Origin of the sequence: Echinicola marina (assembly GCF_020463795.1) — a bacterium.
GTDB lineage: Bacteria > Bacteroidota > Bacteroidia > Cytophagales > Cyclobacteriaceae > Echinicola > Echinicola marina.
Genome location: NZ_CP080025.1, coordinates 3147916 through 3263258, shown reverse-complemented (window position 1 = coordinate 3263258; position 115343 = coordinate 3147916). Strand labels below are relative to the sequence as shown.

Genomic DNA, 115343 nt, shown 5'->3' with positions numbered 1-115343 from the left:
CTTTGCCCTCAACTCTTTCTTTGCACGATATTCTTTTTTGGTAAACATAGAAAACAACATCCCTAGGTCAGTGGTCAGGCCTGTCAAATGGGTAGTTTTCACGGCTGAATTGGAAATACTCGCCGTCAGGCCGTTTTGTATTCCCATGGCAAAGAGCATCAAGCCAACCAATATTTCCGTCTCCACCAAGCTTTCCTTATAATAAAACTGTATATAACTCCCTACTATCAACAAACAAATAATTTCCAAAATAATAGGTATGGAATGGGCCAGATAAGTGTGTGTTTTATTAAAATTGATAATGATGATATTGGCTATAAACCCTCCAAAAAAGAACAGTAAAATCCATGAGGCCACCACACCGGCTTGATACCAGTTGCCTTTGGCGATCTCTTCTGCCAATACCGCATAATGTCCGGTTACATTGGAAGTAAATGCAAAAAAGATAATCACAGAAATCACATTCACCATCCCTGCCGAAAAGGCCATAGCCGTCAGGCTAAGGAATTAACCGCTTGATTTAAAGATAGTTTTCCTTTCTTTCTCTCCAGCAACAATATCTTTGGTGCTATTTCAGCCAGCTTTTCCATAAAATTAATGATTTTGCGGGGCACCTTTATAGCTTCCATCAATTGGTCTGATAGGTTTTTAATATGCTTAAAATATTTCCATACGCTACACAGGACTTTTTTGTGTTTATAGATCCTTTGCTGCAACCAATTGAATATATTCATATTAAGAATGATCCAGATGAGTTTTCCATATAGCTGGCACTCAAACCTTTCTATCTTACCTGTTGTGAACTCGTTGATTGTTGCCTGTGACTTCCATACTTTGAACAACAGCTCTATCTGCCATCTGAGGGAATATACCGTTCTTATATTTTCCGCACCCAGAAACCTCCGGGGCACATTGGTAACCATTATGTTTAGCTGTGCCCTTATTTTGAAAGCAGTTGAAACCCTGTTTCCGGTTGACCGGGCCTGTTTGGATGTTTTGCGAAGCCTTTTTTCATAAGTGGCAGTATCGGCCAAAGAGATTACTGCCCGGGCCGGTATTCTCTCCTTTTTGCCCAGGAAGACCTCTACTTCCATGTGGTGCAACTGGTGCTTCTTCAGTTTTTTCAGGTAGTCCTTGACATCAATAGGGTCTTTGGATGTTGTACAGGGGTAGATATTGGTTTTCGGGGCCAGTCTGCAGACAAAATAGGCCTTTGCTGAATTTACCATGGAAAGGAAGTTCAGTGTGCAATAGCCGAGGTCTCTCAGGAAAAGGTCTCTCTCCTGGATATCATGGGTGGATTCCCTGGAATCCGACTGGTCATTCCTGACCCCGTTTGTAAGCCTGAGGTCCATGCTCTGTCCGCTGAGAAAATCATATTCGTATTGGATGCTTATCATGGAGGAGGAGTTGTGGAGGGCCCCTCGATATCCTTTGTATTTTTCGGAAAACGAATCGGGAAGGGCAAATTTTGTGGAATCCTTTATCCTGATCCTGTTGAAATGGCTCTTAAGAATATTTATGTTTCCCGGATATTGGATTCTTTGGGACAAAAGATTATCCAGGCAGCTTTTCAGGAATCCCACCGCTTTGCTGCTGAAGCGGTCATGAAGTGACTGTTTAGTGATTTTAATCCCAAAATCCTTGAAAAGATAGGATACCATGTCCAAAAGACTGAAATGGTCGCCCCTATGATAAGCAAAGACCAAACTGAAAAGAAATTGAAAACCGTCAAGCTTGGATTTCCTTACCAGAAAGCCACTCTTTCTGGCCAGGGAATGAATGTTGCCGGGATCAAATACAAAATTGATTTTTTCCGCTAAAATTCTTTCTTTTTTCCGTAAATCTCTTCGGTAATTATCCCTTAATCATTAAAAAATTTAATATATTTAATAAAGAAAAAGGCGGTAAACCACCACGTTAAGCCGCCTTTTTCAAACAAACAGACAGACACAAATATGAACAAAAGGAAGAATGATCCCAAGGGGGATCTACGCCTTATTTGTAACGCGCTCACCAGTAACGTGTTACAGCCTTAAACTGACGGCTATGGCCGAAAAGGCAGTCAATGCCCCTAATTTCACATTATCTGCCAAGGTCCGGCTGTTACTGAATTTTCTAAGCATATTTATTGATTCCGTATTTTCTTAAAAGTCATCTTAATAATCCCCCGGGCTTGCAGGTCTGTATTAAAATGAATTTCCATGGTGTCATCGGTCAACTTTTGGATTTGGTAATGCTCAATACTATCCGCATGGCCAAATAATTTGAGCACATGTCCCCTGCCTTTCAACCTCCAAAAAAGAGAAGCGCGTTTACCATTACTTCCCTCCAAGCTGATTTTCCCATCCGGATAAAACTTCCAGACCTCCGCCTCATGAAAAGCCAATTCCCTGCTTATTTCTTTTTTAAGTTGATCCGTAATGCTTTTAGATATACCCCAAAACTCATGATCAACCGCTTCATCGAGTTTCTCAAATTCCCATGAAACCTCCTTCCATTCCCCCAGCAATTTATTATCAGGACTTATATCATAAGCCATCAAACTGACCACACCAGTCAACAGAAGAACCGTAATCCCAAGATATAATAGCCCCACCCTCATCATGATTACGTTTAAATGGACGATAATTGATTAAAGAAAATCCCAGAAAGCTCATCACGTTCCTGTTTGAAATTTTCACCTAGGCTCATCCATTTTACCTTGATCAAATGGGTGCTGGACTTATTGATAAAAGGCATCAGGTCAAAACTTCGCTTGTGCTTGGGTGAAAATTCATGGTCCGTCAATGCATATATTTCATCTACCTCATTGGCTTCAAGGTAGTTTTCAAAGGCCCTTCGGTTATATCCAGAAAAAATATCTACCGATAGTTCTATTAAATTCAAATCGTATTTGCTGATCAGCATCTGACAGCTTGCCCGGAACTCATCTGTTTCCAGTTCCTCCAATAATTTCTTCTTGGAAAAAAGGAGCAAGTCCGTCATAGAATCTGGCAATTCCAGACCATGTACCATTAGAATTCTCAACTCACAGTCACCGTTAATACTGAGTGCCGATTTTACAATATTCAAAGATTTTACAGAAAAATCAGTTGGAATAAGGATTGTTTTCTTCTTCATCTTACCATTTTCAATAGATCAAGGGTAAATTTACCCCCTAACCATTAAAAACAAATAAGGATGAGATTAAGATGAGATTAGAATTCACTTATTCTGGGGATTCTCAAAAACGGAGAGACTGATCTTCACCGTGGTTCCTTTATTTGCCACTGAAGACACCAATAGTTCCCCCTTATGGATCTTAATAATATTTCTGGCCAAGGGCAAACCTATCCCGTAGCCTTCATAATTTTTGGTATTGGAAGCCCGAAAATAGGGATCATAGATATATTTCAATTCTTCTTCCGGTATACCTATACCATCATCTTTGATGATAAGGATAATTTCCCTATCGGCCACCCCTAAGGCTACCTGCACAGGTTTGCCGTCTGAATATTTACAGCCATTTAGAATAATATTGGATATAGCCAGGTGTAAAAGAGCCTCATTGGCATTGATTTTAAGCAGTTCGGGATTTTCGGGCAGTAAGCTAAAGTCCAAACAGACCTTACTTCCCGGATTGATTTTCTCACAAGTGTCAATAACATCCAGTACCAGCTGGTCAATGCGTAATCTACTGAATTTCTGCCCCTTTCCATCAAATCCCGTCTGGGCCAAAAGCAACAGGGCTTTGGTCTTCTTATTGAGTTTTTCAGCTTCTTCCAGAATAGTCTGCAAGGAACTGATATAATCCTCCGGCTTCCTGATTTTGCTTAAAGTCACATCGGCCTCACCTATAATTGAAGTCAGCGGTGTATTAAGTTCGTGGGAAGCATTGCTGATAAAGTTTTTCTGGGTTTCAAAGGAGGTCTCCAAGCGATTGAGCATATCGTTAAATGTCTGGGCCAATTTACTGACAGTATCATCATTCTCCTTTGGTGTGGATAAGCGCAGGTGGAGGTTATCAGAACTGATCTCCTTGACTTTATCGATTATGTCATTGATAGGCTTGATGATTCTCCTAGAAAACATAATAGAAACCACCAAAATAATGATAAGGGCAATGGCCAGGGATGTAAATAACAAATTCCTCAAATAAAGGATGTGGTGGGTAATGAAGTAGTTTTCAGCAGATACGATGACAAGGTAATCCTGATTCGGGATAGAAGTATAGACAGTGCCATAATAATACGTTCTCTTATCGTTATAATTGGCCTTACCTTCCGCCAAAACCTTATCCAAAAAACTCACTTTATACTTGGAAAGCTCACTATCCAAAGGCAATTCTTGATTTCCTGTTAAAGGGAAAATCTTAATTTCTTCATCTTGGAGTTTTTCCAGGTACTCTTGTCTGAGTTCTTTGATAATATTGACTTCACTTTCCTTTTCTAACTGGGATTTGGCAGTAGTAATCGCCCTAATTTCCAAGCGTTTGTAAAAATCCGTAAAGGCGTAATTGGAGATGGAATAATAAATAAAACCACTGAAAAGCAATGTATAACTGACAAAGATGACAATGAGGATATATATAATTTTGTTCTGTACTTTCATTCACCTTCTTTTAATACATAGCCCATGCCTATAACCGTCTGGATCAATCGGCTGCCGCCGTGCTTCTCCATTTTCTTCCTTAGATAATTCATATACACATCGACCACATTGGTCCCCATATCAAAGCCTATCCCCCATACCTCTTCCAATATATCCATTCTGGAAAGCACCCTTCTCTGGTTTTTGACCAGCATCAGAAGCAATCGATATTCTGTAGAGGTCAAAGATATTTCCATTCCATCCCTGAATACTGTTTTGGATTCATCATCAATTTCCAAGTCTGCAAATCGATAAATGTGCTCAGCTGGCGCTTCCTCCTCAGCAGCGTTTTTAAACCTGGATCGACGCAAGAGGGTCCTCACCCTAGCCTGAAGTTCCATAAATTTAAATGGCTTAGCCAAATAGTCGTCCGCTCCAGAATCCAGACCAAGCACGACATTTTCTGTGCTCCCCAAAGCCGTCAAAAAAAGTATTGGGATGTCTACCACCTTTGTCCTGATTTCCTTGCACACCTCCAACCCATTGATGGATGGCAACATGATATCCAAAATAATCAGGTCAAAACCACCTGTCAAGGCCAAGTCCCTGCCTACTTTTCCATCCATTGCCAAAGTCACCTCATATCCAGACTCGGAAAGTCCCTTGTTTATAAAAGCACTCACATGGCTATCGTCTTCTACTAATAATATTTTCTTCAAAGCATTTTAATGTTAGGGTACTTACCTCTTTGATCTCAGCCGAATAATACTAATTCCACTCTCTTGGAACACAAAAAGTCCATTTACACATTCCAATTAAGCGCTACCAGAAGGTATAAACCAACTGCTTGGATTATTGTTAGGCAATATTACATAAAGATTATTAAATAAAATTAGACGGTAATGGTATGTCTAGGGTTATCTTTATTTATCAAATCCCTACATCCTATAAGCTTCAAAATGACAGAAAGGTTAAAAAAACAAAGGGTAGAGACATTTCACCTCTACCCTTTGTTGGGGATTCAAGTTCTACATTGATCAATACCCATCATTCTGTACCAACATTTCATTGGCATCTAATGCTGCTTGAGGAATAGGGAAAAGCACATGGGTAGGCTTCGCATTCGTAATGCCGCGGTCAATCGCAGAAGAAACAAATGTCCCCATCCTGATCTGGTCTTCCCGTCTTTTGCCTTCTGTATAAAACTCCCATGCCCGCTCATTGAGCAAATGTGTTCTTAATTCTTCAGTAGAAGTAAAATCACTGAGCGCCAAATCTTCCAAATCTGCCCGGCCCCTGACCATATTGATCAGATCAATGGATTCTTGGTTGGGGCCATTGAGCTCATTAAGGGCCTCAGCTCTACTCAGTAAAATATCCGAATAACGTACTCCAGGAACATCATTACCATGCTCATTTCCCAAACCATTGGGATCAGGCCAGTACTTGAAAGAACGGGTATTATTATTGTTCAATAAGGAAACCGTGTTGCCTTGTCCATTGACATAACTATCGATGATCAGGTCCATCCTCTTATCTCCTTCCTCAAATGAATTATAAAAGCTATCGTATAATCTGTACTGCGCAGCCCAATTCCTCCATGAGTTAATAAAGGTCAGGCCCGTTTTAGGATCACTGGCAAATCCACCTGGAAACGCTCCATTGATATAGTTATTTCCTGGGCCATTGGGAATTTGTGGATAAGTAAGAATAAATTCTTGATTTTGTTCATTTTGTACCCTGAAAAGCATCGCATAATCAGGATACAATCCATAATCGCCCATTTCCATTACATCTTCAGCCATATCAGCGGCCTTTTGCCATTGCTTAGTATTGAGGTAAAATTTGGTCAAAAGCGCCCTGGCACCTCCATTAGTTGCCCTTCCATAAGCTTGCTCTTCACCCGGAGCGGGCAAATCAGGAATTACTGCCAGTAATTCAGATTCGATAAACTGACGGATTTCCTCCTCAGAAGGTCTTGGAAGATATATTTCATCCTCAGAGCTTTGTCTAATGGGTACAGGGCCAAACCAAGAATGCAAATAGTAATAGCTCAAAGCCCTAATAAACCTGGCTTCTGCAGCATAGGTGCGCTTTAAATCATCACCAATTTCTGCTAGCTCAACATTTTCGAGGACAACATTTGCATTCCTGATAGCCCGATAAGGCTTCAGCCACATATCACCGTACATCCAGCCGACAGAAGCATCCCAGGTAAAATTAATCATTAGGACTGCTGTTCGGTTTTCACCACCTCCTGTTTCCCATTCGATGTCCGTGCACCACTCTTCTATATTACGCACACTATGGTGAGAATAGCCGTTAAGATAGCCTTCTGCGTAGGCGGCATCCAAGGTCGCCTTGATGCCTTCTTGTGTGGTCAAGAAGTTTCCTGGAGATAACTGTGAAAACACTTCCTCATCCAGGACATCAGAACATGCCGATGACAATATCAGCATGAGCAATAAAGCTTTATATTTTAATATTTTTAAAGTTTTCATATCTCCTCAAGTTTAAAATCCAAGTTTTACACCTAACAAAAACGAAGTTGCTGTAGGATAAGCATTATAATCAATCCTGATATTGGCATTGCCGTTTGGATTGACAGCAGGATCCACGCCATCATAATTAGTGATGGTCCATAGGTTCGTTCCCGTTACATACACCTGTGCAGAACGGAAGGTATTGCTCTGTTGCATAGGTATATTATAATTTAGGGTCACGGTGTTCAAGCGCAGGTATGAAGCATCTTGAATGGTATAAGAATTGACTTCTTTCTGCCCCTGACCAGTTGGATTAACAAAGGATGGATATACAGTGGAAGGATTTTCTGGTGTCCATCTGTTGAGATAAGGTTTCGCAAACTTGTTTCTTCTAAAGTTAATCGGGAAATAGGTATCCACCAGGTTATTGTTCAACATGCTTATACCATGTACCCCTTCAAAGAAAACGTATAAACTGAAACCTTTATATTCAAAAGTATTGGCAAAAGAATAGGTAAGATCCGGAAAGGAATTCCCTAAAACTTCCCTATCGTCCGCATTGACAGTTTGGTCTCCATTTACATCCCGGAACTTCAAATCTCCTGGAGCAACGTTATCAGTCGTTTGATCAAAGTCATCACCTTCTTGCCAAACACCATCAATTTGGTAACCATAGAACGAGTTCATTGGTAAACCTTCCTTGATAATCCAAATTTGGTTGGCAAAACCAGCACTTCCTCCAATGATCTGTCCTACCCCTCCAAGACTGGTCACCTCATTTTTCACAGTAGCCAGATTAAGTGTTGTGGTCCAAGAGAACTCCCCGTCAAAGTTGACAGAAGTAATCGCTGCTTCAATACCTGAATTTTTCACACTCCCTATATTGGTGATCCTCCTGGTATATCCTGTAGAAGTAGGAATTGGTAGATAAAGAAGCATATCAAAGGTGTTTTTCCTAAAATAATCCAGACTACCAAAAACCCTATCCCTAAACAGACCAAAATCCAATCCTATGTCCCACTGTTCGGTAGTTTCCCATTTCAAGTCTGGGTTAGGAATACGGGCAGGTTGGGTGGTAGATACTTTTTGGTCGTTAAAAACGGCATCAGGGCCAGGTATAAATGTACTGATCGAAAGGTAATTGCCAATTTCTTGGTTTCCTGTCTGTCCCCAGCTGGCCCTGAATTTCAAAGTGCTCAGGGTTTCCAAATCCTGCATAAATGGCTCCTCATTTACCTTCCAGGCAAAAGCACCTGATGGGAAATAACCAAATTTATTGTTTTCGCCAAATCTAGATGAACCATCTATCCGAAGGGTTCCTGTAAACAGGTACTTATCCATCAAAGTATAATTGACCCTTCCCAGATAGGAAAGCAATCGGTTATTTGCCCGGAAGCTATTGATATTGAACTGGGTAGGATCACCTAGACCTATATTATCAGTTCCTGTCGCATCAGAAGGAAAACTTTTACCATGACTGGTGGTATTGGCACTGGCAAATTTCTGCGTGGTCACTCCTGCCACTGCAGTAAAGTGGTGATCATCGAAAGTCTTGTCATAAGTAGTCGTTAACTCTATCAAATAGTTGGATTGACGTTCTTGCAAAATCGTTGCTATACCGCCATTGGCCAAACCGTCTTTTGTCGAACGGTCTATATAAACATCTCTTCGCTGATTGGTCACATCGGTACCCAAATTCAATTTAACAGACCACTCCGGAAGGATTTTATAGTCGGCATAAGCCACCGCCATATTTCTATAACGTTCGATCATGGCATTTTTCCCATAGGCTATGGCCAGAGGATTATCAATAGAGATAAAAGGAGAGATCCTGTAGCGCCCATCATCCCCGTATATACTTAATGTCGGATCAAAATTGTAAGCAGCATAAAGGGAACCATTATTTTCGTTCACCCCAAAAGACTGTGCCGGGACCTGATCATTTTCACTGAATGAGGCATTTAAATTCATCCCCAAGGTCAAGCGGTCTGAAAATTTGGTCTCCAAGTTCAAGCGCGCACTGTAGCGCTCAAAAGCAGAGCTTTTTACCACACCTTCCTGGTTGAAATAGTTCAATGCAGCAAAGTAATTCGTCTTTTCATTTCCTCCAGAAAAAGACAGGTTTTGATTGGTTACTGGAGCATTTGAGCGGAAAAGTTCATCTTGCCAGTCTGTTCCACCATCTTCTATCACATCGACCATCTGATCAGCTATTCCACCACCATCAGCGATAAGGTCATTCATGACCATTTGGTATTGTTCTGCGTTCAATACATCCAGCCTCCTCGCCACACTTTGCACCCCTACATAGCCATCGTAATTGATTCTCATTTGTCCTGACTTGCCCTTTTTGGTGGTCACCATGATCACCCCATTGGCACCGCGGGCACCATAGATGGCGGTAGCAGAAGCGTCCTTCAAGATTTCAATGGATTCAATATCGTTAGGATTGATTGCTGCCAAAGGATTGGTGGGTGTGCGAACATCTGGGTAATTACTGCCCCCACCGGTTGTCATAGCACTATTATCAATTGGCAAACCATCTATGACATAAAGCGGGCCTGTTCCAGCATTTACCGAGCTGGCACCACGTATACTGATGGAAATCCCACCACCAGGTTCGGAACTGTTTTGTACCACATTCACACCGGCAGCCTTTCCTTTTAATAATTGGTCCACCGAGGTATTGACACCTTGATTTTGTTCATCTGATCTCAGGGAAACTACTGATCCCGTCAAATCACTTTTCTTTACGGTACCATATCCTACTACCACGACTTCTTCCAAGGCTTGCGTATCCTCTTGCATTTCAACATCAATGATGGATTGATTACCTACTTCCCTTCTTTGGGTCACAAAACCAATGAATGAGAAAATCAGCACATCTCCCCCTTCTACTTCAATTTGGTATTTGCCATCCAAATCAGTTACAGTACCTTGCCCGGTGCTTTCCACTTTTACCGTGACTCCAGGCATAGCGGCTCCTGTATCATCCACTACCTTCCCCGAAACTTTGATTTCTTCTGCTTCGGCTATGGCTACTGCTGTATTTTGGGAATTGGCATTTACATGAATATTATCATTGATCTGGGTAAAGCTCAGGCCTGTCTGACGTGATAAGGTCACCAGCAAATCATAAACTGTACCTGAATGGGAAATAGCTCCCAACCGGGAAGAAGTGTCGATATGATTGGCATCGAAAGTAAATCTAAAATCTGTTTTTTGCTCTATATCGTTGAAAACCGCCCGGAGGCTCTTGTTTTGAACCTCCAATTCCACACGGACATCTTCAATGGTTTTCCGTTGTGCATTGCTGGTATTAGCCAACAAGACCGAACAGAATATCAGCTGTATAAGAAAGCCATACAAAACTCTCATGGACATCATTATTAGTTGTCTCAGTATTTTTTTTTCCATAGTTTTAAAGTGTTTAAGTAATAACTGCTTAAGCATCCTGTCTGAACCGACCAAAGCATAGGACAGGAAGAGTTACGACAGATGGAATTCTCCCCAGAATTCTATCTGTTTCTTTGTTAACTTGAGTTGTTTTTTATCATGGCTATAGGTTATTTAGGGTTAATTTTTAGTTAATTTCACTTTCTTTCCGCTGATATTATAGTTGATATTCAAAGTTCGTTTTATACCTTCCAAAACATTTTCCAGGGACTCATTATGGTATTCTCCCGAATAGGCCCAGTTGTCCTTAATTCCTTCATTGGCTTCGATCTCTACTCCGTACCAATTACTGATCCTTTGGATGACCTCCGTTTTATTGCTGTTTTTGAAAATCAGTATCTTATCCTTCCAAGCTGTGATTTCCCTCGCATCAAAACTGACAATGGAAAGCTTGCCTCTATTATTGATTTCCAACATTTCCGAAGGATGTAGAATAACCTGATTTCCTGACTGGTCCTTAACTTTTACCTTTCCACTGACCAGTGCTACGGATACATTACCTACCTTATTGTTTTTAACATTAAAAGTGGTGCCCATGACTTCTATTTGGCTTTCGCCCAAATCCACAATAAAGGGTCTAGCCTCTTTCTCTACATCAAAAAATGCCTCTCCTTCCAACTTCACCATCCTAAGGCTATCTGAAAATTTCTCCATGAAACTTAGCTTGCTGTTGGCATTGAGGTTAACGATAGAGCCATCTCCCATCTTAATGGTCGATTTTATCCCAGGAGGGTTTTCGCGTACTTCCCACTTTATAGGGACAGGCATCTTTTTATCTTCCACCAAATAAATATCGATGATCACCCACGCACAAAAAATCAGTAAAATAGCAGCAGCAACTTTTTGCAAACCAAAAAGAGTCTTCCAAATAGACCTATTGTTTTGCTCCTTGTTTTTGTCCTTTTGATCTAGCCTGGGTTCTGATTTCAACACATTCTCAAAAATCTCCAAATAAGCCTTATCAGACAAAGAAGGTTTATCCTCATAGCTCATGGAGCGAATAATGGAGGCGGCCTGCATCACCATATCACTTTTGTCTCCATTTTCTGCTATCCATTTATCCCAAAAATGATTGTTATTCCCTTTTGGGTTCTTCACCCAGAAAATGAAATATTCATCAGCCAGAAAGTCCTCCAGTTTATAATCTTTATATTTAAATATGTTATTTCCCTTATCCATGGTTGACATTAAAATGGATTAATGACTTCTTTTAAGCTTGCAAGTGCCCTATACACCAGCTTTCTTGCTGACTTCACCTCATTAAACCCCATTACTTCAGCTATTTCGCTATAGCTCATCTCTTCTTCATAAAGTAAAATAAGCGCCTGACGCTGTCTAAGGGTGAGCTTATCAAGGGCTAAATTGATCATCCGCTTTTTCTGCTCCTGAGATTCGGATTCGATCATAATCGTTTCGGGAGACAAGGTAATATTGAAAGCCTTTTTGTATTGAAGTTGGTCAGTATCTACCAGCATCCCCCGTTCTTTAAGTCTTTTGATGATTTCACATTGGATACATCTAAAAAGGTAGGACTTGATACTTTTGACTTCACCAAGCTTTTCTCTTTTCCTTCTTAGATAAATAAAAACGTTTTGTATACAATCTTCCACGAGGTGGGAATCTCCGCAGAACTGGTATCCAAAAGAAAAAATATCGGAAGCATAGTTTTTATAGATATAATTAAAAGCAAATTCATTGCCCTTACAAAAGGATTTCCAAACCAGCTCATCTGGCATCTCTTGGTACTCCTTTTCTGTATACTTCCTTTGGGTCGAATCGGTTATTTCGGGTGATTTGATGGGTTCCATATCAAATTTATTTTGGCAATACAGCCATCATATAGTATAAAGAGATAGAAATTAAGAAAAATAACCCCACGAAATCGAAAAAAAATCTATCCTCACCCAAACATTTACACATTTCAAATATTGCAAACGTTATCTTTAGCAATTAATCAATAAATCATTTGTAATTTCGACAAAACAACAACACTTTCTATTTCTTTTTTAAGACATAAGTTATAAAACAAGAAGGTTCCCAAGCAAAAACAACGAACAAAAAAAGGCCTTGACTATACGACAAGACCTTTCCCGATTCATCACCAATAATCTTGTCAGCCCATTTTTCTATACTTATAACCCATCATTTTATTTGCTTCCTTATCCCCAATAAACTTCTCTTTTACTGGATCCCAATCTAGGGACCTATTTAGACGATAAGCAATATTCGCAATATTCCCAATGCTGGCAGAACGGTGGCCCGTTTCCACGTCACAGTGTGGCTGGTTTCTGGATCGGATTGATTCCACAAAATTTTTGTAGTGGTCACCATCTGGATTACCCAAACGAACATCACCTGCTTTCAGTTCTATATCCTTAAGGGCAGCATTTGATGGTTCAAAATAGCTTCTACTGATATCCATATTGCCTTCCGTACCTATAAATCGAACTCCAAACCCACGTCCAAAATCTTGGTGGACCATTTCTATACCATTTTCATAGTACATTTTGAGTCCTGTCTGCGGATTGCTTACTCCATCAGGAGTGATAAACTTCACCGGCCCTGAACGGTCCATACCTAAACCCCACTGCGCAATATCAAACATATGTGCCCCCCAATCTGTTAATATCCCCCCGCCAGTCTCATCAAAAAGCCTCCAATCAGGATAGGTTTCATTTACCGCGGGAGCGATAGAATGGTGATAGTCCAAAATCGGCGCTGGACCACACCACTGATCCCAATCCACTTCAGCAGGCAATGGCTCTTTTTGCAAATCATATGGACGGGAGGGGGCTCCTACTTGTACCAATACCTGCTTGATCTCTCCCAAATATCCGTTTCTTACCAATTCACAGGCTTTGGTAAAATTTTCCCATGAACGCTGCATACTTCCTGTCTGTACCACCCGCTTCGTCCTCTTGGCAGTTTTCACCATCTTAATTCCCTCTTCTATTTTTAAGGTAAGAGGCTTCTCACAATAAACATCCTTCCCCGCCTTCATAGAATCAATAGCATTTAATGCATGCCAATGATCTGGGCTAGCTATAATCACACCGTCTATGTTTTTATCTTCAAGCAATTCCTTATAATTGCTATAAGTAATTACATCCTGAGATTTCACTTTTACATCATGCTTGGCATAAGCTTCAGCAACAAAGCCTTTGAACCATTCTCTCTTGGTACTCCATACATCAGCACCAGCTATAATTCTGGCGCCTTTCTGACCTGAAAATACATTGCTAAGAATCCCCCCTTGCTTGCCAAGGCCTATTACGCCAAGGTTGATCATATCACTAGGGGCTGTATATCCCGCTCCAAGTACATGGCGTGGCACTATGGCTATTCCTCCCAATGCCAGTAAGGAAGATTTCAAAAAATCTCTTCTGTCGGACTTTTTTAGTCCCTTGGATGATTTATTATCATTCATTTCAATAGGGTTATTGTTAATTACTCTACACTTTTTATCAAATTGAAAAATAATATAAGGCTAAAATTAAAATTTCAAGTACAAACCTACATAAAAGGCGAAATTTCTTGATAGAAAGGACTATATTATCAGGAAACACACCCTGCCTATCTCTCTTGCTATTTCTACACGCTAAAAGCAGCAAAATGCTTGCTGAACAATAATGATAGCATCTAGCTAATCTTTACAATGTCCACCTCAATAGATTTGCTTATAGGAGTCTGGCTTTTAGCGGCATAGTGATTATTTGGAACCAAAACATTGGTTTCTGGAAAATAAGCAGCCAAATTACCCTGGGGAATATTATAGGGAACTATCAAAAAGTTTTTGGCAATTCTTTCAACACCATCATAGTTGCTCACCAAATTGACTACATCCTTCTTTTTCAAGCCTAATTCCTTTGCATCCATAGGATTAATAAACAAGACCCTCCTTTCATTGAAAACACCTCTGTAGCGATCATCCAATCCATAAATGGTCGTATTAAATTGGTCATGAGAGCGGATGGTCATCATCAAAAATCGAGCTGAGGTCAACTGATGATTAGGGAGTTCACAAACACTGAACTGAGCCCTTCCATTTGGTAGCATTGAAAAATCACCCATTCTGGCATTATTCGGCAGATCAAACCCCGCCCCTTTGGACCGCTCAGAATATTGCTCAAAGCCCTCAAATACCTGAGAAATTCTGGTCCGGATCAAATCATAATCCTTGCCCAATGCTTCCCAGTCAATACTTGAGTTGGATTGGAAATAGGCCTGGGCTATTTGACAGACGATTTCAGGTTCACTTTTGAGTTGATCCGAATGGGGTATCAAATTCCCCATAGACCTATGCACCCTTCCCATGCTATTTTCCACGGTCACAAACCTTTTATTTCCATCCCGAATATCCAATTCCGTCCTTCCCAAAGTTGGAAGTATCAAAGAAGTTTTACCTGTAACCACATGAGTCCTGTTGAGCTTTGTACTGATGGAAACGGTCAGCTCACAATTTTGAAGGGCCTTTGCTGTATACATCGTATCCGAAGCAGCAGAGAGGAAATTACCCCCCAAGGCAATGAAAACCTTGGCCTTTCCTTCATGCATGGCCTTGATAGACTTCACCACATCTAAGCCTTCTTCTTCTGGTGGATCAAAACCAAAAACCCGCCGAAATGCTTCATTGAGCTTTTTGGAAACATGATGGGTAATCCCTACTGTTCTATCTCCTTGCACATTGCTATGCCCTCTTACAGGACAAGTGCCTGTCCCTTTTTTACCAATACTCCCCTTGAGTAATAATAAATTCACACAGGCCTTAATATTGTCTACACCATTTTTGTGTTGGGTAAGCCCCATAGCCCAACAAATCACGATCTTTTTCCGCTCTACCAAAAGTTGAACAGCTTTTTCCACCTCTGCCTCAGGAACCCCACATAATGCTAAAAGTTCTTCTTCGCTGTACTTTTCAAGATCTTGCTTTAGCTCTTCAAAACCCTGGGTATTTCTTTGGATAAATTCATGGTCAACTATCCCTCCTGCCTTTTCATCCTTATCAATCAATTTCTTGATCAAAAGATTGATTAAGGCAACATCCTGATTGATTTTGACCTGCAAAAAAAGGTCTGTAATAGCTGTACCCTTACCCAAAATGCCTGAGATTTCTTGTGGGTTTTTAAACCTGACCAAACCTGCCTCCTCTAATGGATTCACTGTAATGACCTTTCCACCATTTTCTTTACATTTCTCCAAGGCAGAAAGCATTCTTGGATGGTTAGTTCCTGGATTTTGGCCTATGACCATAACCAGTTCCGCTTCATAAAGGTCCTCTAAGCTCGCTGATCCCTTTCCTATACCAAGTGTCTCGGTGAGTGCCACCCCGCTGGATTCATGGCACATATTGGAACAATCAGGCATATTATTGGTCCCAAATGTCCTTGCAAACAGGCCATATAAAAAAGCAGCTTCATTGCTTGATCTACCAGAGGTATAAAAAACTGCTTCATTAGGATGATCCAAAGAATGTAACTGCTTTGCAATCATTTCAAAAGCAGCTTCCCAGGATATTGGTTCATAATGCTGACTACCAGCCCTGAGCACCATGGGTTCAGTAATTCGCCCACTTTTTCCAATTTTATAATCCGTCCATTTAGAAATTTCACTGATGGAATATTGCTTAAAAAAATCAGGATCCACTGTATGCGCAGTAGCTTCCTCCGCAATGGCCTTCACTCCATTCTCACAAAATTCGCCCAAGGAAGATCGTTTTTCTGGATCTGGCCAAGCACAGCCAGGACAATCAATCCCCTCCTTTTGGTTCAGTTTGGTCAGGGTAGCAATGGATCTTTTGAGTCCCATTTCCTTCATGGCATGTTCCAAGGCGACCTTTACTGCAGAAATACCAGCAGCATAGCTTTGGGGAGTAGTAATAGTCCCTCCTATAATCTCTTCAGGTCCAACAAGTGAAACCTTGGCTTGATCGTCTTTGTCCATTTTTTCCGAAAGTGAGGTTATTGGCCCTTATTAAAATAGCTAGTCCCAAGTTAAGATTATTGCAAATAAAAACCATTTCGGAAAGCCATCATCACTAAAATATTGTAAGGTAATGGAAGTTGATTATTAAAGTGGCTAGATAGGAGTAGATACTTATTGGATGCTTCAAGTTAGCAACCTATTGTTTAGACTTTCTGTCGACTAACTGTAATTATAAGAAAAGCTGTCTGGTTTCAGACAGCTTTTCATCAAAATAAACCCATTCTTATCATTACTCCATTTTCAATTTTATGGTCTGCAGCCCCTTGGTACTGATTTTGACTTTCGAAGCAGCATCCTTCTGAATATAGGCCCTCAGTCTACCCTGATAGGTTTTACGGTGATCAGCACGGTAATCCTCATGACTGCTCAAATCACCACTTTCCAGTCCTAACAACTTCGCTGATCCATCAAATTCAAATTGAATATCTCTGTCATCGGAAAGCACCCTGTTCCCCTCTTTATCCTGAAGCTCAATATCCATCAATACAATACCACTTTCTCCCTCATCCATACTAACCTCCAAATGATCTGCCTTTCCGGGACTATTGATTTCATAAGCAGCTACCTCTTCTCCATTATTAAAACCCACCGCCTTCAAGGTTCCCTTCTCAAATATAACTGGCCATCCTGGCATTCCCTCCGAGGAATATTCTATAGCTTTTCTCCCGAGGGATTCACCATTCAGCCACAATTCAACTTCATCAACATTGGCATAGACAGCTACCCATTTTTCTTCTCCCTCTTCTCCAGTCCAGCTATCCTGAATTCTTCTCCGTCTGTGTACATTTTCCTCCTTATCTGTAACACCCAAATAAACCATGGGCGCTGCATTCCATAAACTCTTTCTGAAATAAAAGTCAGGCTTAGGATAACCTGCCATATCAATGATTCCAGCCCCGCTACTCCTTACCGGCCAAGGCCTAGCTTCACCTAAAAAGTCAAATGCAGTCCATAAAAACTGGGACGCAATATGCTTATTCTCCGTCACGGCCTGCCAAGCCGATAGGGCATCCCCATTTTCACTGCCATAAATCACGCGATCTGGATAGGCTTCATGATCTTCTTGATAGCGGTACTCTTGATAGTTATAACCAACAATATCCAACGCCTCCGGATAACTGGTATGGTTGGACATGGTCACTCCAGCCAATGCAGCGGTGACCGGTCTGGTAGTGTCTACAGCCTTTACTGCTGCCACCAATCCTTCTGCCAAAGGTCCCAACTGAGAAGCCGGTGGATTATCTTTTTGATACCCTTTACCGTAAATCTGAGGGTTCCTGCCTTCATCCAAAACAGGGTGGCTATAAGGGTCATTTGGATAATCAATTTCATTACCAACACTCCACATGATAATAGATGGATGATTTCTCGATCTTAAAACCATGTCCTGAACGTCTCGATGTCCCCATTCAGCAAAGGCATCATACGAACCGTCATTGCCGGGCGTCCCCACATTCCAGCCTTCTATCCATTTGTTCTTGCCCCTTTCCCACTCGTCAAAAGCCTCATCCTGTACCATGAAGCCCATTTCATCACATAACTCATAAATATAATCCTGATGAGGGTAATGACTCATTCTGATCGCATTACAGCCTAAGTCCTTTAACGTTTCCAAGCGCTTTGCCCAAACAGCCTTTGGCACTGCCGCACCAAATGTACCTGCATCATGGTGGATACATACTCCTTTGATCAACATATTCTCACCATTGAGGAAAAAGCCTTCATCAGCATCAAAACGAATACTTCTGAATCCAACTTGGTCCACATATTTATCGAGTAGCTGACCATCAGCCCAAAGACTCACTTCCAGTTTATATAAATTTGGATCATCAGGAGACCATAGTTTTGGTCGATCAACGGCCATGTATAATGCTTCATGGTTTTCATCTCCCGCAGGAACAAATGAACCAAATTCTGTAGCAGCTACCTCATTGGATGCATCCAATAAGCGGGCCTTTATTTGTACAGCAGTAGTTTTCTCATGGCTACTTTTAATATCCACCTGAACCTTTACCATGGCCTTCTCACTGCTCACCTCAGGCGTACTGAAAAACACGCCCCAAGTTTTGAAGTGAATAGGTGATTTGGTAATCAGATAGACATTTCTATAAATTCCCGAACCAGTATAATACCTTGAATCTGCATATTCCCGGTGATCTACTTTGACTATGATCTCATTCTCGGTGGGTTGAAGATATTCTCCTATTTCATAGAAGAAAGCAATAAATCCATTAGGCCTTTTACCTAGATAATGACCATTGATCCACACCTCACTGTTTTTATAAACCCCATCAAAATAAAGTTCATATTCACTGTTTTCATCCAATGCTTTGAGATCAAATTTCTTCCTGTACCAGCCAATACCTCCGGGCAAGAATCCCGTGCCACTGGCCCATTCGCTACTAAAAGGCCCTTCTACAGACCAATCGTGGGGCAAGTTGACGGACTTCCATGAAAGTTCATCTACAGGTGCTGCTTGAAGTGCTTCCAATGTAGTAATATGGTCGGCCTTAACAAATTCCCAATGATCATTAAACAGAAGCTTGCCTTGCTCTTGACTAAAGACAAACTGACCATTGAAAAAAAGAATTAAACCTAACAAAAAGATATTATGCTTTAGGTTATTTAACATGGTTATTATGTTTTTAGGGTTTAGTAACAACGGTAATAATTGACCTGGCAGGAACAGACAGACTACCTGCTTGCTGATCTAGGACCGCAGGAGCCAAATCCATATCCTTACTGGTGATATAAAATTTAGGATCATCAAGTGCTGCACCATCAATTGACAATTCTGCATCTACCATCTTATTAGCAGAATTGATCAACACATAAACCAATTCCCTTCCTTCTGGGGACAGATAGGCGGATACTAGCAAATCACGGGATTGGTTGGATATACCTCCTATAGTTACCTCCAATCTCCTATAACCTGGCCTGATAAAATAGCTGTAATTCCCCAGCGTCCAGAGCATTTTGCTTTCATAATAATTGCCATCCTCCTTCTGATAATCGATATAGACCAAACCATCTTTATAATCATAGGGAGAAACGCCCAACCACCAATGCCAAGCGCTTGCATTGGCTACGGTAAGGTCATTATGGATCACCCGGGCCATGTACAAGGCAGGATCAATGCCCAAATCCCTACCAGAACCATTAATTTCCCCAGCATTGTCCCCCAAGATGCAATATTCACTCATCCAATAATTCCTGCTCTCTACTCCTTCCAATGCTGCCTTTACCTGCCCTCTTTGTTGTACAGCTGCCTCATAAGGAGACGTAGTAAAATAACTATGTCCAGAAATGGCATTGCCCATATGGTTTAAATCGCCTATATAATTCTTGGAAGAAGTGTCAAAAAAATCATGTATTTGTTCTCCTCGTCCTTCTTTGTCTGCCTGCTCGTACAAATAATTGATTTTCCCGGCTTCTGCTATATCCATCTTGGTTTCCAAATTTTTCGCTTCCAAGGCCGTATTCAGTGCTTTGGCAATTCCTGCTATCTCATTGTTCCAAAATGGCGTTCCCTCCTGACCGCCGTCAGACCAGTCCCATTGTGGTTCATTGACCGGACTTACATAATCTACTTTCAATCCCTTGTCCTCCAGACCTTTGACCACATTGGCCAAATATTCACCAAAATCATCATAATGTTCAAAGTCCAAATTGGATTGACCATTTTCCGCATAAGCTTTTCCGGTACGGGTCATATGGACAGGTGGACTATTGGGGAATACCAGTAAATGCTCTACGCCGAATTCCTGAGCAGCCCGCGCAAACCAAACCTGTCCTGCCTGCTTATCCCAATCATAGGTTCCATCACTGTTGAGAAAGGATTGTGCCCTGCGCCATTCATCTCCAATTCCACTTTGCTCACCTTGCTCTGCACTTCCTGCACCAATATTGAAACGCCACAAAGACAGGCCAATGCCTTTGGGCTGTCCTGTTTCATCATTTTGTTGGCTAAATAATAATTCGGCTATTGCCCTTTTCTTCTCTTCTGGCCATAGCCCCACAAACTGACAAGACCAGGCATCTGACGCACCAAAGTGTTCAATTGTCTGATAAGTAATTGACGTATTTGCATTGATTTTGAGGACCACCGGTTTTTCAGGATCTGCCTGCTTTTCTCTTCCTTCTGAATTGCAAGAAAAGACAATCATGCCCAATCCTATTAGCCAAGCATAAATTTGCCAATGCTTATTTCTCTTCTTCATAAAATTCCTCTCCCTTTAAAATAAGAAAAAGAGAAACCAATGAGGTTTCCCTTTCCCAATATATTAATTGTAACCAGGGTTTTGATCTAGTTGGTTATCGGAAGCTAATATCTCTGATCGAGGAATTGGCAACCAATAATGTCTATCCATAAAACTTTTGCCTTCCAAGGCTACCTTACGCTCATAGCTAAACGTACCGTCCGCTGCTTTGGTGATGTTGATACCATAAGCAGGCTCATTCTCCACCTCATCAGCAATCCTCCATCTGCGCACATCATAGAAGCGGTGTTCCTCAAATGCCAATTCAATTCTTCGCTCATGACGGATTCGCTCTCTCATCTCATCCTGGCTCAAACCTAGTGGCAAAGCTGGCATTTCCACGCCAGGCCGGTTTCTAACTGCATTGATAGCTTCATAGACACTGGCATCTGGACCAACAGCCTCATTTTGGGCTTCTGCATAGTTCAATAAAATTTCCGCATACCTGAAATAAATCCAGTTTTGGGTACCGGCCACTTCCCATGGGTTTCTGATAGGAAGTTCCTCATTGATGAACTTCCTTAGGTAGTAACCACTTTTGGTAGTGTTCCAGTTGGAAGGCCCGTCTTGGCTGTCTCTTCCTCCAGGAAGGAAAGTTTCCACTTGTCGATCGCGATAATCTGCACCATTATATAAAATGGTCTCATAAAACCTAGGATCTCTATTTTCATAAGGGGCACTCGCTTGCGCTTCATTGTCCCAACTGAAGGATGTTCCATCCATCATCTCATAATCATCCACCAAGTTCTGCAAAGGCACATTACCTCCCCAACCATCATAACCATTAGGCCCATTGGCAATCTCAAGTGCCGTGTGACGGGCATTGATATTATAATAGCGGGCAAAAATGATTTCTTCATTACTGTTTGGAGTCAGGAACAGCTGACTGTAACCACCTTGGTAAAGGCTATACTGCTGCAAATCCATTACTGCTTTTGCTGCATTTGCAGCTGCTTGCCACTTTTGGATATCATTACTTCCATCTGTGTATAATGGGCTAGCAGCATACAATAGCAACCTCGCCTTCAATGCTAAAGCTGCTCCTCTGGTGGCCCTTCCTTCCTGCCAAGTTCCATCATTTACTAATGGCAAACCTGCTGCTGCTTCATCCAGTTCTTCCACTACATAATCAATTGCGGCCTGCTTATCCACTCTATCATAAAAAGATGGGTCGGTAAAATCTTCGCCTAATTCTGGAACGCGATCACCCATCATCACTACATCTCCGTAATTACGGATAAGGTCATGATACCTGAAAGCACGAATAAACTTCAATTCTGCAATCAATCGATCTTTACCCGTTTGACTCATATCCAATTCATTGATGTTGGTCAAGGCATAGTTACATTCCCTAATACTACGATAAGAGCGCCCCCAAAATGTACCAGCGATCCCCGTATTTTCAGGAGAGAGCTGACCTTGCTGAATGAACCAGGTATTATCGTCATTATTATAAATGGACTCATCAGTCAATGAACTCCAAAGTGCATATTCAAAACCACGTCCGAAACCTGGCTGATAAGCATCCCCCTCTTTGTTGGTTAGCCTGGCACCCAAATAACGGTTAATGACATATGCTTCAAATAATGTAGAATCAGAAAGAATGGAGGCGTCGGAGACCCTGTCTGTAGGAACAATGTCCAGAAAGTCTTCTTTACAACCGACCAGTAAGGACCCGATCAGTGCAATGACCATAAATGGTTTGATGATATAGTTACTTTTCATGTCGATCGGAATTAAAATTGAATATTTACACCCAGGTTAATGATTTTTTGCTGTGGATAGAATTGTCCACTTTCACTAGACCCTTCTGGATCATAGTCTTTCACACCGGTAATGGTCAACAAGTTAAAGGCATTGGCATATACCCTAAGGCTACCAAGAGAGTACTTATCCAGGAAGCTTTGAGGAAGATTATAGCCGATCTGTATATTTTTCAACCTGGCAAAAGTGGCATCATTCAACCAGAAATTATTTCGGTAAAGTCCTCCACTTACAGCAGAGGAAGACCTTTCACTTACTCTTGGAAAACTCCCTTCGGTATTGGTAGGGCTCCAACGGTTATCTGCCCAGCTGCTATAGAAATTACCTACAGTACCTGACTCTGGCAGCACATACTGGTTTACCTGACTTTGTCCCGAGATGACTGCAGAGAAATCAAAATTCTTATACTCCGCATGCAAGGTCATACCAAAGGTAATTTGAGGAATATTTCCGTATTTAGAACGGGTCATATCATCTGCGGTGATTTCCCCATCGCCATCGTAATCTTCATAGATCAAGTCCCCAAGCTGTGCTCCTGGGACATGAGGATAGTTGTCCAAATCCTCTTGGGTTCTAAAAATACCGATGGCATTGTATAATAAATAAGTATTCATCGGACGACCTGTCTGACGCTGGTAATCCAATACACCAGCTGCTTCATCGATAAACAACAATTCATTTTTAGCATAGGTAAAGTTTCCAGACACACCATAAGTGAAGGCTCTTTTATTATTCTCATATCCTAATGTAGCCTCCACCCCTTGGCTTTTTACCTCACCAATATTTTCAGCGGGCACTAGGGTTTCTCCATCATAAGGGTTTACGATACCTGAAGTACCTGGAATAGATGCATTTCTCGTGGTCAAGATTTTACTTCTATCCTGTTGGAAATAAATAAATTCAGTGGTGAAGTTTTGTAACCACACAGCATTGAAGCCAATATCGGTTTTGGTGGCTACCTCCCAGGTAATATTAGGATTGCCCAATCTAGTCAAATCAATTCCAGTTACTACTTCATCACCGATCACATAGCGATTATTGAAGGAGTAGTTATCATAATATTGGAACTGTCCCACATTATCATTCCCTAGCTTACCATAGGATGCCCTGATTTTAAGATCATCAAAGAATCCCACATTATTACGGAACCAATTTTCTTCCGAAATCCTATAACCTGCTGACACGGAAGGAAAAAAACCATATCGCTCACCAGAGGGAAAATTAGAAGAGCCATCCACCCTCATTTGTACTTCGGCAAGGTACTTTTCCTGAAAATTATAAGCTAAGCGGCTAATATAACTTTTTCGGGTATAGTTATAACTGCTACCCCAGTTATCATAATCGGATGCTGCGGCTCCACCTTGAGACAATTCAGGTGTTTCTGATGTTGGGAAGTGCAATCGGGAAGCCCCCATGGTATGGGTTCTGTTTTCACTTTGTTCATAGCCCACAAATGCATCCACAAAATGATCTCCGAAATAATGCTTGAAGTTCAACTTAATATTGGAAACCATCATGGACTGGGTATAATGTTCTTCAGAAAGTGTTGCCTGCTGATCAGGGCCTCCTCCTACTACTACTGGATTGTAAGCATCTGTCCCTGAGTCATAGTTATAAAGCGTGTAAGGCGTACTAAATGTCCTATTTCTATTGGAGCTTTCATCTACTGAGAAGAAGCCATCCACTGACAATCCTTCAAGGAAAGGCAAATCATAACTACCTCTCAAAATTCCATTGAATACATATTTCGGGTTTTGTGTCAAACCTCCAGCTTCCGTCGCCATCATCACAGGGTTACTGTTCTCAATACCGGAAGAAGGCAGCCCATTTGGATAAACGGCTGATACGGTAGGATAAGCACGATAAATAGATCTAAAAATCGATCCTGCACTTGAAGTGGGGAATTGACGATCTTCTTTTCTACCCGCTAAGGAAAGACCTACTGTAAGTCTATCAGTTATGTCAGCATCCAGATTGGTCCTAAAGCTATATTGATCATATCGCGTTGCACCGTCTTTGTAGAGACCATCTTGGCCGGTTTTACCCAGCGAAACAAAATAATTCACTGATTCTGATCCTCCACGAACACTTAAATTGTGTTGATTTTGTAAAGCTACATTGTTCAAGGCGGCAGCTGCCCAGTCTGTATTGGGGTAGTTCAATGGATCCGAGCCATTCCCAAAAAGTGCCAATTGCTCCTCAGAATAAATTTGGTTAAGCCCTCCATCGGGGTTATTATAATAGGCAATTTCATTCCTTATCTGCCCATAAGTCACGGCATCAGCCATTTCAGGCAATCTGGTCGGGGAAGAGAAACCTTGGTTAAAGCTATAAGAAATAACAGGCTTACCCTCTTGGCCTCTTTTGGTAGTTACCAAGATCACCCCATTGGCAGCCCTTGAACCATAAATAGCAGCAGAGGCATCTTTCAATACAGACACACTCTCTATATCATTTGGGTTCAAACGCTCCAAGCCTCCAATCTGACCCGGCACACCATCGATCACCACCAACACATCATTATTACCAGTAGTTGCCAAACCACGGATATTAAAACTGGAGCCATCATATCCCGGCTCACCGCCCCGGTTATTGGCTATTATACCGGAAAATCTACCAGCCAATGAATTGGAAACATTTGGCTGGGGACTGTTCTGTAAATCCCTACCTTCCACCTGGGAAACGGATCCTGTCAAAGTAGCCTTCTTCTGTTCACCATAACCTACCACCACTACTTCATTGAGTGATTGCATGTCTGGCTGCAGGGTTACCTGAACCGTACTTCTTCCGTCCAAGGAGATTTCTTGAGATTCATATCCTATAAAGGAGATTTTCAATACAGGATTTTCAGCTGAAACGGACAATTTAAAATTACCATCCAAATCAGTAACGGTACCATTGGAAGTTCCCAAAACTAGTACTGACGCACCAGGGAGTCCCAAACCATTTTCATCGAATACTTGGCCATTTATTTGTTGCTGACCAAAAACATTAGGCACGGCACACAGCATTAGCAAAACTAATGACATGCAATAAAGCCAAGCCTTGGCTTGTAATTTTGTTGGCATGTTCTTTTGAGGTTAATTGTTAATAATTACTGATCTTTGTTTCGATGTCCAGCAAGCTTCCCTTACTTCATCGAATACAAAAGCAATTTTCGGAATTGTGCCACAATGAGAAGGGGGACAAATCAGCAAACTAGGGGGGACAAAATGGCCAAATGATGTTTATTTGCGATTTTATTGGCATTTTTGAGTTCTAATGTCGTGATTGTACACAGATGAAGATTTCCCTAATAGCCCTATTTATCTTTAGTTTCATTGCTGTCAGTTTTGCCCAAGAAGACCAAAAAGAATCTATTTTTGAGGACCAAAATCAGCTCACCTTTTACCTGTTAGATGTCGCCTCAGGACTCTCCCATAATTACATCAACAGTATTGAGCAGGATTCATTAGGCTTTATTTGGATTGCCACCTTGGAGGGATTGAATCGATATGACGGCCAAAAGTTCACCGTCTATCGTAAACGAAATCGCATTCCCAAGAAGGGGCCGGCAGACAATTATATCCAACAAATACAGCTGAACCAAAACAACCAACTACTCCTCTCCACAGGTGCTGGTCTTAGCATTTATGATCCCAAAGCTGATCTTTTTGAACTTAAGGGAAAAAATTTTGGGTTAATTGAAAATAATGTAAACTGTACCATTAATACTCCTGATGGGAATACGGCCGTAGGAATCTATTGGGGAGGTCTGCAAATCATTGATCAGAAAAAAGTGCTATATTCTTTTTTCCATGAACCTGAGGATAAAAATTCCCTCTCTTCCAATCAGGTAAACGCTTTGGCATTTCAGGGAGATTCTATTTTATGGGTAGGCACGTTTGACAATGGCCTCAACAAAATCAACTATAAGACAAAAAGCCTTCAGCGGATCAATTCAAGTAAAATCGCTGCTAATATTAACAGCCTATTCACAGATGATCTGGGCAATTTATGGATTGGAGGTAATCGAGGAATCCAAGTGATCACCCATCAAGGTGACACGCTTAACGTACAGACTGCCGCATCTCCCCAAAATGGGCTTTCTGATGAAAATGTCTTGTGTTTCGAAAAAGACAATAAGGGCCAAATGTGGGTCGGCACTCGAAATGGTGGGCTGAACATCATTGACCCCAACAAATTATTGAATGAAAATCAACTGGCCATACAGTGGTTTCTTCCCAGAAATGATGGAGCGAGTGTATATAACAGAACCGTAGCCTCCCTAAAGCTGGCCAGAGATGGAAATATGTGGATCGGAACCAGTACCGGCATCAACGTGGTCAACCCCAATGGGGACCCCATACAATTGATACAGCGAAATTTATCGGTGAGTGAAACCATCTCCCATAATAGAATTGGTTCGCTGGCATCTGGCAAAAATGGCAGTATCTGGATAGGTACTGATGGAGGTGGACTGGACCATTATATACCAAAAACCGGTCAAATATCGCATTACGAACACCATGACACCAATGCATCAAGCCTTTCTAATAATTATATCTTGTCTATTTTGGAAGATAGTAAAGGGAGGGTCTGGGCAGGGACCTACCAGGGTGGGCTTAATCGATTGGTACATCGCCATGGAGAATTCAAGCAATACCTACAAGGATCCCAAGAAAATGGCAATGATGTCAGGGTGATTTTTGAGGGAAAGAAAGGCCAAATTTGGGTCGGCACCAATCGTGGTGGACTTTATCGCTATCATCCACCTATAGATGATTTTGACTATGTAAGGCAGCTTGGCAAAATCGACATCCGAGATATCACAGAAGATGACCTGGGAAATCTCTGGCTGGCTACTTTTGGAAATGGAATCATCCGATACAACTACCTAACAGGTGAACAAGAACAGTTCAATGAGTCCACGGTCTATGGCTTTCCGGGCAATATCATCTTTAGCATACAGCGATTAGACAATGGTGATATTCTGGCTGGCAGTAGATACGAAGGCTTGATCCGCTTAGATCCCAATAATAAAACCGTGGCAGTATTTACACAAGACCATGGACTGAGCAATAATACAATCAATAGCATTACCCGAGGCAAAGATGGTAAAATTTGGTTGGGAACTTTTCGAGGAATCAGCTTTTTTGATCCAAACACCAATGAAGTCGGTAACTTGAATGCATTTAACAACATACAGCAAAGTGAATTCAATATCGGAGCTGCCCTAACCAGTGATACCGGATTGATCTATTTTGGGGGAAACAAGGGCATCAATGTATTCTCTCCTGCTGCGCTACAACAACAAACTGATAATTATCCCTTAATATTCACTGAACTGCGCTTGATGAATAATGAAGTAAATATTGGGAGTGCGGATGAAAAAATCCACCTATCACAGGATATTCCCTATTTACATCAGTTAAATCTTAGCCATGACCAATCCTTGGTTTCATTGGATTTTGTGGCCCTAAAATTCCCCCATGGTAATGATATCAGCTATGCTTATAAGTTGGAACCTTTTCATGACCAATGGATAGAAACCAGTCATATAGGCACGGCCAACCTGAGTAATATTCCTCCTGGAGATTATGTATTGAAAGTCCGTGCCCATAGCAATTCCAATCATTTTGCCGAAAACCAGATGATGATTGCCATTGCCCCTCCATTTTGGAAAACCTGGCCGGCTTATTTGATATACATAACAATCTTGGCGGCAATGGTTATCGGTGGCATGAAATATTATGCCGATCGGTTGAAGTTGAAAAACTCACTACTATTTGAAAAGAAACAACGCAGCCTAGAACATGAACTCAATGAAGAACGAGCCAGGTTCTTTACCGGTTTTTCCCATGAGCTGAAAACACCCCTCACCCTGATCATGGCACCTATCGAGGACATGCTTCTAGAGCTTAAAAATACTCCCCAAAGAAAGAGACTGTTGCTTGTCCAAAAAAATGCCCAATACCTGTTGGAAATGATCAATAAGTTGTTGGAATTCAGAAAATCTGAACTGGATATCAACAAACTTGAACTAAAGAACCACTATATCCTCAGCCCTATACAGCAATGGGCAGAAGAATACCAGCCCTTGGCCCAACACCGAAAAATAACACTTGAAACCAAGTTTCCTCAAGAGGACTTTGTGGCAGCCATTGACCTGGAAAAGTTGCATATCATCGTCAACAACCTACTATCCAATGCCCTAAAATACTGCCGTCCCGGTGATAAGGTAAGCCTTAGTCTGAAAACACATGCAGACCAATATGAAATTACTGTCAGCGATAATGGGCCTGGCATTCCTTTAGAAAACCAGGACAGGATATTTAACTGGTATTATCAAAGCGGCTCCACTAACCCCTCACAGGGAACAGGCATTGGATTGGCCTTGACCAAACGATTAGTGGAAGATCATCAGGGACACATTTCACTGGTAAGCCAAGCAGGTATGGGCTGCATTTTCTCTGTCACATTGCCCCTTCAAAAACTGGAAACCGATACTGAAGCAATAGAAGATGCCAAGCTGAACAGCAGTACTATGTGGTCACCTCGTTTGGACCATCAAGAAATCACCATCCCTAAACCCAACTTGGACCTTAAAGAAGAAAAAAAAGTGGTTCTGCTTATAGATGATAATCCTCAGATCTTATCTTATTTGGATCAATTGCTGGGAGACAACTATGACCTGCTTCATGCCGGGGATGGACAAGAAGGAATGGAAAAGGCCCTCCAATATATTCCCGACATCATTATTTCTGACATTATGATGCCTGTCAGAAATGGTATTGATCTATGCGGCGAACTAAAAAGGGAAAAAGCCACTACACATATTCCCGTCATTTTGCTTTCTGCCAAAGACAATGTGGAGAGTATCACCAGTGGATTTGGTGAAGGAGCGGACGAGTACCTTACCAAACCATTTAATGGTCAAATCCTACTCTCAAGAATCAAAAACCTCCTGGATGCAAAAATCAGATTGAGGGAATACTATTTGGGAGAACTGGCCGACGAACATCAACTGAATGAAGGACAAAAAACGGCCATTTCCAAAGAAAAGGCTTTTCTTAAGCGGCTAGAAAGCCACATCCTAGAACAACTGGCCGAACAACAGACCGACGTGGATACCCTTTCCCAACTCATGGGCATGAGCAGGACTTCTCTTTTCCGCAAATTAAAGGCCTTGACAGGCAAAAACATCAATCAATATGTGCGTAGCGTAAAAATCAAACGGGCGGCTTATCTGATCAAAGAAGAAAACCTCGGTGTAGCTCAGGCCGCATATGAAATAGGTTTTAACAATCCCAAATATTTCCGAAAATTGTTCAAGGAGGAATTTGGCTACCTCCCCTCTGAAATCTCCTCTAAAAAGACGATTACAGACTGACAAGATTTGCAGCTATTCATCTGGAGCCAGCAAAGTATTGGTATAATACCTGAACTTCAATTGTTCCAACTGACGTTTTGTGATCAGGTCAATCAGTTTCAATTGACCTTCCAGGTATTTCTCCTGCCTTTTATTGAGAAGAAAAACAGAACTTTCCCCCATCTTGAACTTTTCATTTTCTGCCCATAGCAATTTCTCATAACCATCTACATTTTGTAATTGTATGGACTCTTGGGTCATTAGAAAGTCTATTTGTTCTAGGCTGTTAAGGACCTTATTTTGTAGTTCTATGGTTTTATTTTCCAGTTCCAACTGCTTTTCCATGACTTTTACCTTGCCCAATTGTAGATTTCCCCTTTCCCCTCTCAATAATAGAGGAAAGCTAAAAGAAAAGCCCCATTTATAATCATTATTGTTATATCCAGGCAAGCCCTCTCCATCAGGGCTTAACAATGGCATATATTTTAACTTCAATTTTGGCAGCAACTTTTCCTGCTTCATCCTTCTCTCAGCCTCCATCAAGGTCACTTTGGATCTGGCTTCCTGTAACACGGGATGGGCATCCAGGGAGTCCAATGAAAAATCCCCCGTCTCTCCCTGTCCTGTAATGACCATTAGGCTATCCGGCACCTTTTGGTCCAAAGCATACCAGCCTTCCTCATCCCATAGGTAATTTTCGAGGTTTTTCTGCGTGGCAGTATAGCTTGACTTGACGGATTGAAGGAGGTTTTTACGGTCTTGCCACATGATATAAGCCTCCACAGTATCGATAGCCGTCTTTTCACCATTAAAGAATGAAGTTTTGGTATTCTGAAAGTAATTTTCTGCCAATGTGATACTTTCATTCACAATAGCCAAAGCCTCATGGCTATTGGCCCAATAAAGATATGCTTCAGTAGCACTGAAATAAAGGTCATTGGTCTGAAGGGTCTTTTGCTGCTCTGCAATGGCTGCATAGGCCTTTCCTTGTCGCAAAGCTGTCCTTCCCTCATCCATCAAGAGTCCTTGAAGGACATTAAGCTCAATTCCAGCATTCCAAAGACCATTTGTCCCCGTTTGGTTCTCTGGGTTCAAATAGGTACCTGAGTTCTTTTCATAACCGGCAATTAAATCAAGCCCGGCAACAGTCGGAATCCTCAAACTCGAAGCAGATTTTCTGTAATACGTCTTATCCGAATAAAGCTTCTCATCAAAACTGGACTCCAATACTGGGTCGAAATTTCCTCTTGCCGCTCTAATACTCGCTTCAGCCCTCAGGTCATTTAACTTGGCCTTTTGTGAGAGCGGATGGTGTGTGATGACCTTTTGTATAAAGACTTCATAATCCAAAGTATCCAATGACTGGGCCTCACTGAAAATAGGGCAGCCAAGGAGCAGAAAAAGAAGATAATATATCGATACTTTTGTGCGCATTAAGGAAATTATTTAACTGATTTCAGTGGTGCCTTTAGTTTCAATGGTTTAGGATTTGTCTTTTCCTCAGTATAATAATCCGCAGGGAAGCCATTAAGCTGCCTCCACAATTCATACCAGATCGGTACATTGTTCAGCAATAAAAAGGTTCTTACGCCAGTTCCCATGCTTAATTTTTCTGGCCAAGGCCTATCCTCTTGGTCTGGGCTGACTAATAGTCTATAATAACCATTTGAACTGATGAACCTGTCAATGGCCACTACTTTTCCTGTAAATACACCAGTGGAAGCTTCTGGCCATCCACTGATGACTATAGCTGGCCAACCATCAAAACGCAAACTTACTTTATTGTCTTGTTTGATAAGCGGCAAATCCTGAGGTCTTACATAAACCTCTACAGCCAAATCATAGTCCTGAGGCATAATGGATACAATGTCTGCTCCTTCTTTGATAAGTTCTCCGATTCCCTTCTTCACCGCCTTGGTGATATAACCGGATTGTGGGGCAGTGACATAATACAAACTGGCCCTTTGACCATAATTACTAAGTTGATTCCGCAATTTGGAAACCTCTGCCATTGTGCCCAGTTTGGCAGATAAGGCCGATTGGGTGTCTGACTGTGCCTTTGCCAGCTTATCCCTGTATTCCCGCTCTACGGTTGACATTTCCAGGTCTAAGTTCAACAACTCATTTCGCTGATTGACAAGTTTATTACGTTGAACAGTCACCTTGGCATTGGCCTCTTGCACCTTCAATTCCTTCTCTTGGAGCTCGGTCAGGGACTTAAGACCTTTGTCATATAATTCTTGTGTTCGTGTCAATTGGTTTTCAGCAATCCGCAGATTGGTGCTATATGCTACCAAATCAATGCTATCCATTTGAACCTTATTATTGGCTTGGAGTATCTTATTTTCCAATTGACGGAGTTTTAATTGCATGGCTTCCTGCAAGGCTGTAGACTGGGCCCTAATGGCAGCTATTTTTGCTTCATATGAAGATGAGCTCTCCACTTTCGCATCCAATTGTTCTTGGGTCCGCTCGATCAATTTAGGATCAAAATATTCACTTTTCGCATCAGATATAAACACCACAGTATCGCCTTTCTCCACAAAGTCTCCTTCTCTTACATACCATTTTTCCAATCTACCTGAGATAATAGACTGAATGGCCTGAGGTCGCTGTTCAGGAAATAAAGTAGTCACATAACCGTCCGTTTGAATATTTTGAGTCCAAGGTAAAAAGAGGCAAATCAACAAAACAACAAGGATTATTATGACGGATTTCCTTGAAAATTGGAAATAACTTATTTCCTTCAGTACCCTAAATGCCCTAAAGTCATTCTGCTTGACGTATTTAGCTATGCTATTTTCAGATATGTTCAACATGGCTGATTACAACTTAATAGTTTGGGTACTGTTTTCTATCCAATCATCTTCGTCCGTGATGACTACCAAAGTCCAATTATGGGACTTATCTGCAAGGTATTTGATGAGGTCATGCCTTTCATTTTTGGGGATATTGACCAAAGGATCTTCCATCAGTAAGAGACCTGGTCGGTGGCAAATTGCCCTGGCCAAATGAATTTTTTGGATGATACAACGAGGTGTCCTGCGCCCTCCACTGTCCATTACCGTATCCAATCCCTTTGGCAATCCTTTAATATAGGTCGTCAGCCCCAAATTGTTCAGCATTTCGGTCAAATCGCTGTCAGGAATATCCCTTCCCACTAATATATTTTCCCGAAAGCTTGCCTCAAAAATTTGATTGGAAGCCAATACCACTCCTAAGTTTTGGTGGAAACTTTTCTTGTCCAATTTTTCATAAGGAATATCATTGAGCAGAATATCTCCTGCATCAATATGCTGAATCCCCGCCAAGATCTGCAATAAAGTAGATTTTCCTGCTCCAGTCTTCCCTGTTAGTACGACACGCGACCTTTCTGGAATTTCAAAGCTAAGTTTTTTGAAGACCGAAGATTGATCATTTGGATATTGGAAACTAACATTTTTCAAAACTATTGAACTAGGAAATTGCTTTTTGATTTTCTGGTTTCCTGATTCATTTTGCAAACTCATATCCGTTACAAAACCTATTTTCTCAAAAGCGGTAAGTACATCATACACATTATCCCAAATATTGAGCAGCTTTTCCACCGAATTGATCACCAAAATGATCACAATCTCTGCGGCCACAAATTGCCCAATATTCATTTGATTGTTGAACACCAATACACCTCCTACTACCAAAATCCCTGCAGCGATAAAAACCTTAAAGCCGATAATCGCCTTAAACTGATCCAGTAATACCCTAAAGTGGGATTCCCTGGACCTGATATAATCCACAGTGATATCATCACTTTTCTTCAAATGAAAGGAAGGATCCTGGGAAAGATGAAAGGTTCTCCTTACTCGGCCAATTTCCTCCAGCCAATGCGCAAGATTATACTTATATTTGCTTTCTTTAATACTGGTTTCCAAGCCAATCCGACCGGTCACCTTCACCAACATAAAAAGGGCAAAGCCTAACACAAGGCCCAGTAAAATAAAGTAAAGGCTATAAATGGATAGCAATATCATACCAAACAAAATCTGAAAGGCCGATACCGAAAGATCTATCAGTATTTTAGGTAAACCCTTCTGTATGGTTAATGTATCAAAAAATCTATTGGCCAGTTCAGGTGCATGCTGCCCATCCAGTTCTTTTGGTTTGATCTGTGGCAATCGATAGGCAAATTCAAAAGCAGACCTCGCGAAAATGTCCTGCTGAATATTTTCAACAATCCTCAATTGTAGTACCTGAAGCAGACCAGCGATAGTAATCCCTACCAAAACCACCGTCACAAGGATCACCCAAGAAGAGGACAGCTCTCCTGTTTGTAGATAATTGATAATGGCCTGAATTCCCAATGGCAGGGATAGGTTCACGATACCTATAAAAAGAGCATAAATGTATATTTGTCTTATTTCTGGTTTATATATTTTTAAAAGCCTCCAAAGCCGCTGAATAGGTGTTAGTGTCGTCATTTTATTGATCGAAGATTAACAAAACCATCTGGTTCATTTTACTTTTTATTATTAAAAACTAGCAATTTAGATCAGCAAATATAAACCAATGAACAAAAAAAAAGTTTCATTCATATTCAATTCTAATCGGATTCTAATGTCCCAATACCTTTAAGATAGCTTATTTTTATCAATTGTTTTTGATTGACTCACCTTGACATGAAGCCAGGAATGGAAATCAGTGTCTAAAGACCGGATAGCGCGAAGACTTAAGCAAAACGTTCTATTTCTTGGATGCCTAAATGCAGCATTTGTTCTGCCAATCAAATAATTCAAAATAAAATGTATAAACATACATACATTAAAAAAGAGTATTATCAAATAAAACTACTTTTCCTTGGCTAAGGTCCAAATTAAGAATCAAATATTTATCATAGCCATATTACACCTTAGCAACACCATATTTGGTATGAATACCTATTTTAATTTTCAGTAAAAAGCCTCCCGATAGCCTTAATACAAAACACAAACCAATCACTTTTTAGGATAGGTGAACACTAGTCTCCAAGTATTTACAATTGAAAATGAACGAATTATAAATATATCAATTCACATTCCGTTTTTAATCCAAATATTTTCACAACCTATATTGCCTGTTTCTGATTGAACAAAAAAAACTTCTCCATTTAGCTATTCCATGCGTCTAAAATCCTCCTCAATGGGCAAACAAAAAAATAAAAACAAAAAAAACTTTGAACAAATGTATTTTTTTGTACCTTCACATATGTATATACATATGGACATTAATAAAATTTAATTGTCTAAAGCTCAGTAAAGCAGCTATAACACCTTAAACGCAAAGGAGCAATAGCCACAGTTAAGATTCAGTAATTCCTAAACTTTAAAACATTGATATGAAAAAGCCAAACAGTTCGTAAACAAGAAGCCTATTGCAAGGGGACAATAGTCCAAAAGACAAAAAATATTAGTCAATTATTTACAATACCCAAGCATATACATATATGAAATGTAAACCATTACCCTATCAATGGCGGAGAGTGATTCGTGGCTTCTGTGGCACAATGCTATTTCTAATGGCATCATCCACATTAATGGCCTATGACAAACCTTCTAAAATTTCTTCAGACAAGGACAACAATCCCATTTCCGCCAAACGACTTGAAATCAATATTAAAGGCACTGTGGTTGATGAGACAGGAGCAGGTCTTCCTGGGGCTACAGTAATAGAAAAAGGAACCAATAATGTGGCTATCACAGATGTGGAAAGGAATTATGCCATATCTGTAAAAAACAAAGAAAGTATCCTTGTATTTTCTTATATCGGCTATGAAAACCAAGAATTTGTAGTCGGTAACAATACCTCCATCAATATCAATTTAAAATTAGCAACCGACCAACTCGAAGAAGTGGTTGTGGTTGGCTACGGAACTCAGAAAAAAGCCGATGTAACAGGCGCTGTTGCATCAATCAAAAGTGACGAAATCGTTACGACCAAAAACGAGAACCTCCAAAACATGCTGACCGGTAAGGTAGCGGGCCTCCGCATCCTCCAAAACTCAAGTGAACCGGGTACATTTAATAGTTCCATGGATATTAGGGGCTTTGGTGCTCCTCTAGTAGTGATAGACGGTGTGCCGAGAAACAATATGGCACGCCTTGATCCAGAGGATATTGAAAGCATTTCTGTGGTTAAAGACGCTTCAGGAGCCGTTTACGGCTCGAGAGCAGCCAATGGTGTGATCATCATCACCACCAAAAAGGGCTCAAAAACAGGCAAGCCAAACTTGAGTTATTCTGGTAATATGACTTGGCAGAACCCCTCCAATTATCCTGATTTGGTAAGTGCGGCAGATTGGATGACCCTCTATAACGAAAGAGACAAACACAATGTGGATAACAGCGGAGTGGTTTCTAGATATTCTGAAGAGGAAATTGAATCTTATAGAAATGGCAGTATGCCTTCCACGGACTGGAAGGACATGGTGATGAGAAATAGCGCTCCTGCTACCCAACATACCATCAGTGCAACAGGAGGAAATGAAGGGATAACTTATTATACAAGTGTCGGTTATCAACAGCAAGGCAGTTTTCTTAAAACTGATGCAATCAACTATGAGAAATACACCATTAGGAACAATATATCCGCAAAAATCACCGATAATATCCAGTTAGACATGAACCTGTCTGGTTTAATAGATGAAAGGGAAACTTCTCCATTTAGTTCTAATGACATCGTAAGGGCCATGTGGCTACACCGTCCAATGGATAATGTATACTATGATGAAGAAGCGGGAAAATATGCCATGATGGATTGGAATGTCATCTTAAATCCAGTTGCCATGATGGACAAGGACTTGGTAGGCGAAAACAGCTACAAAAGCAAATGGTTCCAGTCCAATATGAGCCTCACCTATCAGGTTCCTTTTGTAGAGGGTTTATCATTAAAATCCATGTTCAGTTATGATTATACACAAAACGACAACAAGGAATACTCCAAGAGTTTCACCCTGTACTTACCCAATGGTAATGAATACAAAGCCAATAACCAAACCAGTGGGAACTCCAAAATTTCCCGCTATTTCTATGGCAAAAATTCCACTTTATGGCAGTTGAGAGTAGCTTATGAAAGAAAGTTTGGTCACCACGCTATTTCTGCTCTTAATCTGTTAGAGAATTCCCATTTCCAAGGAGACAACTTTTACGGGTACAGGTACCTTGTACTTCCTTTGCCCCAAATATTTGCCGGTATCACCGATAATCAGGAAATCAGACAAAGCACATCAAGTGGTGCGCTCTACGATTATGCTAACCGCGCATCAGTGGGACGTTTCATCTATGGATTTAAGAGCAAGTACATGGCAGAATTTTCATACCGATATGAAGGCTCATCCAAATTCCCAAAAGATAGTCGATGGGGCTTTTTCCCTTCTTTCTCTGCAGGTTGGAGAATTTCTGAAGAAGGCTTTTGGATGAATTCACCTTTACGTGTGATTGAAGACCTAAAATTCAGAGGATCTTATGGTATTACTGGGGATGATAGCTCCCTAGCCTACCAGTTTGTGAGTGGATATCAGTACCCTGCTTCAGGCAGCAGCAGAGGCCTTCCTGGGGGTTATATTTTCGGAGATCAATTTGTTTCCTCTTCCAGCAATACAGGCCTTGCCAATACTGCCATAACCTGGTATGAGGCCAAAACATTGAACATCGGAATGGATGCTTCTTTATGGAGTGGTAGATTAGGTGTAACAGTAGAATATTTCAATAGGGACCGTTCTGGTTTGCTGGCGACAAGGGTAGGTAGCTTACCGGGAATCGTCGGGGCCTCTCTTCCTCAAGAAAACCTCAACAGTGACCAAAACCGTGGATTTGAAATTGAACTGAGTCATCTGAATAAAATAGGTGATTTCAATTATCAAATACGTGGTAATGTTTCCTACACCAGAACCAAAACTCAATATTATGAAATGGCCGAACTGGGCAATTCCTACTTGAACTGGAGAAACGGTGTCAATGATCGCTATAACAATATTTGGTGGGGCTATGCAGGCAACGGCCGCATGACCAGCTGGGATGAAGTTTATTACAATCCAGTTTATGTCAGCAGAGGCTCTGTTTTGGGAGACTATGAATACCAAGATTGGAACGAAGACGGCTGGATCAATGACTTGGATGTCCATCCATTGGCTTACAGCGGTCAAGTCCCATTGGTCAACTTTGGCCTTAACCTAAGTGCTCAATGGAAAGGATTTGATATGTCCATGCTATGGCAAGGTGCTGGCAAAAAGTATGTGTTGGCGAGAGAATTCTTGTATGAACCTTTATGGTCCAACTCAAACGCCATCAGTGACTTTATGAACAGATGGCACCCTACTGATCCCACTGCAAATCCATATGATCCCAGTACAGAATGGACAGGTGGTAATTATGGCTATACAGGATCGCTGCCAAATGCCTCTTCAGATTTCAATATACAAAATGCAGCCTATGTAAGGTTGAAAAGTTTAGAAATCGGATATTCCTTGCCATCCAATGTGCTTGATTTCATCAAATTGAAAAACATAAGAGTATACGGAAATGCGTATAACCTACTGACATTTAGCAAGCTGAAATACGCTGACCCTGAGTTTTATACCAGCAACACGAGTGGATCTGGTCTTACTAATCTTGGATACAACTATCCTATCAATAAGACATATACAATTGGTATAAACGTGAAATTTTAACTTGACAAAATATGAAACTTAAAAAAACATTAATGTCAATAGGATTGGGTGTACTACTTACAGCCTGTACCGATTTGGATATTCCCCCTATAAACCTATTGAATGAAAATGATATATATGGTAGCAATGAAGGCATCATGACCAATGTGGCCCGAATATACAGCAGACTGCCTATCGAAGATTTCAAATATTATTATGCCTCAGGCTTCAACTTTAATGGCACTCAATACAAACAGTTCAGCTGCTTGACGGGTGAAGCCATTGGCCGGGATACTCCTGGAGCCGAAAGTGAGGGATTTTCTTATTGGGATGATACCTATTCCCAAATCCGTGACATCAATATGCTCATTGAGAAACTTCCTGAATATGCTTCTTCTTTGAATACTTCAGATGTAGACACCTATTTAGGAGAAGCACATTTTGCTAGGGCTTATACTTATTTTGCTTTGGTAAAACGATACGGAGGAGTTCCTTTAATCGATGCTATAGTCGACTACCCTGCTTCGGTCAGTATGGAAGGAACGCATTTATACAGGGCCTCGGAAGAAGCCATTTGGGATTTTATTGCCGCAGATCTGGATTATGCCATCGAACATTTGCCTGAGAATTCCCCGGCAAAAGGCCGTGTAAACAGGTATGTTGCAGCAGCATTTAAGTCCCGCGCCATGCTCCATGCCGGTAGTATTGCCAAATACAATTCGGTAAACGAGACCCAGGACCAAGAAGGCGTTTCAGTAAGGATTTGTGGTATTCCTGCCAATAGAGCAAATGAGTATTTCAAGGCCTCTTATGAGGCGGCAAAACTGGTAGTGGACTCCCAGAAATATGCACTGTATATGGGCCAGTGGCAAGAGGGCAATGCAGAAGCGCAATATCAAAACTTCAAGTACCTGTTCTTAAATGAAACCTCTGAAAATATTTTTGTAAAATATTTCGATGAGCTAAACAGCAAACATGACTACGATCATTCCACCCAACCTAATCAAACAAAATCAGGTGGCAATGATTCTGAAGTGAATCCTACCATGGATTTCGTAGAAATGTTTGATGGAATAGCCAAAGATGAGGATGGAAATTTCAAAAACATTGATGACAATGGGCATTATATGCTTTATAATTCTCCGATGGATGCATTTGCCAATGCTGAACCAAGGCTGAGAGGAACAGTCATCTTCCCCATGGATACTTACAGAAATCAAGTAATCGAAATAAGAAGAGGAATCTGGACTGGAGATGCCAGCCAAGGAATCCTTCCCCTTGACAATGAAGGTGATGTAGGCAACTGTAACCAACTAACTGACCCCAACCTGCATTTGGCACCAGGCTTAGGGGCCAATCCAGTAATCAACCTCAATCCAGGAGATCCAAACGGAAGCACCATGCGTGCAGCGGGAGCTAATGGACCTGTGTCAAATTGGGACTTTGGCAATGTCGGAGGAATGTACGTTCGCAAATACATGAGGGAAACTGGTGTAACCAATGATTTTAATTCTACCCAAAGCTGGATAGAAATCCGTTTTGCAGAAGTACTGCTGAATCAAGCTGAAGCAGCATATGAGCTGATGCTTGGGGGCGAATCAGGAGATAATTATCTCACAGTAGCTTATGAGAACATCAATGATATCAGACTTCGCGCCGGTGCCGAATTGCTTAGCAGTGAAACTGAATTGGACAATATTGACATCATCCGCATAGAACGCCGTAAGGAGCTTGCTTTTGAAAACAAAACCTATTGGGACTTGAAACGTTGGCGAACGCTTTATGAAGAGCAAAACAACAGACGTTATAAAATCCTTAATCCGTTTTATTCCACTGATGCCCAAAAATATTTCCTTTCAGTGAAATTCCAGGAACCTAGGGCAGGCCGTCAGTATATCTATACCTATGATACAAGATACTACTATCAGCCCATTCCAAATTCAGAGATAAACAAGAATCCTAATTGTAAACAAAATCCAGGTTTCTAGTCACTTTCAAAATTAAGACCTATGAAAAATAATCTTATAAAATATTTGTTAATGGCATGTATTATCTCGACAGGATTGAGTTCCTGTATTGAGGATAACTACGCCCCTCCTGCCGAGACATTTACAGGAGCCTTTGTGGACATGCAAACCAAAGAGCCCTTCCAAACAGCAATAGGCAATACCGGAGCACGGATAACGCTGATGGAGTACAGTTGGAGCGAAAACCCTACCCCCTACTATATGTATTGTAAAATGAATGGGGAGTTCAATAATTCCAAAATATTTGCAGGTGAATATGGGGTAAGAGCTGAAGGCGCTTTTGTCCCAGTGGAAGAAGAAATTATCGACCTCAAAGGCGTAGTAGAAAGAACTTATGAAGTTGACCCGTTTCTTCGTGTAGAATGGATTGGGGAACCAGTAGTCAATGGAGACGGTACAGCCACCATCCAAGTAAAGATCACGCGGGGCACTTCAGACCCAGACTACCAACACCCATTAAGTGAGGTCTGGCTATTTGTAAGTGAAAACCAATATGTGGGAGATTTTAGCTTTAGTCCCAACTTTTCCACTCACTTGGTAGGCGCTACTTTGCCAGCATTGGGCGAGACGATCACTATCACTACGGGATGGCCAGGAGGCATTGGTACGGGCGCCCAAAAAACTTTTCCAGACTATGAGAGGAAGTATTTCTTAAGAGTAGGCGCCAGGATCAATACTCAAGTTAACGGCACCAATGTTTATAATTACTCCCCTATTAAGGAAATAACTACCAAATAAAAAGACAAATGTCCCTGAATGGATCTTATTCCTCAGGGACATTTACTATTCTTCCAGTTAAATGATTTGTGGGCAGGATAGAAAAACACAATAAATATCTCGGGATTTCATCTTCCTCCTTGCTAGGAAAAAGTTCCTACTTAAATTGAATGAAGAAGGAAAGTATTAAAGATGCAAAGCATAACCAAAAAGTATAAAATATAAAGTCAGTATGTTCAATTTGATTAAAAGCATTGTTGTCATCATAATGCTGTCAAGTTTCAGTGCCCAAGCCAAAAGTATATGGCAAATCGGTAAAAGCGATAATTCATCTGCCGATTTAGCCCTGGGACCTGCAGATTACAAAAAGTTCTTAAGCAGGGACTTTGGATATGAAGATCGCTATTTCCTAGTAGGAACTTCAAATCCGAGAAACGATTTTCCTTATGTACTTCCTGGCCCAGCTGATACTTGGGGTGGAACCTGGGGCACATCAGGTTGGAGAACCCATGAGATAAATATACTTTTTGGGATCAAAGAAATGAAAAGTGATGAAGGTTTTAAACTGGTCATTGATCTGGCAGACTCCCAACCAACCAAATCATTGCTAAAAGTAAGTGTAAACAACCAGCATAGTAAATTCCTACTCAAAGGTGCAAGCGAAGGCACTCTAAGCGGAGATATGTCAGGTGCTGTAGAACGAATAATCGAAATTCCAATCGATAAAGATATTATCCAAAAAGGGGGCAACTCGATCACCATTACCATTCTGGAAGGTTCATGGGTGGTGTTTGATCAAGTGAGACTGGAAGGTCCAGACGGAACCGTTTTAACACAAAACGATCAGGTTTTTGTTCGTTCAGTAAAACCAGCAACCTATGAACTTGAAGCCGGAAAACAAAAAATACAGCCCTTATTGGTCGATGTAGAACATTTAACTGGTCAACCCAAATTAGAGGTAAAACTGGATAAAAAAGCCGTTTATAGTACTTTTTTGGATTCTGCCAGGTATCAGATAGAAGTACCTATGCCTTCGGTAAAAAGGAAAAAGAAGAGCCAATATGAAATCTACATAGATGGCAAAAAAATCGAAGAAGGCTCCATTTTACGTTCACCACAGGCTTTGCAAAGTTTGGCAGACTATGTGGATACCAGAATAGGCACGGCCCATTCCCGTTGGATGATTGCTCCAGGCCCTTGGATGCCCTTCAGCATGGTAAAAATGAGTCCTGATAACCAAAACAGGGGCTGGCAAGCGGGCTATCAACCCTCATTTGAAACCATAGGAACCTTCAGCCATATTCATGAGTGGACCATGGGCGGATTGGGGATGATGCCGACCAATGGAAAATTACAGACAAAAGTGGGAGATCAGTTTGATCCTGATGCTGGCTACCGTTCCAGAATAGATAAATCTACTGAAGAAGCACCTTTGGGTTTCTATAAGGTGTACATGTCAGATACTAAAATATGGGCAGAAGTGACGGCTACCACCAGAGGTGGATTCCAACGATATACTTTTCCCAAAGATCAAGATGGAAGGGTCATGATTGACATGCATGTAGAGGCCGAGTATGATTACCTGCTCTCTGATGTGGAAATCAATAAAGTGAGTGATTACCGAATAGAAGGAAGGAGTCATCAGATTTCTCCTAGACCTACCGTATGGAGCAATGATGCCGATCAGGAATATGTGGTAAATTTCGTAATTGAGTTTGACCAGCCCATCAAAAACGTAGGCGGATGGATCAATGACCAAACCCTTGAAGGAGGAATCATTAAAGGAAAAGATCTAAAAGACGCTGGCATTTATGTGGAATTTGACACCAACCAATCCAATGTGGTACAGGCACGATCTGCGATATCCTTGGTCAGTATAGAAAATGCCGCTGAAAACCTTAAAACAGAAATCTCCGACCCTTTTGGTTGGGATTTTGAAGCAGTGGTCCAACATCAAAAAGATGTGTGGAACGACTATTTGTCAAGGATTACCATTGCCAGTGATAACCGCTTGGAAAAAGTCCGTTTTTACAGCAACTTCTTCCGTTCCCTTTGCAGAAACACCTGGAGTGATGTCAATGGAGAATGGATTGCTCCAGATGAGACCAAGCAAAAATTTGAAGATCCTTCGGATTTGGCTCTGGGCTGTGATGCTTTTTGGAATACCTTTTGGAACTTAAATCAGCTTTGGAATCTGGCCACGCCTGAATGGTCATCCAAATGGGTAAAATCCCAACTTGCCATGTACGACGCCAACGGTTGGCTAGGAAAAGGTCCTGCAGGAATGGAATATATTCCAGTGATGGTTGCCGAACATGAAATACCACAAATGGTATCTGCCTACCAAATGGGCATTCGTGATTTTGATGTAGAAAAGACATTCGAGGCAGTAAAAAAGATGCAGACAACGCCAGCAACTGAAGTGGCAGGTGGTTTTGCAGGAAACAGAGACCTTATTACCTACCTCGATCATAAATATGTCCCTTCTGATAAAGGAAGGTTTTCCAATACATTGGAATATTCATATGACGACTGGACAGTGGGCCAGCTAGCCAAGTCCTTAGGTAAAAAAGAAGACTATAAAGTTTTTTCTGATAGAGGCAATTGGTGGAAAAATGCCTTTAATCCTAAAAATGGTTTTGCCCAATTGCGCAACAGCAAAGGGGAATTTGAAGAGCCTTTTGATCCTTTTCAGTCAGGCCGAAACCATCATTATGTCGAAGGCAATTCCTGGCAGCTGAGTTATTTCGTTCCTCAAGACGTACCAGCTTTGGTCGATGTGATGGGCAAAGAGGCTTTTGTGGAAAGGTTGGATTGGGGCTTCAAAGCCAGTGAACCTTGGAGATACAATGCCCCAAATGACCAATACTGGGATTACCCTGTAGTACAAGGCAACCAACAATCCATGCACTTTGCTTTCCTATTCAACTGGGCAGACCATCCTTGGTTGACACAGAAATGGAGCCGTTCTATTCTTGAGAAATATTACGGCAGCGGTTTGGCCAATGCCTACTTGGGTGATGAAGACCAAGGGCAAATGAGTGCTTGGTTTGTAATGGCCTCCATAGGCCTGTTCCAAATGGATGGTGGAACCAGTGCCACGCCAATCTACGAGATAGCCAGCCCGTTATATTCAAAAATCACCATTGACCTGAAGGAAATGTACGGCCGTGGTAAACAATTCATAATCGAAGCTAAAAACAGCTCCAGAAAGAACATTTATGTACAAAAAGCTTATCTCAATGGAAAAGAGCTGAAATCATTTTGGTTCCCTGCTTCCGAATTGCTCAAAGGAGGAAAATTGGTTTTGGAAATGGGTGACCAACCCAATAAAAATTGGGGGAGAACGTCCGATAAATAATTAGAAAAGGGAAGTCTCTTTGGCTAAGTTTATAATACCCAATAAGCCAAAGAGACTTCCGTAATAAACTAAGCAAATAAATACAATTAAATGAGTGGTTTGAGGTCTTTTATTAGTACTTGTTTATTTTACATCCTACTTCCCTTTGGAGCCCTTTTTGCCCAAAGCCCAGTAGATTATGTGGATCCCAATATCGGGACAGCACATTGCCGTTGGTTCTTCTATACACCTGCTGCAGTTCCTTTTGGCATGGCCAAACTGGCACCTTCCACCGATGCCCATTTGGGTAATCCAGGAGGATGGCAAGCCGTGGGCTATGACTTTAGGCACAGCTCTATTGAGGGCTTTGCCAATTTTCACGAGTTTCAGGTGGGAGGCGTGGTCATTGCCCCTTCTGTGGGTGATTTACAGACTGTTCCTGGCGAACTAGACAATCCTGCCGGCGGTTACAGATCTCGCTTTGACAAAAAGGAGGAGCTGGCCAAACCAGGTTATTATTCGGTCTTTCTAAAAGACCATGATGTCAAAGCAGAACTCACCGCTACCAAAAGGGTCGGCTTTCACCGCTATACTTTTCCTAAAACTTCCCAAGCCAATATTCTTTTTGACATAGGGAATAAACAAGGAGAAAGTGGTGAAGTAAAAGATGCCTATGTGAACTTCACCGAAGATGGGCGCATTGAAGGTTATGTAATCACCTCCCCTGTATATGTCAATATCTACCAAAAAGGGGCTGATGTAAGGATGTACTTTTCGGCCAAAATGGATAAGAAGCCTAGTACTTTTGGCTCTTTTGTGAAAGAACAAATATTCCCAGGCAGAAATGAGCAAGAGGGAGTTGGTGCTGGCATGTATTTCACCTTTGACACTAAGCAAGATGAAGCAGTAGAAATCAAAATAGGCCTTTCCTATACCTCTATTGAAAATGCCCGTCTCAACCTGGATACTGAAGCTCCTAAAATGGATTTTGACAAGGCCCAAAAACAAGCCAACAAAACATGGGAAGAGTATCTTGGTAGAATTCAGGTGGAGGGGCAAAATGAAGAGGACAAAGTTAAATTCTACACAGGTCTGTTCCATGCCTTACTGGGCAGGGGGCTTGCCAGTGATGTAAATGGAGCCTATCCAATGAATAGCGGGGCTGTGGGGCAGATCGAACTTGATAAAAGAGGACAGCCCATTCACCATCACTATAATACCGATGCCATTTGGGGTGCCTTCTGGAATTTGACCCAACTCTGGGCAGTAGCCTACCCGGAATATTACGCTGATTGGGTTCAAAGCCAGCTGCTGGTTTATAAGGACGCCGGCTGGCTAGGAGATGGCATTGCCAACAGTAAATATGTATCAGGAGTTGGAACCAATTTCACCAGTTTGGCCATCGCCGCAGCTTATAACTGCGGGATCAGGGATTATGATGTAGAACTGGCTTATGAAGCTTCACTAAAGAACGAAATAGGCTGGAAAGACCGAATAGAAGGCGCTGGAAAAATGGATGTCAAACAATTTGTGGAGCGTGGTTATAGCCCTTACGAAAAGCAATTTGATATGAAAACCGTAGAGGAAGGTTCGGGTTTTGCCGCATCACATACGCTTGAATACTCTTTCAGCAGCTTTGCTGTGGCCCAATTTGCTAAGCAACTGGGCAAGACTGCCGATTATGAGCAACTTACCCAACTATCAAATGGTTGGAAGCTACTATATGATGAAGAAACCAAATTGATCCGTCCAAAAGATTCCAATGGTAAATTCATTGAAGACTTTGATCCACTGGCACCTTGGAAAGGCTTTCAAGAGGGCAATGCAGTTCAATACACCTTTTATGTGCCGCATCATGTAGAAGAGTTAGTGACTACTTTGGGCAAGGAAACTTTCAACACCCGACTTGACAGTATTTTCATCATTTCCCAGAAAAACATCTTCGGAGGAGGGGCAGAAATCGATGCATTCTCCGGGTTGAAGACGCTTTATAATCATGGCAACCAACCTAATTTGCATGTTTCCTGGATGTTTAATTTCTCTGGAAAGCCCCATCTGTCCCAAAAATGGGTAAGGGCGATTTGCAACGAGTTTTATGGCACGGAAGGGATACATGGCTATGGCTATGGACAGGATGAGGATCAGGGCCAATTGGGAGCTTGGTATGTAATGTCATCAATTGGGCTATTTGATGTGAAAGGATTGACAGAAATAGATCCAAAGTTCCAAATTGGAAGCCCATTATTTGATAAAGTGACCATCAAGTTGGACCAAGATTACTTCAAGGGCAAACGTTTTGTCATCGAAACGAATAACAATTCCAAGGATAATATATATCTAAAAGACATGGAGCTAAATGGTAAAAAACTGGATACCTACTCCCTACCCTTCTCGGATGTAACCAAAGGTGGTAAACTAAAATTGGGACTAACTGATCATCCTGTGACAAACTAGTCCATTATCCATAGATGATGCTGACCCAAAATAAAAAAAATGAAAAATAGAAGAGTACTGCTAAGCATAATGATGGTCTTGTTTTTTGGCCACATCCTGAACGCTCAGGAAAAAGTCAAAAAAAAGGGGCCCAATATCGTAGTCATTTTCACAGATGACCATGCATTTCAGGCCATTAGTGCTTATGGGCATCCCATTTCTAAAATTGCAAAAACACCCAATATCGACCGATTAGCAGAAGAGGGACTTTTGTTTAAGCGTGCTTACGTGGAAAATTCAATCTGTACGCCCAGCCGTGCTACCCTGTTTACAGGTTTGTATAGCCACCAACATGGCCAGCAACTTCTTGGCAGTAGGATGGATTATAGCCGTACTTGGTTTGTGGAATTATTACAGCAGGCAGGTTATCAAACTTCCGTCTTTGGGAAATGGCACTTAAGTGTAGAACCCAAAGGCTTTGATTATTATCATATTCTGGCTGATCAGGGAGAGTATTATAACCCGAGGTTCAGAAACCCCAGTACAAACGGAAAGTATGTTTCCGAAAAGGGCTATGCCACAAAGCTGATCACAGATCATGCCTTAGAGTGGATTGGAGAGCATTCTACAGCTGATGAGCCATTTTGTATTTTGGTCAACCATAAAGCCCCACATCGGAACTGGATGCCCGATCTAAACCATATCGGTCTGTTTACGAATGATACTTTTCCAGAGCCGGAAACGCTATTTGATGAATATGAAAGCCGTGGACCACAAATGCAAATGCAGGAGCTTACTGTGGCCAATCACTTAGGCTTTGCTTTTGATCTTAAAGTCGAAGAACTAAAAGATGAACCTACCCTTCAGTACATCAAAGACAGCTGGCCAATGGCCATGGATCCGATGGACGAGAAACAGAGAAAAGCCTGGGATGAAGCCTACAAGGCCCAAAACAAAGTGTTTTTGGAAAACCGTCCCACAGGGAAGGAATTGACCAGTTGGAAGTACCAAAGGTATATCAAGGACTACTGCCGTACCGTACGCTCTGTGGATGAAGAAGTTGGGCGCTTAGTTGATTACCTGGAAGAGACTGGAGAGCTGGACAATACAATCATTGTTTACACCTCCGACCAAGGCTTCTTTTTGGGTGAACATGGCCTTTACGATAAAAGGTTTATGTATGAAGAGGCTTTCCGAACGCCATTGATCATTTTCTATCCCGATAAAATCAAAAAAGGTATGATAAGTAATGAATTGGTGCAGAATATAGACTACGCACCTACCTTCTTAGATGTGGCCGGGGTAAAAATCCCTGAAGAGATGGCAGGAAAATCATTGGTCCCTCTCTTTAAAAATGGAAAATCCAAAAACTGGCGGGAACAACTTTACTATCATTTCTATGATTATCCAGCAGTAGGAAATGTCCGAAGGCATTATGGTATTAGTACAGACCGCTACAAATTGATCCATTGGTATGGCAAAGGATTTGGGAATGATCCGGACATAGATTCATGGGAACTATTTGACCTTAAAAAGGACCCGACAGAAATTCAGAACGTATACAATGAGCCAAAATACGCCAATATACAGCAAGAGCTTAAGGAAAATTTGATCAAAATGAGAAAAGACATCGGAGCCACAGAAGGCAGCAATTAGACAATCCCGGCCCTCTGAAATCAATATAGGTTCACCAAAGGAAGTGCTAAAGAACCTAGTCTGAATTCAGAGGGCTTTTTTCTTTTGAATGTCTCGTCCTAAAATAAGTTGGCAACAAATCGTCCCGAAAACCACCTGATTGATCATTAGCAAAAAAAGAAAAGGCTGTCTCATTTTTTTCTCTACCTGTCTGCCTATGTGGAGCAGAATAACAGAGAATTTGGACTTTTGAGACAGCCTTATTTAATTTTTAAAACTTAATCCAATGGATAAAAGCTCCTTTAACTATCAATCTGATGTAAAGCAAAAGCATATGCCCCTAAGGAGATTGCTTTGCTAGCACCTAATTTTGAAACCATAATGCCAGTCAGTTTTTCAGCAGTATAAGGAATGCTTTTACTGGTGCCAGGAATAGGAATATTCTTTGCCTTGCTATTTAAGAATTGGGCCAATTGGTCCTTATTGCTCAGATCATAAGCTTTGGCCTGTGATCTAGGAAAATGCTCCCCAGTCAGGATCGACAAATTGCCGTTAAGTTCAGTGATGATTGCAGGAAGAATATATTTGGCTGCGCCTATCAAGCCTCCCCCTATCACTACTATCCCATCCAAAATGGTATTGGCCTGCGCGATAGTATCACCGGCCATTTCTCCCAATTCCTTGAAAGATGCAACAGCTGCTTCCTGATCCCCTTCTATTTTCCCCTCTGCAATATAAAAAATATCCTCAGGGCTTAATTTCCTTGAGTCACCAGAATACTCTCCATATACCCTTTGGACAGCCCTAATGCTCACACTCTCTTCAATAATACAGTCTGGGATTTTTTTATTTCTAAATACCCAAACGTCTCCTCCAGTTCCATTATCACCGATTAGCAATTCCTTGTTTACTACCGCTCCGCCTCCGAAACCTGTTCCTAGGGTTATTCCCAAGAGATTCTTGAACCTCTTGGGGTTTCCTGCTGATTCCAGTTGCTGATTAATTTCCGGTAAACATCCAGCCAAAGCTTCCCCATACGCAAAGAGACTTCCATCATTATTGATAAAAACAGGAATACCAAACTCAGCTTCCAACATTGGTCCAAGTGCTACGCCACCTCTGAAACAAGGGAAATTGGGAAGGTCTCCTATGATTCCATGCTGATAGTCAGCAGGTCCAGGAAAAGCAAAACTGATGGCTACAGGAGCATCCTTCAGTTCAGCACTGATCTCATGAAATCCCATCTTAATGGTCGTCAAACATTTTTCCAAATCATCTGGAGAGGCCTTTTTGGTTATGGGGGCCAGTATTTCTTTATTTCCTTGGATAGCAGAAAATACAAAATTAGTCCCTCCTGCATCCAAGGTCATTACTGTCCTTTTATCATTACTATAGCTCATAGCTTATTCTCCTATTATGCCTTGGTCCTGACAAAAGCCTTGATGGTAGCAAGGGTCTTTCCTTCACTCTTGCCATAAGGCCTTATGGAATACTCTCCTACTGCAGCAGGGACGATAAATGTCTCTGCATAATGCACCACATAAGGTTCAAAGAGATTATTAGGACTTTCGATAATGGCCTCATCACCTTCTACCAAATTCAATACATTCACCGCTCCTTGGGTATCATGAATTACAGCTTTGGAAAACCAATGTCTCCTGGTTTCTATAAACTGCCTTTTATGCAGTCCAGTTCTTTCTTCAAACCATCCATCCCCTTCAGCTATTTTCGCCACCTGATTGATTAACTCATTCTCAGCATATACAGTATCTCTGTCCCAGTCAATGACCTTACTCGCATGTTCAATATTGATTGGACGAGGTTTTCCATCTAAGCCCAATCGACCCCAATCCCACATTTTAAAAGTGAAGATGAAAGGCGTTGCGCTGATTTCGAGTACCATGGAATCCTTACCGGAACAATGGACAGTACCACCCGGAATCAAGAAATGGTCATGCTTCTTGGCAGGAAAGGTATTCACATATTTTTCTGCATCAAATGCTACATTTCCCTCCTGTGCTTTCTTTAAATCATCTATCATACTGCCCGAATCGATACCTCTCTTCATTCCTAGATAAACACAAGCTCCTTCTTTCGCATCCAACATATAATAACTTTCATCCTGGGTGTAATTCATCCCAAAATTTTGCTGGATATAAGTAGTATCCGGATGTACTTGAAGGCTTAAGTTCCCTCCACCCATGGTATCGAGAAAATCAAAACGAATCGGAAATTCCTGCCCAAATCGCGCCTCTACTTCCTCTCCCAGTAATTGTCTACTTCTAAAAAAGACCAGATCAATCGATGGGATTTCTACGATCTCGCCCCCAATATTTAACAACAAACTATTTTCTTCTGGCACACAGTCAAAGCACCAAGCATGGTTCGGCTTTCCTTCCGTATCCAAGTCACAAACTTCTTCCATCCAATGACCGCCCCAAGGTCCCGGGTCAAAAAACGGCACCACCCTAATTGGCTGGCCAACTGCTTTCGTCAAGCCCTCTTGAACAGTCGCCATATCCACCAATTTAGGAAAACCGGATGTATTGGTATCCAACAAATAATCACATTTGTGGAACCATTCTTTTTTGAACTTATCACATACACGCCAATCAACGAAAAACGCCCGCTTATACTGAAAGTTAACCGCTTCATGAGCATTATTCATCCCCAAACCATGCACCTCATGTCTTCTCATTCTTTGTTGGATTTCCCATCTGGCCATATCTGCATAGATCTTTACATCTGCATTTGGCGCACATAGAAAAGCTCCCGGTCCACACACAATGGTTAATTCTTTGGGCTTGTTTTCAAGCTCTTTTTGTTTGTTCTGAAGTTTTTCATGATCAAAAAATGCCTCTAGCTTTAACTTAGTGATAAAACCAAAAATGGCATCATCAGTTACATCTTCTTGGGTAAGCTTGATAATTTCGGACTCTTCCTTTAGTAGCAATTTTGTATCTATGAAACTGCCTAAGTCTCGAAGGTTTGACTTGATTTCTTCCTCGTTTACACCTTGGTAGCACTCTATGGCTATGACTTTATCATCAGTCTGGCTTTGTAACAAGCTAAAAATATTTTCCCAGCCGGTGACAACACTTCCATCAACTTTGACTGCAGGAAATTTATCATAATTTGATTCCATACTCATTTTTATCCTATCTCTTTTATCCACTAATTATTTTTCCTATTCAACTTTCTTAAGCATTATGAGCTAAAGCAAATTCAGAGGAGCTTTGGTTTGCATTGCCTATTCCCAATTCATTGATTCTTTTAGCCTTTAAGAAAAAAGGCTGTTATTGACCACATTAAAGATTTCATATCACTATTCCTTATTTTTTTGAATTGGCCATCTGTTCTTCTCAACAGCGAATTCACACGCGATTATTTATATTTTTCTTTCCATTGATGAGGGATACGATCAAAATTCCTCCTACAGCCGCTATCAATACACCTATACTGGCCGTCACATTGATCATATCAGCTACCCAACCCATTATGGGTGGTATGGCAGCCCCTCCTACCACGGCCATGATCATCAAACCAGAAATTTCGTTGGAACGGTCAGGATACTTCTCCACTGTTAATGAAAATACCAGCGGAAAGATATTGGCTATTCCCAAACCTGTAAGGAATATCGTCACCATGGCAAAACCCTCTCCAGGAGTAAGAATTAGCGCCACGGTGCCTACTAGGCCTGCCAAAGCACTATAAAGGAAAAACCTATTGGAAGAAAGCTTGGTCAATATCAAGGCCCCTCCAAAAGTACCCAGCATTTTCCCAAAAAAATACAGACTTCTTGCCGACTCAGCGATGGTTTGCTCTGTCTCAAACCTACTCATCAAAAACTGCCCTGAGATGGCGTTCAAGCCAACATCAATTCCTACGATCAAGAAAATACATGCTACCATAGCAGCCACATAACCATTACCCAATAATTTGAATGATGACAGAAATGTCGCCCGCTTTTCAGTATTTCTACTTTCTTCAATAGGGGTAAGCGATAACCAAACCACCGTGATAATGGATATGGCAGCAAACACAAGAAAGGCTAGTTTCCAATCACCATATTGGCTTGCAAACCATCCCGCTAAGGGTGCAGCCACCATAGAGCCTATGGACTTGACAAATTGTGAAAAGCTCAGAAAACTTGATTGTCTATTAGTAGGCACAACATCCACCAATAATGGATTGGCTGAGACCTGCACAATGGTATTTCCAATCCCTAAAAAGGCAAAGCCTAATAATACCATTTCATAGGTGTAAAATAAAAAAGGGAACAAAAGGCCCAATGCTGTAACCAACATGCCGATATTCAGCATTTTTCTTTTCCCTATCCTATCCTGCATAATTCCAACAGGTACGGACAACACGAAAAACCATAAAAACACAGCAAAAGGAATCATTTGTGCCAGTGTATTGCTCAAGTCAAACTCCGACTTTACCCGGTCAACTCCTATACCCACCAGATCACTGAAACTCATGACATAAAATGAGAATAAAACCGGGGCCACTAATTTTAAAGCAACTTTAGATTTTGCCATATACGCTTAACTTTTACGCTTTGTAACCATTGAAAATTCGTCAACAAAATAGATTTCACAAACTGAAAAGCTTAATCACTTAAGCAATATGCATTTTCAAAATCCTTTCATTTAAATAATGTTTAAATGTATGAACATTATAACATATATACAAAACATTACCGCTTAATTTTCAAAAAAGGCACCACTGACAAAATTCAAAATTCTGCTTGTTCTTTACTAATTAATAATTCCCCAGTACGATTATATACCCTGTGCAGCATATCTGTTTATCACAGGTTATCTACCCTTGACAGAGACCATTTCTTCTATACAGGATTACTGGTATAAATACGCTCGCCCATTTTTTCATATTAGGGCCAAAATCAAGTTCATTAACATTTGACTTTAATTGGATAATTCCCTTCCTCATTCAACCTTAGCTGACCAAAACCTTGAAAAACATTTGGTCATTATAGTCCATCTTGTTTCTACTCGATCAACTCAATGGACTTCCAAAAACAGTTCACTTGGCACCAAACAGCATGACATCTAAAATCTCCCTTAGTACCTTGCTTTCAATTAAAGTGAGGCTGACTCATCTAGTATCAGCCTCACCCATCATTACTTTTTTGCTTATTGTAAATTACCTATACCCATTATTACTTGGGTCAGATTCCAACAATGCCGGATTCAAAACAAACTCTTCCGTAGGGATAGGCAATAGCACATGATAAGGCTGGATATTAGCTGCTGGGTTCCAAACCCTGTACTCGGTACTCTTGACCACTTCTTCTAAAATCCCCCAGCGTATAAGGTCAAGCCTACGATGTCCCTCTCCTCCAAGCTCCCATCTCCTTTCATCATATATAGCCTGTCGAAAAGCCTCTTGTGTCAAGCCAGACAAGGGCATATCTGGTTCATAAGCCCTTTCCCTAACCCGGTTGACATATTGATAAGCAGTAGCAGTAGGTCCATTTAATTCGTTTTCGGCTTCTGCCGCCATTAAATAGACATCAGCCAATCTGAAAATAATCTTATTATCCCCATGGTTTCCCCTTGGGGAGTTTATCTGATCCAGGTTCCACATTTTTGGCATATAAGGAAAGTTCATTTCAAATCCCAGATAATTGGTCGTAATATTGGAAGCCCTCCTAAGGTCATTTTGAGGAAAATCATTTACATACCCTGGCAAGGGAATAGCTAGACCATATCCTGTAAACCCCTCGTTTCTTTCTGCCAATGCAGCACTCAGGGCACTCCTTTGGGTAGGGTCCTTTGGTTCGTCCCTAATCCTAGGAGTAAAATGATCCACCCAGTCTGTGGATCGCACATCCTTTACAAAATCTATCTCCCATATATTTTCAGAATTATACTCGTTAAATTGATCAAAAACAGCGGCATAATCATCTAGCAATTGATGCGGAGAGCTATTGATAATTTCCTCTGCTTTGTTTTTTGCTGCCTGCCAGTTCTTTTGTATCAAATATAGCTTTACCATGACAGTCGCTGCTGTCCATTTACTGGCCTTACCTAGATCATCCCCTGTATAACTGTCCGGCAATAAATCCTGGGCGGCCTGTAGATCCACGATGATATCATTCCTGATTTGCTCCACTTCTGTTCTCGGCAATGCCTGAATTTCAGAAATGGGCAAATTATCTCTATAATAGGGTACATCTCCCCAGAGGTTGGTTAGATGGTAGTAGGCGTAAGATCTCAAAAACAAAGTCTGCCCCCTAAAGTAATCCCGTTCATCCTCATTCAAGGCATCATTGATTTCCAATTGTTCCAAAATGGTATTGGAATTCAATATGATAGCATATAGGTTTTGCCATGTCAATGGCGCGCCTCCTCCCTGAGAAATGGCACTGATATTACTTTCACTCAAAGTATAATTTTGTGTGGGTTCCACTTGGTCAAATACCCGGTTAGGGCCAATGACATCAGCACCATTTTCATAATACCTGTCCAAGCCCACTTTCCCATGTAAAGAATTGTCCTTGTATAAATTATATAATCCCACTATCGCCAGCTCAAATTCTGCTGGCGTATTGAAGAAATTTGTAGGAGATACAATGTCCTTTGGCTTTTCCTCCAAAAAGCTGTCGCAACCCAATAGCATGATCACAGCCATGATGGGCAATATTCCGTTTTTAATTATATATTTCATTTTTTAGGTCTTTTTTGGTCCATTGTTCCCATAAAGAGGAACTTCAATTGATTAATACAATCTGTAATGATCATTTCTGCTATACTGAACACTAAAAGTCAATCTTAGCTCCAATGGCTACTGTCCTGGAAGTGGGATATTGCCCCTGTGAGAATCCCATGGAAAGGTTATCGCTGTTCCTTCCATATTGACTGGTTTCGGGATCTTTCAGTCTAAAATCCGATAGTACAAACAGGTTATTTCCTGTAATGTACACAGTAAGCCCTCCCAACTTACTTGTTTCCATAGGGAAATTATAAGCCACCCTTAGGCTCTTTAACCTGATATGAGAACCATCTTCTATCATGGCCGAATTGTTGTAAACCTCGGACAATGCTGCCACCGAACCTGCCCTTGGGATATCAGAGGTAGGATTCTCAGGCGTCCATCGATCCAATGTTTCAGCATATTTGGTCGTTTCTGGTCGACCAAACAGGGCGGTTTGTGTCAAACTGTTAAACACTTCATTGCCATAGGTTCCTTGGAAAAAGAAGTCCAAGTCAAAATTCCCGATGGAAAAGGTATTGCCAATACCAAAGTAAAAATCTGGTTGTGGACTTCCCAATACGATAAAGTCATCTTCGGTAATTTGTTTGTCTCCGTTGGTATCCTCAAATCTGGGCCCTCCCACATCATGGTCTCCCCCAATTCCTGCCTCATCAATTTCCTCCTGTGATTTCCAAGTTCCCAGATAGCGCACACCGGTAAATACAGGAGTGGTTTCGCCTACAATCAATCTTGCACCAGTCCCTCCTTGTTGGGCTGGTGTGGCAAGGTTAATAAAATCTACCCCTCCCAAATCCACTACCTTATTATTATTGTGGGAAACAGTCAAATTGGTGGACCATTTGAAATTTGGTTTGCTGATATTGACGCTATTGACCAAAAATTCCACACCACGGTTTTGTACCTTTCCTATATTCTGCAATTTGCTCACAAAACCTGTCTGTCGAGGTAGCTGTGCATTCAGCAGTAGGTCCCTGGTGTTTTTCTGGTAAAAATCAATTTCAAAATTCAATCGTCCGTCCATGAACCCCATTTCCAAGCCAATATCAAGCTGACGGGTGGTCTCCCATTTTAACTCTGGGTTTTCAGGTCTCCCTAGTACCACTCCGGGCTTTTCTATTCCGTTAAAGGTCGTATTCGCGGCATTTAATATGGCCAATGTCCTGTAGGAAGGAATCGCCTGACTTCCGGACAGACCATAACTCGTCCTGAATTTAAGATCACTGAAAATGCCCAAGTTTTTGATAAACTCTTCATCGCCTATTCTCCAGGCAAATGCCCCTGAAGGGAAAAACGCATATTTATTTTCAGGAGCAAACCTAGAAGAACCATCCACTCTCCCCACTACAGTAAACAAGTATTTGTCCTTTATGGAATAGTTCACCCTTGCCAACCAGGAAACCAATTGAAAAGCGTCATAATTGGACCCCACTTCATTCCTTGTAGGGTCCGAACCGAAACCCAAATTATTGAACCCGGTGACATCATTGGATAATCTGAATGCCCTGGCCACACTGGATTCAAATTCCGTTTTCTGCAAGGTAAAACCTGCCAAGACTGTCAGCCTATTCCCGCTTGAATATTCTTTGATATAATTTAACGTGTTCTCATTAATATATCCCATCCTCAAAGAAGTGCTTACTGCTGCATCTCCTCCATTTTGTAGAATCAGGTTATTGGGCAGGGCTCCTGGATTAAATATATTCTGCTTGAAGTTATTGATTTCAGGACTGAAGGTAGTTTTGAAAGTAAGGTTTTTCAAAGGCTCCAGTTCAATATAAATATTCCCTAGGATATTGGTTACCAAATCATGGTTTTGGCGCATCTGCAAATCCGCTTCAAAATTCCTGGTCACCCCATCAGTAATAGGGTCCAGTGCGGTAAAATTGCCTTCATCATCATAAATGGCCCTGGTCGGCGTGGTAGAAAGATACAGGTTGGAAAAGCTAATTTTGCTGTTTTCATTTTTCAGCCTTGACACATTGACCCGAAAGCCTACTTTTACCAAATCAGACAATTGATTGTCCATATTGGCCCTGAAAATATATTTCTTAATCCCGGTTTCCCTTATCAGGCCTTCTTGGTCAAAATAGTTTGCAGACACATAATAATTCACTTTTCTGTTTTCTGAAGTTCCAGCTACAGATACATCTATATTTTTAACGGCCCCATTCTGACTGACCTGGTCTATCCAATCAACATTAGGTACATTGTCCAGATCCAAAAATGGTAAAGCAGATTGCCTGAACTCAGCATCCTCATTGGCATAGGCGGCATGCTGCGGACCATCCAAAAAATCAACCTTGGTCACCATGGACTGTACCCCGTAATAAGCATTAAAAGAAACCTTGGTTCCCGCTCCAGCTCCGCTTTTGGTGGTTACCAATATCACACCATTAGCCCCCCTGGTACCATAAATGGATACTGCCACAGCATCTTTGAGTATATCAATGGACTGAATATCATTGGTATTGATATTACTCAGGTTGAAATCAGTACCTACGATAATCCCATCAATCACCCATAAGGGTTCATTATTTCCCTGGATGGAATTCCCGCCCCGAATCCGAATGGTCGGAGCAGCGCCTGGCTCTCCACTGATCTGTGAAACTTGGACACCGGCTGCTCGCCCCTGAAGGGTTTGATCTACCCTAGCGGCAGGTAAATTCTCCAACTGTGCCCCTTCTACCTTGCTGACAGATCCTGTTAAATCTTTTTTATTGACTTGCCCATATCCGATGACCACAACTTCCTGAAGATTGGAAAGATCTGCACTCAATTTCAAATCAAGGCTTGTCCTTCCATCTACAGGAATATTCTGGGTAGCATATCCAAGATAACTAAAACTTAGAGTGGCATTGGCAGGAACTGAAATTTCAAACTTACCATCGATATCGGTGGCAGTACCATTTACCTCATCCGTATTTTTAGTGGATAGTTCGACTACATTGACACCAGGAATGGTCATTCCTGATTCCGAATCAGTCACTGTTCCTGAAACAATAATGTTTTGCGCATATGCTGTCGCTGCATAAAACAGCAACACCACAGCCAACAAATACTTTGGAGTAAAGTTGCTCATAATGGTTGTTTTTAGGTTAATGTTAATTGATCTATCTTCCCTATATACCTAGAGGGATTTTTTAAATTTCATTCTTGGAATATTTATTCAAAATCCATGAACACTCGTTTTAGTTAAGACATAAAGTCCAATAGGCGCCAAAATACGCATCGCACCTAACCATAAACAAAGTTTAAAAATGTAAAAAGGGGAATAGGCAAAAAGCTAAATCATAAAAAGAAAACAACTATGTTTCTAGATTCAAAATATAATCATTTCTTTTCAGCATTACATTATTTTAAGAACGGATATTCAAATTAAAAATTCACTTACAAAAAACAGTTTAATAACAACATCAAAAGGGCTTGAAAAAGGTTTTAAGTTGTATGACAATTTAAAACTACTCTTCCAAGCCCTCTCTATTAACAAAAGACCTCCTAACCATTAGGACTTCATTTTACTTTTTATTCCTCAACTCCAAAATTTCCGACCACGGTTTCACGCCCATTTCATCTGCCCATGCCAGCCAAAGCTTACTTAATCGATCCACCTTTTCAGGCATGGATTTAGCGAGGTCATTGGTTTCAGTACGATCAACTTCCATATCATAGAGTTCCCAATTGTATTCTCTGTTTTTATTCCATTTGGAAACCAGCTTATATTTCCCTTCCCGTACGGCTTTTTTACCTTCATGCTCAAAAAAGATCGCCTCTTCATGAACAGGCTTGGTAGTTTCATTCAACGTAGAAAGCAGGCTTTTACCTTGCAAAGGAGCAACAGCATTTCCTTGAAATGCTTGCGGATATTCCGCTCCCGCAAGCGCACTAAAAGTAGCCATAATATCTGGCAGATAAGCATACTGACGCACCTTATTGTTTTCCGACCTTGCAATTCCTGCCGGCCAATGGACAATAAATGGTGTGGCCATTCCTCCTTCATGTAACCAATGTTTGTATTCTCGATATGGAGTATTGGAAGCATTGGCCCAAGCGCGTCCATAAGACAGCAAATAACCTTCTTTTGTACCTAACTGAGAGGCCGGTCCACTGCCCAATTCATCTACTTCCGCACAGGCTCCATTATCATTAAGGAAAACAATCATCGTATTGTCCAACTCCCCCCTTTTCTCCAAATAATCCACCAGTCTACCTATGTTTTGGTCCATCCTGTCTACCATAGCTGCGTAAATGGCCATGCGATGATCCATTTCATCCTTTTTTGCTGGATCAAGGGATTTCCAACTTCTCGCATCTTGGGCTGTCAACTCCCATTCAGGATCAATCAAACCCATTGCTTTCATTCTGGCATAGCGTTCCTCCCGTAACTTGCCCCAACCTTGCATATACTTGCCTCTATATTTTTCGACATCTTCAGCAGGCGCCTGTAATGGCCAGTGGGGTGCATTATAGGCTAAATACAAAAAGAAAGGTTTGTCCTCATCTTCAGCTTGAGCTTCATCGATAAATTGTATGGCTTTATCTGTAAAAGCATCTGTGGTATAAAAATCAGGATCTGTAATACTTATGGACTCATTCATATAAGTAATTCCTCTCGGTGGAGTAGGTTTGAAAAAATTACCCGCGCCAGGAATAAACCCGTAAAACTTATCAAATCCCCTCTGCAATGGCCAGTCTTCAAAATCAGTTCCCAAGTGCCATTTTCCTGTCATCAAGGTATGGTAGCCAGCTGGTTTGAGCACCTGAGCGATGGTTACACATTGTTTATTAAGGCTTCCCTCATAAGAAGGAATGCCATAATTGTGTCCTTTTGGATGATCCGGAGGATTGGTCATATGTCCAATTCCGGTCTGATGGGGATGTAAACCGGTCATCAATGAAGCCCTGGTAGGACAGCATCTCGCAGAATTATAAAATTGCGTAAATTGAAGCCCATTTTTGGCCAGTTTATCCAGATTGGGGGTATTGATTTCACCCCCATAACAGCCCAAATCAGAATATCCCATATCATCAGACATGATCAAAATGATATTAGGTTTCTTCTGCTGGATTCCTTTTTGTGGGCTTTTGGAACAAGCAAAACTGCACAGTAACAATACTGCTAAAAATCTTGATGAAATTTTATTCTTCTTCATTTTTTTCTTTTAAAAAGGAACTAATGAAATTGCTGTACTTCATCAGGACCTGGATTGGCATAATCAGGATCTTTGGCACGGATGTAAATTTCTCCATCTTCCAAAACCTTTACTTCTAGAGGAACAATGGTCGTCCCTTGTTCATTAATGGTCTGGGCGGTCTCTCCAAGGTTCCTATTCTGAATACCCTCCCTACTGACCGGAGGAACATTTCCATTATAAAAAGCGGTACACCACCATCTTCCCTCTTTATCCTGAAAAGGTGTCCCATGTCCTAAAAAACGTCCTACAAACTGCCTTGGACCATAAGGTCCTGTCACTTTATCTGCAGTACAATAATAGAGGTTATATGAACCTTTTCGCATTTCATCTGTTGACCATGCCGTACCAAAATGCACATATTTGTCACCAATTTTACGAACAGTCGCCCCTTCATGGCCTATCACCCTATCTGAAGGGTCAATCCTGATGGGTTCAGCTGCCAAACCCTGAAAGCCTGGCTTGATCGGAGCAATCTTGGTATTGCCCCATAACAGGTACCATGTCCCATCATCATCTTTGAAAAGAGAAGGGTCGTGTTTGAACTTCATATCATCGCCCATGGGAAAGTTGAAAGGCCCACTCATTTCATTGTCTGCTGTAATGACCAAATTAGCACCTCCCTGTACAGGGCCTGGGGTAGTATGCACATAAATCCACTTACCATTTACATGATAAAGTTCGGGAGCCCATATTTTCCATTTATCCGGTGAACTCTCCTCAAATTTCTTCGGGAATTTTTTTGCCCAATATCCCTTATCCAAGGTAAATGGTTCGCCTAAATACTCCCAGTCCATTAGGTCTTGGCTTCTCCAAACCCTCAATTTTCCCCCCACAATACTAGGGGTGCCGTAAATCTCCTCATTCGACTTATCTAGCCCCGTATTATAAGGTTCTTCACCTTCCTTAGGATCCTTAGGTGCTGGCGTGGTCCCAGTCAGATAATAATGACCATCCTCATCCAAAAATATATAGGGGTCTCTTATCCAGCCATCCTTGCTGTAAATGGCTTTATCATGATCCTCATAGGCTTTTTGCTTTGCTGTCTGTCCATTACAGGATAGAAATAAAAGAAAAGCCCCAAAAGCCATTGCTCGGTTTAATAGGTTCATTATTTTATGTTTTGTATGGTTTTGCTATTGGGTTTAGGTTGACCTATCTTATAGGGCTCCCTATAAGTTTTCAATTCGTCGTTTTGCTTATCCAACCATTTGGTCAGACGCTTTTTAAGCTTTACGATTTCCTTTTGATACTCAGGATCATCCATCAAATTTTTCTGTTCATCAGGATCTGTCTTAAGATCATAAAACTCCCACTCAGGACGCTCATAGTACTTTTTGATAATAGCTGCTGCCTTTAGATCTTTTAGGGCTTTTTGATCCCATGAGTCCCAGTAGGCTCCTGCTCCATCCTTTCTTAGGATATCAGAGTGATTGGTATGGTAGGCATCTGGAACGAGGTTCCAAATCAATTTATACTGATCGGTTCTGACACTCCTTATGGGATAAATATTGAATTTACCATCTCCACTGTGTGTAGTATAAATTTCATCTCTGAAATGCGTTTGTTTTCCTTCTAATACCCTTTTAAAGGACTGACCATCCAACCCCTTCGGAATTTCACTTCCAGAAATGTCCAGTAAGGTAGGCAAGATATCTATCCAACTGACTTTTGCATCGGATTCTGCTCCGGCCTGAATGACTCCCGGCCATTTTACGATGAGAGGAGTTCTGATACCCGCATCGTAAAGGTTCCACTTTCCAAATGGCCACTGCGCACCATGATCACTGGTAAAAAGCGTCAAAGTATTTTCTCCAAATATTGGAGTCAAATAATCCAAGACCTTTCCCATTTCACTGTCCAAACCTGTAATATCAGTATAGTACCTTGATCGATGCTCCCTTGTAGGTTTGGTATCCACAAAATAAGGTGGCAGATCTACTTCGTCGGGACTATAGTCCATTTGCTTGGTCCAAGCAACATGTGGCCTTCTATCCCCTACAAACAGACATACAGGGCCCTCAACCTTGACTGAATCAAAAAAGTGTCGAATATTCCGTTCTAGATTGACCTGTTGATCCAAATGATAGTCAAAGCCGCATTTGTCATTTCCTCCATAATGTGCCACCTTCCCAAAAGCATAAACCTTATAGCCACTTTCCTTAAAATTCTTAATGAGGTAGGGAATACCTTCCTTTGGATAGGAATGATTGGTTTCTGCTCCGTTTCTTGCCGGCAGAAGACCTGTCAATAGCGCAGCTCTGCTGGGAGCACAAGAAGGAGTGGCTACAAAGGCATTATTGAACTTCATCCCTTCCTTGCTGAGCTGTTCTAAAATAGGTGTCTCCACCACCTTTGCCCCATAGGGAGAGGTATCGAGATATCCCAGGTCATCTGATAGGTACACGATAATATTCGGTTGCCCTTGCTGCGCAAATAAAGGAACTTTGGACAGCAAAAAACAAGCTATTACTAATATTCCAGTAAATCTTTTCATAAGAGTTTTAGGGTTGAATGCAAATCACTTTTGCATTAATGGAACTTCATATCCTCTTCTCCACTCCAATAGCCTGTGTGCCATTTTCTGGGATTTTTCAACTTCCTTATTGACTAAATTTCTAGCTTCAAATGGATCTTTCTCCAAATGGTACAATTCTGCCTTGGTAGAGTCTGCGTTGATAAGCAATTTCCATCCATTGTCCAAAATGGCGAGATTAGGAGAGATATTTTTCTCATGTCCTGGCAATATACTTCCGCCCACAGAGCTGGCATATTCCCACATAATGGCTTTGTGTTGGTCCATTGGGTGGCCAAGCATAGCTTCACTCCTGTCCTGACCGTCGCCATTTTGAGGATGGTTTAGGTTGGTCATTTTCAATAAAGTAGGTTTTAAGTCCACTGCAGTCATCACCGTCTTATTATCTTCTACTCCCATCGGCACTTTTCCGGGCCAACTAATGATGAATGGCATCCTTATTCCACCCTCATAAAGACTCCATTTTCTTCCGTGAAGACCTGCTGTAAATCCAGGAGGGTATTCGCCGTTATTATAATAGCTTGCCCAGTCCGTAGGGCCATTGTCACTAGTGAACACAATGATGGTATTATCCAGTTTACCCAGCTTTTCCAATCCCTCCACAAACCTGCCGATTTGCTCATCCAAATTTTCGAGGACAGCAAAGAACCTGGCCTCAGATTTTGAACGGGCTATTTTCTCATATTTCTTTACACTCCCATTCATGGGCAGATGCGGATCATGCACGTCATTTGGGAAAAGGTGTACATAAAAAGGCTCTTTTTTGTTTGCTCCTATGAAACTTAACGCACTGTCTACATAAATCCCTGTGGCCTGGTATTTTTCCACCCAATTGATCTGACCTTTTCCTAACTTGCTGCTCGCGTTTGAAAGTCCATCTCTTTTGAACAACAAACGATCCCCAAGCCCTTCAAAACTCACTAGAGACTGATCAAAACCATAGGCCTGTGGCAATGGTGCATCACCTACATCACGGCCTCCCCCAAGATGCCATTTACCAAAATGGCCAGTTCTGTAACCGTTTTTCTTGAATACCTTTGCCATGGTTTCTGCATCTGCATCCAACCAATTGTTCATTCCCCTTTGAGCATTTCTTGTACTATTGTCCAAATAAGAATGGATTTTGTACTTCAATGGATAAAACCCGGTATTCAAGGCTGTTCTACTTGGCGAGCAAATAGGTGAGTTCACATAAAAATTGGTCAGCTTCAATCCCCTTTCTGCCAAAGCATCCATATTGGGGGTCGCTACCACTTGATTACCAAAAGAAGACAAATCCCCAAAGCCCATATCATCTATAAAGATGATGACCACATTGGGTTTTTCCTGTGCCCATATGGCTTCAATGTTTCCAAAAAGACCAATTAAGCATAGACTTAAAATTTTCAATGAAATTCTCATTCTCTATTTATTTAAATAATTCCTTCAATTTGATTGCTGAATCCATGACTTATAGGCTTTTTGCCCCTCCAATGCTTCCTAAAAAAATAAAGGCCCATATCATCAAAGCTCTTCTTTTCATCTTTTACTACCTTTATGTCCTTTCCAGAATCACTGCTAATTCCTCAATGCCCTATAAATCAACAAAATTAGATAAGCTATGGCAGACAATTAGTTTATCCGCCATAGCCTATTTTCTAGCTATTCCAATGCTTATTCATCTTCTGTATAATACAGAAGGAACTGTCCATTTGAATGGACTAATGGGTATTAATCCACAAGTCCAGCGGCTTTGTGAATTTTATATAATTCCTCTGGTGTGATTTTCATGACTTTGCGGTCATAGGTAATCAAGCCGTTTATCTCGCCTTCCACATCGGTCGTTTGCGTATAAACACCTGCACTGATTCCCTTTTTCTTTAAGTCTCCCAGGATATTGCTACTTTTCACATAGCGCTGAATATACTCCCCTTTGGTCTTTGGAAGTCCTCCATAGCCCCAGTTGTTCTTTGAGGTATCCCAAATATGTCCCTCTACTGGCCAACCATGTCCCCCATATTCACCAACTACTTTGATATAATCATCATATAAAGGAACTTCCAGTGGAAATAAAGGATGAGGGTAATTATGCTCATCGGCAATATCTCCTACTTCGAAAAAGTTACCCCCACTGGCTATATTTAGCAACCTCGAAGGATCATATTTTTTGGTCCAAGTTCCTACTTCCATACTGCGGTGCTGTCCCCAGCGCTCATTAAAAGTCGTCCAAACCACTACCGAAGAATGATTATAAAGTACATCTATCATCGTTTTGAGCTCAGTCATATATTGTTCATGTGCCCAATCTGGCCAATCGGCATTTAGCACATTATCATTTCCGTCCCACCATTTATTATTTCTCGGTGTGTAACCTTTTGCAAGAGCTTGAAGTTTTTTCCATTTCGGCCATTCACTTCCTCCACTACCTCCAGAAGTCTGATCTTGCCAGATCAGGAATCCCAAACGGTCAGCATGATAATAATAGCGACGAGGCTCGACCTTCTTATGCTTTCTGATCATATTGAAGCCGGCCTTTTTCAGGTATTCCATCTCCCAAACAATGGCCTCATCAGAAGGTGGAAGCAAAAAACTGCCTGGCCACCAGCCTTGATCCAATGGCCCCAAATGGAAAATCTTCTCTCCATTGAGGGTAAACTGCCAGTTTCCATTTTCATCACATTCCTTGCCCACACTTCGGAATCCTGCATAAGAAGTTACACTATCTAAAACCTGTCCATTTTCACCAATGAGTTCTACCAAAATATCATATAAATATGGAGAAGAAGGTGACCATAACTTCACATTTTTCACACTTAATATTAGTTCATGGCTGGAACTGTTTCTCTTCATGACTTCCTTTCCATTCTCCAAAACGGTAATCCGTAGACCTGATGGCTGCTTTAGCCCACCTACGATTGCTTCCGCTTTCAGCTCTCCATGCATATCCGCCAGGATTTTTACTGATTGCACATAGGTTTTCGGAACACTTTCCATCCACACTGTGGACCAAATTCCCGACGATGGAGAATACCAAATTCCTCGACCATCCCGCTTCTGTTTCCCTCTGAGCTGATAAAGATCGGGGTCATCTGTTCCATCAATTACCCTTAGCTTCACTTCATTTTCACCTTCTTTCATCAGCTTGGTCACGTCAAAAGAAAAGGGAAGATTTCCTCCGATATGAGAACCCGCCAACTGTCCATTTACCCAAACCATACACTTATAATCCACACCTTCAAAATTAAGCAAATGGGTTTCTCCTTTTTGGGGATCATATTCAAATGTCCTTCTGTACCAAATCACTTCATCAGGATTAATTCGCTGGCCTACACCGGAAAGTGGTGTTTCTAAAGCAAAGGGAACTAAAATACTCTCCTTCCACTCTTCTGGTTCCTCTGCCCTATTTGAAGTAATGGCATATTCCCATAGTCCGTTTAAATTTTGCCACTCATCTCTTTCCATTTGAGGACGTGGATATTCTTGCCAAACATTGGAAGGTGTAACTTCTTCAGCCCACTTGGTGATAATTTTATCTCCTACTGGTTGCCAACTTTGTGCCTTCAGACCAAAACAGGTTAATACCAAAAGGAAAACTGAAACAAAGATTCGTATCATCATAATTTTAGGTTAACTATTAATTTCTAATCATTTATTACCACATGGAGCGCGAAATCTGAATTGGCTTAGTTGCCATTTATATTCTGTCTATTAATACTGTCGGACTGCACGGTTTTCTGCCCGATACCCCAATATTGGTTCAGACTATACAGCCCTTTTTTCCATTATAGCTTGAGTGCTGTTCTATCAAAATCAGGCCCTGACCAAAACAATTTTAAATTGCCACTTTCCTCCTTCAAGTCCACTTGGTGTCTCCCTGGAGTCAGCCCGATTACGCCATACCTGCCAAACTGCAGCTTCTTTTCCTCTCCTTTGGTAATCAAAACACCATCTACATACAGATCTGCCTTACCTTCTACATAAAAAGTATAGTACCCTTTTTTGGAAATAGTTATGTTTCCCTTCGCCTGTGATGGGTAATGCTCCATCTCAACGATCATATCCGTGTCATCAATATTGAATCGCATATGTTTCAGCGAGCGTAGTTCTGTTTCTAAGCCTTTGTCGCCACAATAAGCCATCCATTCGAGCAATTTCCCCTTAAGCTCTTCTATTTTCCGCTTATAAACAGGATCCTTTGCCAAGTCATGGAGATTGTAGGGATCAGAAATATCATTATATAACTCTATTTTTGGTCGATGTTGGTATCGAAATGCTAGGTCTTGATAATGGATATTCTCACTTTTGACCCATTCTGAAAAATAATTATCCCTTTCGGTAACGGTGTTTTTGAAAGGAATTTCCGGTGAAAGATTATAAATCAAACGATAGGTCCCATCAGAAACACTCCTGATCCCATAATATTCTGGCCCACTGAATATGCCACGGCTAGTTTGAATACCATAATTATAATTTCTAAAATCGGGATCAGGATTTCCCATCAATAAAGAAACCATTGATTTCCCATCCATATACTCAGGCCGTTCTCCTCCTGCTAGCTCAATAAACGTCGGTAACAAGTCTATATATTCCACTTGTGCATCAGACTGCAGTCCTTTCTCAATTTTTCCAGGCCAATATGCTATCATTCCCGTTGTTAAGCCTGCATTATAGCAAGTCCATTTTGCAAAAGGGAAGCTGTTTCCTTGCTCACTGGAAAACACAAAAAGTGTATTTTCATCCAGGTCATTTATTTTAAGCAATTCCAACATTCTTTTTACCTGTCCGTCCATATAATTGATTTCAGCCAGGTAGTTTCTAAAACTCTTTCGAGTAGATTTAGTATCAGCAATATGGGGCGGAAGAGTGATTTTTTCTTTGTCAAACAAAGTGGTATCCCCTCTGTTCCAAGGACTATGAGGCTCAGTAGAACACACATAAAGGCAGAAATTATCCTTATTTGTCTTAGCGTCCTTTAAAAACGCATCTATCTTATCAAAATCAGGATTTAACTCTCTTTTCTCACTGCCGTCCAGGTACTCATAATCAAAGACCTCTTTTGGCATAATATGTCTTTTTCCGGACAGGGCCACCCGATAGCCCAATGGTTTTAAATAATCTACTGTTGATTTTACATCCTCCCTCACATAGGTATGATTAGGATACGCACCTGTTCTTACTGGATACATTCCCGTCATAATGGTGTGTCTGGTAGGCGAGCACATCGGAGCACTCTGATAGGCTTTATTGAACTTCATCCCATTATCGGCCAGCCAATCTATGGTCGGCGTAATTGCATCCTTACTTCCATATGCACCTAAATCATATTTGGTACAGTCATCTGCTAAAAAGAAAACAATATTGGGTCTTTCACTTTTTCTTTGCCCAAAAACTGACAAGTGAAATAAAACAATCAATAATATTAATATTGCTCTGGTCATTTTTAAAGGTTTATTATTGATATAATCTTGGGTTAATAATTGAGGTACTTCAAGGCACCTTACTTTTTGCTTGCGGTATTTTAAAGTTAAGTCCAAGAGAAAATCATAGGATTCTAGCTTAAGGGCTAAAAGCATTTTCCCAAAATCCAAAGCAAGTACTCACTCTGGAAAATCCCCAAACTTCTGCCATAACGCAAGTGCTATTTTAGGAATATTATCCAAAACAGAACATTCAATATCCTTCAAAAAATCTTAAAAATCGTTCAAACATTTGTTTTACAAGGCCGTTCAGTACTAAAATTGGAGTCCCAACCAAAAAACTTCCCATTCGTACTATTAGTCAATACTAAGAATTATGAGCAACGAAAAAGAAATATTACTTCAAAAAAATGATTTGGTCAAACAATTAATGGACCAAATTGCCGGTGCAAAAGATGCCGTCAACAAGAAAATTTTGACCACCGCATTGATAAATAATTTTAAAGACGAGCGAATATTTCCGTGGTTACAAATACAATTAAATGATGCCTCCTTGGAATATATACATTCCTTTCTTGTGCAGGCTTGTGCCCAATATTCTCTTTCCCAGTGCAAAACAGCCCTGCCTTTTTTCATAGACCTTCTTATCAATGGCTCTTATGAAGCGACCATGGCCACTGCCCAACTTTTGCTCACAATCATGGACACTTATAAATTAGACCCGTCTACGATGGAAAATCTTGAACAGAAATTAGTGCACCACCTGAATCCCTTGGAACAAGAGAAAGCCTTAAAGAATGAGCTCAAAAATACCTGAATCCAAACTTAATTTTTATAGCAAGTAATTTTAGACAGTATCAAACCGAGCAACTACCACAAAACGGTCAGTAAAACCTTCTATTATAAAAATCCGGTCACCCTGCTCAGACAGAATTGACCGGATTTTATAAATGGTTTAGACAAACGGTTTACTCAGACCAAAATGGATTCTGAACTAGATTTGGGTTTTTGTCGATTTCTCCCTGAGGTACCGGAAACCAGTAGTTCTTTTTCGAAAACCTTCTTCTTTGGTAGGTTGTACGCTTAAAGAAGGCATTGGGATTATTCACATCATCACTAAGCTCACTTCCCAGATAGTTCATACCATAAAAGTCCCTGTTGAGCGTTTCCTCTCCAATTTTCCATCTCCTGATATCATTCCACCTCGTACCTTCATTGTTTAGCTCCACTCTTCTTTCCCTGCGGATAGCTTCTCTCACATCATCTTGGCCAGAAAGAGGAATCTGTCCAGCTCCTGTACCATAAGTAGGTATACCAGCTCTCTCACGGATCAAATTCAGGTAATAAAGTATATCTGGATTGCCAGGGTCTACCTCATTTAATGCCTCGCAGTAATTCAGGTATGCCTCCCCAAGCCTGTATAAAATTCCCGGTCTATATGGGTTCGTTCCATTCCTTGGGTCATGGTCTGGATGGGTTTTCTTCCTCAGCAAATAGCCATTTTGAGGAGCATCATGTGTAGGCCCTCCATCAGCTTCTCCACTAAGGAAGAGTGTCCGTCGTCCTTCTCTCCTGTACCAGGCCCTATTATAAAGCACACTGATGTAAAACCTCGGCTCCCTGTTACAGTACATATTATAAGTACCTTCTAAGGTTACCTGACCTTCCTTGCCCTCCTGGTCACCCTGCGATTCTATCCAATTGGTATTTCTAAATTCAGGTTCCTCAGAAAAGCCTTTCTCTATATATCCAGAATTAGGATCATCGATAGGCAGGCCATTTTCCATAAAAAAGGCATCCACTAAAGACTGGGTAATGCCCAAACCGCCATTTCCACCTGTGCCTCTTGGCTGCGAATGCCTGTCGTATTCCCAAGTATTGGACCCCGGTCTGGCAAACAATATCTCCTTATTCACATCTCCCTTTTCCAAAATCATATTTTGATATGACAAGAAAGGATCAATGCTACCATCTTCATTATACTCATAATAAAGCTCATGACCAGCATCATGTGCCGCCTCGATAAGTTCTTGGCAAGCATCCTTTGCCTTTACCCATTTTTGGGGATCATAGGTCTTATTGAAAAGCTCTTCACCATTATTATTGACAAATCCAGCATAATCCTGATTGCCATTCACCAATGGACTGGCAGCAAAAAGCAGCATTCTGGCACGAACTGCCAAACACATGATAGAGGTAGCGCGTCCATATTTGGTCGCTTCTGAATATTTTGGTGGCAAAATTTCTGCAACTTCCTTTAGCTCCTGATCAATCCAGTTGACGATTTCATCAAAAGGAGTCTGCCCTTTCATCAATTCTTCTTGGCTAGCATCAGAAGGAACCACCCCCAGATTAAACGGTACCACTCCATAAGCTTCTATCATGAGCCAATAATAATAAGCTATGAGAAATCTGGCCTCTCCCCTCATATATTCCACTTCTTGCTCTGTAACCTTTTGAGCCGCATTGGGTTTTACATTGTCAATAAAGATATAGGCAGACCTTATCCTTTGCGGCAAAGTAGACCAATAGTTTGGTCCCCATGAACTGGTCGGATTCCAGTTGCCTGTCTGCTTGGCAATTACCGTCCATCCAAACTGCTCCCAACCTGTGGATGGGTTCATATCATCAGACAAGGGATCATACCCAATGTCCCGGGTAAATCCCCAATAGGGATCAGGAATTCCGTTATAAACCCCTGCCAACCAATCCTCAGTCCTGGTCTTATCATTAAATACCATTTCCAAGGTCAACAAATCCTCCGGAGCCTTATCCAGATAATTTTCACAGGCAACAAGTGAAAACATGGAAATGACGGCTAGTATATATTTTAATATTCTCATTATCTCAGGTTTAATAGGTAATTAGAAATTGATATTAGCTCCTATGGAAAAGGATTTCATGATCGGGTACCTAAATCCATTATTGGAGCCCAATTCAGGATCCCAAAGGTCAAACTTGGAAAAAGTAGCTAAGTTGTTTCCCCTGACAAACACCCTAGCATGCCCCAGCTTGGCCTTGCTTAACATTTGCTTCGAGAAGTTATAACCCAATTCTACATTTCTTAACCTGACCATGCTCATATCCCTCAACCACCATGTGGAAGCCTGGTTATTATTGGTATGGACATAATCGGCTAGCCTGGGCCAAAAAACATCCTGCCGGGGATTTTCCACTGTCCATCGGTCATCCACATTGGAAAATATATTCCCCAAAGCGCCAGCTCCGGACCCTGGAATGAAATAGGTTGTTCCATCTCCAATGACCCGCCATGTTCTGGAATTTGCCTGAAAAAACAGTCCAAAATCAAAATTTTTGTACCGGATATTCGAACCAAAACCGTAAACCATCTGCGGATCTACTGTGCCTCCAATGGCGGTTTTGTCCAAATCATTGATCACACCATCATCATTCAAATCTTTGTAACGGATATCTCCTGGTCGTACCAATCCATAAGTTTGACTGGGAATATTTTCCATTAATATACCTTCTTCCACATCCAAGAAATCCTCTTCTTTGAAAAGTCCCTCTGCTATCAGTCCAAACAATTGTCCTACAGGCTGTCCGGTAGAAGACCTAGGCGTTCCTACAACAGAGCTGGGCTCATCCTGCTCGATGATTTTATTCTTGGCATAAGTAAATGTACCCCTTACGGACACATAGACATTGGGAGAAACTTGCTTGCTGTAATCCAAGGACATGTCTATGCCCTTATTATTTACTTTTCCGAAGTTAGCCCATGGCGTGTTGATATAACCTGCAGAACCTGGAATGGTCCTTCTTTGCATAAAAATATCTCTTCGCTGTTCTTTAAAAAGATCCACCCTAAGATCAAGACTATTCCACAGTCCTAATTCAATGCCTATATTGGATTTCATCACGGTCTCCCAAGTAAGGTTTTCGACTCCATAATCCCCCTCTCTTCGTCCTGATCTGCTGTAATTGTTTTCTATACCCCAAGAATACCCGCCTGTATCTCCAATCGTGGTAATATAGGCAAACCTTCTGCCATCTATCTGGTCATTTCCAACCAAGCCCATGGATGCCCTTAATTTCAACTTAGACAAAGTCTCTTTGTAGGGAGTAAGGAAATCCTCTTCACTAACCACCCATCCCACTGCCACTGAAGGGAAGAAGCCAAAGCGCTGCCCCTTGGCAAAATTCTCTGAACCATTGTACCCAAAGTTCACCTCAGCGATATAACGGCGATCGTAAGAATAAGAAAGTCGCCCTGCTATACCTTGGGTCCTAAATGGCAAACGATCGCCACTATCATAATGCCGCTGATTATACATAAACATGGCATCCACATAGTGCTTTTCAAAGTTTCTTCTATAATTCAAGTTTCCTTCCAAATACACACTTTTATTGCCCCAATCGGAACCTGTACTATAGCCCAAAAAATCTTGGCCGTATTGATAGATGACCAAATCAAGCGTACCATCCTCATTTCTACCTGTAGCTGGATTATAATAATCAGGAGACTTACTTCGGGAAACACTATTTCCGGAATAACGGTCAAAAGAAAAGCTCAGTTTCATCTCCAAGCCCTCTGTAATATCACTTAAGTCCTGCTCCAAAGAAAACAAAGACTCCAATTTACTGGAACTGTGCCTTTCATAACCTCTTTGAGTAGCCAGTGCCCAGGGATTGCTCCTTTGTGGAGTTACCGGGATCTCCCCTGAAGAATACTGTGTGGGATGAACATAAGGAGGAATTTCAAAAGCTTTGTTAAATAGATCATCAATGGACTGTGGGGGCGTATTCCTGTCCTGAAGATAACCACCGATATTTACACGCATCAGGGTTGTTGGTGTAACATTGAGGTCGATATTTGACCTGACATTATATCTTCTCAATTTAATGGAAGAGTCCCAGCTCTGACTTTCATCTCGACTAAGGATACCATCCTCACCATAGTAAGAACCTACAAAAGCATATTTTAACACATCACTACCTCCTGAAACAGTCAAGTTCACCCTATTATTAGAGGCATAGTCTCTGGTAATCTCATCCAGCCAATTCACATCAGGACTGAGATCAGGATCGGCTCCACTTCTGATTTCCTCGATCTTTTCTTCCGAAAAAAGCTTGGGCTTGCCAGACTCTTCTGATATGCTGTTCAAGACACCTAAATAATCCGCTGCACCTACAAAATCAGGCAATTTTACCGGTTGGGTGATCCCCCTTTCGTAACGTATGTCAACTGTCGGCTTACCTACATGTCCCCGCTTGGTATTGATAATGATCACGCCATTGGCTCCACGTACCCCGTAAACCGCACTAGCCGCTGCGTCTTTTAGGATAGAAAAGGACGCTATTTCGGCGGGATCGATATTGTCCAATGAACGCTGTACACCATCCACCAAAATCAAAGGGCTACGATTCCCAGCAAAAGTAGAAATCCCTCTAATCCAAAATTGGGAATTGTCATATCCTGGTTCTCCAGAACGCTGGGCAGCAATCACCCCTGATAATTGTCCTGCGAGATTATTACTCAAAGACCTAGAGGTTCCTAACTGTAGTTTGTCAGGTTTGATAGTGGTCACAGAACCGACCACGGAATATTCCTTCTGGGTACCAAAGCCCACTACTACCACTTCATCCAAGGATTCTGCATTGACCTCTAATACCACATTGATCTCACTTTGTGCACCCACCACTACTTTCTTGGTCTCAAAACCAATATAGCTAAAGATAAGGGTCTTCCCCTGGTCCACATCAATAGAATAACTACCGTCAATATCGGTGACAGTTCCTTTGTTGGGTTCGCCCTCTATCAAAACAGAAGCCCCTGGCAGTGGTTCTCCGTTGGTATCTGATACAATTCCTGATATAGCTGATTTCTCTACAGCAGTGACTTCTGCTGACTTTTTATGAATGATCACATGCTTACCTTTCTCCTCTCCCTGCAATTGAAGGTCATCCAGGATATTTTGTAATGAAGAATTAGTAAAGTTCTTAGTGACTTTCACCTTATGATTACCGATTTCATTCGGATCATACACAAATGTCAAATCGGTCTTTTTCTCTATCAAACTCAAAACATCCTCAGTGGACTTGCCTGCTGCATCAATACTGATCTGAACATTCTTAAGTTGTTGGGCCTTGACTTCACTCATTGAACTGTGAACAAAAATCAAAAAGGCCAAGGTTATTAAAATTGATATTGGTTTTCCACCGATCTTCCAGTGGAAGACATCAACCTGTCGAATTTTTTCCATAAATTTGGTAGGGTTTAAATTGTTAATTTTTAGACTGGATCTTTGGGATCGTAATTGGCGTTATTTCCCCAAAGACTTAAAGCTGGGCTTCTTATGGAGCCCGGTTTTGTTTTTTAGGATTAAACATATTTTTTATTTTGGTTCATCATCTATTGTTATCCATAATGACTATTTGATCTTCCTGATCATCATATTCCAGGTCATGAAGAATACAGAGAATATCTACGATGCCTTCAATCCCCTGTCCCTTCTCAAAACTGCCCTTGATAAGTAAACTTTGATTGACTCCTTCCCCAATTACAAGCTTCTTCACAAAAGTCCTATTAAGTATATTGGCTACCTCTTTTAAAGAATGCTCACTGAACATAATCTTTCCATCAATCCAGGAGTCCACATGCGCTGTATTTGATTGAAAAAATTCATTGCTCTCCTTATCATAGGTAATTTGCTGTCCTTTTATAATCCTCCCAAATAACTGGTTTCCTTTGCCTACAGCTACCTTTCCAGATGCCACTGCCACCTCCACTTGTCCTGCATCACTATAATCTTTAATATTAAATGATGTTCCCAAGACACTGACCTTAACTCCATTTTCTGTTAGAACAGTAAAAGGCCTTGCTTCATCTCTCTGCACATCAAAAAATGCCTCTCCGTCTAATGAAACCTCCCTCGAATCAGCAGAGAATTCTTCTGGTATCCTGAGCACACTGACTGAATTTAAGACTACCAATGATTGGTCCGGCAGGACAATTTCCCTGATCTCCCCCACCTTCGTACTGTATTCCAATATTTTCTCATCATCTACCTGTATATATTGGAATAGCAAAAACGTGGACATCAAGAAAATGATCATCGCTGCTGCTATTTTCACCAAAGGCAACACCTTTATGTCTTTGGTTTTGGAGTTGTCCAATGCTTGTGGGACTTCCTTAGATAAAAGCCTTCTTTCCAAAAGGCTCAGTTCACTTTGGTCCATGTCATCTATGAAACCAGCAAGGTGATCCAAAAACTCATCAGCTTCTTGCTCATTGGCATTTTTATACCATTGAATCAATCTCTCCCGCTCTGCTTCAGATGCCTTTCCTTCGGAATACCTCGATAAAAGCTCTTTTAATTCTGATCTATTCATTTTCTTATTGTTACTACTAATACGATTTAGGATATATTATCCCCCCATTAAAAGGCACTTTATTTTCAAATTTTAAAAACAAGTGTCCAAGTAAATACCAAAGTGAGGAAAAGAAATGTTTAAAGGGAAAATGATTGCCTGTACTCAACAACAAAATAATACCTAGAAAAAACTAAGCTTAAACCCGAATTATGCATTTTCAGTCCGTAATAGATAAGCTAATTCATATTTCGGGTTAAAAGTATAGAACACACCAAGCTATAAAGTAGGGTACAGTATATCCTGCGTGTTCCTGCAAGTAATCTTTAATCATTTGGGTAGACTTGGCCATGTGCCTCTCTATGGCTTTTGGAGTGGTTCCGAACTTCATTGCTATTTCAGAATAGCTAAGCTGTTCATACCTGCTGAGTTTAAAAATTTCCCGTTTTTTTTCAGGGAGTTGGTCCAAGGCTTTGTCCATGACCAATTTCAGTTCATTAAAATATACTGTCTCCATAGTGACAGTACCGGAAGGATCTTTAGCCAACACGCTTCTTTCCTGATAGGCATTTCTTATAGCGTTTTTTCTAAAATGATCGTTTACCAGGTTTTTCGCAATTTGTCTCACAAAACCCTTCAGTGAATGTATCTCTTTAAGTTGATTTCTTTTCTCCCATAATCTGGCAAAAGTCTCTTGGGCAATATCCTCAGAAAGGCCCTTGTCCTTTGAAATAAAAAGTACAAAAACGAAAACCTTTTTATAATAACTATCATAAAATGACGTAAACGCCTCTCTGTCTCCATTTCTAATGGATGAGATCAAGCAATTTTCAGGACTACGTACGCTCATTTGTCGAGAGTTAACACACAAAATTTAATACTGTAACAAAGACGCTCAATTTATACATAAAACCATATACAAAACAAACAGCAAAACTTATCCTTGCCCATCTATCAATTCAAGCCATAATTTTACCAATTATCCAATTATAAAGCAAAGATTATTGTTGAGTTGCTACTGTTGGAAAGGACCTTCAAAAACAAAATATTAATCATATCAGTCACCAGCCCCTACTATCCTATTCATAAGGTGCTATCAAAAGACCATACTATAAAAATATAATTTGGGAGGCCAATGAGAAAAGTATCAAACCAATGTTATTCTGCAGTACCTGTTTAAATATTCCGTTGGGGTCATATCCGTGAATTTCTTGAACACATCCCTAAAGGCCTTGGGATCAGTATAGCCTACTTGGTACATGACCTCGTTTATGGTCATTCTTCCTTCTTCGAGTTCTTTTTTTGCAGCTTCCACTTTTACCCGCTGTAGATATTCTATCACTGTATTTGAAGTTGCTTTTTTGAATCTTCTCTCAAATGTGCGCCTACTCACTGCCACCCTATCGGACAGCTGATCTACCGTTATCTTTTTGGTATAATTTTCTTCAATAAACTCTTGGGAGTCCAATATTTCACTGTCTTGATGGGATTTTTGCCCCTTAAAAATAATGAAAGGAGACTGGCTATTCCTACTTATGTCTATCTCGAAAATCTTGGATGACAAAACTGCCATTTTCCTGCCTGCAAACTTCTCAATAAGATAAAGGTTTAGATTTAGAGAAGAGTATGCTCCTCCACTGGTGTACAGACCGTTTTCATCGGTGATAATCTTGTCATCGGTCAAATTTACATTGGGAAACATCTCTTTGAACTGGGAAGACGCTAACCAATGTGTGGCACAGTCACGGCCATTCAACAGCCCAGTACTGGCCAGTAAAAATGCACCTATGCAAAGACTGGCGATTTCTGCCCCTTTATGATATTGATTCTTTAGCCAGGGAACAAATACCTGATTCTTCTCTATGACTTTTTGATAATCCCCGTGAATAGCTGGAATAATGATCAAATCAGTACGCTCAATCTCCCCAATGGTTGTATTGGGCTGAATACTGAAGACACCGTTACTCAAGCTTGCCCCTTTGTGCGCTCCCACAAGTTCTGTCTTAAACATTGCCGACCTTCCTGATTTTAGCAGTGCATCATTGGCCATATTGAACATCTTATAGGTGGCTTCCAGGTTGCTAAGGCTTGAATCTCCATCAGGTACGAGTATTGAAATATGCTTCATAATATTCAAAATTTTATCCAAACAAAGGAATGCATGCTTTACTACAATATTAAAGTAATTCACTGTCGTAATCAACCCTTTATAATGACGTAAACGCACCTTTGAATTCTCCCCAAACCCCTATACCTTTATTAACCAGACAATTGCAAAAATCATTATTCACATAGCCTAAGGAAATGTCCATCCAATATTCCAAATCAAGAAGCCATTCAAAAACACTAAAATGAAAACCGTTACTACAGATATAAATACAAATAACCAAATAGACTGCTCTTTAATTTATGCTAACAAATACACCTAAAACAACCAAAGTAAAATCATGAAGACAATTTGGCTAAACCTCCCAGTAAAGGACATTAAGAAATCCAGGGATTTTTTCAAAGCTATTGGCTTTAAAGAAAATCCAATGCACGAGAATGCCGAACATTTGGCTAGTTTCCTCATAGGGGAACACAATTTTGTGATGATGCTTTTTCCTGAAAAGGATTTTAAGCGATTTACAAACAACGAAGTTTCCGACACCCAAAAAGGCTCAGAAATACTGTTGAACATTGATGCTCAGAGCAAGTCTGAGGTAGATACCATGGCGAATACAGTACGCATTGCGGGCGGAAAAATATTTGCCGAACCTGGAGAATCCCAAGGCTGGATGTATGCTTTTGGCTTTGAGGATATCGACGGACACCGTTGGAGTATGTTATACATGGATATGGAAAAAATACCGAAATAAAATTTCAGCTATGAAAATGACCAAACAGAACTTTAAAATAACCATCAATGCCAATCCTGAACAAGTATGGAAGGTACTTTGGGACAATGACTCGTATCGTCGGTGGGCAGCGGAATTTTCCGAAGGATCCTATGCCGCAACCGACTGGAAAGCGGGAAGTAAAGCACTATTCCTTGGGCCTGATGAAACAGGAATGGTCAGTAAAATACAAGCCAATATTCCCTTTAAATATATGTCCATAGAACATTTGGGCATAGTGGAAAATGATAAAGAAGACACCTCAAGTCCGGAAGCAAGAAAATGGGCCGGTGCTATGGAAAACTACACCTTGACCAATCCAGAAGTAGGAAAAACTGTACTCAGTGTCGACATGGACATCCTTGATTCATTTCTAGACTACTTTGTCGAAACTTGGCCAAAAGCACTTCAAAAGGTTAAAGAATTGGCAGAAAAACCTTAACTCTTCAATCAATAAAACTAAAAACACTAAAACTATGCAAGTTAACCCTTATTTAAATTTCGATGGCACTGCTGAAGAAGCTTTTAAATTCTATAAATCCGTTTTCGGAGGAGAATTTATTACCCATATCAGAATGAACGAAGCTCCAGATAGCGAAAAGCTATCGAAAGATGAGCAATCCCGCACCATGCATATTTCCTTGCCCATTGGCACTGACACCATTCTGATGGCTTCAGATATCCTTCCCTCCATGGGACATACCTTAAAGCAGGGAAATAATTCATATTTATCTATCCACCCCAACAGCAAAGAAGAAGCAGACCGATTATTTGATGGACTTTCTAAAGACGGCATAATAGAAATGCCCATGGAAGATCAATTTTGGGGAGATTATTTTGGAAGCTTCGTTGATAAATATGGCATTCACTGGATGATCAATTACAATAAGGACAATAGCTAATTCCTCTTCTTTCAAACTGTAAAATCAGTAATCAATTACATGGTAGAAGTATTCAAAACAAGCGTAAAAGCCGTTGAGGACAAACAATTCCTTTTGGACAAACTCCAAAAGGAATTTCCTCATTATAAAATCAATTTTGATATGGAAGACTGTGATAAAATTCTCCGTATTGAAACCATTGAACCTGACATCAATTCCCTGTCCATCATTGAACTTATGAACAGATATGGATTCAAAATAGAAATATTACAGGATGAACTACCTTGAAAATCATTCCTACTAAGGTTTTTCAGGACTCTTTTCATCCAAACCTAAAACATGGACAAGACTAAAAGACAGGAAACGGACTTTCCAATTCCTGCCTATATTGGGTATGGTGGTTTATCCTCTAAGTTCAACCAACGAATTTTTCAATGCCTTTTGAAAACACTTGGCATTGCTGCAATTTAAGGCAAATTGTTTCCATTAATATCCCAATCGGCAGCTACTTCCTTCGAGAGTTCTATTACATTTTTCAAGATAGCCCTATTGTCATTCTTTCTCCAATTGACAAATAAACGTACCTCTTCAGGTAAACTGATAAACCTTACATTGGCTCTTGCGGCAAATTTAAAAGAATAAGGAAGAATCGAAATGCCCAAGCCCTTAGCCACCAAATTCAATATCATTCCTCCAAAATCTGATTCAATATGGATATTGGGTTCAAAATTATATTTATGGAACATACCTCGTAACAAGGAGGCAAAATAGGTGCTATGGTGAAGCCCAGATAGGATAAACTTTTCGTCTTTCAACTCCTCTAGACTGGTGAAATCCTCCTCTTTCATCCAATGTCCTTCAGGAACTACCAAACAAATACTTTCAGAAAACAAGGGCAATGTTATGATGCCCATATTTTGAATTTTATCCCTACTCAGGGCCAGGTCAATATGGTAATCCAGCAATAATTTTTCTTGACTGATATCCACCGGTTCCATGAGTTCCACCTTCAGTTTTGGTAAACTATTGGCTAGTTTATCCAGTAATGAGGGTAAAAAAACATAAGCTATTGAACCGGGATAACTTATACTGATTCTCCCGGACTTCCCTTCGCCTATGGTCTTAGTGTGTTGGTGGGTTCTATCTATCTCATCAAGGAGCTGCTCCCATCTTTCTTTAAAAAAAACTCCTGCATCTGTAAGTTTCACATTTCTTTTGTTTCGCTCAAAAAGCTTTGTTCCAACTTCTTCTTCCAGTGCCTGAATTTTTCGACTGAGTGAGGATTGTGTGATATAAACCTGCTCTGCGGTCTTCCAAAAATGTAATTCTTTGGCAAGTACCAGAAAATAGCGAATCTGCTGTAGGTCCATTAATTCATTTTTAGCATTAATACATTCGAATTTAACATTTTAAAGAACCAAAACCTGCTATTTATTTGCAACAAATACAAAATAAGGATAACACAAAGATTTATGGGCATCATCAATTATAGTACATTTATCGCTACAGCCACTTTTTTCATCATGACACCGGGCATAGATACCATGTTCGTATTAAAAAAATCCATTGGAGAGGGAAGGCGGTCCGGAATCTACTCAACTATAGGAATTAATTCCGGAATCATCCTACATACCTTCTTGGCAGCTATTGGCCTGAGCAGTATGCTCCTTAAATACCCCACAGCTTTTGAAGTAATTAAATACTTGGGCGCTATATATATTATCTACATGGGATTCTCAAGTATTATCAGCAAGGAGCCAATGATAAGTCTTGAAAACAACTCCTCTAAGAGTTCAAGCAAAAACAATAGCTTTATAAGTGGGCTGGTCACTAATATACTAAATCCCAAGAATGCCATGTTCTTTTTGGCTTTGTTTCCCCAGTTTATTAACCGGGAAAATCTAAAAGATCCTTTACCCTTCTTTCAGCTTGGATTAACCTACGCCCTGATCGGCTGCATTTGGTATAGCCTCTTGACCGTTTTTGCCGGGACATTTTCTACAAAGATCAAAGAAAGTCCAAATGCCGATCGCTGGCTCAAAAAATTATCAGGAATAGTATTCATTGTTTTGGGCTTACAACTAGCCTCCGGCTATTAAATAATGACAGAAAACTAAATACCGAATTAATTTACCCAACAAAGCGACTAACTATACAGCAGCCCTGACTTAGGGGAATTCAATTAATATAAATGAGGATCATTAAAACATCTGCCTTAAAAAATAATGATCTATTGACCAGTTTTTATGTGACTTTTATTACAGAGATTTACTATTTGGCTAAATACCTTTGAAGGATGGTGTTGCTACAGAAGCATATATCTTGGTTATTGTTAAGCCTTTTTCTCTTGTTTTCAGGAGGACCAGGTCAAAATCCCCTTATGATTGCCAGTGTACTTTCTGGTAATCAATTTAAGATAGAAAGAAACTGTTCAAACCCAAAGCAAGGCCTCACTTCATCAAATAAAGACGAAAACCAATCCCAACAACAAAAGCATTCTCAGACTGAATCAAATTCAGGTTACTGTACAAATGTTCCTATGTATATCCTCACAGGATATTCTTTCTGTCTGACAGGAGTTTTTAATCCTGTTTTTCACCAAACAGTCTATCAAGAACACAGCTTGGAGCTTTTTTTAAACCCTAGTGCTCCACCTCCTAAAAGTTTGATCTAATCACAATATGTTGAAGTCTATATTTTGAGCCCTTGCGCTTATAAAAGACTTTTCCGCTATCATTCTTTATTGGATCAAACTTACTATTTATGAACCAAACCATTCCGGTAAGGGCATCCTCAGTTCTAGTACTGCGGATACTCCTGAGCGGCATCTTTCTGGTAGCTTCTACAAACCATTTAATGGAAGTCGAAGCTATCAAAAAAAGAATAGGTACTGCTGCATTTAAAGATTTTGCCTATTTATTTGGTGAACCAGAGACCTTGATCATCCTTTCGGGAGTAATAATGCTCCTGGCAGGTATTTTACTCCTATTGGGAATCAATACCCGATGGTCAAGCCTTGTCTTATTATTGGTTTTGCTACCAATCACCATCACGATACAAATAGGACAAATCTCCACTCTTGGCCCCTTATTCAAAAACATCGCCATCATGGGGGGACTACTATTCTTTATCATCAACCCAAATTTCAAAAAAGAAAAACCATAATAATGAAAAATCCATTGAAAAGTCTATTACTGTTTTTGATACTGACAGTATGGGGCATCACCAGTGCGCATGCCCAAAACACTCATTCCGATGCTAAATTTGATTATGTAGTGCTTACAAAAAAAATAGCACAGCTTCAGCCCATCCTTATGGCTGCGGAAAGTTTATCAAAAGAATCATCCTTCGGGAGTTTTGAAGTCATCATCTGCGGCAAAGAAGTAGTGGAACTAAAGGACCACCATAAAATGAAAGCGTATATCGATAAGGCCAACGAATTAGGCGTCAAACTAAATGCCTGTGGCTTCTCCTTAAAAAAATTCGGTGTGGCCCCTGAAGAGGTCTCATTAAACATCGTGGACAATGGGATTCTTTATAATCTCAAACTACAACAAAAAGGCTTCATTAGCCTGGAACTTTAATCATCAAAGAAATTTAACAATGAAAAAGAACATAAATTATCTCCTAGCAGCTTTTATCATTGCTGTGACAATATCTGCCTTTGTCTTACCTAAGTCAAAGAGCTCATCAATAGGTTTAGAAAAAGACAACGAACCAAGCCCTTCCTTGAACTTGGTGGACAAAAATGGTGAAGCAATCCAATTAAAGGATTTCAAAGGAAAAGTGGTTGTATTAAACCTTTGGGCCAGCTGGTGCCCCCCCTGTATTGCAGAGATGCCTAGTCTCGAAAAGTTTTACAATCAAATGGATACCGAGGAAATAGCGCTTATTATGCTTTCTTTGGACAGAGATTTTGACAAATCTATCGCATTTATGGATAAAAAGGCCTACAAAATGCCTTACTATAAACCAACTTCTCCACTCCCTGCTCCATTTGCTGTCAATGCTATTCCGGCCACTTTCATCATCAATAAAAAAGGAGAGCTTGTGGGCTTACACTCAGGCATGACCGACTTTATGTCGGCGGGCTTTTTAGATGAAATCAAATCAGCATCAGCTCAATAATAAGGTGAGAAAAAATGTATCAATCGTATCTGAATGGTTGAATCACTAAAATATGCTTGAATTTAGGCATTTGACAACCTAAAGGATTACGCATTCTAAATAAACCAAATAGCTCAACGAAAGAGACACCTTCTCGATTTGTTGAGCTATTTTTTCTTGTTAAGTACTGTTTCATTCTTTCTCCTGCACACTATTCTCATCACATTTTTAAATAGGCTCCATCAGAGAGCTACTTAGTAATCCCCACATTGCTTTCACTAAAAACATCCAATTTCTTACCTACCAACATGGTAATACCTGATTTCCAAATCTCAACATTACCTGTTTTGGATTTCATAAGTCCCGCGATCAAATGTAAAAATGTGTACTTGCCCATTCCTGATTCCCCCAAAATCAACCATTCCATCTTGAACCAATAAGTCATAAAATCCAAAGTGTTAGTGCTTACTATATTCAAATGATACAGAATGTGTAGTGAGCATGTTTTTTAATATTTGGATGATACAAATAAAGAGACACAACTCTTTATTTGCAATACTGTTGCATTTAATACTCTCAATAATTAATATTGCAACACAATTGCATGTAATATCGAATTCTATGAAAATCTCTTTTATAATCCCTCATCTAGATTTCATTGGTTGTTTAGTTTCACTCACTTGTGCCCTCCATTGTGCATTGCTTCCCGTCTTGGTAAGCACACTGCCACTTATGGGCTTAGGTTTCCTCATGAATCATTGGATTGAATATTCAGTCACTATTTTTGGCTTTTTCCTGGCCGTCTTCGCCTTGTCCCACGGATACAGGCACCATCACCATAAAATGTCGCCCCTTTTATTAACCACATTGGGATTTGGCATTATTCTCACCGGAATGATATTCGGACACCATACCTCAGAACATATCACCTTACCTACTGGTCCTTTTCAAATGACCAAAATCCATACAGATTCAATAGTGTTCATGGAATATTTCATCACTCCCTTAGGAGCCATGGTGGTAGGTCTTGGACACCTCATCAATTGGTTTTATATCCGGAAATCAACAAAAGGCGGTTACGCCGATAACAACATAACATTATAAAAAATGGAAAAAAGAATCCCTGTAACAGTGCTAAGTGGCTTTTTGGGTGCTGGGAAGACCACCTTGCTCAACCATATTCTTCAAAACAGAGAAGGGTACAAAGTCGCTGTCATCGTAAATGATATGAGTGAAGTAAATGTGGATGCAAAACTGGTCCAAAATGAAGTAAAACTTAGCAGAACCGAAGAAAAACTCATAGAGATGTCCAATGGTTGTATCTGTTGTACATTGAGAGAGGACCTCATTGAGGAAGTTCAAAAACTGGTCCTCCAAAGAAAATTCGATTACCTGCTTATTGAGAGCACCGGAATATCAGAACCCATTCCTGTGGCCCAGACCTTTTCTTTCGAAACAGGTGATCGTCTAATGGACCTTTACCATATCAGCAGGCTGGATACTATGGTGACGGTCGTCGACGCATTTAATTTTTTTAAGGACTTTGGCTCGGCAGAGACCATTATTGATCGCCAAATGACAGATGATCCAGAAGATGCTCGGTCAATTGTCAATTTACTGACAGATCAGGTGGAATTCGCCAATGTGATCATATTAAATAAAACCGATCTGGTTACTGATGAGCAAATTAAGCTTTTGGAAGGCTTATTGATCAAACTCAACCCAGAAGCCAAAATCATACGGACATCCTTTGGCAAAGTACCTCCCCAAGAAATAATGGACACAGGCTTATTTGACTATTACAAAGCTGAACAAGCCGTTGGCTGGCTTAAGGAACTGAACAAGGAACATGTGCCAGAAACAGAAGCGTATGGCATCAGCAGTTTTGTTTTCAGACATCACAGGCCATTCCACCCCGATAGATTTTGGAACTATATCCGCCATTCATGGCCAAGTAATATCGTAAGAAGCAAGGGGCTATTTTGGCTAGCATCCAGACCAAACCAAGCATTGCTTTGGAGTCAGGCCGGTGGATCATTAAAGGCAGAAATATTTGGGACTTGGTGGGCCGCATATACAGAAAAAGAACGTCTTAACCATCCTAGCTATATTGAAAATCGCGAATTAATCGCCCAAAAGTGGGATAAATTATATGGAGACCGGATGAATGAACTGGTGCTCATCGGACAACAATTGGATGAAAAAGCCATCACAAATGAATTAAGAAAATGCTTGGTTCAAGAGGATGAATCCCAGCACTTTTCCTATTTAGACCTGCAGAAAGACGAATGGCCTTTATAATGGGCCTAAATCCCATTAATCCAATCAACAAATTATACCTGACCTTCAACCGTAATTCCAATGTTACTATCACCCCCAATCAAAAAGACCAAGGTTTATTTATTGACCGGATTTTTAGGAGCAGGTAAGACCACCGCACTAAACAGCATTTTACAGAACAAAAAAACGAAGTAAATATCATTATCGAAAATGAATTCGGCAAAGTATCCATTGACTCCCACTTGGTGGACCACCAGTACACTTCTCTTTTTGAAATGAACAATGGCTGCATTTGCTGTTCTTTGGATAATGAACTCGTAGATGTCTTGGCTTCCATTCTTAATGCCAAAATACTGCCCGACAATTTATTCATTGAGGCATCTGGTGTCGCTGACCCAGGAGAAATAGCAGCTATTTTTCAGCAAATGGAAATTGCCGATTTTTTCCACCTTCAGCAGGTCATCTGCGTGGTTGACACTACCGTGGTGGAAGACTGGATAAAGGATATCCCCGAAGTAGGTCGACAGCTAACAGCTGCTGATTTGATTGTGCTCAACAAAAAGTCAATGGTCTCTCCTGCTTACCTTTCTGAGCTAGGCAAAATGATACAAAACACCAATTCCCTTGCCAAGCTTTTAATGACTGATCATGGAAAAATCCCCGTTGAACTACTTTCAGAAAGGAAAAGCCCTTGGTATCCGGTCACTTCCATTCCAAATATGAGAGAAAAGTCCCAACATCCTTTAAAAAGCATGTTCTTTGAAGTGGAAAAACTTATCGATCGGGAAATGCTCCTCAACCAACTTACCCTTTCCTTATTCCTAAGTTATCATCAACTGTACAGAATGAAAGGCTTGGTATGGCTCTCCGATCGAAAGGAACTTCATATAGTTCAAACACATGGAAAACAAGTTTATCTGGCACCTTTGAAAGGAGAAACAAGACTACCCTATCCAAAATCCCAATTGGTTTTTATTGGAAAAGACTTAAACCGTAAATCCATAGATAAAATAATCAACCGAACATTGGCCAAAGACTTAAAAACTTAATGAAAAGGAAACTTTTCCATAACCTATATTATCCATTCAAGGCTGATATTAGTTGGTTATGAAAAAAATGCCCCTAATTATAACTACTTACCTGGTCCTTTTGGCCGTTTTTATCCTGAAATCCAATGCACAAAGCCCACAACAGGCAATAAAAAAACTGGATGCAGCAGAACAGCTTGCTAAAAGCAACCCCGAAGAGGCCTTTGTTTTGGCCAATCGGGTTTTGGAGGAAAGTCAGCTCAATCAAATAGACACCCTAATAGGTCGAGCACAACTGATCCGGGGAAAAATCCTTTTGAAGTTTGGCTTATACCAACCAGCATCCGAAGCATTATATGAAGCTGAACATCTTTTTGAATCCAAGCAGGTGTCCTTGAAATTGGCACAAGTAAACAATGCTTTGGGTGAAGTCTATTATAAAATCAAAACAGTAGAAGAAGCCCTGATCCGGCATGAGAAAGCGCTAAGCATCTATCAAAAACTACATCATAGAGAGGGGGAAGCAGAAACCAAAAGTTTTATCGGTGGGATGTATGAAAAGTTGGGCAATTACCCAAAGGCCTTAACCTATCAGCGTGAAGCACTTCTGTTGTTTAAAGACCTGGACTTAAAAAGTCACTTGGCTTTTGTCAGGGAAAATATGGGAAGCATCTTTGAAGATTTGGAGCAGTATGATTCAGCCTATTCTAATTTTCAAAAGGCTTATGACATCAACCTGTCTATCGGAGATAGTCTCCGGCTAGTAGGCAACTTAAATAACCTTGGAGATATTTTCAGAAAAACAAGAGAACCAGAAAAAGGCTTGACTTATTCAAGAAAAGCTGCCGAAATAAGCGCCCGATTAGGTTTTTTAGACCAACAAAACAGTGCTATCGTGGATATTTCAAAAGCCTATGCCGAAATCCGCGATTTCGAAAATGCCTATAAATACCTGGAGCAGAGCCGCCAACTAAGTGAAGTCGTCTATTCTGAAGAATCCGCCAGACAAATCGCTATTCAAGAAGCACAAAACCACCTTTACACCAAAAACCAACAAATCAAACAACTCGAGCAAAGTCGTGATTTTGACTCAAAGGTAAAATGGCTGTTGGTCTTTTTGGTAATCCTACTCTGTATCTTGGGCTGGGTGATATTCAACAGACAACAACTTAAAATCAAAAGTAATAAGGAAATGCTGGAACAGCATGAAGAAATCCTTCAAGTAAAGGAACAATTGATCGCTACCGAAAAGGAAAACAGACACTTGCTTGAATTAAAAATGGAAACAGAGGAACAAGCACACTCTAAGTCACTGACAGCACAAACACTCCACCTAATCGATAAGAACCAAATGCTCGAGGGCATTCAAGTCAAATTGAAAAATATCCTTGAAGAAAACCCTAAAGAACAAAAGAAGAAAATCAGGAACCTGATCAAAGAGATCGATTTTAATTTTTCACATGATACGGATTGGGATGACTTCAAGCAGAATTTCGAAAAGGTCCATCAAGATTTCTTCCGGAATATTCAAAATAAAACGGGAAGACTGACTCCCGCTGAATTAAAACTCGCCAGTCTCATGCGGCTCAATTTGAGTTCCAAAGAGATTGCTTCTTCCTTAGGTATCTCCATGGATAGTCTTAGAATCTCCCGTTATCGCCTACGCAAAAAATTAAACCTTGAAAAGGGGGATAGCTTACAGCAATTTATTCTTTGTATATAGTTTACAATTTATTAACCCCTTCGTAACAAAAAGTAAAACACTGATAACCAATAACTTAATATAGGTAACAGAATTTCTGTATAGGTTTTGTTAACGGTCATTTTTTGCATTGTTGCTCAATTGATTATAGTCATTTCTAGTCATCAATAATTGCCCTCCCTAACATTGCAGCATCAAAATCTTTTAAATCTTATGTCAAGAAGCAAACTAATGAATGGGCTTTGGGCACTTGGTATTATTGCCGGAGCATGTAATGGTCGAAGCCAATCGAATGAAAAAGTTACAGTACCAAACTTGGTCAAACCAATGTATATCACGGACCAAGTCATCCATGATACAGATGACCCTGCTATCTGGATAAACCCCATAGATCCAGGCCAAAGTCTGATCATTGGGACGGACAAGGACGCCGAAGGAGCACTTTATGTTTTTGACCTAAAAGGCAAAGCCATTGACTCACTAATTGTAAGAAATATCCAGCGCCCCAATAACGTAGATGTAGGATATGGCCTAGAATTAGGAGACCGAACCGTTGACTTTGCTGTTACAGGTGAACGCATGACTTCAAAACTTCGATTTTTCAGTCTTCCCGGCATGGAAGAAATCAATGCGGGCGGAATAGAAATCTTCCAGGATGAAGCAGGACCGGAATACAGGGATTTGATGGGGGTGGCTATTTACAAAAATCCTCAAAACGGCAAACAATACGTAATAGCTGGTAGAAAAAACGGGCCTCAGGATGGTACCTACTTATGGCAATATGAAATCAAAAACCAGGACGGCAAATTAGTCCTTGACTTGGTCCGCAAATTCGGAGAATTCAGTGGAAATAAAGAAATCGAAGCTATCGCCGTGGACAATGAATTGGGATACATCTATTATTCAGATGAAGGTGTAGGAGTAAGAAAATACCATGCAGACCCTGAAAAGGGAAATCAGCAATTGGCCCTCTTTGCCACAGAAGGCTTCACCAAAGATCATGAAGGGATTAGTTTATACAAATTGGATGGAAAAACAGGTTATATCTTGGTTTCTGATCAAGAAGCCAATCTATTCCATGTTTTTCCAAGAGAAGGTACTTCGGCCAATCCTCATGAGCACCATTTGATCACCAAGATACCCACTAGCACCATTTCCAGTGACGGTTCTGAAACCATCAGCCTAGCCTTAGGATCCGATTTCCCTAAGGGAATTTTTGTGGCCATGTCAGATGACAAAACCTTCCAAATTTACAAATGGGAAGACATGGCCGGAGACATCCTAAAATCAAAAAATTAATCCTTCAATCTCACCATCATGAAAAAATCATTACTGAAAACTTTTATCCTGATAGCTGCCATTTGCATGAGCCATCAATCAGTTTGGGCACAAGGGATATTACGCGGCAAGGTCATCGATGCCCAAAATCTTTCCATGCCTGGAGCCAATGTGATCTTACAAAAAACCACCATGGGTACAGTGACCAATCAAATGGGGGATTACGCCATTGTGGATTTACCGGCAGGGAATTATGAAGTTGCAGTTTCCTATTTGGGATACGGCTCTGTTGTCCATACTGCCAAAATCGAAGAAGGAAAAACGACCGTTTTAAATTTCAAATTAGATCAAAAAACCATTGAAAGTATGGAATTTGTGGTCATGGGAGATAGGTTAAAAGGACAAGCAAAAGCCCTGAACCAGCAAAAAAACAATTCAAATATCACCAATATCGTTTCTTCAGATCAGATTGGCAGGTTTCCGGATGCCAATATCGGTGATGCATTAAAGCGAATCCCTGGCATAACCATGCAGAATGACCAAGGTGAAGCACGTGATATCATTATTCGCGGGATGGCGCCTCATTTAAATTCTGTAACTTTAAATGGGGAAAGAATCCCATCAGCAGAAGGGGATAACAGAAGAGTGCAAATGGATTTGATCCCATCAGATATGATCCAAACCATCGAAGTCAATAAGGCGGTTTTGCCCAGCATGGATGCGGACGCTATTGGTGGGGCAGTAAACTTGGTGACCCGAAAGGCTCCCAATGGACTAAGGGTTTCAGGTACAGCCGGTTCAGGAGTGAATTTATTATCTGACAAACCTATATGGACCGGGGCAATGATCGTTGGAGATCGGTTTTTTGGAGGCAAATTAGGTGCTATCGTCTCGGCATCTTATAATAGTCATGATTTTGGTTCTGAGAATATAGAATCTGTATGGTATGATTCTGATAATGGCGTAGCTCTTGAAGAGTTTGAAATGAGAAAATACTTGGTAAAAAGAGTACGACGATCAGTTTCATTGGCCTTGGATTATGAAATCAACCCCAACCACACCCTTCTTTTTTCAAGTATGTACAATCACAGGGATGATTGGGAAAACCGCTTTGCGATGAAAGTGGACAAGTTAGATGATGTTTTTGATGATGGTGATTTTGAAAAAGTATCGGAAGGTATATTTACCTCCTCCGGTGCTCGGGTAGAGTATGAGACAAAAGGAGGAATAGATGCTAATAGGAACAAAGCTAGAAGACTGGAAGATCAAAGGGTGAAAAATTTCACTTTAGGAGGGGACCATCTATTCAACAAATTGAAAATGGATTGGTCAGCAACTTATGCCAAAGCATCTGAAGAGCGACCCAATGAAAGATATATTGCTTACCGGAAAGAAGATCAAAACGTTAATATTGATATCAGAAATCCAAGAAAGCCTTATGCTGTCTTATCTAATTTATCAGACAACTTATCCTTTGAATTAGACAACCTTTCTGAAGAGTATCAATATACATTTGATGAAGACATTAATGCCAAATTAGACTTTAAATTACCCTATAATGATAAAGGGATATTGCAGTTTGGCGGGCGTTACAGAGGAAAATACAAAAATAGGAGCAACAACTATTATGAATATGCGCCTTTGGATGAAAATGCATTTGGTACTAGCCTGGGAGACATAAATTATACCGATCGATCAGATGCTACATTTATGCCTGGCAGCCAGTACCAAATCGGCACCTTTGCGGACCCACAATTTCTGGGAGAACTGGACTTAAATGATCCGAGCAAATTCGAAGGTGAGCTGATCTATGAAGAGTTTTTGCCAAGCAACTACACCGCTAATGAAACCATTACAGCAGCTTATGTAATGGCTGATCACCAGCTTACTGAAAAATTATCCACAATCGTCGGATTGAGATGGGAACACACAAAAATTGATTATACGGGCAATCTTTACGACGTGGATAATGAGACTTTCAGCCAAGCGAGTCAAAAAGACAGCTATGCGAACTTTATGCCTGGAATCCATTTAAAATATGATGCTGCTCAAAACACCATCTTTAGGTTTGCCTGGACGAATACCATTGCCCGACCTAATTACTACGATTTGGTTCCTTATGCTGAGTATGTAGCAGAGGATGATGAATTGTCAAGAGGAAACCCGGACCTACTTCCTACAGTTGCCATGAATTTTGATTTAATGGCCGAAAAGTATTTTGATAATGTAGGCTTGATTTCCTTAGGAGGGTTTTATAAGGATATCGACCAATTTGTCTATGAGAAAACAGACCTTAACTATAACGATCCTGTATTTGGAGATGGACTGGAATACACCAGACCTGAAAATGGTGGAACGGCAGCGGTATACGGTTTAGAAGCATCCATACAGAAGCAAATCTGGAAAGGACTCGGTATCTACCTGAATTATACCTTTACACAATCCGAAACCACTGGTATAGAAGGCAGGGAAGATGATAACCTCAAACTTCCAGGAACTGCCCAGCATATGTTCAACGCTTCACTTTCCTATGAAACCAAGAAATTGGTATTGAGAGCATCCTTTAATTACGCAGGCGATTATTTGGATGAATTAGGTGGAGAAGAATTTGAAGACAGGTACTACGACGAGCAATTGTTTTTGGATGTGAATGCCTCTTACGCTCTCACACCTAAATGGAGACTGTTCTTTGATGGTAATAACCTGACCAATCAGCCACTCAGGTACTATCAAGGAATTCGCTCAAGAACTATGCAAGAAGAATATTATAATGCCCGCTTGAACTTTGGCTTAAAATTCGATTTGTTTGAATAATCTACAAGAGCACCTTTAGCATTAAATCAAAACCTTTTGGCCATCCAGAAATCACTTTCCGGATGGCCAATGTTTTTTAACTCTCATTTTTCTTCACTTTGGGGCTTTTCTATATAGCAAAAGTACTGCTCGTGGCTACTATTTTCATAATTTATCCATTCCCAAAAGTCCCCCGCTAGATTTGTCCGTAAAATCCACTTACCTGGCTAACTTCCCGCTATTAATATCATAACAAAAAAGTAAAAGTACTATTGCGGAAAATACTGCCAAAAAAGTGAAAATTGCTCCCAAAACTAATAGCATGAAAAGTACCTTATACCTTATCTTAACAGCACTCTTTCTGTGGCTTTCTTCGCCGCTTTATGCGCAAGATATCAAACTCAACCAAATTCAGGTCATTGGCAGTCATAATAGCTATAAAAGCGATATGGCTCCCGAACTATTACAGTACTTGGCAAAAGTAAACCCCGCTGCTTCTCAAAGCTTGGAATATGCTCATATTCCATTGGAAGAACAGTTGGATTTAGGTCTACGGAACCTTGAACTGGATGTCTTCCATGATCCTGAAGGTGGAAGATATTCCCATCCTAAAGGGCTTGATTTAATCCAAAACGGTCAAAAACCAACACCTGACCATGATCCTAGTGGAGCGCTTTTAAAACCTGGCATGAAGCTTTTTCACGTTCAAGACCTGGACTTCAAATCTCACTATTTGTTATTTGCCGATGCATTAAAGGCCCTCAAAAAATGGAGTAAAAATCATCCTGAACATAGCCCCGTTTTTGTGCTGATCAATGCAAAAGATGGAAATATTCCCAACACCCAGCCTACCCTTCCTTTCACTTCCTCGGCGCTTGATAGCATTGATTTGGAAATCAGAACGCATTTGGGAATGGAGCATTTGATCACTCCTGATTTAGTACGAGGTAATCACAAAGATCTGGAAACAGCAGTACTGGCCAACAGCTGGCCGGCGCTGGAGAAAATGAAAGGTAAATTCCTATTTGTCCTAGATGAAAAGGAAGAAAAAATAGACCGGTATTTACATGCAAAACCCAATCTGGAAAATGCGGTTCTATTTGTCAACAAAAAAGAAGGCCACCCTACTGCAGGTTTTCGCATCATCAATGATCCGGTAAAAAATGAAGCCTATATCAGAGACTTGGTCAAAAAAGGATATATGATCAGAACCAGGGCTGATGCAGATACCAAAGAAGCCAGAAATGAGGATTATACCAGGTTTGAAAAAGCGCAGACTTCTGGTGCCCAAGTCATTTCCACAGACTATTATCACCCTTCTTCCTTCTTTAATTCTAATTATAAAGTTATTTTCGAAGGAAACAAATATGAAAGACCTAACCCTGTTTTGGTCAAATAACAAAACACCCTTGCTGATTTGAATAAAAAACCGGTATTATCCATCATTATTGGAGCGGCATTGGCATTAGTAAACACCAATGCCGCTTTATTTGCCCAATCTGTAAATCCTGAAATCGCTTTCTTATCGGATATCCATTTACAAGATGTATATGCAGATCTTGACTCAAAAGCATTTAAGGGAGTCTTTAATCCCGTAACTGGTAAATGGGCAACCATAAGGACAATGAAAAGCCAGTTGAACTCCACTCGGCTTTTCAATGAAAATTATTTTGCCTTCATCAGTGCTTTGGAGGACCTCAGAGAGAAAGGCATTAAACTGGTCGTCTTGCCCGGTGACTTTACCGATGATGGCCAACCTATGAACGTATTGGCATTAAAGAAGATCTTGGTTCATTATACAAAGGATGCAGGCATGCGGTTCTTTCTCACTACTGGCAATCATGATCCAGTAAAACCATTTGGGGGCACTGCCGGTAAAAAAGATTTTCTTGGTACTAGCGGAGCCGAACAGGCCATCGCAGGAAAAACAGAATTTTACCAATCCAAACAAACGGCTATTACCGAAAAAATCAATTATTGGGGCTATGAGGATATTACAGGAAGTTTGGGAGAATTTGGCTTTTACCCCAATGAAAAGGACCTGTTTTGGGCCCATCCATTTCAAGAGCTGGCAGTTGACAAGTATAATTTCAAAGAGGCAAAAGAAAGCTCAAGCCTGGAAAACCGTCTTTATGCCACAGCCGATTCCACACACACACTTCCAGATGCCAGCTATGTCGTAGAACCCATAGAAGGCATTTGGCTATTGGCTTTGGACGGTAATGTCTACACCCATTCCCAAAATAATTGGAAAGGTTCTTCCATTGGCTTTAACCAAGCAGCCATTCACAAAAAGCACCAGCTGGAATGGATTCAGAAAGTAGCCAAAGAAGCTGAAAGAAGAAAAAAAACACTGATTTCCTTTAGTCATTACCCTTTAGTGGAGTTTCACGATGGGGCTTCAGATGACATGGAGTCGCTTTTTGGAGCAGATAAGTTTCAGCTCGCCAGAGTACCTTCCCAGGTCACTACCCGTCTTTACGCCAAGACAGGCATAAAAATCCACTTTGCTGGACATATGCACATCAACGATACGGGAGTTTATCATGATTCCACCGGTGCCAATGTTTTATATAATGTACAAGTCCCCTCTTTGGCTGCTTTTCCACCAGCCTATAAGACCTTAAGCATTCCCAGTCCCTCCATCTTTGAAATAAAAACCATCCCGCTCACCACCGTTAAGCGCATGGATGAATTCTTTGAACTCTACCGGATGGAACATCGTTGGCTCATGAGCCAAAAAGACCCTGGCATCTGGGACAGTACTATCTTGGCCGCTAAGAATTACCTGGATTATACTCAAAAACACCTCAAAGGTCTGACCAAATCAAGGTTCATTCCTGCTGATTGGCCTGAAGACCTGGCCCTGATACTACAAAATCTGAGTCCAGCAGAATTAAACCATTGGGCTACAATGCAGGAAAATGAAGCTGAAACTTTCCTCCTTGAAAAAGTCAAAACGTTAAAAAACGATCCTAATCCAACAATATCCCACCAAACAATAATCGATGATTTTTACCTGTTGAAAAATGGTGATGAACTGGGTAAAAAATTGATTTCAGCTGATAGGTTAAGTTTTTATAATGAATTCATTCCATTGCTCAGCAACAAAGCCTATAATGACCATAAAAGCCTCAACAATAAGCTCTCCCAGTTTTTTGTGATCTTCGGTAAGCTTTTCGACTCACTACCTTCGGACCATTTTTTCATTGATCTGAAGCAGCATGATATAAAAAGGATAGAAAACTAATCTTAAAACCTAAAAAAGCCGATGAAAAATCTCATCGGCTTTATGGTATAGGTTGATAGGTTTAATTAATATCCTTGGTTTTGCGTTAAGAACCCTGCTTCACTGGAGGCCCCGTCTATAGCCCTTTGAGGTATGGGGAACAATCTCTTCTTCACATCAGCATCGGTCTTTTCTGTCCAACTGTCCTCATATTTACCAAATCTTATTTGGTAGTTTCTTCTGAAACCTTCCCAGTACAATTCAAATCCAGACTCTCTAAATAAGATATCCAAGTCAATGGCTTCCAAAGCTGCTGGTGTCTGTGCTGGACGGGCATTTCTGGAAGTCCTTAAAGCATTGATATCTGCCAAAGCACCTGCATTATCCCCTTTTCTCAACTTGGCCTCTGCCCGCATCAGGTAAATTTCTCCCAGACGGATCAACACCAAATCCACACTGCTATTGCTACAACAATTGTTGGCTGTATGACTAAACTGATATTTTGAGAAGCGATACCCTGCATTATGTAAGCTACCTTCATTGCTAAAATCCACCTTCAAGGTGTGATCCACATAACGGATATCCGCTCCACTGCTTCTTCTGTTGATCACTGGATAAATCCTCACCTTTCCATCCTCACAGGTCATGATATTTCCACTCTCATCCTTTCTTGGCCCCCAAATCACATTACGCAGAATTCCTCTATTGATTTCAAATTCCGTGGCTTCTACACAATAATAGTGGTCTGCATCATTAGTCGGATTGACACCAGTAAGGTCCTTCAATTCTTCTGGAATAATGGTGTTTTCTTGAAAGAAACGAGCATCCGCCTCAGCAGGGTCCACATCTCCATAAGCATCTACCCAAGTCTGGTAAAAATCCGGGGTAGCTGCCACGGCATCAGTACCACGCGTACTTGGAAATTCCGGTCTTGGAATCTGGTCTCCCGAAATGGACCAATAGGCCCATCGGCTATGCTCTGTCTGAAGCACCCCTCTCTGATCCAAGGAAAAGATAATTTCAGGATTGGTGTTATTGTCATCATTGAACAGTTCAAAATACTCAGGAGACAATGAATAGGGACCTTCAATGATATCACTGGTGTATTGGATTACTTTATCCATATCTTCCGTCCTAAAATCAGGTGTACCATAAGGATCCCGGTAAACGGCAGCATTCAAATACAGGCGGGCCAACAATGCCTCTACAGCATATTTATTCATTCTTCCTGGGCCTTTGTCACTATTGATCACATCAACGACCGATAAGAACTCACCCTCTAAGTATTCAATTGCTTCCTGTCCTCTCAAAATTTCAGATATTTCATCAGAATTATCTTTCTTGAAAACAAGCCCCCAATTATCCAGTGCCAACATGTTCAAATAGGCCTTCATCGCAGTCATTTCGTACAGAGCATCTTGTGCAGCTGTATTTCCCATATCAACTTCCAAGCGTAATCTTTCTTCTGCCAAAACCGCCCTTGACAAAGTCATGGTAATATAATTCCAAGCATCCCCGACCAAACCGTTTGTAGGTGTCATCAAGTGCTGGTGGACAGCAATGAACTTACCTCCATCAAACCAATCAGTACCTCCACGGTAAGGAAGAATCCCTTCATCAGAAGCCACTTCCTGTAGTCCAAAGTTAACAGTGTGCATCCATACCTGACGGAGCAATCCATATACTGGAGCAATAGAGCCACTTACCACTTCGGCTTGGCCTGTTCCTGTTAAGGATTCATCCAGTACTTCTTCATCCAATGTAGTACAACTTAGAAATGCGAATAAAAACGCAACTATAGGGAGTAGGGTATTTAATCTCTTATTTTTCATTTTAATATGATTTATCAATCATGAAATTTCTTTTAAAAGGTCAAATTCAAATTGATTGAATAGGTCCTGGCCCTTGGATAGGTAAAACGGTCAATTCCAAAAGTTTGAATTCCTCCCGATGTGGATCCGGTATTCACCTCAGGATCAAAACCGGAATAATCCGTAATCACAAATAAGTTTTGGCCGGTAATGGATAGACGGATGTTTTGGAAAGCATCTCCCAGACCAATCGCTGCTGAGTTCAAATTATACCCCAAGGTGGCATTGTTAAGCCTAAAATAAGATCCACTTTCCAAGAACCGGGTGGATACAGTATTGGAATTATTGAAGGATTCTTCAGGATATTGCACAGAAAAGTCTGTTGCATTATTTGACCTTGCCAATTGCGCTTTGGTGAAAAGTGACATGGTAGTATGGTTATACACCTTATTACCTGCTGAGCCATTAAAGTTCAAACCTAAATCAAAAGATTTGTAATTGAAGTTCATATGTGCACCATAGATTACCTTTGGAATGGCACTGCCCACTACGGCCCGGTCGTTATCCAATACCTCACCATCCTCATTAATATCTTTGAATCTATTCAGGCCGTCTTCACCTATCCCATCAAATTCAAGCATATAGAAAGCCCCTATGGGATGGCCGTTGATATAACCATTGATCGTCGCACCAGTTTGACCGGCCCCTTGTGCCGCTCCAGTAGTCAAGACCGAATAAGGCGAATCTTTCACCTCATTTTTGATAAAAGTAACATTACCGCCTACTGAATAGGAAAACTCCCTTTGCTCATCACTTGAATAATCCAAAGCCAGTTCAATCCCGCTATTGTGGATCTTCATGTCTTCGATATTGTCCCAGTAGGTAGAAGTAGGCTCAACAGGGTCTGCAGGCACTACTTCCAATAATATATTCGAAGAAACTTTATTGAAATAATCCAAAGTACCTGTCAATCGGTGATCGAAAAAGGCAAAATCAATCCCAAAATCAATTTGGGTGGACACCTCCCACTGCAAATCAGGATTGGCCAACCTTGTAAAGACAATTCCATAAGGATAACCATCCAAGGAGGTCGCATCGGTATCGATAGGATAAGTGTTCAAACTGCCCGATCCACTCGATAGTCGATCTTCAGCATAACTGGCCTGTGTGATCTTGGAAGGGATTTCTTGATTACCTGTTTGTCCCCAACTCGCACGTAGCTTTAAATTATCAAAGACAGCATTCCCCATAAAATCCTCCTTGGTCACATTCCAGCCCAAAGCAAAGGAAGGGAAATAACCGTACTTATTATTCTTACCAAACTTGGATGATCCATCCGCACGGAATGTACCAGTAAAGAGGTACTTGTCGTCAAAGGTATAGTTCACCCTACCAAAGAACGATTGCAATTCATTTTTGACAGCTGATGAACTTACCGTGGTGGGATACTCACTGGTACTATTGTGATCTTGGTAACGAGGTTCTATATTATTATCGGCAAAGCCCTTTGCGGATGTCAGCCTATATTCGTCCAAAAATGTCTGATAGGAATGTCCCGCCAGTACTGTTAGATTGTGCTGATAATTGTTCCAGTTATAGGTCAGGGTATTCTCCACCAGTTTATTGGTGTTTTCATTGACTCCCACATCCAATGTACCGTCCGAAATATTGGATTCATTGATTACCTGTGTATAAGGTTTGTATTGCTGATACCTATTGGTGCTGGAATAATCTACCCCAAGGTTCAGCTTATAGGTTAGGCGATCCAATATCTCAAAAGAAGGAGAAATTGCTGCCAAAATCCGGTTATTTGCCGCATCATCACTGTACAAGTCATATCGCTTCAGTGGATTCAAGGCATTCGTGTTTAATAAAGTAGGCTCCCCATCCGTATAAGTTGGAACGGTAGGATTCAAGCTAAGCATATCGCTGATGGTAGAACCGATGCTGGGACGCAAATTCTTCGTATGGGAAGCGGTCAGGTTATAATCCACATTTAACCTCCCATTGAATGCCTTTTGGTTCATATTCAATTTACCAGAAAAACGCTCTAGGTTACTGTTTTTCAGAATACCTTCCTGGTCCTGATAGCCCACTGAAGTGAAATAGGAAAACTGCTTGGAATTCGATCCGCTCATCGAAAAATTCAGGTTTTTCGAAAAACCCACTTGGCTCAACTCATCCTGCCAATCTGTATCCCCACCATAATCTTCTAAGTCTCCACCAACTGCAACGACCTGATTGCGAAACTCATCTGCATCGAAAACATCGATCTTTTTGGCCATGGAAGACCATGCTGTAGAAGCTGAAAAATTCATCTGGGTAGCACCTGATTTACCTTTTTTGGTAGTGATGACAACCACACCGTTGGAGGCCCTGGAACCATAAAGCGCAGTAGCACTGGCATCCTTCAACACTTCTATGCTTTCAATATCACTTGGATTAAGAAAATTAAGTGGATTCGAAGCAATTCCTGTGTCTGAATTATCCAGCAAAAACCCGTCAAGTACATATAGTGGCTGTGTTCCTGAACGCAAACTACCAATCCCTCTAATGATCACGTTTTGGGCAGCACCTGGCTCTCCGCTGGTCGAAGAAATATTTACCCCAGCCATTTTGCCTTGCAACAAATCAACCGGATTGGCAATTACTCCCTTGTTAAAATCCCCCGCCTTAACAGATCCAATGGCTCCAGTAATATCTGACCGTTTTTGTGTACCATAACCTACTACCACCATTTCCTCCAACTGGGCTGCATCAGGTACTAATTGTATGCTGACAGTAGATTGGCCATCCACCGCTACTGATTGTGATACATAGCCCACATAAGAAATTAGTAGAACGGCGCCTTCCTCTGTCTCAATGGAGAAATTACCATCAATATCTGTCACTGTGCCATTGGATGTTCCTTTCACCCTAATGGTAGCCCCCGGAAGTGGAACACCTTGTTCGTCGGTAACTTTGCCTGATACCCTTTGCCGTACGGACATTAAACTCAAAAATGAATCATCCATTTCTGAGACGATTTCATTTTCAATACCCTTGGCGACTGAATCGTATGGAGAAGAACTTAATCCCGTCCATACAGCCATAAATGCAGTTGCATAGATGGCGCTGGAAAATCGTAATTTTGAATGCATAAATAAAATTTAAGTGTTGGGTAATTGCGAACAATTCAATCCAGATTACGCATTGGGAATCGTTATAGCCTGGCCCGACAACTGACGGGAAGAGCTGAAACTGCAAGAAAATCAGTCTGGATCTATCGGGAAACAAAGCAACTGATTTTAAAGTAGTTTCAGATCCTAATACTTGTGGCCGCGGCATAGATAGCCTAATGCATATTTCGGGTTCAATGCTTTCTATTAAAGGGCCTGTTGCAGCAGGTTCTTTATTTATAGCGTCCCAAAAGTAAAACCTATATCATTCAAAATCGACTAGAATTCTTTAGGCTTATATTAATTAAACACCCTAACACTTAACCTTTAAATAATATTTGCTAAATCGATTAATTAACAAAAAATTAACTTTAATACAACTCCATATAAAAAGACAAACCTGCCCCAAAATACAGGGACAGGTGGTATTAATCTCATTTAACCGAAAGCCGTCATGACGAACTTTCTTTCGAAACCTTATCAACCTAGTAAAACCACTTGATAAAAGATCAAGATATAGGAGTCAAGATACTGAAAAGCAAGCTGGAAAATTACAAATCATTGGAGGTATTATCCCTTACAAATACGCTTAAGCGCTTATTCTTCCCTTATTTCCTCTATCCTCTGTCCAAAAATCCTACTAAGTCCTTATTTCCCTTCTCATAAAGAGGTAATAGGCCAGGGCAAAACACATCACCGTAGCGGCTATCAATCCACTTAACTGTGGCCACACAATCAGCAAACTTTCCTTAAAGGGAAGTGGAGAAGGTATTGCTCCCGCCATCTGTTCCATCGTAACTGGACCAAGACTTCTCACCGATGGCATCAACAAAGTGGTGGTAGCATCCGTATAAAGTTGGCTAGGCGCTAGGCGCAGTAGGTTCAATATCAGTTCATTTAAATGCAGTACATCCATCTGGGACATTTCATTGACTTCTGGTGCAAAAGCCTTCACAGCTATATTGATGATAATTTGATAAAAGACCGTAAAAAACAGCCATATACCAATTGCTGTTAAGGCCGATGTCGAGGCCTGCTTGAAAAGTATGGACAACAAAATGGAAAGACCAAGCCAAAACCCAACATAGATGGTACAAAGCACCATAAAACTAATAATCCTTAGCACTTCTTCCATCTCAATAAAAACACCTGTAACGATTATTCCCCCGCCAATCATCAATAAAATCAAGCTAAATAGCATGGCTGCAACCAAGATCAATGAGCTCACAAACTTGGACATCAGTAGGTTGTCCCTATATACCGGTTGTGCCATAATCCTGGTCAATGTACCGTTTTGCTGTTCTGAATTCATGGCGTCAAAACCAAGGCTGATCCCCAATAAAGGGCCCAGAAAATTAAGAAACACATGAAAGGGAGGCAATACCCCCTCGGTGGTGGTTAGGATTTTAAGGTATATAAAAAGCTTATCAGCATCTTTTATCTGGGATACTGCCTCCCTTAAATTTCCCAGCGCCACTGTGCTCGCTCCCCAAAAGGTAAGCACAATAAGCACTAATAAGACAATGAATCTCCAACTTCGAATATGACCCGCAACTTCCTTTCTCACCATTACCCAAAAAGGATGAGGCGGTTTTTCGGTGCTTATTGCAAAAAGCCTTTCAAACGAATTTATATTTGCTTTCATTGATCTATGCTCTCCGTTAAATTATTCTCAAAATACTTTTGGTAAATATCTTCCAGCCCATATTCCTTCTTCTGTACACCAGTGACATTATACCCTTTTTCTACAAAAAAGCGGACAATATCCGGCGTCACGTCAGCACTGCTGGATATCTCAATATGAGCGCCCTTGACAGCTATTTTTTGGACAAAACCCAATTGAAGTAATTCCCCTTCATCCTTCCAGGGATGTCCCACTTCATCTTGTAAGCGGACATGCACCTCATAGGTCTTTTCAGCAAAAAGCCGGTTTGATAAGGTATCAATATTGCCTTGTACCAGAAGTTCCCCTCCGACAAAAATACCTACTCGATCACATACCTGCTGGACCTGATGAAGATGATGGGAAGAAAGCAGTACCGTTAAGCCTTTTTCCCGGCTCAACTTCAATATAAGCGCTAGAAACTCCTTTACACCGCTTGGATCTATCCCCAACGTGGGTTCATCCAAAACAATGACTTGAGGCTGTTTAATAAGCACTTCTGCCAACCCTAGACGCTGTTTCATTCCCCTGGAGTAAGCAGCAGTCTTTTTATGCACAGTATCACCGGAAAGCCCTACCATGTCCATTGCCTCCAAGGCACGCTCCTGCAATTCGGACCGTGGAATCCCATTCAATTCACCAATATACATCAGGTTTTCCAAGGCCGTCATATTATCATAGAAACCAAGGCTATCAGGCATATAGCCCACAAGTCGCTTTACCGATATGGGATCTTTGGTAGAATTAAAGCCACAGACATAAGCCGTACCCTTACTAGGGTCTGTCAAGCCCATCATCATAAGGATAGTAGTCGTCTTTCCCGCTCCATTTGGCCCTAAAAGCCCAAAAATCTCTCCTCTGTTGATGCTAAGGTCCAACTCATTTACGGCTTTGAAACTGCCATAATATTTGGTCAGCCCTTCCAATCTTATGATTTGGTTATCCATACTCCTGCTATCTTCTACCGAATTTTCTGATGAGGTAAAAAACAAAACCTATGGAAACCAAAATCACCAAAACACCAATTCCTCCTGAAAGCAGGGATGTTTTTACGGTCATCCTATAAGTTACTGTACTTGTACTTGCTGCATTTTTTGCGGTAAACTTACTTACATAATCACCTGCCAAGGTTTTATCCGGCACATTTAATGTGGCCACTACATCGGTTGATTTTCCCGGATCAAGCTGCTTTATTTCGGCAGGTGAAAAAGTCACATCCCACTTCGGAGGGGTATTGGAGGACAAGGAGAGCTCTGTTAAAGGCAAGGACCCTGTGTTTTTAACTTTTAGATGAATCTCCCTTTTTTCACCTTCGATAATCTCATCACTTAGCCTTCCTGAAGGCGTGGTAAGTTCCAGCTCATAAGCACCTTCTACTACGGCCTCCAAGTGAAGTTCTAATGAATCTTTTTCCGAAACAGCATAGATGGGAATATTGTACTTGGACGGCTTAGCTCCATAGGCCGGCCTTAGCTCTATATTAATGCTTTCCGTTTTCCCTGGCTCCAGCTTGATGGAAGTCAACTGGCTTCCCATAGCCTTAAATGCCAAACGCCAGCCTTCTGGAATTTCTGAACCGAGTTCATAGAGCTGAGGAGCATCAGCATCGTTGCGGAGTGTAGCCTGATAGCGGAAAGTTTCATTGACAGGTGCTTCAATATTGACCAAGCGTGCGGTAAAAGAAGAACCTGATGGTTGATTTTGTGCCGAAGCTTCCAATGTAAATAGATGAAAGGCTATAAGCACTAATAGTGAAGAAAGAAAGCGCTGCCCTCCTCTGGGGCCCTTTGTGGTATTATTACTAACTGACATAATATAAATAAGTGAAATTTATAATTAAATGAATAATGTTAAATCTTATCCTATTTATCGTATGATAGCTTTTTAAGAATTACGGCTTCAATTTTAAATCGCAATAAAAAATTTTACAAGTAATTAACTTTTTTTAACAATCATAACACTTGACCAATTGAACCTATAAGTAACAGAAACGCAATAGTATTAACTTGCCGTCAAAAAGCTTCCTTAATTATCGAATGATTAATTTTAGCACTTCCATCCCTGTAATGGTGATATAAAAACTGACTTTTATAACTTACCTTAAGACATGGGCTCAGCATTAACAGTTTTTTTAATACTTGTCTTTTTAGTGGCTTTCTTTTCGGGGAGTTTTCCTGTGGATCTTCGTTTGAGATACCAAGCTACCAACAAGGCTGTCAGTGAGATCATAAGCCAAAAAACATCTATAATAAATATGGCATAGTGCCCTGCGGGAAAAGTCACCCAAGGCCAATTCCCACTGACAAAGCCATTGGCCACAGGTATCATTAAGCCCATTAATCCACCTGTAATAAGCGAGTATTTATTGGTGAAATAATTATCCCTCATAATGATAAAAAAGACAGTAAAAGCCAGCCAGCTATAAAAGAATACATGATAAATATCTGTCATCCGCTCTGGACCGAAATCATGCAAAAATACCTTAACCCATAAAAAGGTAAATGCAGTAACAGGAAACAGGCTCAGGCATACTGCCAAGTAAACCCAAACCAACCAGGCATTGAACTTTCTTTTCTTGTCTGCTATATGTTTTTTATCCCTTGCTACCAACCATATCATCACACCAGAAATGATTACGAAACAAGACACTATTCCCAAAATAAAGTAAATGACCTTTAAAAGGACCCCACCATAATTCCCAAAATGCAGCTGGGTGATCACGGCAGTAGCTGCATCCAAATAAGATGTCGCTGTAAACGGATTCACAATATACTCCTCTTTACCTGTTAAGGCATTATATAGAATTTCTCCCCGGCCTGCAAATTTCAAATCATATCGGGTATATCCTTCGACACTTACCTTCATATTGGTATCCCCATAGTTAAAGACCTGCAAGGTAGACACTTCAAATCCTTCCCATTTTGAGGCTGCCTTTTCCAAAAACTGATTGATTTCTGGTATTTCCAAAACAGGCGTATTGGCCAGTTCAAATTGGGCCGGGTTAAACCCAAAATCCTCATATAATTGGTTCGTATCTCCGTCATACATAAAGGTCACCACGGCTGGAGACATGACACTCGTACCAATGATCAAGCAAGTTCCGGTCACCGCATAAACAAATTGGTAAGGCAAACCTATTATCCCCAAAGCCGTATGGGCATCTGTCCAAAGGTTCTTGAGACTGGCCATCGGTCTGAAAACGTAAAAATTGGAAACGATCTTTTTCCAATGTACCAACACACCCGTAATGATGGCAAAAAGAAAGAAAAAGGCTACAAAACCAGCCAAAATATAGCCTGAAGTGCCCCATAAATTCAGCTGGGCAAAAAAATGTAAACGATAAAGAAACTCCCCTATACTGTAATTGCTGGTATAGGTATAGGTCTTAAAATTATCCGTATCCATATAAAAGAAGCTTCCTTTTTTGGCTTCTTCGCTGGCTGTGCTGTCTTTTGAAGCGGTCAAATTAACATTGATCCTCCGTTCATTGAAATATTTGGTAAAGGAGATATCCCTGCCATACAGTTCTTTACGTGCATCCAAGCTATCCAACATCATATCCAGGTCTATTGCCTGAAGGTGGCTTTCTTCGCCGACAGGTTCATTTCTTTCCCAGCCTACTATCTCATCCCTAAAAAAGGAAAATGAACCGGCAAAGAATATTATATACAGCGCTGCACTGATGATGATACCACTGATCGTGTGGGTATGAAAAAGAATATTGTAAACCCTATTGCTCATAATTAGAAAATGGGATGATAAATTTTACCGATATAGATAATTCCAGAAAAAAACATGGTTACCAGCAGGTAAACTCCCCAAGCCTTCCAACCATTCTTAAAGAGAAATGCCAAAAGAAAAAGCGTGGCCCAAACCATAAATCCCCCAAACCTCAAAGTTGTCAGCACATTGACATGATTCAACCAAAAGCCAAGGGCCATAAACAGGGAAATGGTTACCGCATATCCACCAAAAAAACCAGCGGTTATCTTGGCAAAACACTGCGGTTTGGAAGTAGTAAGGTATTTTTTATTGGCTGGCATCTTATATCAGTTCAAATATCAGGCACATGACAAATATCAAAATCAGGATTTTATAATGGACAAACCTTAGCGGAGAAAGCAGCACCACAAGACTTCCGGCTGTCATCAGGAGAATAAAAAAGGAAAAAACACCTGCACCAAAACCTGCTTCCACATAACAGAGCAATAAAGCAAGTATAAACAGCCCTCCTCCCAAGTATTTTGACCTTAAGCTGTTTTGCTGCAACCACCGCTCAAACCCAAGAGACTGGGACAGCTGCTGTCTTTTGGAGGTGTTATAAAAACAGAAAAAACCGATAAAGGTCAATATTGTAGCCAATGTGATCATTTCAAAAGGTCCATTACTTGATGTTTTCGACAAAAATATATGCAATGAACTAGCTAAACAACTTTATTTAGATTTAATTTAAATAATAATAAATATCTATATCATTCTAGATTTGATAGATAAACAACATATATATTATCTCTCCAATTATGATGGAAACCTAGGACTGTAGACCTTGAACCCGCTTTATGCATTTGGAATCGTTATAGCCTGTCCCGTCCACTGTCGGGAAGAACTGAAACTACAAGAAAATCAGGCTGTTTGGAGATTGAATCATCCGCCGCGCCTGTCTGCTCAGGCAGGGCGGATGGTGAACCTGTCTTCCGCCAGGTAGAATTGAAAACAGCAGCGAAGCGACTGATTTTAAAGTAGTTTCAGGTCGTAATACTTGTGCGCCGCGGCGTAGATAGGCTAATTCATAATGCGGGTTGAATTATAAAAAGTTAGGATCGCTGTTCTTGGTATACATGTTTCTAATTATATTTGGATCAGCCCATTGATTAATCTGATTATCCGCAATGATGCCAGTAACCTTAAATCCTTTGCTTAAGTGGTCGGGAGTTTGAAGACTGAAGACCGAAGGAGTTGATATTTTAATTAAAACGAACATTTCGATTCGCTTTTAACTTTTACTGGTGCAATTGCGGATATACATATTGATTAAAATAGATTTTAAATAGGAGCACAGACCATGAACAAATTAGCCTTGACCCGATGGACCCTCTTCGCATTTTTCACAGGAATAACCTTGGGAGCCTTTATTTTCATTTGGGCGGTATCAGGTTTTAGCGCTTACCAATTGCCCATTTTAGCCATTAGCCTATCTGTCATCTTTTGGGTTTCAATGAAAATTGGAAAAACACCCTAGTCCTAGGCTATCTCAGAGCTATTTATTCTAGCTCGAAACTTATACCTCCCTGGGTATTATATTTTTGTCCCTTGCCAATAGAAAGCATCCAACGGTCATATGTGGCCTTTCTCAGCCAGTCCGCCTGAAGATGGCCTTTCAGTTCACCTCCTGAAGCCGCCTCCTTGGCAAGGAGATGGGCCTGTCGATAAAGTACGCTGTCTCCCTTATAATTATGATGCAGAATAAAAGCAGCATGAAACTTATCTACTGCCTTCTTTATCTTTCCTGACTCATTATAAGCCCTGACCTGCATCAACCGTACACTATCCCTTTGTACCATTTCTTCTCTGTAAATGGGCAGGAAAAACTTAAGCTGCTTTCTGTCACCCTGATCTGTGGCATAAGCATATTCCAGGGTTTTCTCTATATCGTCAGAAATGATAATGGCACTGGGCAATGGTCTGAATAAGCCGATGACCAAGCCGATGAAGAAGATTAAAATCATAGTCAATGGAACTTGGAGCCATTTCCAGCCCCTCCTTTTTCTGAGCCACCTTATCATTCCGGCCAGTAAAACATATACCAGGACAATGACCAGACCTGATAATAAAACAAAAGAGAATATCGGAAATTGATAAGAAAAGTAAATAACCGTCAGTAGCCCCAAAGCATAAAGCAAATATCTTCTCATGGTAATTGATTTATGGTTTTATTTAAAATATTCCTTCGTTGTATTTTGGATAGAAAGCAACAGGACTAAAGGCCGATCCGGCCTGAATTAATTGTTAAATACCAATATGAATGGCTATCCTTTATTTCATTGAATCCGTAAAACTCTTTTCTAAAACCCTAGCCTATCCATTTATAATAGAGCTCATTATCGTACAGCTTCTGTCCGTCAGTGCACAGATTATTTCTCAAAAGGTTTTCTTTAATTTCTCCTGATCTGATAAAACATAGCTTTCACACTTAATCAGCCCCTTCTCTCACCAAACTTCCTATATCCGCATTGGTTAAATCCAAGAACAATACCAAACTCCAATCAGAAACCTGCTACACCAATCCCCCCAAAGACCAACTGGTATAATCCATTAATTTCTCTAAATAAAAAGCAACTGTAGACAGGACAAGCTATCAACAAGGGGATATCCGGATAAGCTTGCAAGGGCCCCTGCTAAAAAGTATCAGGAAAATAAAAACACAAAGGCCAGTAAATACTGACCTTTTCATCAAACCGCTTTGCTTGACTTTAAAGACTTCAATGAAATTCCATTGTGCCGCCTTTCACTTTTTATACCCAAATTCCGTTTTGATTTAAAATACTTGTTATAGGCCCAATTTTTCAAAACGAAGGCCTCCTCTGCGGTCAAAATAGATAAAGCCTTTTTGTATTCCTTCTCCCAAATTTCGGAATCAAAACTCACCTTATCCAAAATCAATTTGTAATACTCCAAATAAGATGTTTTCATACTAATTCTAAATTTAAGGTTAAACAATGAATATGAGCTGACACATTATTTCCCCCAATTATCAGGAGGAGAATGAAGTAAATTGGCCAACCAATAAAAATAAGCTTTCATGACTTTTACTAATTTAACGGCATCTACATTCAAGAGTATTAGACGAAAGGAACGCTTTCAGGTTCTTTTTTTGAAGAATTTTGCCCGGAAAATATTTTAATATTAATGCAAAACAACATGGGCGATAAAATTTGGATGGGAATATTGAATTTTCCCGCTTTCATATATTTCATTTGCTATTTCCAAAGCTTCAAATCCTGTTTTGACTTCCTTAACCTTAAAGTGTTGTGTAGAAAATTTTGAATCAATTAGCTCTAAATTAAAGGTTTTGGCAAAATTGATAAAATCTGATTCGGATATGACTTCATCATTATTTTTGGTCAGCACCTCACTCAATAAGACACAATAGCTCAACGGATTATCATCTGAAAAATAAAACACAGGAGTCGCTGAATATATTTGTGGATCCTGATTGAGCGCTATTAAGTAGTTCTTAAAATCAGTGCAATCGACTTTACCATCTATCATTACTTTAAAACTGCCATAATTACTACCAAAACTAAAATTTCCCGTATCAAGAAATGAATATTTTTCCAATATGGATCTTGCTTCCTCTCTATTCATATCTGTTTGATCAAGCACTATCCAAACCTCATATAATGAATGCTTGAAGTAGTTCTTTGAGCTTCCCGAATAATAGAAATACCCATCCCCACACAATTGGGAGCTAAATTGATTTTCTTCTTGATCACATGAAGAAAATAGTAAAAGGCTTATTAGTGTCAAAACATATTTTCTCATTGTCTTTCTAATTTATGAATACAAAAAAACTTGAAACCCAATGTTCCATGATAATTGCGTCTTAATAAAATCCCTGTTGATAACTAAACGGAAAAACACCGTGTATTGCTACATTATCAACCGCTACCAAATAACTATCATAAAACCTGAATCCCCTTACCCCCACCATCACCTGCTTACCCCTCTTCCTAGCCTCTCCATAGTAACCCTCTAGTAGATACCTAGGGGATGTCTTGGGGATACGTTGCTTACGGGTAAATTATTTCTTGGAAATATACAATAAAACCAAAACAAAGCCACAACCATAACCATCATTCATGATACTAAAAAATACCGATCAGCAATTCCCCTCTAAAATCATTTAAGCCGACACCAACCATCCCAAAATCAATATTTCTTATCTAAATATTTGCGCAGCCAAATAACTGCACTTATATTAGCAGTCATATGGTTGCGCATAAAAGATAATCCAACTAATGATCCATATGGCAACTCATTATCTGATAAAGTAATACTATGAAATTGAGAAGAGATGTATTCCAGGCAATAGCAGATCCCACACGCAGGGCCATCATTTCTTTGCTTGCCATAAATGCCATGACCCCTACGGCCATTGCTGAAAATTTCGATTATTCCCGCCAGACCATTTCCAAACATATTCAAATCCTCACTGAATGTGAAATACTAGAACAGGAACAAAAAGGCCGGGAAATCTACTATCAGCTCAATCCTCATGGCATGAGAGAAATAGCCGAATTTATTGAGCCTTTCAGAAAACATTGGGATGATCAATTCAATAAATTGGAACAGGTCATGAAATCCCACCAATCCAAACAATAAAACGATGGAACAAAAAACAAAAGTCCATGCCGAAAACGGACCCCAGGAAATCACAGTAACAAGAACCTTTGATCTGCCAGTTGAACTACTGTTCAAAGCCTACACAAAACCTGAACTAGTGGAACAATGGATGGGTAACACGGTTATAAAACTGGAAAACAAACCACACGGCAGTTATCGCTTCGAAAAAAAAGACTCCAATGGCCAAGTCGTTTTCAGCGCCCATGGCACTATCCACGACCTAAAAGAAAATCAATTGATCACTCGCACCTTTGAAATGGACAATGCGGGTTTTCCTGCACAACTGGAATTCCTGGAATTTGGCAGCATTGATGATTCCAAAAGCCACCTGAACATTAAAATGGTATTTAGATCTGTCGAGGACAGGGACAATATGCTCAAACTTCCCTTTGCATACGGGCTTAACATGGCCCACAGTCAACTACAGACCATTATGGAAAAACTAAAACAATAAGGTATGAAACCACAAAAGCTTATAACAGACAGAACCGCTAAAATAATCTACTGGGTAGCCACCCTTTGGCTTAGCCTAGGCATGGTATCTACGGGAATCGTTCAGATAGCACACATGGACGAAGAAGTACGCAAAATGAAAGAACTGGGCTACCCCATGTACTTCCTGACCATCATTGGCATATGGAAACTATTAGGGGTAATAGGTATCCTTGTTCCAAAATTCCCCTTGCTAAAAGAATGGGCATATGCAGGCTTCTTTTTCTTAATGACAGGGGCTATTTTTACCCACCTAGCCGTAAATGACAGTGCCGTAGAGTATTTTGGACCGACCCTATTGCTTCTATTAACAGTGATTTCTTGGTATTTAAGGCCCGCTGAAAGAAAGCTAAGTATCAGAAAAAAGTGATTAATAGCCAATTTGGACCAATGATCCTAAGCCATACCCTGATACTGACAAATAACAGGACAAAAGAAGAAATACACAATAAAGGTAAATGGATTGAAATCACTCCTACTGGCAATTATGAAGTGCGCTTTAAAGAATCCCCCTTTGATTCAAATAATATCAATCTACTTTGGTGTAGACCGTTTTTCCTATACAATTTGATAGGATATCGTTACAATAAAATTCAATGGCTATTTTACCTCCACCATCCATTTGCTCCACTGTGCCAACCTGTGTAACAGGTGAAGCATTCTCAAGGGCCACCAGCCCAGCCCTGGGAGCAAAGAGCTCCTCAGGATCTTCCAAGGAATGAAATTCATCCCATTCCACAGTCAGTTCTTTTATTTGAAGTTCATAAGTTCCCCTCATTATGCTTCGGTAGCCCAAATCATCCCCATACTCGCTTTCTCTGATCGTTATCCATCGCTCCAGATCACCATTATCCTGAAAGACCAAGCTATGAACATACCATCCCCCATCTTCTTCGGCAAAATTGGTCCATTCATAGGTTCCGTTAAAATGTATCCCCAAAGGTTCAATATCATCCTTACAAGAAAATAGGGGAATGATCAGTAGTATTAATAGAACAAGATTTTTCATTGTGCTAAAAGTTTGTTTATCACAAAACGTAATTTCCATTCAAAACGCTACAGAAAACCCTTCTTCCTATATTTTACCCCTCCCAAACAACCAAATCATATTTACTAATACGGCCAAAAGTAAATCCATTGCAAAATAAACCCAGAATAAATTTATCCGCCCTCATCTTATTATAACTTCTTTTTTAGCATCCTCTGATAGTTTCATTGCTTCCATTGATGATACCTGACACCTAAGTAAAAAATAATAACGCATTGTGCTAGTCAGTCAAACACTAGTAGCATGAAGCATGTTTATCACGGACAGACCGCTCCCCGTGGAGGAAGCCCGCGCAGGCCTTATGGAAAGAAACTCGGTGCATTAAAGCGGATAAACATAAAATATTACCTCAAATAATAGGTATCATCAAAGAATAAAACCTCCAATACAAATAGGAATGTATTTCACCTTTAAAATTTATCAAGAGATCAGCCATGGGTAAAACAGCACTAAATGGTTATTAATGAAAAGGGGCACCCCATCTGTTGCCCCTTTTTATTTATTCGAATCTTCAATCTTATTTTATCCTCTTGGAACTTTAGTCCAAATCAAATCGATCTAAGTTCATCACCTTGTCCCATGCTGCCACAAAGTCCCTGACAAACTTCTCATTGGAGTCCTGACAAGCATAAACCTCCGCCACAGCCCTCAACTCAGAGTTGGAACCGAAAACCAAATCTGCCCGGGTACCAGTCCATTTTACCTCTCCTGTTTTGGTATCGCGACCTTCAAAGACTTCCTTATTATCTTCAGACACCGGACGCCACTCAGTCCCCATATCCAGAAGGTTCAAGAAAAAATCATTGGAAAGTACGCCTGGCTTATGGGTAAGCACACCGTGTTTTGACCCATCATAATTAATCCCCAACACGCGCAAGCCACCAATGAGCACTGTAAGTTCTGGTGAGGTCAAAGTTAGCAACTGGGCCCTATCTATCAGTAAGGCCTCCGTGGACACATCGAAACGGGTTCTCCTGTAATTCCTAAAACCATCCGCTACCGGCTCAAGATAGGTAAATGTATCAATCTCCGTCTGTTCTTGGGAAGCATCCATTCGGCCAGGAGTAAATGGTACTTTAATTTGATGGCCTCCATCTTTCGCAGCCTTTTCCAATCCTGCACAGCCTCCCAGCACTATAAGATCCGCTATGGAGATTTTCTTTCCATCAGACTGCCCTCCATTAAAGTCACTCTGAATACCTTCATATATCTTTAGAATCTTGGACAATTCTGCAGGATTGTTTACTTCCCAATCCTTCTGCGGTTCCAAACGAATTCGGGCGCCATTGGCTCCTCCACGCATATCAGAACCTCTGAATGTAGAGGCAGAAGCCCAAGCAGTAGAAATTAGCTGAGCAACAGATAAACCGGAAGACAATATTTTGGACTTTAATGACACTATATCCTGCTCGTCTACCACCTTATGGTCCAAGGCAGGAATGGGGTCTTGCCAGATCAATTCCTCTTTGGGCACTTCCGGTCCGAGATACCTGTTCAATGGCCCCATATCACGGTGAGTCAGTTTATACCAGGCCCTGGCAAAAGCATCTGCAAACTCATCAGGGTTCTCGTAGAATCGTCTTGAAATTTTTTCATATTCAGGATCAAAACGCAAGGACAGGTCTGTTGTCAACATAGTTGGCCGATGTTTTTTAGAGGGATCAAAAGCATCAGGAATGCTCTCCTCGGCATCTTTGGCTACCCACTGTTTGGCACCTGCGGGACTTTTGGTCATTTCCCACTCATATTTGAAAAGGTTTTCAAAAAAGTAATTACTCCATTGTGTGGGGGTTTGGGTCCAAATAACCTCGGGACCACCGGTAATCGCATCAGGCCCCTTTCCTGATCCATACGTATTTTTCCAGCCAAAGCCCATGGCTTCGATTGGAGCGGCTTCCGGCTCAGGCCCGATGTACTTGCTTGGATCTGCTGCTCCATGAGTTTTTCCAAAAGAATGCCCCCCGGCGATCAAGGCCACAGTTTCCTCATCATTCATGGCCATTCTTCCAAAAGTCTCCCGAATATCTATTGCCGCAGATACAGGGTCTCCATTACCGTTTGGCCCCTCAGGATCTACATAAATCAAGCCCATGACCACGGCAGCCAATGGATCTTCCAAATCCCTTTCCCCTGAATATCTTTTATCTTCCAGCCAGGATTTTTCAGATCCCCAATAGACATCTTGCTCTGGCTCCCACACATCTTCACGGCCTCCGCCAAAGCCAAAGGTTTTAAAGCCCATAGATTCCAATGCTACATTACCGGCCAGAACCATTAGGTCAGCCCAGGAAATCTTCTTACCATACTTCTGCTTAATGGGCCATAACAACCTCCTGGCCTTATCCAAACTGGCATTGTCCGGCCAACTGTTCAGGGGAGCAAAACGCTGCTGTCCAGCTCCCGCTCCTCCACGGCCATCACCGATACGATAAGTCCCAGCACTGTGCCACGCCATTCTAATAAAAAGTCCTCCATAATGCCCGAAGTCTGCCGGCCACCAGTCTTGGGAATCCGTCATCAATGCATGTAAATCCTTTTTCAATCCTTCATAGTCCAGACTTTTGAAAGCTTCCGCATAATTGAAATTATCATCCATTGGGTTGGACAAGGACGAATGCTGCCTTAAGATATCCACCCTCAGTCGGTCTGGCCACCAGTCCAAATTATTGGTTCCTCCACCAGCACTTTTCTTAGGGGCTCCGCCCGAAAAGGGACATTT

Annotated in this window: 78 protein-coding genes and 1 pseudogene (2 of these 79 only partly in view); 29 read left to right on the top strand and 50 right to left on the bottom strand. The window is 40.8% G+C overall.

Annotation, left to right across the window (positions count from 1 at the left end):
* The 16 genes from KZP23_RS13440 to KZP23_RS13365 form a co-directional block, all read right to left on the bottom strand.
* On the bottom strand, nt 1–489 hold the 5' portion of the coding sequence (locus KZP23_RS13440) for a YoaK family protein (RefSeq protein WP_226332233.1). The gene continues 249 nt to the left of window position 1, outside the view; only the first 489 of its 738 coding nucleotides appear in the window; the start codon lies at nt 487–489; its stop codon lies off the left edge, out of view.
* Nucleotides 490–494: 5 nt separating this feature from the next.
* Entirely contained in the window at nt 495–1811 is a 1317-nt protein-coding gene (locus tag KZP23_RS13435; protein WP_226336529.1) for an IS4 family transposase, read from the bottom strand.
* A 317-nt stretch (nt 1812–2128) separates the two neighbouring features.
* Entirely contained in the window at nt 2129–2605 is a 477-nt protein-coding gene (locus tag KZP23_RS13430) for a hypothetical protein (RefSeq protein WP_226336528.1), read from the bottom strand.
* 11 nt (nt 2606–2616) lie between these two features.
* Complete coding sequence (locus KZP23_RS13425; protein ID WP_226332232.1) at nt 2617–3123, bottom strand: hypothetical protein; 507 nt, start codon at nt 3121–3123, stop codon at nt 2617–2619.
* A gap of 84 nt (nt 3124–3207) precedes the next feature.
* Nucleotides 3208–4593 carry a HAMP domain-containing sensor histidine kinase gene (locus KZP23_RS13420; RefSeq protein WP_226332231.1) on the bottom strand — a complete coding sequence of 462 codons (1386 nt, stop codon included), beginning with the start codon at nt 4591–4593 and terminating at the stop codon, nt 3208–3210.
* A complete protein-coding gene (locus tag KZP23_RS13415; protein WP_226332230.1) occupies nt 4590–5291 on the bottom strand; it encodes a response regulator transcription factor in 702 nt (233 codons plus the stop codon). Before KZP23_RS13415 ends, KZP23_RS13420 begins: the two co-directional genes overlap by 4 nt.
* A gap of 318 nt (nt 5292–5609) precedes the next feature.
* Nucleotides 5610–7073 carry a RagB/SusD family nutrient uptake outer membrane protein gene (locus tag KZP23_RS13410; protein ID WP_226332229.1) on the bottom strand — a complete coding sequence of 488 codons (1464 nt, stop codon included), beginning with the start codon at nt 7071–7073 and terminating at the stop codon, nt 5610–5612.
* Nucleotides 7074–7085: 12 nt separating this feature from the next.
* Entirely contained in the window at nt 7086–10472 is a 3387-nt protein-coding gene (locus KZP23_RS13405; RefSeq protein ID WP_226332228.1) for a SusC/RagA family TonB-linked outer membrane protein, read from the bottom strand.
* 159 nt (nt 10473–10631) lie between these two features.
* The gene (locus tag KZP23_RS13400; protein ID WP_226332227.1) at nt 10632–11690 is read right to left on the bottom strand and encodes a FecR family protein; all 1059 of its coding nucleotides are present in this window, start codon (nt 11688–11690) and stop codon (nt 10632–10634) included.
* Between the two features lie 8 nt (nt 11691–11698).
* Nucleotides 11699–12319, bottom strand: coding sequence for an RNA polymerase sigma factor (locus KZP23_RS13395; protein WP_226332226.1), 621 nt, complete (start codon nt 12317–12319; stop codon nt 11699–11701).
* A gap of 305 nt (nt 12320–12624) precedes the next feature.
* Nucleotides 12625–13938 (bottom strand): Gfo/Idh/MocA family protein, encoded by a 1314-nt coding sequence (locus KZP23_RS13390; RefSeq protein WP_226332225.1) that lies wholly within the window; start codon nt 13936–13938, stop codon nt 12625–12627.
* Between the two features lie 212 nt (nt 13939–14150).
* Nucleotides 14151–16451, bottom strand: a complete 2301-nt coding sequence (locus tag KZP23_RS13385) for an FdhF/YdeP family oxidoreductase (RefSeq protein ID WP_226332224.1) — start codon at nt 16449–16451, stop codon at nt 14151–14153.
* A 271-nt stretch (nt 16452–16722) separates the two neighbouring features.
* Nucleotides 16723–19125 carry a glycoside hydrolase family 2 TIM barrel-domain containing protein gene (locus tag KZP23_RS13380; protein ID WP_226332223.1) on the bottom strand — a complete coding sequence of 801 codons (2403 nt, stop codon included), beginning with the start codon at nt 19123–19125 and terminating at the stop codon, nt 16723–16725.
* Between the two features lie 13 nt (nt 19126–19138).
* Nucleotides 19139–20713 carry a glycoside hydrolase gene (locus tag KZP23_RS13375; protein ID WP_226332222.1) on the bottom strand — a complete coding sequence of 525 codons (1575 nt, stop codon included), beginning with the start codon at nt 20711–20713 and terminating at the stop codon, nt 19139–19141.
* A 63-nt stretch (nt 20714–20776) separates the two neighbouring features.
* Nucleotides 20777–22477, bottom strand: a complete 1701-nt coding sequence (locus KZP23_RS13370; protein ID WP_226332221.1) for a RagB/SusD family nutrient uptake outer membrane protein — start codon at nt 22475–22477, stop codon at nt 20777–20779.
* An 11-nt stretch (nt 22478–22488) separates the two neighbouring features.
* On the bottom strand, nt 22489–25584 hold the full coding sequence (locus KZP23_RS13365) for a SusC/RagA family TonB-linked outer membrane protein (RefSeq protein WP_226332220.1): 3096 nt from the start codon (nt 25582–25584) through the stop codon (nt 22489–22491).
* Nucleotides 25585–25796: 212 nt separating this feature from the next.
* Between KZP23_RS13365 and KZP23_RS13360 the strand changes: the two genes are divergently transcribed.
* Nucleotides 25797–29888, top strand: a complete 4092-nt coding sequence (locus tag KZP23_RS13360; RefSeq protein WP_226332219.1) for a hybrid sensor histidine kinase/response regulator transcription factor — start codon at nt 25797–25799, stop codon at nt 29886–29888.
* A 12-nt stretch (nt 29889–29900) separates the two neighbouring features.
* Here the strand turns inward: KZP23_RS13360 and KZP23_RS13355 are convergent, their stop codons facing one another.
* From KZP23_RS13355 to KZP23_RS13345, 3 genes are read right to left on the bottom strand one after another with little or no spacing between them, the layout of a single operon-like run.
* Nucleotides 29901–31301 carry a TolC family protein gene (locus KZP23_RS13355; protein WP_226332218.1) on the bottom strand — a complete coding sequence of 467 codons (1401 nt, stop codon included), beginning with the start codon at nt 31299–31301 and terminating at the stop codon, nt 29901–29903.
* A gap of 8 nt (nt 31302–31309) precedes the next feature.
* Nucleotides 31310–32686: an HlyD family secretion protein gene (locus tag KZP23_RS13350; protein WP_226332217.1), complete on the bottom strand. Its 1377-nt coding sequence runs from the start codon at nt 32684–32686 to the stop codon at nt 31310–31312.
* A gap of 6 nt (nt 32687–32692) precedes the next feature.
* Entirely contained in the window at nt 32693–34324 is a 1632-nt protein-coding gene (locus tag KZP23_RS13345; RefSeq protein WP_226332216.1) for a peptidase domain-containing ABC transporter, read from the bottom strand.
* 1001 nt (nt 34325–35325) lie between these two features.
* On the opposite strand from KZP23_RS13345, the gene KZP23_RS13340 reads away from it, so the two are divergent.
* From KZP23_RS13340 to KZP23_RS13315, 6 genes are all read left to right on the top strand, one after another.
* Entirely contained in the window at nt 35326–38547 is a 3222-nt protein-coding gene (locus tag KZP23_RS13340) for a SusC/RagA family TonB-linked outer membrane protein (RefSeq protein WP_226332215.1), read from the top strand.
* A gap of 11 nt (nt 38548–38558) precedes the next feature.
* Nucleotides 38559–40514, top strand: a complete 1956-nt coding sequence (locus KZP23_RS13335) for a RagB/SusD family nutrient uptake outer membrane protein (RefSeq protein WP_226332214.1) — start codon at nt 38559–38561, stop codon at nt 40512–40514.
* Nucleotides 40515–40565: 51 nt separating this feature from the next.
* On the top strand, nt 40566–41291 hold the full coding sequence (locus tag KZP23_RS13330) for a DUF3823 domain-containing protein (protein ID WP_226332213.1): 726 nt from the start codon (nt 40566–40568) through the stop codon (nt 41289–41291).
* A 211-nt stretch (nt 41292–41502) separates the two neighbouring features.
* Nucleotides 41503–44631 carry a GH92 family glycosyl hydrolase gene (locus KZP23_RS13325; protein ID WP_226332212.1) on the top strand — a complete coding sequence of 1043 codons (3129 nt, stop codon included), beginning with the start codon at nt 41503–41505 and terminating at the stop codon, nt 44629–44631.
* A gap of 90 nt (nt 44632–44721) precedes the next feature.
* Nucleotides 44722–47064, top strand: coding sequence for a GH92 family glycosyl hydrolase (locus KZP23_RS13320; RefSeq protein ID WP_226332211.1), 2343 nt, complete (start codon nt 44722–44724; stop codon nt 47062–47064).
* A gap of 39 nt (nt 47065–47103) precedes the next feature.
* Nucleotides 47104–48699 carry a sulfatase family protein gene (locus KZP23_RS13315; RefSeq protein WP_226332210.1) on the top strand — a complete coding sequence of 532 codons (1596 nt, stop codon included), beginning with the start codon at nt 47104–47106 and terminating at the stop codon, nt 48697–48699.
* Nucleotides 48700–48980: 281 nt separating this feature from the next.
* Here the strand turns inward: KZP23_RS13315 and KZP23_RS13310 are convergent, their stop codons facing one another.
* The 11 genes from KZP23_RS13310 to KZP23_RS13260 form a co-directional block, all read right to left on the bottom strand.
* Nucleotides 48981–50078, bottom strand: coding sequence for an ROK family protein (locus KZP23_RS13310; protein ID WP_226332209.1), 1098 nt, complete (start codon nt 50076–50078; stop codon nt 48981–48983).
* A gap of 14 nt (nt 50079–50092) precedes the next feature.
* On the bottom strand, nt 50093–51829 hold the full coding sequence (locus tag KZP23_RS13305) for a class I mannose-6-phosphate isomerase (protein WP_226332208.1): 1737 nt from the start codon (nt 51827–51829) through the stop codon (nt 50093–50095).
* 223 nt (nt 51830–52052) lie between these two features.
* Entirely contained in the window at nt 52053–53222 is a 1170-nt protein-coding gene (locus KZP23_RS13300; protein ID WP_226332207.1) for an MFS transporter, read from the bottom strand.
* Between the two features lie 625 nt (nt 53223–53847).
* Nucleotides 53848–55374 (bottom strand): RagB/SusD family nutrient uptake outer membrane protein, encoded by a 1527-nt coding sequence (locus KZP23_RS13295; protein ID WP_226332206.1) that lies wholly within the window; start codon nt 55372–55374, stop codon nt 53848–53850.
* A gap of 91 nt (nt 55375–55465) precedes the next feature.
* A complete protein-coding gene (locus tag KZP23_RS13290) occupies nt 55466–58501 on the bottom strand; it encodes a SusC/RagA family TonB-linked outer membrane protein (RefSeq protein ID WP_226332205.1) in 3036 nt (1011 codons plus the stop codon).
* Between the two features lie 436 nt (nt 58502–58937).
* Nucleotides 58938–60572 carry an arylsulfatase gene (locus tag KZP23_RS13285; protein ID WP_226332204.1) on the bottom strand — a complete coding sequence of 545 codons (1635 nt, stop codon included), beginning with the start codon at nt 60570–60572 and terminating at the stop codon, nt 58938–58940.
* Between the two features lie 20 nt (nt 60573–60592).
* Nucleotides 60593–61723: a family 43 glycosylhydrolase gene (locus KZP23_RS13280; protein WP_226332203.1), complete on the bottom strand. Its 1131-nt coding sequence runs from the start codon at nt 61721–61723 to the stop codon at nt 60593–60595.
* Entirely contained in the window at nt 61723–63108 is a 1386-nt protein-coding gene (locus KZP23_RS13275; protein ID WP_226332202.1) for a sulfatase family protein, read from the bottom strand. The genes KZP23_RS13280 and KZP23_RS13275 overlap by 1 nt, the downstream gene beginning before the upstream one ends.
* 24 nt (nt 63109–63132) lie before the next feature.
* Nucleotides 63133–64548, bottom strand: coding sequence for a sulfatase family protein (locus KZP23_RS13270; RefSeq protein WP_226332201.1), 1416 nt, complete (start codon nt 64546–64548; stop codon nt 63133–63135).
* A gap of 309 nt (nt 64549–64857) precedes the next feature.
* Complete coding sequence (locus KZP23_RS13265) at nt 64858–66744, bottom strand: glycoside hydrolase family 2 protein (protein ID WP_226332200.1); 1887 nt, start codon at nt 66742–66744, stop codon at nt 64858–64860.
* Between the two features lie 164 nt (nt 66745–66908).
* Nucleotides 66909–68564 (bottom strand): sulfatase family protein, encoded by a 1656-nt coding sequence (locus KZP23_RS13260; protein WP_226332199.1) that lies wholly within the window; start codon nt 68562–68564, stop codon nt 66909–66911.
* 355 nt (nt 68565–68919) lie between these two features.
* Here KZP23_RS13260 and KZP23_RS13255 point away from each other — a divergent pair, with 355 nt between their 5' ends.
* Nucleotides 68920–69360, top strand: coding sequence for a hypothetical protein (locus tag KZP23_RS13255; protein WP_226332198.1), 441 nt, complete (start codon nt 68920–68922; stop codon nt 69358–69360).
* A gap of 151 nt (nt 69361–69511) precedes the next feature.
* Here the strand turns inward: KZP23_RS13255 and KZP23_RS13250 are convergent, their stop codons facing one another.
* The 5 genes from KZP23_RS13250 to KZP23_RS13230 all read right to left on the bottom strand — a co-directional run bounded on the left by KZP23_RS13250 (nt 69512) and on the right by KZP23_RS13230 (nt 78003).
* Nucleotides 69512–71386 carry a RagB/SusD family nutrient uptake outer membrane protein gene (locus KZP23_RS13250; RefSeq protein ID WP_226332197.1) on the bottom strand — a complete coding sequence of 625 codons (1875 nt, stop codon included), beginning with the start codon at nt 71384–71386 and terminating at the stop codon, nt 69512–69514.
* Between the two features lie 21 nt (nt 71387–71407).
* Nucleotides 71408–74767 (bottom strand): SusC/RagA family TonB-linked outer membrane protein, encoded by a 3360-nt coding sequence (locus KZP23_RS13245; protein ID WP_226332196.1) that lies wholly within the window; start codon nt 74765–74767, stop codon nt 71408–71410.
* A gap of 145 nt (nt 74768–74912) precedes the next feature.
* The gene (locus KZP23_RS13240) at nt 74913–75896 is read right to left on the bottom strand and encodes a FecR family protein (protein ID WP_226332195.1); all 984 of its coding nucleotides are present in this window, start codon (nt 75894–75896) and stop codon (nt 74913–74915) included.
* Nucleotides 75897–76131: 235 nt separating this feature from the next.
* Nucleotides 76132–76725 (bottom strand): RNA polymerase sigma factor, encoded by a 594-nt coding sequence (locus KZP23_RS13235; protein ID WP_226332194.1) that lies wholly within the window; start codon nt 76723–76725, stop codon nt 76132–76134.
* Nucleotides 76726–77022: 297 nt separating this feature from the next.
* Nucleotides 77023–78003 carry a GlxA family transcriptional regulator gene (locus tag KZP23_RS13230; protein ID WP_226332193.1) on the bottom strand — a complete coding sequence of 327 codons (981 nt, stop codon included), beginning with the start codon at nt 78001–78003 and terminating at the stop codon, nt 77023–77025.
* A 319-nt stretch (nt 78004–78322) separates the two neighbouring features.
* Here KZP23_RS13230 and KZP23_RS13225 point away from each other — a divergent pair, with 319 nt between their 5' ends.
* The 5 genes from KZP23_RS13225 to KZP23_RS23035 are packed head-to-tail and all read left to right on the top strand — an operon-like array spanning nt 78323 to nt 80103.
* Complete coding sequence (locus tag KZP23_RS13225) at nt 78323–78733, top strand: VOC family protein (protein WP_226332192.1); 411 nt, start codon at nt 78323–78325, stop codon at nt 78731–78733.
* A 10-nt stretch (nt 78734–78743) separates the two neighbouring features.
* On the top strand, nt 78744–79193 hold the full coding sequence (locus tag KZP23_RS13220; protein WP_226332191.1) for an SRPBCC family protein: 450 nt from the start codon (nt 78744–78746) through the stop codon (nt 79191–79193).
* Nucleotides 79194–79227: 34 nt separating this feature from the next.
* Complete coding sequence (locus tag KZP23_RS13215) at nt 79228–79653, top strand: VOC family protein (RefSeq protein ID WP_226332190.1); 426 nt, start codon at nt 79228–79230, stop codon at nt 79651–79653.
* A gap of 39 nt (nt 79654–79692) precedes the next feature.
* Nucleotides 79693–79920, top strand: a complete 228-nt coding sequence (locus tag KZP23_RS13210; RefSeq protein WP_226332189.1) for a hypothetical protein — start codon at nt 79693–79695, stop codon at nt 79918–79920.
* Nucleotides 79921–79971: 51 nt separating this feature from the next.
* Nucleotides 79972–80103, top strand: coding sequence for a hypothetical protein (locus tag KZP23_RS23035; protein WP_262904656.1), 132 nt, complete (start codon nt 79972–79974; stop codon nt 80101–80103).
* Here the strand turns inward: KZP23_RS23035 and KZP23_RS13205 are convergent.
* Nucleotides 80100–81002, bottom strand: a complete 903-nt coding sequence (locus KZP23_RS13205; protein ID WP_226332188.1) for a LysR family transcriptional regulator — start codon at nt 81000–81002, stop codon at nt 80100–80102. The two genes, KZP23_RS23035 and KZP23_RS13205, sit on opposite strands and share 4 nt — an antisense overlap.
* Nucleotides 81003–81104: 102 nt before the next feature.
* Between KZP23_RS13205 and KZP23_RS13200 the strand changes: the two genes are divergently transcribed.
* From KZP23_RS13200 to KZP23_RS13185, 4 genes are all read left to right on the top strand, one after another.
* Nucleotides 81105–81731 (top strand): LysE family translocator, encoded by a 627-nt coding sequence (locus tag KZP23_RS13200; protein WP_226332187.1) that lies wholly within the window; start codon nt 81105–81107, stop codon nt 81729–81731.
* A 664-nt stretch (nt 81732–82395) separates the two neighbouring features.
* The gene (locus KZP23_RS13195) at nt 82396–82797 is read left to right on the top strand and encodes a DoxX family membrane protein (protein WP_226332186.1); all 402 of its coding nucleotides are present in this window, start codon (nt 82396–82398) and stop codon (nt 82795–82797) included.
* 2 nt (nt 82798–82799) lie between these two features.
* Complete coding sequence (locus tag KZP23_RS13190; protein WP_226332185.1) at nt 82800–83216, top strand: sulfur reduction protein DsrE; 417 nt, start codon at nt 82800–82802, stop codon at nt 83214–83216.
* A gap of 19 nt (nt 83217–83235) precedes the next feature.
* Nucleotides 83236–83760 carry a TlpA family protein disulfide reductase gene (locus KZP23_RS13185; RefSeq protein WP_226332184.1) on the top strand — a complete coding sequence of 175 codons (525 nt, stop codon included), beginning with the start codon at nt 83236–83238 and terminating at the stop codon, nt 83758–83760.
* Nucleotides 83761–83989: 229 nt separating this feature from the next.
* On the opposite strand, the gene KZP23_RS13180 is transcribed toward KZP23_RS13185, so the two are convergent.
* Nucleotides 83990–84184 carry a P-loop NTPase family protein gene (locus KZP23_RS13180; protein ID WP_226332183.1) on the bottom strand — a complete coding sequence of 65 codons (195 nt, stop codon included), beginning with the start codon at nt 84182–84184 and terminating at the stop codon, nt 83990–83992.
* Nucleotides 84185–84240: 56 nt separating this feature from the next.
* Between KZP23_RS13180 and KZP23_RS13175 the strand changes: the two genes are divergently transcribed.
* The 9 genes and pseudogenes from KZP23_RS13175 to KZP23_RS13135 all read left to right on the top strand — a co-directional run bounded on the left by KZP23_RS13175 (nt 84241) and on the right by KZP23_RS13135 (nt 96070).
* Complete coding sequence (locus KZP23_RS13175) at nt 84241–84843, top strand: MerC domain-containing protein (RefSeq protein WP_317197994.1); 603 nt, start codon at nt 84241–84243, stop codon at nt 84841–84843.
* Nucleotides 84844–84846: 3 nt separating this feature from the next.
* Entirely contained in the window at nt 84847–86040 is a 1194-nt protein-coding gene (locus KZP23_RS13170; RefSeq protein WP_226332181.1) for a GTP-binding protein, read from the top strand.
* Between the two features lie 60 nt (nt 86041–86100).
* Nucleotides 86101–86594, top strand: a pseudogene (locus KZP23_RS13165) (GTP-binding protein); the annotation flags it as partial.
* A complete protein-coding gene (locus KZP23_RS13160) occupies nt 86586–87068 on the top strand; it encodes a CobW C-terminal domain-containing protein (RefSeq protein WP_394370982.1) in 483 nt (160 codons plus the stop codon). The pseudogene KZP23_RS13165 and the gene KZP23_RS13160, both read left to right, overlap by 9 nt.
* Nucleotides 87069–87135: 67 nt before the next feature.
* Complete coding sequence (locus tag KZP23_RS13155) at nt 87136–88770, top strand: tetratricopeptide repeat protein (RefSeq protein WP_226332180.1); 1635 nt, start codon at nt 87136–87138, stop codon at nt 88768–88770.
* Nucleotides 88771–88962: 192 nt separating this feature from the next.
* Entirely contained in the window at nt 88963–90048 is a 1086-nt protein-coding gene (locus KZP23_RS13150; RefSeq protein ID WP_226332179.1) for a phytase, read from the top strand.
* 18 nt (nt 90049–90066) lie between these two features.
* Nucleotides 90067–92841 carry a TonB-dependent receptor gene (locus KZP23_RS13145; RefSeq protein ID WP_226332178.1) on the top strand — a complete coding sequence of 925 codons (2775 nt, stop codon included), beginning with the start codon at nt 90067–90069 and terminating at the stop codon, nt 92839–92841.
* Nucleotides 92842–93142: 301 nt separating this feature from the next.
* Nucleotides 93143–94219 carry a phosphatidylinositol-specific phospholipase C1-like protein gene (locus tag KZP23_RS13140; RefSeq protein WP_226332177.1) on the top strand — a complete coding sequence of 359 codons (1077 nt, stop codon included), beginning with the start codon at nt 93143–93145 and terminating at the stop codon, nt 94217–94219.
* An 18-nt stretch (nt 94220–94237) separates the two neighbouring features.
* Nucleotides 94238–96070 (top strand): metallophosphoesterase family protein, encoded by a 1833-nt coding sequence (locus tag KZP23_RS13135; protein WP_226332176.1) that lies wholly within the window; start codon nt 94238–94240, stop codon nt 96068–96070.
* A 65-nt stretch (nt 96071–96135) separates the two neighbouring features.
* Here the strand turns inward: KZP23_RS13135 and KZP23_RS13130 are convergent, their stop codons facing one another.
* The 11 genes from KZP23_RS13130 to KZP23_RS13080 all read right to left on the bottom strand — a co-directional run bounded on the left by KZP23_RS13130 (nt 96136) and on the right by KZP23_RS13080 (nt 110223).
* Entirely contained in the window at nt 96136–97881 is a 1746-nt protein-coding gene (locus KZP23_RS13130; protein ID WP_226332175.1) for a RagB/SusD family nutrient uptake outer membrane protein, read from the bottom strand.
* 32 nt (nt 97882–97913) lie between these two features.
* The gene (locus tag KZP23_RS13125; RefSeq protein ID WP_226332174.1) at nt 97914–101000 is read right to left on the bottom strand and encodes a SusC/RagA family TonB-linked outer membrane protein; all 3087 of its coding nucleotides are present in this window, start codon (nt 100998–101000) and stop codon (nt 97914–97916) included.
* A gap of 658 nt (nt 101001–101658) precedes the next feature.
* A complete protein-coding gene (locus tag KZP23_RS13120) occupies nt 101659–102663 on the bottom strand; it encodes an ABC transporter permease (RefSeq protein ID WP_226332173.1) in 1005 nt (334 codons plus the stop codon).
* On the bottom strand, nt 102660–103628 hold the full coding sequence (locus KZP23_RS13115) for an ABC transporter ATP-binding protein (protein ID WP_226332172.1): 969 nt from the start codon (nt 103626–103628) through the stop codon (nt 102660–102662). Before KZP23_RS13115 ends, KZP23_RS13120 begins: the two co-directional genes overlap by 4 nt.
* Before the next feature lie 7 nt (nt 103629–103635).
* Nucleotides 103636–104493, bottom strand: a complete 858-nt coding sequence (locus KZP23_RS13110; RefSeq protein ID WP_226332171.1) for a COG1470 family protein — start codon at nt 104491–104493, stop codon at nt 103636–103638.
* Nucleotides 104494–104781: 288 nt separating this feature from the next.
* Nucleotides 104782–106422 (bottom strand): PepSY-associated TM helix domain-containing protein, encoded by a 1641-nt coding sequence (locus KZP23_RS13105; protein WP_226332170.1) that lies wholly within the window; start codon nt 106420–106422, stop codon nt 104782–104784.
* Nucleotides 106423–106424: 2 nt separating this feature from the next.
* Nucleotides 106425–106724 carry a hypothetical protein gene (locus KZP23_RS13100; RefSeq protein WP_226332169.1) on the bottom strand — a complete coding sequence of 100 codons (300 nt, stop codon included), beginning with the start codon at nt 106722–106724 and terminating at the stop codon, nt 106425–106427.
* A 1-nt stretch (nt 106725) separates the two neighbouring features.
* Nucleotides 106726–107085, bottom strand: a complete 360-nt coding sequence (locus tag KZP23_RS13095) for a DUF3325 family protein (protein WP_226332168.1) — start codon at nt 107083–107085, stop codon at nt 106726–106728.
* Nucleotides 107086–107942: 857 nt separating this feature from the next.
* Nucleotides 107943–108593 carry a hypothetical protein gene (locus KZP23_RS13090; RefSeq protein ID WP_226332167.1) on the bottom strand — a complete coding sequence of 217 codons (651 nt, stop codon included), beginning with the start codon at nt 108591–108593 and terminating at the stop codon, nt 107943–107945.
* A 538-nt stretch (nt 108594–109131) separates the two neighbouring features.
* Complete coding sequence (locus KZP23_RS13085) at nt 109132–109371, bottom strand: hypothetical protein (RefSeq protein ID WP_226332166.1); 240 nt, start codon at nt 109369–109371, stop codon at nt 109132–109134.
* Between the two features lie 213 nt (nt 109372–109584).
* Nucleotides 109585–110223: a hypothetical protein gene (locus KZP23_RS13080; protein WP_226332165.1), complete on the bottom strand. Its 639-nt coding sequence runs from the start codon at nt 110221–110223 to the stop codon at nt 109585–109587.
* Nucleotides 110224–110739: 516 nt separating this feature from the next.
* On the opposite strand from KZP23_RS13080, the gene KZP23_RS13075 reads away from it, so the two are divergent.
* From KZP23_RS13075 to KZP23_RS13065, 3 genes are read left to right on the top strand one after another with little or no spacing between them, the layout of a single operon-like run.
* The gene (locus KZP23_RS13075; protein WP_226332164.1) at nt 110740–111063 is read left to right on the top strand and encodes an ArsR/SmtB family transcription factor; all 324 of its coding nucleotides are present in this window, start codon (nt 110740–110742) and stop codon (nt 111061–111063) included.
* 4 nt (nt 111064–111067) lie between these two features.
* Nucleotides 111068–111538 (top strand): SRPBCC domain-containing protein, encoded by a 471-nt coding sequence (locus KZP23_RS13070; protein WP_226332163.1) that lies wholly within the window; start codon nt 111068–111070, stop codon nt 111536–111538.
* 3 nt (nt 111539–111541) lie between these two features.
* Nucleotides 111542–111946: a DoxX family protein gene (locus tag KZP23_RS13065; protein WP_226332162.1), complete on the top strand. Its 405-nt coding sequence runs from the start codon at nt 111542–111544 to the stop codon at nt 111944–111946.
* Between the two features lie 159 nt (nt 111947–112105).
* On the opposite strand, the gene KZP23_RS13060 is transcribed toward KZP23_RS13065, so the two are convergent.
* Together KZP23_RS13060 and katG are read right to left on the bottom strand one after the other, a co-directional pair.
* Entirely contained in the window at nt 112106–112585 is a 480-nt protein-coding gene (locus KZP23_RS13060; protein ID WP_226332161.1) for a hypothetical protein, read from the bottom strand.
* A 577-nt stretch (nt 112586–113162) separates the two neighbouring features.
* Nucleotides 113163–115343, bottom strand: the 3' portion of a protein-coding gene (gene katG / locus KZP23_RS13055; protein WP_226332160.1) for a catalase/peroxidase HPI. Its footprint extends 51 nt past the window's final position; the window shows 2181 of its 2232 coding nt (coding positions 52–2232); its start codon lies beyond the right edge, outside the window; it ends in the stop codon at nt 113163–113165.

Coding starts and splice junctions, on each gene's coding strand:
- KZP23_RS13430 (WP_226336528.1), bottom strand. CDS start 2,605: ATGAGGGTGGGGCTATTATATCTTGGGATTACGGTTCTTCTGTTGACT.
- KZP23_RS13425 (WP_226332232.1), bottom strand. CDS start 3,123: ATGAAGAAGAAAACAATCCTTATTCCAACTGATTTTTCTGTAAAATCT.
- KZP23_RS13420 (WP_226332231.1), bottom strand. CDS start 4,593: ATGAAAGTACAGAACAAAATTATATATATCCTCATTGTCATCTTTGTC.
- KZP23_RS13410 (WP_226332229.1), bottom strand. CDS start 7,073: ATGAAAACTTTAAAAATATTAAAATATAAAGCTTTATTGCTCATGCTG.
- KZP23_RS13405 (WP_226332228.1), bottom strand. CDS start 10,472: ATGGAAAAAAAAATACTGAGACAACTAATAATGATGTCCATGAGAGTT.
- KZP23_RS13400 (WP_226332227.1), bottom strand. CDS start 11,690: ATGGATAAGGGAAATAACATATTTAAATATAAAGATTATAAACTGGAG.
- KZP23_RS13395 (WP_226332226.1), bottom strand. CDS start 12,319: ATGGAACCCATCAAATCACCCGAAATAACCGATTCGACCCAAAGGAAG.
- KZP23_RS13390 (WP_226332225.1), bottom strand. CDS start 13,938: ATGAATGATAATAAATCATCCAAGGGACTAAAAAAGTCCGACAGAAGA.
- KZP23_RS13385 (WP_226332224.1), bottom strand. CDS start 16,451: ATGGACAAAGACGATCAAGCCAAGGTTTCACTTGTTGGACCTGAAGAG.
- KZP23_RS13380 (WP_226332223.1), bottom strand. CDS start 19,125: ATGTTAAATAACCTAAAGCATAATATCTTTTTGTTAGGTTTAATTCTT.
- KZP23_RS13375 (WP_226332222.1), bottom strand. CDS start 20,713: ATGAAGAAGAGAAATAAGCATTGGCAAATTTATGCTTGGCTAATAGGA.
- KZP23_RS13370 (WP_226332221.1), bottom strand. CDS start 22,477: ATGAAAAGTAACTATATCATCAAACCATTTATGGTCATTGCACTGATC.
- KZP23_RS13365 (WP_226332220.1), bottom strand. CDS start 25,584: ATGCCAACAAAATTACAAGCCAAGGCTTGGCTTTATTGCATGTCATTA.
- KZP23_RS13360 (WP_226332219.1), top strand. CDS start 25,797: ATGAAGATTTCCCTAATAGCCCTATTTATCTTTAGTTTCATTGCTGTC.
- KZP23_RS13355 (WP_226332218.1), bottom strand. CDS start 31,301: ATGCGCACAAAAGTATCGATATATTATCTTCTTTTTCTGCTCCTTGGC.
- KZP23_RS13350 (WP_226332217.1), bottom strand. CDS start 32,686: ATGTTGAACATATCTGAAAATAGCATAGCTAAATACGTCAAGCAGAAT.
- KZP23_RS13345 (WP_226332216.1), bottom strand. CDS start 34,324: ATGACGACACTAACACCTATTCAGCGGCTTTGGAGGCTTTTAAAAATA.
- KZP23_RS13340 (WP_226332215.1), top strand. CDS start 35,326: ATGAAATGTAAACCATTACCCTATCAATGGCGGAGAGTGATTCGTGGC.
- KZP23_RS13335 (WP_226332214.1), top strand. CDS start 38,559: ATGAAACTTAAAAAAACATTAATGTCAATAGGATTGGGTGTACTACTT.
- KZP23_RS13330 (WP_226332213.1), top strand. CDS start 40,566: ATGGCATGTATTATCTCGACAGGATTGAGTTCCTGTATTGAGGATAAC.
- KZP23_RS13325 (WP_226332212.1), top strand. CDS start 41,503: ATGTTCAATTTGATTAAAAGCATTGTTGTCATCATAATGCTGTCAAGT.
- KZP23_RS13320 (WP_226332211.1), top strand. CDS start 44,722: ATGAGTGGTTTGAGGTCTTTTATTAGTACTTGTTTATTTTACATCCTA.
- KZP23_RS13315 (WP_226332210.1), top strand. CDS start 47,104: ATGAAAAATAGAAGAGTACTGCTAAGCATAATGATGGTCTTGTTTTTT.
- KZP23_RS13310 (WP_226332209.1), bottom strand. CDS start 50,078: ATGAGCTATAGTAATGATAAAAGGACAGTAATGACCTTGGATGCAGGA.
- KZP23_RS13305 (WP_226332208.1), bottom strand. CDS start 51,829: ATGAGTATGGAATCAAATTATGATAAATTTCCTGCAGTCAAAGTTGAT.
- KZP23_RS13300 (WP_226332207.1), bottom strand. CDS start 53,222: ATGGCAAAATCTAAAGTTGCTTTAAAATTAGTGGCCCCGGTTTTATTC.
- KZP23_RS13295 (WP_226332206.1), bottom strand. CDS start 55,374: ATGAAATATATAATTAAAAACGGAATATTGCCCATCATGGCTGTGATC.
- KZP23_RS13290 (WP_226332205.1), bottom strand. CDS start 58,501: ATGAGCAACTTTACTCCAAAGTATTTGTTGGCTGTGGTGTTGCTGTTT.
- KZP23_RS13285 (WP_226332204.1), bottom strand. CDS start 60,572: ATGAAGAAGAATAAAATTTCATCAAGATTTTTAGCAGTATTGTTACTG.
- KZP23_RS13280 (WP_226332203.1), bottom strand. CDS start 61,723: ATGAACCTATTAAACCGAGCAATGGCTTTTGGGGCTTTTCTTTTATTT.
- KZP23_RS13275 (WP_226332202.1), bottom strand. CDS start 63,108: ATGAAAAGATTTACTGGAATATTAGTAATAGCTTGTTTTTTGCTGTCC.
- KZP23_RS13270 (WP_226332201.1), bottom strand. CDS start 64,548: ATGAGAATTTCATTGAAAATTTTAAGTCTATGCTTAATTGGTCTTTTT.
- KZP23_RS13265 (WP_226332200.1), bottom strand. CDS start 66,744: ATGATGATACGAATCTTTGTTTCAGTTTTCCTTTTGGTATTAACCTGT.
- KZP23_RS13260 (WP_226332199.1), bottom strand. CDS start 68,564: ATGACCAGAGCAATATTAATATTATTGATTGTTTTATTTCACTTGTCA.
- KZP23_RS13255 (WP_226332198.1), top strand. CDS start 68,920: ATGAGCAACGAAAAAGAAATATTACTTCAAAAAAATGATTTGGTCAAA.
- KZP23_RS13250 (WP_226332197.1), bottom strand. CDS start 71,386: ATGAGAATATTAAAATATATACTAGCCGTCATTTCCATGTTTTCACTT.
- KZP23_RS13245 (WP_226332196.1), bottom strand. CDS start 74,767: ATGGAAAAAATTCGACAGGTTGATGTCTTCCACTGGAAGATCGGTGGA.
- KZP23_RS13240 (WP_226332195.1), bottom strand. CDS start 75,896: ATGAATAGATCAGAATTAAAAGAGCTTTTATCGAGGTATTCCGAAGGA.
- KZP23_RS13235 (WP_226332194.1), bottom strand. CDS start 76,725: ATGAGCGTACGTAGTCCTGAAAATTGCTTGATCTCATCCATTAGAAAT.
- KZP23_RS13230 (WP_226332193.1), bottom strand. CDS start 78,003: ATGAAGCATATTTCAATACTCGTACCTGATGGAGATTCAAGCCTTAGC.
- KZP23_RS13225 (WP_226332192.1), top strand. CDS start 78,323: ATGAAGACAATTTGGCTAAACCTCCCAGTAAAGGACATTAAGAAATCC.
- KZP23_RS13220 (WP_226332191.1), top strand. CDS start 78,744: ATGAAAATGACCAAACAGAACTTTAAAATAACCATCAATGCCAATCCT.
- KZP23_RS13215 (WP_226332190.1), top strand. CDS start 79,228: ATGCAAGTTAACCCTTATTTAAATTTCGATGGCACTGCTGAAGAAGCT.
- KZP23_RS13210 (WP_226332189.1), top strand. CDS start 79,693: ATGGTAGAAGTATTCAAAACAAGCGTAAAAGCCGTTGAGGACAAACAA.
- KZP23_RS23035 (WP_262904656.1), top strand. CDS start 79,972: ATGGACAAGACTAAAAGACAGGAAACGGACTTTCCAATTCCTGCCTAT.
- KZP23_RS13205 (WP_226332188.1), bottom strand. CDS start 81,002: ATGGACCTACAGCAGATTCGCTATTTTCTGGTACTTGCCAAAGAATTA.
- KZP23_RS13200 (WP_226332187.1), top strand. CDS start 81,105: ATGGGCATCATCAATTATAGTACATTTATCGCTACAGCCACTTTTTTC.
- KZP23_RS13195 (WP_226332186.1), top strand. CDS start 82,396: ATGAACCAAACCATTCCGGTAAGGGCATCCTCAGTTCTAGTACTGCGG.
- KZP23_RS13190 (WP_226332185.1), top strand. CDS start 82,800: ATGAAAAATCCATTGAAAAGTCTATTACTGTTTTTGATACTGACAGTA.
- KZP23_RS13185 (WP_226332184.1), top strand. CDS start 83,236: ATGAAAAAGAACATAAATTATCTCCTAGCAGCTTTTATCATTGCTGTG.
- KZP23_RS13180 (WP_226332183.1), bottom strand. CDS start 84,184: ATGACTTATTGGTTCAAGATGGAATGGTTGATTTTGGGGGAATCAGGA.
- KZP23_RS13175 (WP_317197994.1), top strand. CDS start 84,241: ATGTTTTTTAATATTTGGATGATACAAATAAAGAGACACAACTCTTTA.
- KZP23_RS13170 (WP_226332181.1), top strand. CDS start 84,847: ATGGAAAAAAGAATCCCTGTAACAGTGCTAAGTGGCTTTTTGGGTGCT.
- KZP23_RS13160 (WP_394370982.1), top strand. CDS start 86,586: ATGGTCTCTCCTGCTTACCTTTCTGAGCTAGGCAAAATGATACAAAAC.
- KZP23_RS13155 (WP_226332180.1), top strand. CDS start 87,136: ATGCCCCTAATTATAACTACTTACCTGGTCCTTTTGGCCGTTTTTATC.
- KZP23_RS13150 (WP_226332179.1), top strand. CDS start 88,963: ATGTCAAGAAGCAAACTAATGAATGGGCTTTGGGCACTTGGTATTATT.
- KZP23_RS13145 (WP_226332178.1), top strand. CDS start 90,067: ATGAAAAAATCATTACTGAAAACTTTTATCCTGATAGCTGCCATTTGC.
- KZP23_RS13140 (WP_226332177.1), top strand. CDS start 93,143: ATGAAAAGTACCTTATACCTTATCTTAACAGCACTCTTTCTGTGGCTT.
- KZP23_RS13130 (WP_226332175.1), bottom strand. CDS start 97,881: ATGAAAAATAAGAGATTAAATACCCTACTCCCTATAGTTGCGTTTTTA.
- KZP23_RS13125 (WP_226332174.1), bottom strand. CDS start 101,000: ATGCATTCAAAATTACGATTTTCCAGCGCCATCTATGCAACTGCATTT.
- KZP23_RS13120 (WP_226332173.1), bottom strand. CDS start 102,663: ATGAAAGCAAATATAAATTCGTTTGAAAGGCTTTTTGCAATAAGCACC.
- KZP23_RS13115 (WP_226332172.1), bottom strand. CDS start 103,628: ATGGATAACCAAATCATAAGATTGGAAGGGCTGACCAAATATTATGGC.
- KZP23_RS13110 (WP_226332171.1), bottom strand. CDS start 104,493: ATGTCAGTTAGTAATAATACCACAAAGGGCCCCAGAGGAGGGCAGCGC.
- KZP23_RS13105 (WP_226332170.1), bottom strand. CDS start 106,422: ATGAGCAATAGGGTTTACAATATTCTTTTTCATACCCACACGATCAGT.
- KZP23_RS13100 (WP_226332169.1), bottom strand. CDS start 106,724: ATGCCAGCCAATAAAAAATACCTTACTACTTCCAAACCGCAGTGTTTT.
- KZP23_RS13090 (WP_226332167.1), bottom strand. CDS start 108,593: ATGAGAAGATATTTGCTTTATGCTTTGGGGCTACTGACGGTTATTTAC.
- KZP23_RS13085 (WP_226332166.1), bottom strand. CDS start 109,371: ATGAAAACATCTTATTTGGAGTATTACAAATTGATTTTGGATAAGGTG.
- KZP23_RS13080 (WP_226332165.1), bottom strand. CDS start 110,223: ATGAGAAAATATGTTTTGACACTAATAAGCCTTTTACTATTTTCTTCA.
- KZP23_RS13075 (WP_226332164.1), top strand. CDS start 110,740: ATGAAATTGAGAAGAGATGTATTCCAGGCAATAGCAGATCCCACACGC.
- KZP23_RS13070 (WP_226332163.1), top strand. CDS start 111,068: ATGGAACAAAAAACAAAAGTCCATGCCGAAAACGGACCCCAGGAAATC.
- KZP23_RS13065 (WP_226332162.1), top strand. CDS start 111,542: ATGAAACCACAAAAGCTTATAACAGACAGAACCGCTAAAATAATCTAC.
- KZP23_RS13060 (WP_226332161.1), bottom strand. CDS start 112,585: ATGAAAAATCTTGTTCTATTAATACTACTGATCATTCCCCTATTTTCT.